The 112,538-nt window shown below is 64.6% G+C and carries 105 protein-coding genes and 1 pseudogene (1 of these 106 running past the window's edge); 57 read left to right on the forward strand and 49 right to left on the reverse strand.

Translation table 11 applies throughout. The features are described from left to right. The 4 genes and pseudogenes from ACFSM0_RS02615 to phoB form a co-directional block, all read left to right on the forward strand. Positions 1–239 (forward strand): annotated as a pseudogene (locus ACFSM0_RS02615) (phosphate ABC transporter permease PstA); the annotation flags it as partial. An 11-nt stretch (positions 240–250) separates the two neighbouring features. After that, the gene (gene pstB / locus ACFSM0_RS02620; RefSeq protein ID WP_377386715.1) at positions 251–1,048 is read left to right on the forward strand and encodes a phosphate ABC transporter ATP-binding protein PstB; all 798 of its coding nucleotides are present in this window, start codon (positions 251–253) and stop codon (positions 1,046–1,048) included. Between the two features lie 11 nt (positions 1,049–1,059). Further along, a complete protein-coding gene (gene phoU, locus ACFSM0_RS02625) occupies positions 1,060–1,770 on the forward strand; it encodes a phosphate signaling complex protein PhoU (RefSeq protein ID WP_377386717.1) in 711 nt (236 codons plus the stop codon). A 3-nt stretch (positions 1,771–1,773) separates the two neighbouring features. Further along, positions 1,774–2,466: a phosphate regulon transcriptional regulator PhoB gene (phoB, locus tag ACFSM0_RS02630; protein ID WP_377386720.1), complete on the forward strand. Its 693-nt coding sequence runs from the start codon at positions 1,774–1,776 to the stop codon at positions 2,464–2,466. Positions 2,467–2,472: 6 nt separating this feature from the next. Here phoB and ACFSM0_RS02635 read toward each other — a convergent pair whose 3' ends face one another. Together ACFSM0_RS02635 and ACFSM0_RS02640 are read right to left on the reverse strand one after the other, a co-directional pair. Beyond that, positions 2,473–3,354 carry a ribokinase gene (locus ACFSM0_RS02635; RefSeq protein WP_377386723.1) on the reverse strand — a complete coding sequence of 294 codons (882 nt, stop codon included), beginning with the start codon at positions 3,352–3,354 and terminating at the stop codon, positions 2,473–2,475. Between the two features lie 47 nt (positions 3,355–3,401). Then, positions 3,402–5,669, reverse strand: coding sequence for an NADP-dependent malic enzyme (locus ACFSM0_RS02640; RefSeq protein WP_377386725.1), 2,268 nt, complete (start codon positions 5,667–5,669; stop codon positions 3,402–3,404). A 110-nt stretch (positions 5,670–5,779) separates the two neighbouring features. On the opposite strand from ACFSM0_RS02640, the gene mutS reads away from it, so the two are divergent. Next, positions 5,780–8,422 carry a DNA mismatch repair protein MutS gene (mutS, locus tag ACFSM0_RS02645; RefSeq protein ID WP_377386728.1) on the forward strand — a complete coding sequence of 881 codons (2,643 nt, stop codon included), beginning with the start codon at positions 5,780–5,782 and terminating at the stop codon, positions 8,420–8,422. 110 nt (positions 8,423–8,532) lie between these two features. On the opposite strand, the gene ACFSM0_RS02650 is transcribed toward mutS, so the two are convergent. Both ACFSM0_RS02650 and hrcA read right to left on the reverse strand, forming a co-directional pair. After that, positions 8,533–9,081, reverse strand: coding sequence for a nucleotide exchange factor GrpE (locus tag ACFSM0_RS02650; RefSeq protein ID WP_377386731.1), 549 nt, complete (start codon positions 9,079–9,081; stop codon positions 8,533–8,535). Between the two features lie 5 nt (positions 9,082–9,086). Further along, a complete protein-coding gene (gene hrcA, locus ACFSM0_RS02655; protein WP_377386733.1) occupies positions 9,087–10,148 on the reverse strand; it encodes a heat-inducible transcriptional repressor HrcA in 1,062 nt (353 codons plus the stop codon). A gap of 112 nt (positions 10,149–10,260) precedes the next feature. Between hrcA and rph the strand changes: the two genes are divergently transcribed. From rph to hemW, 4 genes are read left to right on the forward strand one after another with little or no spacing between them, the layout of a single operon-like run. Continuing rightward, the gene (rph, locus tag ACFSM0_RS02660) at positions 10,261–10,974 is read left to right on the forward strand and encodes a ribonuclease PH (protein WP_377386735.1); all 714 of its coding nucleotides are present in this window, start codon (positions 10,261–10,263) and stop codon (positions 10,972–10,974) included. Next, complete coding sequence (gene rdgB, locus ACFSM0_RS02665; protein WP_377386737.1) at positions 10,971–11,582, forward strand: RdgB/HAM1 family non-canonical purine NTP pyrophosphatase; 612 nt, start codon at positions 10,971–10,973, stop codon at positions 11,580–11,582. Before rph ends, rdgB begins: the two co-directional genes overlap by 4 nt. Beyond that, positions 11,579–11,959, forward strand: coding sequence for a RidA family protein (locus ACFSM0_RS02670; RefSeq protein ID WP_377386740.1), 381 nt, complete (start codon positions 11,579–11,581; stop codon positions 11,957–11,959). Before rdgB ends, ACFSM0_RS02670 begins: the two co-directional genes overlap by 4 nt. Further along, positions 11,956–13,110: a radical SAM family heme chaperone HemW gene (hemW, locus tag ACFSM0_RS02675; protein WP_377386743.1), complete on the forward strand. Its 1,155-nt coding sequence runs from the start codon at positions 11,956–11,958 to the stop codon at positions 13,108–13,110. The genes ACFSM0_RS02670 and hemW overlap by 4 nt, the downstream gene beginning before the upstream one ends. Here hemW and ACFSM0_RS02680 read toward each other — a convergent pair. The 7 genes from ACFSM0_RS02680 to ACFSM0_RS02710 all read right to left on the reverse strand — a co-directional run bounded on the left by ACFSM0_RS02680 (position 13,107) and on the right by ACFSM0_RS02710 (position 17,816). Beyond that, on the reverse strand, positions 13,107–13,967 hold the full coding sequence (locus ACFSM0_RS02680; protein ID WP_377386746.1) for a ChuX/HutX family heme-like substrate-binding protein: 861 nt from the start codon (positions 13,965–13,967) through the stop codon (positions 13,107–13,109). The genes hemW and ACFSM0_RS02680 overlap by 4 nt on opposite strands. Positions 13,968–14,066: 99 nt before the next feature. After that, entirely contained in the window at positions 14,067–14,882 is an 816-nt protein-coding gene (locus ACFSM0_RS02685; RefSeq protein ID WP_377386749.1) for a DUF1217 domain-containing protein, read from the reverse strand. Beyond that, on the reverse strand, positions 14,879–15,283 hold the full coding sequence (flbT, locus tag ACFSM0_RS02690) for a flagellar biosynthesis repressor FlbT (protein ID WP_377386752.1): 405 nt from the start codon (positions 15,281–15,283) through the stop codon (positions 14,879–14,881). The genes ACFSM0_RS02685 and flbT overlap by 4 nt, the downstream gene beginning before the upstream one ends. Next, positions 15,280–15,657: a flagellar biosynthesis regulator FlaF gene (flaF, locus tag ACFSM0_RS02695; protein WP_377386755.1), complete on the reverse strand. Its 378-nt coding sequence runs from the start codon at positions 15,655–15,657 to the stop codon at positions 15,280–15,282. The genes flbT and flaF overlap by 4 nt, the downstream gene beginning before the upstream one ends. A gap of 95 nt (positions 15,658–15,752) precedes the next feature. Continuing rightward, positions 15,753–16,946 carry a flagellin N-terminal helical domain-containing protein gene (locus ACFSM0_RS02700; protein WP_377386758.1) on the reverse strand — a complete coding sequence of 398 codons (1,194 nt, stop codon included), beginning with the start codon at positions 16,944–16,946 and terminating at the stop codon, positions 15,753–15,755. 209 nt (positions 16,947–17,155) lie between these two features. After that, a complete protein-coding gene (locus ACFSM0_RS02705) occupies positions 17,156–17,500 on the reverse strand; it encodes a hypothetical protein (RefSeq protein ID WP_377386761.1) in 345 nt (114 codons plus the stop codon). Then, positions 17,490–17,816 (reverse strand): rod-binding protein, encoded by a 327-nt coding sequence (locus ACFSM0_RS02710; protein ID WP_377386764.1) that lies wholly within the window; start codon positions 17,814–17,816, stop codon positions 17,490–17,492. The genes ACFSM0_RS02705 and ACFSM0_RS02710 overlap by 11 nt, the downstream gene beginning before the upstream one ends. Positions 17,817–17,927: 111 nt before the next feature. Between ACFSM0_RS02710 and fliK the strand changes: the two genes are divergently transcribed. Both fliK and ACFSM0_RS02720 read left to right on the forward strand, forming a co-directional pair. Then, a complete protein-coding gene (gene fliK / locus ACFSM0_RS02715; protein WP_377386766.1) occupies positions 17,928–20,537 on the forward strand; it encodes a flagellar hook-length control protein FliK in 2,610 nt (869 codons plus the stop codon). Positions 20,538–20,546: 9 nt separating this feature from the next. After that, the gene (locus tag ACFSM0_RS02720; protein ID WP_377386768.1) at positions 20,547–21,221 is read left to right on the forward strand and encodes a flagellar hook capping FlgD N-terminal domain-containing protein; all 675 of its coding nucleotides are present in this window, start codon (positions 20,547–20,549) and stop codon (positions 21,219–21,221) included. Here ACFSM0_RS02720 and ubiB read toward each other — a convergent pair whose 3' ends face one another. Both ubiB and ubiE read right to left on the reverse strand, forming a co-directional pair. Then, positions 21,222–22,748, reverse strand: coding sequence for a 2-polyprenylphenol 6-hydroxylase (gene ubiB / locus ACFSM0_RS02725; RefSeq protein WP_377386771.1), 1,527 nt, complete (start codon positions 22,746–22,748; stop codon positions 21,222–21,224). 1 nt (position 22,749) lies between these two features. Next, positions 22,750–23,502: a bifunctional demethylmenaquinone methyltransferase/2-methoxy-6-polyprenyl-1,4-benzoquinol methylase UbiE gene (gene ubiE, locus ACFSM0_RS02730; RefSeq protein ID WP_377386774.1), complete on the reverse strand. Its 753-nt coding sequence runs from the start codon at positions 23,500–23,502 to the stop codon at positions 22,750–22,752. Positions 23,503–23,578: 76 nt separating this feature from the next. On the opposite strand from ubiE, the gene mutM reads away from it, so the two are divergent. The 17 genes from mutM (at position 23,579) to ACFSM0_RS02815 (ending at position 42,758) form a co-directional block, all read left to right on the forward strand. Continuing rightward, on the forward strand, positions 23,579–24,424 hold the full coding sequence (gene mutM, locus ACFSM0_RS02735; protein ID WP_377386777.1) for a bifunctional DNA-formamidopyrimidine glycosylase/DNA-(apurinic or apyrimidinic site) lyase: 846 nt from the start codon (positions 23,579–23,581) through the stop codon (positions 24,422–24,424). Positions 24,425–24,546: 122 nt separating this feature from the next. Beyond that, on the forward strand, positions 24,547–25,323 hold the full coding sequence (locus tag ACFSM0_RS02740) for an enoyl-CoA hydratase (protein WP_377386780.1): 777 nt from the start codon (positions 24,547–24,549) through the stop codon (positions 25,321–25,323). A 159-nt stretch (positions 25,324–25,482) separates the two neighbouring features. Beyond that, positions 25,483–25,749 carry a 30S ribosomal protein S20 gene (rpsT, locus tag ACFSM0_RS02745; protein ID WP_097069875.1) on the forward strand — a complete coding sequence of 89 codons (267 nt, stop codon included), beginning with the start codon at positions 25,483–25,485 and terminating at the stop codon, positions 25,747–25,749. A 456-nt stretch (positions 25,750–26,205) separates the two neighbouring features. After that, positions 26,206–27,558: a chromosomal replication initiator protein DnaA gene (dnaA, locus tag ACFSM0_RS02750; protein ID WP_377386784.1), complete on the forward strand. Its 1,353-nt coding sequence runs from the start codon at positions 26,206–26,208 to the stop codon at positions 27,556–27,558. A gap of 102 nt (positions 27,559–27,660) precedes the next feature. Beyond that, positions 27,661–28,779 (forward strand): DNA polymerase III subunit beta, encoded by a 1,119-nt coding sequence (gene dnaN, locus ACFSM0_RS02755; protein WP_377386788.1) that lies wholly within the window; start codon positions 27,661–27,663, stop codon positions 28,777–28,779. Further along, the gene (gene recF, locus ACFSM0_RS02760; RefSeq protein ID WP_377386791.1) at positions 28,776–29,846 is read left to right on the forward strand and encodes a DNA replication/repair protein RecF; all 1,071 of its coding nucleotides are present in this window, start codon (positions 28,776–28,778) and stop codon (positions 29,844–29,846) included. The genes dnaN and recF overlap by 4 nt, the downstream gene beginning before the upstream one ends. Before the next feature lie 73 nt (positions 29,847–29,919). Beyond that, positions 29,920–32,370, forward strand: a complete 2,451-nt coding sequence (gyrB, locus tag ACFSM0_RS02765) for a DNA topoisomerase (ATP-hydrolyzing) subunit B (protein ID WP_377386793.1) — start codon at positions 29,920–29,922, stop codon at positions 32,368–32,370. 24 nt (positions 32,371–32,394) lie between these two features. Continuing rightward, positions 32,395–32,952, forward strand: a complete 558-nt coding sequence (locus ACFSM0_RS02770; RefSeq protein WP_377386796.1) for a flavin reductase family protein — start codon at positions 32,395–32,397, stop codon at positions 32,950–32,952. An 86-nt stretch (positions 32,953–33,038) separates the two neighbouring features. Beyond that, the gene (locus ACFSM0_RS02775) at positions 33,039–33,890 is read left to right on the forward strand and encodes a flagellar motor protein MotB (protein ID WP_377386799.1); all 852 of its coding nucleotides are present in this window, start codon (positions 33,039–33,041) and stop codon (positions 33,888–33,890) included. 186 nt (positions 33,891–34,076) lie between these two features. Further along, the gene (locus tag ACFSM0_RS02780; protein ID WP_377386802.1) at positions 34,077–35,420 is read left to right on the forward strand and encodes a flagellar hook protein FlgE; all 1,344 of its coding nucleotides are present in this window, start codon (positions 34,077–34,079) and stop codon (positions 35,418–35,420) included. Between the two features lie 31 nt (positions 35,421–35,451). Next, on the forward strand, positions 35,452–36,894 hold the full coding sequence (gene flgK / locus ACFSM0_RS02785; protein ID WP_377386804.1) for a flagellar hook-associated protein FlgK: 1,443 nt from the start codon (positions 35,452–35,454) through the stop codon (positions 36,892–36,894). A 1-nt stretch (position 36,895) separates the two neighbouring features. Beyond that, on the forward strand, positions 36,896–37,909 hold the full coding sequence (locus tag ACFSM0_RS02790) for a flagellin (protein WP_377386806.1): 1,014 nt from the start codon (positions 36,896–36,898) through the stop codon (positions 37,907–37,909). After that, positions 37,906–39,015, forward strand: a complete 1,110-nt coding sequence (locus ACFSM0_RS02795; RefSeq protein WP_377386809.1) for a flagellar basal body P-ring protein FlgI — start codon at positions 37,906–37,908, stop codon at positions 39,013–39,015. The genes ACFSM0_RS02790 and ACFSM0_RS02795 overlap by 4 nt, the downstream gene beginning before the upstream one ends. An 86-nt stretch (positions 39,016–39,101) precedes the next feature. After that, entirely contained in the window at positions 39,102–39,764 is a 663-nt protein-coding gene (locus tag ACFSM0_RS02800) for a CerR family C-terminal domain-containing protein (RefSeq protein WP_377386812.1), read from the forward strand. Further along, positions 39,761–40,708, forward strand: a complete 948-nt coding sequence (locus ACFSM0_RS02805; RefSeq protein ID WP_377386815.1) for an HlyD family secretion protein — start codon at positions 39,761–39,763, stop codon at positions 40,706–40,708. The genes ACFSM0_RS02800 and ACFSM0_RS02805 overlap by 4 nt, the downstream gene beginning before the upstream one ends. Further along, positions 40,705–41,625 carry an ABC transporter ATP-binding protein gene (locus ACFSM0_RS02810; RefSeq protein ID WP_377386818.1) on the forward strand — a complete coding sequence of 307 codons (921 nt, stop codon included), beginning with the start codon at positions 40,705–40,707 and terminating at the stop codon, positions 41,623–41,625. Before ACFSM0_RS02805 ends, ACFSM0_RS02810 begins: the two co-directional genes overlap by 4 nt. Then, positions 41,622–42,758 carry an ABC transporter permease gene (locus tag ACFSM0_RS02815; RefSeq protein WP_377386821.1) on the forward strand — a complete coding sequence of 379 codons (1,137 nt, stop codon included), beginning with the start codon at positions 41,622–41,624 and terminating at the stop codon, positions 42,756–42,758. Before ACFSM0_RS02810 ends, ACFSM0_RS02815 begins: the two co-directional genes overlap by 4 nt. 31 nt (positions 42,759–42,789) lie before the next feature. Here the strand turns inward: ACFSM0_RS02815 and xylA are convergent, their stop codons facing one another. From xylA to xylF, 5 genes are all read right to left on the reverse strand, one after another. Next, positions 42,790–44,091, reverse strand: coding sequence for a xylose isomerase (gene xylA, locus ACFSM0_RS02820; protein WP_377386824.1), 1,302 nt, complete (start codon positions 44,089–44,091; stop codon positions 42,790–42,792). Beyond that, positions 44,088–45,524 carry a xylulokinase gene (xylB, locus tag ACFSM0_RS02825; protein WP_377386827.1) on the reverse strand — a complete coding sequence of 479 codons (1,437 nt, stop codon included), beginning with the start codon at positions 45,522–45,524 and terminating at the stop codon, positions 44,088–44,090. The genes xylA and xylB overlap by 4 nt, the downstream gene beginning before the upstream one ends. Beyond that, complete coding sequence (locus ACFSM0_RS02830; protein WP_097069860.1) at positions 45,524–46,285, reverse strand: ATP-binding cassette domain-containing protein; 762 nt, start codon at positions 46,283–46,285, stop codon at positions 45,524–45,526. Before ACFSM0_RS02830 ends, xylB begins: the two co-directional genes overlap by 1 nt. After that, positions 46,282–47,571 (reverse strand): sugar ABC transporter permease, encoded by a 1,290-nt coding sequence (locus ACFSM0_RS02835; protein ID WP_377386831.1) that lies wholly within the window; start codon positions 47,569–47,571, stop codon positions 46,282–46,284. The genes ACFSM0_RS02830 and ACFSM0_RS02835 overlap by 4 nt, the downstream gene beginning before the upstream one ends. An 86-nt stretch (positions 47,572–47,657) precedes the next feature. Further along, on the reverse strand, positions 47,658–48,677 hold the full coding sequence (gene xylF / locus ACFSM0_RS02840; protein ID WP_377386834.1) for a D-xylose ABC transporter substrate-binding protein: 1,020 nt from the start codon (positions 48,675–48,677) through the stop codon (positions 47,658–47,660). A gap of 215 nt (positions 48,678–48,892) precedes the next feature. On the opposite strand from xylF, the gene ACFSM0_RS02845 reads away from it, so the two are divergent. Next, a complete protein-coding gene (locus tag ACFSM0_RS02845) occupies positions 48,893–50,161 on the forward strand; it encodes an ROK family transcriptional regulator (protein WP_377386837.1) in 1,269 nt (422 codons plus the stop codon). Then, entirely contained in the window at positions 50,158–51,645 is a 1,488-nt protein-coding gene (locus ACFSM0_RS02850; protein WP_377386840.1) for a CRTAC1 family protein, read from the forward strand. Before ACFSM0_RS02845 ends, ACFSM0_RS02850 begins: the two co-directional genes overlap by 4 nt. Here ACFSM0_RS02850 and ACFSM0_RS02855 read toward each other — a convergent pair. Further along, positions 51,642–52,979 (reverse strand): cytochrome-c peroxidase, encoded by a 1,338-nt coding sequence (locus tag ACFSM0_RS02855; RefSeq protein WP_377386843.1) that lies wholly within the window; start codon positions 52,977–52,979, stop codon positions 51,642–51,644. The two genes, ACFSM0_RS02850 and ACFSM0_RS02855, sit on opposite strands and share 4 nt — an antisense overlap. Further along, positions 52,952–53,980, reverse strand: coding sequence for an L-glyceraldehyde 3-phosphate reductase (gene mgrA / locus ACFSM0_RS02860; protein WP_377386846.1), 1,029 nt, complete (start codon positions 53,978–53,980; stop codon positions 52,952–52,954). The genes ACFSM0_RS02855 and mgrA overlap by 28 nt, the downstream gene beginning before the upstream one ends. A 92-nt stretch (positions 53,981–54,072) precedes the next feature. Between mgrA and ACFSM0_RS02865 the strand changes: the two genes are divergently transcribed. Further along, positions 54,073–54,885, forward strand: coding sequence for a YihY/virulence factor BrkB family protein (locus ACFSM0_RS02865; protein ID WP_377386849.1), 813 nt, complete (start codon positions 54,073–54,075; stop codon positions 54,883–54,885). Between the two features lie 9 nt (positions 54,886–54,894). Here ACFSM0_RS02865 and ACFSM0_RS02870 read toward each other — a convergent pair whose 3' ends face one another. After that, positions 54,895–56,115, reverse strand: a complete 1,221-nt coding sequence (locus ACFSM0_RS02870; RefSeq protein ID WP_377386852.1) for an acyl-CoA dehydrogenase — start codon at positions 56,113–56,115, stop codon at positions 54,895–54,897. A 78-nt stretch (positions 56,116–56,193) separates the two neighbouring features. Here ACFSM0_RS02870 and ACFSM0_RS02875 point away from each other — a divergent pair, with 78 nt between their 5' ends. After that, positions 56,194–57,093: a LysR family transcriptional regulator gene (locus ACFSM0_RS02875; RefSeq protein ID WP_377386855.1), complete on the forward strand. Its 900-nt coding sequence runs from the start codon at positions 56,194–56,196 to the stop codon at positions 57,091–57,093. Here ACFSM0_RS02875 and ACFSM0_RS02880 read toward each other — a convergent pair. The 5 genes from ACFSM0_RS02880 to ACFSM0_RS02900 all read right to left on the reverse strand — a co-directional run bounded on the left by ACFSM0_RS02880 (position 57,087) and on the right by ACFSM0_RS02900 (position 64,263). Continuing rightward, on the reverse strand, positions 57,087–60,623 hold the full coding sequence (locus ACFSM0_RS02880) for a translocation/assembly module TamB domain-containing protein (RefSeq protein ID WP_377386858.1): 3,537 nt from the start codon (positions 60,621–60,623) through the stop codon (positions 57,087–57,089). The two genes, ACFSM0_RS02875 and ACFSM0_RS02880, sit on opposite strands and share 7 nt — an antisense overlap. Then, positions 60,623–62,419, reverse strand: a complete 1,797-nt coding sequence (locus tag ACFSM0_RS02885) for an autotransporter assembly complex protein TamA (protein WP_377386861.1) — start codon at positions 62,417–62,419, stop codon at positions 60,623–60,625. Before ACFSM0_RS02885 ends, ACFSM0_RS02880 begins: the two co-directional genes overlap by 1 nt. Positions 62,420–62,535: 116 nt before the next feature. Beyond that, a complete protein-coding gene (gene idi / locus ACFSM0_RS02890) occupies positions 62,536–63,066 on the reverse strand; it encodes an isopentenyl-diphosphate Delta-isomerase (RefSeq protein ID WP_377386863.1) in 531 nt (176 codons plus the stop codon). Positions 63,067–63,205: 139 nt separating this feature from the next. After that, on the reverse strand, positions 63,206–63,706 hold the full coding sequence (gene secB, locus ACFSM0_RS02895; protein ID WP_377386866.1) for a protein-export chaperone SecB: 501 nt from the start codon (positions 63,704–63,706) through the stop codon (positions 63,206–63,208). Between the two features lie 77 nt (positions 63,707–63,783). Beyond that, entirely contained in the window at positions 63,784–64,263 is a 480-nt protein-coding gene (locus tag ACFSM0_RS02900) for an FxsA family protein (protein ID WP_377386869.1), read from the reverse strand. A gap of 99 nt (positions 64,264–64,362) precedes the next feature. Between ACFSM0_RS02900 and ACFSM0_RS02905 the strand changes: the two genes are divergently transcribed. Next, on the forward strand, positions 64,363–65,022 hold the full coding sequence (locus ACFSM0_RS02905; protein WP_377386872.1) for a Tim44/TimA family putative adaptor protein: 660 nt from the start codon (positions 64,363–64,365) through the stop codon (positions 65,020–65,022). A gap of 38 nt (positions 65,023–65,060) precedes the next feature. Beyond that, complete coding sequence (locus ACFSM0_RS02910) at positions 65,061–65,660, forward strand: Smr/MutS family protein (protein WP_377386875.1); 600 nt, start codon at positions 65,061–65,063, stop codon at positions 65,658–65,660. Here the strand turns inward: ACFSM0_RS02910 and ACFSM0_RS02915 are convergent. The 11 genes from ACFSM0_RS02915 to regB form a co-directional block, all read right to left on the reverse strand. Then, positions 65,657–66,754, reverse strand: coding sequence for an alpha/beta hydrolase (locus tag ACFSM0_RS02915; RefSeq protein WP_377386878.1), 1,098 nt, complete (start codon positions 66,752–66,754; stop codon positions 65,657–65,659). The two genes, ACFSM0_RS02910 and ACFSM0_RS02915, sit on opposite strands and share 4 nt — an antisense overlap. 65 nt (positions 66,755–66,819) lie before the next feature. Continuing rightward, entirely contained in the window at positions 66,820–68,121 is a 1,302-nt protein-coding gene (gene hslU / locus ACFSM0_RS02920) for an ATP-dependent protease ATPase subunit HslU (RefSeq protein WP_377386881.1), read from the reverse strand. Then, positions 68,118–68,675 (reverse strand): ATP-dependent protease subunit HslV, encoded by a 558-nt coding sequence (gene hslV, locus ACFSM0_RS02925; protein ID WP_377386883.1) that lies wholly within the window; start codon positions 68,673–68,675, stop codon positions 68,118–68,120. Before hslV ends, hslU begins: the two co-directional genes overlap by 4 nt. Positions 68,676–68,815: 140 nt before the next feature. Next, a complete protein-coding gene (gene trxA / locus ACFSM0_RS02930; RefSeq protein ID WP_377386886.1) occupies positions 68,816–69,136 on the reverse strand; it encodes a thioredoxin in 321 nt (106 codons plus the stop codon). Positions 69,137–69,190: 54 nt separating this feature from the next. Next, a complete protein-coding gene (gene addA / locus ACFSM0_RS02935) occupies positions 69,191–72,565 on the reverse strand; it encodes a double-strand break repair helicase AddA (protein WP_377386889.1) in 3,375 nt (1,124 codons plus the stop codon). Beyond that, the gene (gene addB, locus ACFSM0_RS02940; RefSeq protein ID WP_377386892.1) at positions 72,562–75,498 is read right to left on the reverse strand and encodes a double-strand break repair protein AddB; all 2,937 of its coding nucleotides are present in this window, start codon (positions 75,496–75,498) and stop codon (positions 72,562–72,564) included. Before addB ends, addA begins: the two co-directional genes overlap by 4 nt. Next, complete coding sequence (locus tag ACFSM0_RS02945; protein ID WP_377386895.1) at positions 75,488–76,177, reverse strand: nucleotidyltransferase family protein; 690 nt, start codon at positions 76,175–76,177, stop codon at positions 75,488–75,490. The genes addB and ACFSM0_RS02945 overlap by 11 nt, the downstream gene beginning before the upstream one ends. Next, positions 76,153–77,142 carry an aminoglycoside phosphotransferase family protein gene (locus ACFSM0_RS02950; RefSeq protein ID WP_377386898.1) on the reverse strand — a complete coding sequence of 330 codons (990 nt, stop codon included), beginning with the start codon at positions 77,140–77,142 and terminating at the stop codon, positions 76,153–76,155. The genes ACFSM0_RS02945 and ACFSM0_RS02950 overlap by 25 nt, the downstream gene beginning before the upstream one ends. Next, positions 77,143–77,619, reverse strand: coding sequence for a tRNA (adenosine(37)-N6)-threonylcarbamoyltransferase complex ATPase subunit type 1 TsaE (tsaE, locus tag ACFSM0_RS02955; RefSeq protein WP_377386901.1), 477 nt, complete (start codon positions 77,617–77,619; stop codon positions 77,143–77,145). A 47-nt stretch (positions 77,620–77,666) separates the two neighbouring features. Beyond that, a complete protein-coding gene (locus tag ACFSM0_RS02960) occupies positions 77,667–79,265 on the reverse strand; it encodes a PAS-domain containing protein (protein ID WP_377386903.1) in 1,599 nt (532 codons plus the stop codon). Positions 79,266–79,361: 96 nt separating this feature from the next. Further along, on the reverse strand, positions 79,362–80,765 hold the full coding sequence (gene regB / locus ACFSM0_RS02965; RefSeq protein WP_377386904.1) for a sensor histidine kinase RegB: 1,404 nt from the start codon (positions 80,763–80,765) through the stop codon (positions 79,362–79,364). An 85-nt stretch (positions 80,766–80,850) separates the two neighbouring features. Between regB and ACFSM0_RS02970 the strand changes: the two genes are divergently transcribed. The 3 genes from ACFSM0_RS02970 (at position 80,851) to hvrA (ending at position 82,510) form a co-directional block, all read left to right on the forward strand. Further along, positions 80,851–81,492, forward strand: a complete 642-nt coding sequence (locus ACFSM0_RS02970) for an SCO family protein (protein ID WP_377386906.1) — start codon at positions 80,851–80,853, stop codon at positions 81,490–81,492. A 78-nt stretch (positions 81,493–81,570) separates the two neighbouring features. After that, complete coding sequence (locus tag ACFSM0_RS02975; protein ID WP_377386908.1) at positions 81,571–82,125, forward strand: ActR/PrrA/RegA family redox response regulator transcription factor; 555 nt, start codon at positions 81,571–81,573, stop codon at positions 82,123–82,125. A 76-nt stretch (positions 82,126–82,201) separates the two neighbouring features. Beyond that, entirely contained in the window at positions 82,202–82,510 is a 309-nt protein-coding gene (gene hvrA / locus ACFSM0_RS02980) for a trans-acting regulatory protein HvrA (RefSeq protein ID WP_377386911.1), read from the forward strand. Positions 82,511–82,513: 3 nt separating this feature from the next. On the opposite strand, the gene ACFSM0_RS02985 is transcribed toward hvrA, so the two are convergent. Then, positions 82,514–83,392 carry a LysR family transcriptional regulator gene (locus ACFSM0_RS02985; protein ID WP_377386914.1) on the reverse strand — a complete coding sequence of 293 codons (879 nt, stop codon included), beginning with the start codon at positions 83,390–83,392 and terminating at the stop codon, positions 82,514–82,516. A 178-nt stretch (positions 83,393–83,570) separates the two neighbouring features. Then, the gene (locus ACFSM0_RS02990) at positions 83,571–84,161 is read right to left on the reverse strand and encodes an HD domain-containing protein (RefSeq protein ID WP_377386917.1); all 591 of its coding nucleotides are present in this window, start codon (positions 84,159–84,161) and stop codon (positions 83,571–83,573) included. Between the two features lie 120 nt (positions 84,162–84,281). On the opposite strand from ACFSM0_RS02990, the gene ACFSM0_RS02995 reads away from it, so the two are divergent. From ACFSM0_RS02995 to ACFSM0_RS03010, 4 genes are all read left to right on the forward strand, one after another. Then, on the forward strand, positions 84,282–84,779 hold the full coding sequence (locus ACFSM0_RS02995; RefSeq protein WP_377386920.1) for a hypothetical protein: 498 nt from the start codon (positions 84,282–84,284) through the stop codon (positions 84,777–84,779). 78 nt (positions 84,780–84,857) lie between these two features. Then, positions 84,858–86,249, forward strand: a complete 1,392-nt coding sequence (ahcY, locus tag ACFSM0_RS03000; RefSeq protein WP_377386923.1) for an adenosylhomocysteinase — start codon at positions 84,858–84,860, stop codon at positions 86,247–86,249. Between the two features lie 172 nt (positions 86,250–86,421). Continuing rightward, positions 86,422–86,940 carry a class I SAM-dependent methyltransferase gene (locus tag ACFSM0_RS03005; protein WP_377386926.1) on the forward strand — a complete coding sequence of 173 codons (519 nt, stop codon included), beginning with the start codon at positions 86,422–86,424 and terminating at the stop codon, positions 86,938–86,940. 114 nt (positions 86,941–87,054) lie between these two features. Further along, positions 87,055–87,396, forward strand: coding sequence for a DUF2853 family protein (locus ACFSM0_RS03010; protein WP_377386929.1), 342 nt, complete (start codon positions 87,055–87,057; stop codon positions 87,394–87,396). A gap of 7 nt (positions 87,397–87,403) precedes the next feature. On the opposite strand, the gene ACFSM0_RS03015 is transcribed toward ACFSM0_RS03010, so the two are convergent. Next, entirely contained in the window at positions 87,404–88,015 is a 612-nt protein-coding gene (locus tag ACFSM0_RS03015; RefSeq protein ID WP_377386932.1) for an enoyl-CoA hydratase/isomerase family protein, read from the reverse strand. Positions 88,016–88,122: 107 nt separating this feature from the next. Here ACFSM0_RS03015 and ACFSM0_RS03020 point away from each other — a divergent pair, with 107 nt between their 5' ends. From ACFSM0_RS03020 to ACFSM0_RS03055, 8 genes are all read left to right on the forward strand, one after another. Further along, the gene (locus tag ACFSM0_RS03020) at positions 88,123–89,640 is read left to right on the forward strand and encodes a DUF2125 domain-containing protein (protein ID WP_377386935.1); all 1,518 of its coding nucleotides are present in this window, start codon (positions 88,123–88,125) and stop codon (positions 89,638–89,640) included. A gap of 56 nt (positions 89,641–89,696) precedes the next feature. Further along, positions 89,697–91,043, forward strand: coding sequence for a TldD/PmbA family protein (locus ACFSM0_RS03025; protein ID WP_377386938.1), 1,347 nt, complete (start codon positions 89,697–89,699; stop codon positions 91,041–91,043). Next, the gene (locus ACFSM0_RS03030; protein ID WP_377386941.1) at positions 91,030–91,818 is read left to right on the forward strand and encodes a 3'(2'),5'-bisphosphate nucleotidase CysQ; all 789 of its coding nucleotides are present in this window, start codon (positions 91,030–91,032) and stop codon (positions 91,816–91,818) included. The genes ACFSM0_RS03025 and ACFSM0_RS03030 overlap by 14 nt, the downstream gene beginning before the upstream one ends. 90 nt (positions 91,819–91,908) lie before the next feature. Beyond that, a complete protein-coding gene (locus ACFSM0_RS03035; protein WP_377386944.1) occupies positions 91,909–92,721 on the forward strand; it encodes a transglycosylase SLT domain-containing protein in 813 nt (270 codons plus the stop codon). Further along, positions 92,721–94,808 (forward strand): flagellar biosynthesis protein FlhA, encoded by a 2,088-nt coding sequence (gene flhA / locus ACFSM0_RS03040; RefSeq protein WP_377386947.1) that lies wholly within the window; start codon positions 92,721–92,723, stop codon positions 94,806–94,808. Before ACFSM0_RS03035 ends, flhA begins: the two co-directional genes overlap by 1 nt. Further along, complete coding sequence (locus ACFSM0_RS03045; protein ID WP_377386950.1) at positions 94,805–95,581, forward strand: flagellar biosynthetic protein FliR; 777 nt, start codon at positions 94,805–94,807, stop codon at positions 95,579–95,581. The genes flhA and ACFSM0_RS03045 overlap by 4 nt, the downstream gene beginning before the upstream one ends. After that, positions 95,578–96,663, forward strand: a complete 1,086-nt coding sequence (locus tag ACFSM0_RS03050) for an EscU/YscU/HrcU family type III secretion system export apparatus switch protein (RefSeq protein ID WP_377386954.1) — start codon at positions 95,578–95,580, stop codon at positions 96,661–96,663. The genes ACFSM0_RS03045 and ACFSM0_RS03050 overlap by 4 nt, the downstream gene beginning before the upstream one ends. After that, positions 96,663–97,034 carry a hypothetical protein gene (locus ACFSM0_RS03055; protein WP_377386956.1) on the forward strand — a complete coding sequence of 124 codons (372 nt, stop codon included), beginning with the start codon at positions 96,663–96,665 and terminating at the stop codon, positions 97,032–97,034. The genes ACFSM0_RS03050 and ACFSM0_RS03055 overlap by 1 nt, the downstream gene beginning before the upstream one ends. Before the next feature lie 33 nt (positions 97,035–97,067). Here the strand turns inward: ACFSM0_RS03055 and ACFSM0_RS03060 are convergent, their stop codons facing one another. The 7 genes from ACFSM0_RS03060 to ACFSM0_RS03090 form a co-directional block, all read right to left on the reverse strand. Continuing rightward, entirely contained in the window at positions 97,068–97,967 is a 900-nt protein-coding gene (locus ACFSM0_RS03060) for a ParB/RepB/Spo0J family partition protein (protein ID WP_377386959.1), read from the reverse strand. Beyond that, positions 97,964–98,785 (reverse strand): ParA family protein, encoded by an 822-nt coding sequence (locus tag ACFSM0_RS03065; RefSeq protein WP_377386962.1) that lies wholly within the window; start codon positions 98,783–98,785, stop codon positions 97,964–97,966. The genes ACFSM0_RS03060 and ACFSM0_RS03065 overlap by 4 nt, the downstream gene beginning before the upstream one ends. Further along, on the reverse strand, positions 98,778–99,398 hold the full coding sequence (gene rsmG / locus ACFSM0_RS03070; protein ID WP_377386965.1) for a 16S rRNA (guanine(527)-N(7))-methyltransferase RsmG: 621 nt from the start codon (positions 99,396–99,398) through the stop codon (positions 98,778–98,780). Before rsmG ends, ACFSM0_RS03065 begins: the two co-directional genes overlap by 8 nt. After that, the gene (gene mnmG / locus ACFSM0_RS03075) at positions 99,395–101,257 is read right to left on the reverse strand and encodes a tRNA uridine-5-carboxymethylaminomethyl(34) synthesis enzyme MnmG (RefSeq protein WP_377386968.1); all 1,863 of its coding nucleotides are present in this window, start codon (positions 101,255–101,257) and stop codon (positions 99,395–99,397) included. The genes rsmG and mnmG overlap by 4 nt, the downstream gene beginning before the upstream one ends. A 12-nt stretch (positions 101,258–101,269) precedes the next feature. Then, a complete protein-coding gene (gene mnmE / locus ACFSM0_RS03080) occupies positions 101,270–102,550 on the reverse strand; it encodes a tRNA uridine-5-carboxymethylaminomethyl(34) synthesis GTPase MnmE (protein WP_377386971.1) in 1,281 nt (426 codons plus the stop codon). A 39-nt stretch (positions 102,551–102,589) separates the two neighbouring features. Next, positions 102,590–103,858 (reverse strand): transcription termination factor Rho, encoded by a 1,269-nt coding sequence (rho, locus tag ACFSM0_RS03085; protein WP_377386974.1) that lies wholly within the window; start codon positions 103,856–103,858, stop codon positions 102,590–102,592. 133 nt (positions 103,859–103,991) lie between these two features. Next, complete coding sequence (locus ACFSM0_RS03090; protein ID WP_377387178.1) at positions 103,992–104,459, reverse strand: CopD family protein; 468 nt, start codon at positions 104,457–104,459, stop codon at positions 103,992–103,994. Positions 104,460–104,531: 72 nt separating this feature from the next. Between ACFSM0_RS03090 and ACFSM0_RS03095 the strand changes: the two genes are divergently transcribed. From ACFSM0_RS03095 to nadC, 8 genes are all read left to right on the forward strand, one after another. Further along, complete coding sequence (locus tag ACFSM0_RS03095) at positions 104,532–104,669, forward strand: hypothetical protein (protein WP_377386977.1); 138 nt, start codon at positions 104,532–104,534, stop codon at positions 104,667–104,669. A gap of 206 nt (positions 104,670–104,875) precedes the next feature. Then, entirely contained in the window at positions 104,876–105,472 is a 597-nt protein-coding gene (locus tag ACFSM0_RS03100; protein ID WP_377386980.1) for a Maf family protein, read from the forward strand. Continuing rightward, entirely contained in the window at positions 105,469–106,308 is an 840-nt protein-coding gene (locus ACFSM0_RS03105; RefSeq protein WP_377386983.1) for a shikimate dehydrogenase, read from the forward strand. The genes ACFSM0_RS03100 and ACFSM0_RS03105 overlap by 4 nt, the downstream gene beginning before the upstream one ends. Then, positions 106,305–106,913: a dephospho-CoA kinase gene (gene coaE / locus ACFSM0_RS03110; RefSeq protein WP_377386986.1), complete on the forward strand. Its 609-nt coding sequence runs from the start codon at positions 106,305–106,307 to the stop codon at positions 106,911–106,913. Before ACFSM0_RS03105 ends, coaE begins: the two co-directional genes overlap by 4 nt. Beyond that, positions 106,906–107,595 carry a DNA polymerase III subunit epsilon gene (gene dnaQ, locus ACFSM0_RS03115; protein ID WP_377386989.1) on the forward strand — a complete coding sequence of 230 codons (690 nt, stop codon included), beginning with the start codon at positions 106,906–106,908 and terminating at the stop codon, positions 107,593–107,595. The genes coaE and dnaQ overlap by 8 nt, the downstream gene beginning before the upstream one ends. A 116-nt stretch (positions 107,596–107,711) precedes the next feature. After that, positions 107,712–108,764 carry a quinolinate synthase NadA gene (nadA, locus tag ACFSM0_RS03120; protein ID WP_377386991.1) on the forward strand — a complete coding sequence of 351 codons (1,053 nt, stop codon included), beginning with the start codon at positions 107,712–107,714 and terminating at the stop codon, positions 108,762–108,764. After that, complete coding sequence (locus tag ACFSM0_RS03125) at positions 108,761–110,323, forward strand: L-aspartate oxidase (RefSeq protein ID WP_377386993.1); 1,563 nt, start codon at positions 108,761–108,763, stop codon at positions 110,321–110,323. The genes nadA and ACFSM0_RS03125 overlap by 4 nt, the downstream gene beginning before the upstream one ends. Beyond that, entirely contained in the window at positions 110,320–111,162 is an 843-nt protein-coding gene (gene nadC / locus ACFSM0_RS03130) for a carboxylating nicotinate-nucleotide diphosphorylase (protein WP_377386996.1), read from the forward strand. Before ACFSM0_RS03125 ends, nadC begins: the two co-directional genes overlap by 4 nt. Here the strand turns inward: nadC and ACFSM0_RS03135 are convergent. Together ACFSM0_RS03135 and ACFSM0_RS03140 are read right to left on the reverse strand one after the other, a co-directional pair. Further along, complete coding sequence (locus ACFSM0_RS03135) at positions 111,159–111,842, reverse strand: hypothetical protein (RefSeq protein ID WP_377386998.1); 684 nt, start codon at positions 111,840–111,842, stop codon at positions 111,159–111,161. The two genes, nadC and ACFSM0_RS03135, sit on opposite strands and share 4 nt — an antisense overlap. After that, a protein-coding gene (locus tag ACFSM0_RS03140; RefSeq protein ID WP_377387001.1) for a GSCFA domain-containing protein crosses the window boundary here: on the reverse strand, positions 111,832–112,538 show its 3' portion. Its footprint extends 379 nt past the window's final position; 707 of the gene's 1,086 nt are visible here — the last part of the coding sequence; the start codon falls outside the window, past its right edge — the gene reads right to left on this strand; it ends in the stop codon at positions 111,832–111,834. The genes ACFSM0_RS03135 and ACFSM0_RS03140 overlap by 11 nt, the downstream gene beginning before the upstream one ends.

Below are 112,538 nucleotides of genomic sequence, written 5' to 3' on the forward strand. Positions count from 1 at the left end.
CCGCGCCGCTTCTGCTCATCGGCATGGTCGCCTTTGTCAAAGACTACCCCGCCGCGCCCCCCGAGGGCTTCCTTGACCCGGCTGCGGCGCTGCCGGTTCAGGTCTACAACTTCACCCAACGTGCCGACCCCGCCTTCATCGAGCGCGCTTCGGGGGCGATCATCGTGCTGCTGGTGTTCCTGCTCACGATGAATATCCTCGCGGTGCTTCTGCGTCGCCGCTTCGAACGGCGCTGGTAAGGATGCGACCCATGAACGACATGAGATTGACGGAGAGAACCGTGGACGCCACCGATATCAAGATCTCTGCGCGCAAGGTGCAGGTGTTCTACGGCACCACGCATGCGATCAAGGATGTCGATGTCGACATTCTCGACAAGACGGTCACCGCCTTCATCGGCCCCTCGGGCTGCGGCAAGTCGACCTTCCTGCGCTGCATCAACCGGATGAACGACACGATCGGCATCTGCCGGGTGGAGGGCGACATCCTGCTCGATGGCGAGGACATCTATGACAAGAAAGTCGACCCGGTGCAGCTGCGCGCCCGCGTCGGCATGGTGTTCCAAAAGCCGAACCCGTTCCCGAAGTCGATTTACGACAACGTCGCCTACGGGCCGAAGATCCACGGCCTCGTGAAGAACAAGGCCGAGCTGGACGAGGTGGTGGAAAGCGCGCTGCGCAAGGCCGCGCTCTGGAACGAGGTGAAAGACCGGCTCGATGCGCCGGGGACCGGGCTCTCGGGCGGGCAACAGCAACGCCTGTGCATCGCGCGCGCCGTCGCCACCTCGCCCGAGGTGCTTTTGATGGACGAACCCTGCTCCGCGCTCGACCCGATTGCCACCGCACAGGTTGAAGAACTCATCGACGAGCTGCGCGAAAACTTCTCGGTCGTGATCGTCACCCACTCGATGCAGCAGGCGGCGCGGGTTTCGCAGCGCACCGCCTTCTTCCACCTCGGCAATCTCGTCGAATTCGGCGAGACCGGCCAGATCTTCACCAATCCGCGCGACCCCCGCACGGAAAGCTACATCACCGGCCGTATCGGTTGAGGAAGAATACCATGAGCCAACATATCGTTTCGTCCTTCGACCGCGACCTGGAGGCCGTTCAGGCGATGGTCGTGAAGATGGGGGGGCTCGTTGAAAGCCAGGTGCTCGATGCCGCTCAGGCGCTCGAAGACCGTGATGAGGAACTGGCCGAGGCGGTGCGCAAGCGCGACAAGCAGGTCGACGAACTCGAAGAGCTGATCAACACCGAGGCGGCGCGGCTGATCGCGCTGCGCGCGCCTGCCGCTTCGGACCTGCGCATCGCGCTCACCGTGTTCAAGATTGCCTCGAACCTCGAGCGCGTCGGCGATTACTCCAAGAACATCGCCAAGCGCACGCAGGTGATCGTGGCGATGCCCGCGATCAGCGGCTCTTCGGGCGCGATCCGGCGCATGGCGATGGCGGTCGAGGGGATGCTGAAGGACGCGATCGACAGCTTCATCCAGCGCGATGCGAATCTCGCCGCCGATGTGCGCGCCCGCGACGTGGAAATCGACCAGATGTATAACGCGCTGTTTCGCGAATTTCTCACCTACATGATGGAAGATCCGCGCAACATCACGCCCTGCATGCATCTGCATTTCATCGCCAAGAACATCGAGCGGATGGGCGATCTTTGCACCTCGATCGCCGAGCAGGTGACCTATCTCGTCACCGGCCAGATGCCCGAGGAACCGCGCCCGAAATCCGACAGCGTGACCCCCTTCACGCCGCAGGAGGGCTAAGAGATGGTCGGAACCGGGCAGCCCTGCGTTCTGGTGGTCGAGGATGAATCGGCCCAGCGCGAAGTCCTGCAATACAACCTCGAAGCCGAGGGGTTCCGCGTGGTGATGGCGGTAAACGGTGACGAGGCCTTGTTGCTTCTGCGCGAGGAAAAGCCCGATCTGATCGTGCTCGACTGGATGCTGCCGAATGTCTCGGGGATCGAGATCTGCCGGCGCGTGAAGGCGAACCCCGACAGCCGGGCAATTCCGATCATCATGCTCTCGGCCCGCTCGGAAGAAGCGGACCGGGTGCGCGGCCTTGAGACCGGCGCGGATGATTATGTCGTCAAACCCTATTCGGTGGTGGAGCTGATGGCGCGGCTGCGCACGCAGCTGCGCCGCACCCGCCCCGCCACGATGGGCGAGCGGCTCAGCTATGATGACATCATCCTCGATGCGGGCGAGCACCGCGTGTTCCGCGACGGCCAGCCGCTCAAGCTTGGCCCGACCGAGTTCCGGCTCCTTTCCACGCTGATGGAGAAGCCCGGCCGGGTCTGGACCCGTGACCAGCTTCTGGACCGGGTCTGGGGGCGCGACATCTATGTCGACACCCGCACCATCGACGTGCATGTGGGCCGGCTGCGCAAGGCGCTGATGGTCAACGGTGGCACCGATCCGGTGCGCACCGTGCGCGGCACCGGCTACAGCCTCGGCTGAGCCGGCTCAGAGCCGCGATTTCAGAAAAGCGTCCACCTCGGCCCGCTTCGGCACCGCGGCCGAGGTGCCCGCACGGGTCACTTTCACCGCCGAGGCCGCCGCCGCGAGTTGCAGCGCCGCGCGCGGCGCGAGCCCTTCAGACAGCGCCGCCACCAGATAGCCTGCGAAAGTATCGCCCGCGCCTGTGGTATCGACCGGCTCGACCGCAAAGGCGGGTTGGCGGTGCTCGGTCTTTGCGACCAGATCGTGCCAGACCGCGCCTTTCGCGCCATGCGTCACGCAAACGGCCTTGACCGGCAGCGCTTCGAGCGCGACGCCCAGCGCCTCGCAAAGCTGTTCCGCCTCGACCGCATTGAGAAGCAGCAGATCAAGCCCTTCAATCACCGCACGCACCGCCTCAGCCTCGAACGGTGCCGCAGAATAGGCGATAAAGACGCCTTTCTTGCGGGCGAGTTCCACCGCCTCGCGCTGCAGCGAGGTTTCGTTTTGCATCAGCAGGTAATCGCCCGGCGCCGCATCCGAAAGCGCCGTCTCAAGCGAAACCCGCGGCACCACCCGGTTTGCGCCGGGAAACAGGATGATCGTGTTCTCGCCTTCGGCATCGACATAGATGATCGCATGGCCCGAGGCGGTGCCCACTTCGGAGACATGCGTGCAATCGACCCCGTCGGCGCGCAGCTCGTCGCGCATCCAGCGCCCATCCGAGCCGATCGCTCCGATATGGCGCACATCCGCCCCCGCGCGCGCCGCCGCGACCGACTGGTTTGCCCCCTTGCCGCCCGGCCCGCGCTCATAGCGGGTGGCGGCAAGCGTTTCGCCCGGCGTGGGCAGATGGGGCAGCCGGTAAAAATGATCGGCGTTGATCGAGCCGAGGTTGAAGATCGTCATGCTACATCCTCACAAAACCGGGCCGAAACCGGCCCGGCATGGGTCTTTCAGCGCGTCTGGCCCAATTTACTGGCCGAGAGTGCGGCCATATGCAAGATGTCGTTCACTGTCGCCCGGTTCGAGCAGATCTGCACAGAATGGGGGATCCCGGTCAGGATCGGGCCAATTACAGTGGCGCCCGCCATCTCCTGCATCAGCTTGACCGAGATCGAGGCCGAGTGCCGCGCCGGCACCACGAGGATGTTTGCCGGCCCGGTGAGGCGGCAGAACGGGTAATGCTTCATCATCTCCGGGTTCAGCGCCACATCGACGGCCATCTCGCCATCATACTCAAAATCGACGCCGCGCTCATCGAGCACCTGCGGCGCAACATGCATCTTCATCGCGCGTTCCGAGACCGGGTAGCCAAAGGTCGAGAACGAGGCAAAGGCCACCCGCGGCTCGATGCCGAGGCCCCGCGCCACCCGCGCCCCCGCCATGGCGATATCGGCAAGGTCGTTTTCGTCGGGCCATTCATGCACCAGCGTATCGCCGATCAGCACCACCTTGCCCTTGTGCAAGAGCGCCGTGATGCCGACCGCGCCATCGGAGGGCTTGGCGTCGATCACCTTGTTGATCAGTTCAAGCACATGGGCAGATTTGCGCGTGGCGCCGGTGATCATGCCGTCGCCATGCCCATGCACCAGCATCAGCGCGGCAAACACATGCCGGTCGCGGGTGGCAAGCTTGTGCGCATCTTCCCGGTCCATCCCCTGCCGCTGCAGGCGACGGTAGAGGAAATCCTTGTAGGTCTCGATATGCTTGCAGTTGGTCGAATTGACGATCTGCAGCTCGCGGTAAGCATCGCCGATGCCTGCCGCCTCAAGCTGTTCCTTCACATGCGACTCGCGCCCCACCACCAGCGCCGTGCCCATGCCACCACGCTGATAGGCCACGGCCGCGCGCAGCACGCGCGGGTCATCACCCTCGGCAAAGATCATCCGCGCCTGCGCCTGCCGCGCGCGCGCATTGATGCCCTGCAAGATCGCCGCCGTCGGGTCCATCCGCGCCTTCAGGCTCTGGACATACCCTTCCATGTCGATGATCGGGCGGCGCGCGACGCCGGTTTCCATCCCGGCCTTGGCCACCGCGGGCGGGATCACATGAATGAGCCGCGGGTCAAACGGTGTCGGGATGATGTAATCACGCCCGAAGGTGAGCTTGCGGCCATAGGCCATCGCCACCTCGTCGGGCACATCCTCGCGCGCAAGATCCGCCAGCGCCTTGGCACAGGCAATCTTCATCTCGTCATTGATCGCGCGGGCGTGGATGTCGAGCGCGCCGCGGAAGAGATAGGGAAAGCCCAGAACGTTGTTCACCTGGTTCGGATAGTCCGAGCGCCCCGTCGCCACGATCGCATCCGGGCGCACCGCCTGCGCATCTTCGGGCGTGATCTCCGGGTCCGGGTTCGCCATCGCGAAAATCACCGGATTGTCGGCCATGGTGGCCACCATCTCGGGCGTCAGCGCCCCTTTGGCGGAAACACCAAGGAACACATCACAGCCCTTCATTGCATCTTCGAGCGTGCGCGCATCGGTTTTTGCCGCATGCGCCGATTTCCACTGGTTCATGCCCTCGGTGCGGCCTTGCCAGATCACGCCCTTGGTGTCGCACATGATGCAATTGTCGTGTTTGGCGCCCATCGTCTTGATGAGTTCGAGGCAGGCGATCCCCGCCGCCCCCGCGCCATTGAGCACGATCTTGCAATCTTCGATCTTCTTGCCCGAGATCTCGAGCGCATTGAGCAGCCCCGCCGCGCAGATCACCGCGGTGCCGTGCTGGTCGTCATGGAACACCGGAATGTCCATGATCTCTTTCAGCCGCTGCTCGATGATGAAACATTCGGGCGCCTTGATGTCTTCAAGGTTGATGCCGCCAAAGGTCGGCCCCATCAGGCTCACCGCCTTGATGATCTCTTCCGGGTCTTCGGTCGCAAGCTCGATATCGATGGCGTTCACATCGGCAAAGCGCTTGAAAAGCACGGCCTTGCCCTCCATCACCGGCTTGGAGGCGAGCGCGCCAAGGTTGCCAAGGCCCAGGATCGCCGTGCCGTTCGAGATCACCGCGACCATGTTGCCTTTCACGGTGTAATCGTAGGCGGTTTCGGGCCGCTCGGCGATGGCTTCCACCGGCACCGCAACACCGGGCGAATAAGCAAGGCTCAGATCCCGCTGCGTGGTCATCGGCTTTGAGGCGACGATCTCGTATTTCCCCGGCGTGGGGTCGAGGTGATAGGCCAGCGCCTCTTCGGGCGTAACGCGGTTCTTGGTGGTCATGGGCCAAACTCCTCCAGCAGGCGGTTCCTCTTAACGCCTGCGCCGGGTCGCCTCAATCGGTTTGCACGGGGGTGCGGCCTTTTATAATGTGCCCGCCGCAGGGGGATTTGATGTCGAATGAAACCGTGACGCCCATGATGGCGCAATATCTGTCCATCAAGGAGGCGAACAAGGGTGCGCTCCTGTTCTACCGCATGGGCGACTTCTACGAGATGTTCTTTGATGATGCCGTGGCGGCCTCGAGCGCGCTCGACATCGCGCTGACCAAGCGCGGCCTGCATCTGGGCGAAGAAATCCCGATGTGCGGCGTGCCGGTGCATGCCGCCGAGGGCTATTTGCTTACGCTGATCCGCAAGGGCTTCCGCGTGGCGATTGCCGAGCAGCTCGAAGACCCGGCAGAGGCCAAAAAGCGCGGCGCCAAATCGGTGGTGAAGCGCGATGTGGTGCGGCTGGTGACGCCCGGCACGCTGACCGAGGAGAGCCTTCTGGAGGCGCGGCGCCACAATTTCCTTGCCGCGTGGGCGGAGCTGCGTGAGGACGGCGCGCTCGCCTGGGTCGATATTTCGACCGGCGAGTTTCGGGTGATGCCCTGCCCGCTTTCGCGGCTCGGGCCGGAGCTTGCGCGCCTCGCCCCCCGCGAGGTGCTGGTGAGCGAGACCAAAGAGGCCGATTGTGCCGAAATCGTCTCTGATTTGCGCGCCGCCCTCACGCCTTTGGCGCGCTCAAGTTTTGACAGCCAGGGGGCAGAAAAACGGCTCTGTGATCTGTTCGCCGTCGGCTCGCTCGATGCCTTTGGCGCTTTTTCGCGCGCAGAAATTTCCGCCATGGGCGCCTTGGTCGATTATCTCGACCTCACCCAACGCGGCAAGCTGCCCCTGTTGCGGCGGCCCCTGCGCGAGGAGGCCGGAAGCCTCGTGCAGATCGACGCGGCCACAAGGCGCAACCTTGAACTGACGCAGGCGCTTTCGGGCGGGCGCGAGGGGTCGCTTCTCGCCAGCATCGACCGCACCGTGACGGCGGGGGGCGCGCGGCTCCTGGAGCGCCGCCTTTCCGCCCCCTCGCGCGACCTTGCGCAAATCCATGCGCGCCACGATGCGGTGCGTTTTCTGCTGGAACAGGGTCGATTTTCAGAGGATCTGCGCGCCGATCTGAAGCGTTGCCCCGATATCGACCGGGCGCTGAGCCGGCTCGCGCTTGACCGCGGCGGCCCGCGTGACCTGACGGCGATCCGCGCCGGGCTTGAACAAGCCGGGCGCATTGCCGAGCGGCTGGGCGCCAGCGAGGCGCCCGCGGTGCTCGCCGAAGCCGCCGCACGCCTCACCGGGCACGAAGACCTTGTCGCGCTGCTCGATGCCGCGCTGGTGGCCGAGCCGCCGCTTTTGGCGCGCGATGGCGGCTTCATCGCGCCGGGTTACGACGCGGAGCTGGATGAGACCCGGAGCCTGCGCGACGAGGGCCGCGGCGTCATCGCCCGCATGCAGGCCGAGTTCATCGAGGAAACCGGGATTGCCTCGCTCAAGATCAAGCACAACAACGTGCTGGGCTATTTCATCGAAACGACCTCGACCCATGCCGAGCGCATGCTCGCCCCGCCCTTGTCGGCGCGCTTCATCCACCGCCAGACCACGGCCAATCAGGTGCGCTTCACCACGGTTGAGCTGAGCGAACTGGAAACGCGCATCCTGAACGCGGGCAACCATGCGCTGGAAATCGAAAAGCGGCTCTATGAAAGCCTGAAAGGCGCGATTTTGGCCGCCGCCGGGCCCGTTTCCGAGGCCTCGCGCGCGCTTGCAGAGATCGACCTTGCCGCCGCTTTCGCCGACCTGGCCGCCGCCGAGGATTGGGTCGAACCGCAAGTGGACGGGAGCCACGCATTTGAAATCGCGGGCGGGCGGCATCCGGTGGTCGAGGCCGCGCTCAAGCGCCAGGGCGAGCCCTTCATCGCCAATGACTGCGCGCTGACCTCTGGCCCCACCCCCGCAATCTGGTTGCTCACCGGGCCGAACATGGCCGGTAAATCGACCTTCCTGCGCCAGAATGCGCTGATTGCACTGCTGGCCCAGACCGGCAGCTTTGTGCCCGCACGGCGCGCCCATATCGGGCTGGTGAGCCAGATCTTCAGCCGCGTCGGCGCCGCCGACGACCTTGCCCGCGGTCGCTCCACCTTCATGGTGGAGATGGTCGAGACCGCCGCGATCTTGAACCAGGCCGATGCCCGCGCACTGGTGATTCTCGATGAAATCGGCCGCGGCACGGCAACCTATGACGGGCTCTCGATCGCCTGGGCGGTGATGGAGCATCTGCATGGCGTGAACCGCTGCCGCGCGCTTTTCGCCACCCATTACCACGAGATGACGGCGCTTTCGGCCAAGCTTGAGGGCGTGGAAAACGCCACCGTTGCGGTGAAGGAATGGGACGGCGAGGTGATCTTTCTGCACGAGGTGAAGAAGGGCGCGGCAGATCGCTCTTACGGCGTGCAGGTGGCGCGCCTCGCAGGGCTGCCCGAATCGGTCGTGGCGCGGGCGCGCGTGGTGCTGGATGCGCTCGAAAAGGGTGAGCGCGAGGGCGGCAAGAAACAGGCGGTGATCGACGATCTGCCGCTCTTTGCCATCAGCGCACCGCCTCCGCCTCCGCCCGCGCCGAAAGCCTCGGAAGTTGAGGCGCAATTGCGCGCGCTCCACCCAGACGAAATGACCCCGCGCGAGGCAATGGACGCGCTCTACGCGCTGCGCGCCCTCCTGAAAGACGGATGAAAAAGCGCGGCCCAACCCGGCCGCGCTCAATAGTCTCTGGCCCCAATGGCCTTCGACTTTGTCCAAATATCCCGGGGGTCCGGGGGCAGAGCCCCCGGCCTTGGCCGACCTCAGGCCTTCGGCATCGAGCTCACGCCCACCTTCGCGGGGCGCAAAAGCCGGTCATGCAGCAAAAAGCCCGGGTCCATCACCTGAATGATGTCGCCGGCCACCGTGCCCGGCAACGGTGCCTCGAACATCGCCTCATGGTGCTGCGGGTCGAACTTGTCGCCCACTTTCGGCGCCACCGCCACAATGCCGTGGCGCGCAAACACGTTGAGAAGCTCGCGTTGCGTCAGCTCCACGCCCTCGATCAGCGCAGGTGCTGCGGCGCGAACTTCGTCCCCCGCCGCATCGAGCGCGCGCTTGAGCGCATCAAACACCGGCAGCATGTCGCGGGCAAGCTTCGAGCCGCCGTAGTTTTCCGCCTCGCGGCGGTCGCGGTCGGCGCGTTTGCGCGCGTTCTCGGCATCGGCCAGCGCCCGCATGAACCGGTCCCGCAGCTCGTCGCGCTCCGCACGCAAGGCCTCAAGCTCGCCGAAATCTTCATCGAGCGCTGCGGCCAGCGCCTCGTCGAGCTGTGCCTGATCTTCTGCCATCTCGTCTTTCTTCTCGGTCATTCGCCTCACCCTTTGCCCCGGCCCGACAGCATTCGCCCGACCAGCTGCGCCGTATAATCCACGATCGGCACGATCCGCCCGTAGTTGAGCCGCGTGGGGCCAATAACGCCCACCGCACCGATGATCTTCCGATCCGCGTTCATATAGGGAGAGACCACCAAAGAGGAACCCGAAAGTGAGAAGAGTTTGTTTTCGGAGCCGATAAAAATGCGCACACCCTCGCCGGTTTCGGCCAGATCGAGGAATTCGGCGATGTCGCGCTTGCGCTCGAGGTCGTCAAAGAGGGTGCGAATCCGGTCGAGGTCGTCTTCGCTGTCAAGCAGGTTCGCCCGGCCCCGCACGATCAGCCGCTCCCAGGGCTCGCCCTGATCGGCCCATTGCGCGAGCCCGCTTTCCACCATTTCGGCGGCGAGCGCATCCAGTTCCTGCCGGCGCTGCGTGATCTCCACCGCCATCTCGCGGCGCAGCTCGCTCAGCGTCCGCCCCTCGGCCAGCGCGTTGAGAAAATTCGCGGCCTCCCGCATCGAGGAGGGCGTTTGCCCGACGGGCGGCGTGAAAACGCGGTTTTCCACCTGACCATCGGCCAGCACCAGCACCACAAGCGCCCGGTCGGGCGCAAGCGAGACAAATTCGATATGGCGGATCGGCGCCTCGGTCTTGGGGGCAAGCACAAGGCTTGCGCCATGCGTCAGGCCCGAAAGCGCCGAGCCCACCCGGTCCAGAAGCGTGCCGACTCCGGGCTCGTTGGTGCCAAGCGTTGCCTCGAGCGCGGCGCGGTCAGAGGCCTGCACCTCGCTCACCTCCATGAAGCCATCGACAAACATGCGCAGGCCAAGCTGCGTCGGCACCCGCCCCGCAGACACATGCGGGCTGCCGAGGAGGCCAAGGTATTCGAGATCTTGCATCACGTTGCGGATCGTGGCGGCAGAGAGCTTTTCGCTCATCATCCGGGTGAGCGTGCGCGAGCCGACCGGGTCGCCGGATTCCAGATAGCCTTCGACCACCCGCCGAAACACCTCGCGCGAGCGGTCGTTCAGTTCGGAGAAGAGTTGGTCTTGCTGTATCATGGTTCTCTTTTGGCATTAAAGCGGGTGACGCTTTGACGTCAATCTTGCCGAGGGGCTTGCATCGCTTCGCGCGCGGCCTCAAATGGAGCCGAACCCACGGAAAGGAACATTCATGCGCCCCTCTGGTCGTAATCTTGGTGATATTCGCGCAATTTCAATCGAAACCGCTGTGACGAAACACGCAGAAGGCTCTTGCCTGATCAAGATGGGCGACACGCATGTGCTGTGCACCGCAACAATCGAGGACAAGGCCCCCTCGTTCCTCAAAGGCTCCGGCCTTGGCTGGGTGACGGCGGAATATGGCATGCTGCCGCGCGCCACCAATTCGCGCAATCGCCGCGAGGCGGCGGCGGGCAAACAATCGGGCCGCACGCAGGAAATTCAACGCCTTATTGGCCGCTCGCTGCGCGCGGGCGTGGATCGTTCGGCGCTTGGCGAACGTCAGATCGTGGTCGACTGCGACGTGCTTCAGGCCGATGGCGGCACCCGCTGCGCCTCGATCACCGGCGGCTGGGTGGCGCTGCGGCTGGCTGTGAACAAGCTCCTCAAAGCGGGGATCATCGCCTCTGACCCGATCCTCGATCACGTCGCCGCGATCTCCTGCGGCATTTACGCCGGCCAGCCGGTGGCGGACCTCGATTACGCCGAAGACAGCGAGGCGGGCGTGGATGGCAACTTCATCATGACCGGTGCGGGCAAGCTCGTGGAGGTGCAGATGTCGGCGGAGGGGGCCACCTTCTCGCGCGATCAGATGAACCAACTGCTCGATCTCGCCGAGGCGGGCGTGGCCCAACTCGTTGCGGCGCAAAAGGCCGCGGTGGCATGAGGCGTTTCACGGAAAAGCGGCTTCTGGTCGCGACCCATAACAAGGGCAAGCTCGCGGAAATGCGCGCGCTGCTTGCCCCCTATGGGGTCGAGGTGGTGGGGGCGGGCGAGATGAACCTGCCCGAGCCCCCCGAGACCGAGACAACCTTTGTCGGCAACGCCCGGATCAAGGCGCATGCGGCCGCAAAGGCAACGGGGCTGCCCGCATTGTCCGATGACAGCGGCATCGAGGTTGATGCGCTGGGTGGCGCGCCCGGCGTTTATACCGCCGATTGGGCCGAAACCCCGAACGGGCGCGATTTTGTCATGGCGATGGAGCGCACCTGGGCGGAATGCGAAAAGCTCAACGCCCCCCTGCCGCGCACCGCGCGGTTCCGCTCCACCCTCGTTCTCGCCTGGCCTGACGGGCATGACGAGGTGTTTGAGGGAAGCGCAGAGGGCCAGTTGGTATGGCCGATGCGCGGTGTGCAGGGGCACGGCTATGACCCGATGTTCCAGCCCGAGGGCTATGCCATCACCTTTGCCGAGATGGACCCGGCGAAGAAGAACGAGATCTCGCATCGCGCCGATGCGTTCCGCAAATTCGTCAAGGTCATGGAGGCCGAATGATACGTCAGAACATTTCCGGCGGCTCGCCCTACGAGCCCAAGCTTGGCTATTCGCGCGCCGTGGTGCAGGGGGGCTGGTGCTTCGTTGCGGGCACGACCGGCGTTGACCCGGAAACGAAAGCCTTCCCGGATTCGGTGCTCGATCAGGCGCGAAATGCCCTTGCCACGATCAAATCGGTGCTTGAGGGCGCGGGCTTTGGCCTGAACGATGTGGTGCGGGCGAATTACATCATCACCGACGGCGCCTATATGGAAGAGATCATCCCGGCGCTGTCGGAAACCTTCGGCGAGATCCGCCCGGCGGCAACGATGATCATTGCGGGCCTTGTGAACCCGGCGATGAAGATCGAGATCGAAGTCACGGCGTTCAAGGGATGACGGACTGGCAGCAGGGGGGCTTTGGGCTCTATCTCCACTGGCCCTTCTGCGCCGCCAAATGCCCTTATTGCGATTTCAACAGCCATGTCGCGGCCCAGATAGATCAGGCCCGCTGGTGCAGGGCCTATCTTGCGGAAATCGACCGGATCGGGGCTCAGACGCAGGGCCGCATTCTCAACACCGTCTTTTTTGGTGGCGGCACCCCCTCGCTGATGGCGCCCGAGACGGTGGAGGCGGTGATCGCGCGCATCCGCGCCACATGGCGCTGCGCCAATGACCTTGAGATCACGCTTGAAGCCAACCCGACAAGTGTCGAATCGGGCCGGTTCAGAGCCTTTTCCGAGGCGGGCGTGACGCGGCTTTCGATGGGCATGCAGGCGATGGAGGACGAGAGCCTCAGGCGCCTTGGCCGGATGCATACCGCCGCCGAGGGGCGCGCGGCCTTTGACATCGCGCGGGCGCATTTCGACCGCGTCAGCTTTGATCTGATCTATGCGCGCCAGGGCCAGAGCCTTGAGGCATGGGAGCGCGAATTGCGCGAGGCGCTCGCAATGGCGGTGGATCATTTCTCGCTTTATCAGCTCACGATCGAGGACGGCACGGCCTTTGGGCGGCTCTTTGCCGCCGGCAAGCTGCGTGAGTTGCCCGAAGACGAGCTGGCCGCCGACATGTATTTGCGCACGCAGGAGATTTGCGAGGCAGCAGGGCTTCCGGCCTATGAGGTCTCAAACCATGCGCGCCCCGGCGCAGAGTGCCGTCACAACCTCGTTTACTGGCGCTATGGCGATTATGCGGGCATCGGCCCCGGCGCGCATGGGCGGCTCACCTTTGACGGGCGCCGCCATGCCACCGTGGCGCCCAAAGCGCCCGGAGACTGGCTCAAACGCGTCGAGGAAACCGGCACCGGCGAGGCGCCGCGCGAGGTTTTGTCGCGCGATGAAGAGGCGACCGAGTTCCTGCTTTTCGGGCTGCGGCTCGACGAGGGGATCGACCCTGCGCGCTACGCCGCCCTCTCGGGCCAGAGCCTGCCGAATGAGGCTCTGAACAACCTCGAAAGCTGGGGCATGATCTCCCGCAGCGAGAGCCGCATCCGCGCCACCAAGGAAGGGCGCGCGGTGCTCAATGCGGTGATCCGGGAGCTGATGCCCTAGGCGCGCGGCAGCGCGGCAAGCATCTCGCCCCAGGTCGCGGCGGCCGCTTCCTCCCCCGCCGCCATCTGCACGATCAGGCCGCCCGCAGCGTCGAAGGCTTCGACCACGTCGCCATCGCGCCAGACCTGCGCCATGTGATCCATACGCAGATGCAGCTCCAGCCCCGGATCGAGCACGTTGATCCAGGGCCCGGCAGGCAACACGCGATGGATCGGCCCGCGATGGGTCTCGCAACAGCCGTGGCTCTCCACCGTGAAGCGCACCGAGAGGCCCAGCTCTCCGGCGCGATACATCAGCTTTTCAATGGCGCCCCCGGCAAGCGGCGCGCCCCGCGGGGGCACCGCAACGGGGGCGGGCGGAGGCACCAGATCGAGCGGCGCCGATGGGTCGGCCAACGCAAGTTCGGCCACCAGCGCCGCCCAGGCCTGTTCGTCGGAGGCCTCGCGCAGATGCACCTTGTGCACCGCCGCGCCTGCCGCATCATAGATCTGCACCGAGCGCTTTGGCCCCTTTGGCGTCTCTTCGTCCCAAGCAAAGGCATGGACCCATTGCGCCGGATCAAGGCGCAACGCGATCGTGCCGTTCTCGACCGTGATCACCCCATCGGTCTGCGCAACATTGCCGTAATGCCCCACCTTTTCGAGCACGCAAGACTCGTTGCGGGTGAGCGCCATCACCTCCCCGAGGCAGCACACCCGTGGCAGGATCTGCGCGGCATCGGCCGTGATCTTCGTGGCGCGGCTCCCGAGGAAGGCGGCGCAAAGCTCCGCCTCGGTGATGCCGATCTCGGCAGCAAAATCACGGGCAAAAACGCGCGGGCGTTTGGCGCGGGCAATACGGATCTCTTCGGGGGTCATTTCACGCTTCCGGTCGTGCAAGGGGCGCCCGGCGGAACCGGACGCCCCTGTCTAACACGTCAAAACCCGAGGTCCACGGCGCAACCCGCCGCAGCACCCTCAGACCCGGCGGAAGAGATTGCTCTGGCCCGACTGCAGCAGCGTCAGCGCCACGCTTTGCGAGTTCATCGAGGAGCCCTCATTGAGCTGCGAGCGCACGAGGAACAGGCGCACGGCCTTTTCCACCTGATCGGGATCGGAAAAGGTGCTGAAATCAGAGCTGCCGAACACGCGCTCGGCCTTGTCCTTGTAGATCTCAAGCTGGCGGTCAACATCGAGCGCCCCAACACTGCTCGGCAGCGCCAGCGCCGAGCGCATCACCGTGGAAAGCGCCTTGTTGCCGATCACGGTGTACCATTTGGCGTCGTTGCTGGTGCTTTTCGCCGCCAACTCGGGCAACTCGCGCTGCATCGAGAGCGCAAGCCGCATGTTCTCGTCTGAATCGCCCACCGCCGCCTCAAAGCTGCGGCTTTCGTATTGCGCCAGAATCGTGTCGGCAAAACCCTCTTGCTGGCTCAGCGGCGTCGTGTAATCGCCAAAGCCGAACGCCTCGGAGAGGCGCAGATAGGTCTTGTCGGCAAGCTTGTTGGCAAAGGACTTGCTGTCGAGCGTGCCCTCTTCCAGCACCTTGCGGATGAAGAACTTGTTGTTGATGTCATTCTCAAGCCCGAAAGCCCCGAGCGCCACCTTGAGAAGGCGGCGATCGGAGACAAGCTCTTCGGCGCTGGTCACGGAGCCGATCTTTTCCCGGAAATACTCCTCGTCGCGCTTCACATCGGCAGAATTGGCAAAAGCCGTTTTCTGGGTGTCGAGCGTGCGTGAGAGGATTTTCCATCCGGCATAGCCGGAGGCGGGAACGATCGGCGTGTAGCTCATGCGCTTCCGGCGGCGAGCAGCCGCTCCTCCCGCGGAAGCAGGGCGCGCAGCGATTTGAGCGCCTGATAGAATTGCTCTTCCAGCACCGCCGAAGAGGCAAGGTTGAGATGGCTGCGGCTGTCGTGGTCGGTCAGCACCTGAGACAGTTGCTCGATGCCGCGCAGAAGCTGCATCCGCGCCTCGGCGGCGTCCACATCGCCCGACAGCACAAGCTGGGCAATGTAGCACACGCGCCGCACCGGGGTGGTGACCTCCTCGGGGTGGATCGCGTCGCGCAGCCGCAGGATATGCGCATTCGGCGTCATGATGGCGAGCCGGGAGCGACGGTCGCCGTTCTCGATCACCGCGCCATTGATCAGCACCCGTTCCTTGGGCGCAAGCTTGAGCACGAGGCCACTCATTCCTCACCGCCTTCGCGGCGCAGGCCCCGCATGATGGCGGTGTTGATGTCAATCAGCACATCCGCCGTCGCGGTGCCCTTGAGCACCTTGGCGCTGTGCTGTTGCGTGAATTCGTTGAGATAGAAGATCCGCGCCCGCAGCGTGTCGGGCAGTTCGTTGCCGGGCTGGGCGACATCGACGGCAAGCGTGGTCCAGAGCTTGCGGTTGTCGTAGAGCGCGCCGACAAGAGCGGGAAAATTGGTCTTCGCCATGCCGGACGCCATTTTCAGGCGATGCGTCACACGCGCGAAGATCTCGTATTCGGTGCCGCGCAGGGTGCGGGTGGGCTGACCGGGGTTTGCGTAGGCCGTTTTGGCCAGAGTCGTGGCGTTCACGGGAATACCTTCCAGTGGCGAGAGGGGTCAGTCGCGGCTTTGCCGCGAAGGGGGGGAGTCGGGGGCGCCGTGCTGGCGCCCCCGGAAGTCTGTTATCAGCGGAACAGCGACAGGATCGACTGCGGTTGCTGGTTGGCAATCGACAGCGCCTGAATGCCGAGCTGCTGCTGGGTTTGCAGCGCTTGCAGACGGGCCGAGGCCTCTTCCATGTCGGCATCGACGAGCGAGCCGATACCGGATTTCATGGCCGAGGTCAGATCGCTGACGAAGGACGCTTGGCTCTCGATACGCGATTCGGCCGCACCGAAAGCCGCTGCCGCGTCGACCGATGCGTTGATCATCGCTTCGATGCCGGCAATCGAGCTGCTGGAGTTGTAGCCCGCCAGACCGGCGAGAGCGCCCGTGCCCGCACCGCGAACGGTCACGGCCATGTTGAAGGTCGAGCCCGCAGCAGCGTTGATGCCAAGCTCGCCCGCCGCAGTGGCCGGGTCGTAGTTCGCCGTCAGACCGGTGATGCCCGCCGAGTTGATCTGCGAAGCGATGTTGGACATCGCCAGATCGTTCAGATCAGAGCCAGAGGTGACATCATCCGCGGTGACGGTATAGCTGAAGGTCTTGCCACCAACGGTGACCGCCAGGCTCTCATTCACCGCAAGCGCAGAGACCGCAATCGCCTCCGTGGTGCCGGCACCAATCGTCACCGAGCCGTCGTTCCCGCCGCTGGTCGTCAGGTTCCCGCCGGCGGTGCCAGCGGCGACTTGCCCCGTGGCGCTGGCGGCGGCGGCGGTGCTCAGATCTTGCGCAGCGATCGAGATCGAGTTGGTGCTCACGGTCGAACCCGAGCGGTCGATCGAGGCGAGAACCGAGGTGCCGGTCGCGCCGGCGCTGATCAGGTTCACGCCGTTGAACTGCGCGCCCTTGACCTTGGAGTCGATCATGTTGACCAGCTCCGCGATCTCGTTATCGAGCTTGCCCTTGTCCGCCGAGGGGTCCTGGCCAGCGACGATCTTTTCCTTGATCGAGGTCAGGTCTTTGGTGATCGATTCCGCAGCGGTCCGCGCCACCGACACCATCGACTGGCCGGTCGCGAGGTTGGTCGAAACAGTCTCGAAGCCCGCAACGTCCGATTCCATCACTTTCGAGATGGCCCAGATCGCCGAGTTGTCTTTCGCCGAGGCGACCGACTTGCCGGTCGAGATCTCGCTTTGGGTTTTCGACAGGTTCGAGTTGATGCCTTTGAGGGTCTGAAGCGCGACCATCGCGCTGGAGTTGGTATTGATGCTGGACATGTTTGTCCCCTTGACTTTGGCGCTTTGCGCCGGGTTTCACATGCCGTCAATTGGACGGCGCTTTCGGCTTTCTGACCCATGCGGCAGCATCATCGCTTCGCCGCGCCACCCTCTCGGATGCAGGGCAACATTGGCATGTGAAGCCCTAACGAAAGACTAAGGCCGCCCGGTCGGGCGGCCTTGAATGCTTCGGAATTTAGAAGAATGGTTTACGCCCGGCGCTCCACCGAACCGCTCTCCGGGCCGATCTTGCGCGCGCGGCCCTGCGCGTCATAGCTCTGGTAGCTGCGCGCGGATTGACGGATCTCGGCAAGGCGCTTGCGCACCGCCTGCACGCCCTTGAGCGCGGCATCAAGCAGGCGCTGGTTTTCAAGCGCCATCTGCTGCACGCCGAGCAGGAGCCGCGCGGGCGTGCCCTCAAGATCTGCCAGAGCCGCCTCCTTGCGCGCCACCAGATCGGGGAGCGCGGCAAACTCGGCGTTGCGGATCACGTCCTTTTCGAGCCGCAACAGGTCAATGACCTTGGCGATGCGGTCCTCGGTCTCATTGTGCATTCTGCGCTCCTTTCTGCAGCGACTGAAAAATCGACTCGGCGAGACCGATCCCGCCCTTGTCGACCATGTTTCGGGCATATTCGTCGGCGAGGAAGGAGGAGAACTGCTCCTCGCCCGCGCCGCCGTTGAAGCTCTCCTGCATCTTGCCGACGCCTGCGAGCTTGAGCATTTCCGCAAGAAAGGCGGCTTCAAGATCCTTTGCCTTCTCGCGCAGATGCGCGTCATCCGGGCGCGTGGCGCCCGAACCTGTTGCTTTGGCCGAGGTCGCACTGGACGAGTCGGAGAGGGGGAGGGCCGAGGCCGGGGTGACTTGCATGGAATCGCTCCAATTGAACCGATTTCGCCCAGTCTGCGCAGATCGAGGTAAAGAAGCAGTAACCTCCTGCGGCCTAAAGTGGCGCATGTCACAGGCAGAAGTCGTGAGGCCATGAATACACTTCCCGTTTCGGATCAGATGCAGCTCTTTGCCGTCGCCCCCGCTGGCGAGCGCACCGCCACATCGGGCGCGAAAGTGCCCGGCGCACAAATCGGCAAGATGGATGGCAAGGACGAGCAGGCCGACTTTTCCGCCCTGTTTGCCGAATCCTTCACAGAAAAAGGCGCAAAGCCCGCCAAGCCGGAGGCCGATGGCAGCGATGCCGCGAGCTGGATGGCAGGCCTTGCAGGCGGCCCGGCGCTTGCGTCGGCGCCTCCCCCGCCCGTCGCCGGCGATCCCGCTTCGAGCGAATCGGCGCCGGTGTTTGCCGCTCCGACGAGCGCCGGTGGCCCCGCTGCGGCGCCCGTCGCGGCCGAGCCGGTCCAGGTGCCGTTGGCGATGAGCGCACAGCCCGCCGCCCGTGCCGCGGCAGGCGCCGGTTATGGCGCGCAGACGAGCCCGGCGGCCTTGCAGGCCCTCTGGTCGGCGCAAGCCGCTGCCGGGCCGGAAGCCGCCCCGTCAGAAGCGACGGCGACCGTTCCCGGCGCCGCAGCCTCCGCGGATGCCGCCGCCGTGCCCGGCGCAACGCCCGCGGCGCTGACGGCGACCGCGCCGGCGGTTGCACAGGGCGCCGCCCCCGCTCTGGCAGAGGATGAATCGTCCGCCGCCACGGTCAGCGCCCCGGCATCTGACGTGACCGCGAAAACCACAAGGACACGTGTCGAAACCCAAAGCGACACCCTGCGCGGCGATTCTGCCGCCCGGACGCTCTCCCCGCAGAGTTTTGCACCGGATGCCGCGGCAAGCGCTGCGGCGTCCAACGCCGATTCCGCGGCGCTGGCCGGATCGAAGATGCAAAAAGCCCCCCCGGCGACCGGCTTCGCCCCGGCGACCGCATCAAGTGACGCTGCGGCAAGCGCCCGGATCAAGGCCACCGCGCAGGCCGCGGCTGAAGTCTCCAGCAAGGCTGCCGCAGAGACCACCCCCACGGCAGACCCGCAACGCTCCGACAGCGTCGACGCCTCGCCCAATCTGGTATCTGTGCGGGCTCTCGCGAATGATGCGCAGAAGGTGGCCGCCAATATCTCCGGGGCGACCCATGCCGGCGCACGCGCCCAGCACGCCGGATCGGCGGAATTCTCCGCCAAGGGGGCCACGGAGAACGCGCCCACGGCAGGCACGCAACGCTCCGACAGCGCCAACACCTCGCCCGATCTGGTGACTGTGCAGACGCTCGCGAATGATGCGCAGAAGGTGGCCGCCAATATCTCCGGGGCGACCCATGCCGGCGCACGCGCCCAGCAGGCCGCGGCAGCGGCAGAGGCCCCGCTTGCCGGATCGGCGGAAGCGGCGGTTGCGGCGCAGTTTGCCGCCCGTCAGGACGCATCGCGCCAAGCGCCCCCCTCCGCAGCCGCCGGGCGTGCCGAACAAACCCCGTCAAGCGAGGCGCAGCCCGTCAATCAGGCGTCCCCCGAGGCAGAAGGTGCCCCGGAAACGCAACCGGCAGCCTCAGCCAACATCCGCGCGCCCCGCGGCGCGGAAGCTGTGGCGCAAAGCACCGCGACCGGCGAGGTGACGGATGCCCTGTTGCGCACAGGCACGGAAACCGCCGCGGCTCTGGACGCGGCAGAGACGGGGCGCCGGGCGCCGCGGTCTGTGATGCGGGGCTCTCTCGCCGAAAGCCGGTTCGATGCGGCCGTGGCCGCTTCGGGAGAGCCCGCAGCCAGGCGTTCCGACTCCGTCGCGCCCGCGTCTGCCGACCGCGACAGCCAGCCTGCCGCCTCCCCGGTGGCTCAAGCCGCCAATACCGTGGCCTCCGTCGCGGCCACGCAGCCGCCCGCTCAAGCGGGCTCCGAGTTCCTGCGCGACAGCGCCCGGAGCGCCGAACGTGATCGGCGCGAAGAACGTCTTGAGCGCGCCGAGGGCCGCGGCGACATCCGCCTTGATGGGCGCCTTGACGGGCGCAGCGCCGATACGTCGCGCGTCGCGGCTGCCCGCGATGGCGATGCGGGCCAAGGCATGATGCTCGGGCGGCCACCCGCGGCGGAAGCACCGCAAGGCGCGGCGGTGCCCCCGGAAACCATTGAGTCCGGCGACAGCTTTGTCTCGGTGACCGGGCTTGAGCGCGGCTTGCGCTCCGGCGCGGCGGAGATGGGCCAGGCCGCGCCCTCCGGCCCCCACACGAGCAGCAGCGCGCATCACATCGCGCGGCAGCTCGCGCAAGGGATGCCCTCCTCCCCCGATCAACCGGTCGAGATTTCGCTCTCGCCCGAGGAACTGGGCAAGGTGCGCATGACGCTGCACAGCTCCGAAAACGGCATCACCGTCTCGGTTCATGCCGAACGCCCCGAAACGCTGGAGCTGATGCGGCGCAACATCGACAGCCTCGCGCGAGACTTCCGCGACATGGGCTATTCCGACATCAGCTTCGATTTTGCCAACCAGTCGGGCGGGCAACAAATGGCGCAAGACCGCGGGGAAGACGCACGCGCCGCGCCGGGCCAACCGGCAAGCGAGAACTCCCGCGTTGCCGCCAATGAGCGCGCCCCCCGCTTCGACGATACCAGCCTTGCCCTGCAACGCCGCACCGCTGCGGCGGGCGGGCTCGACCTTCGCTTCTGAGGACATGCCATGACCAGCGTCACCGCCACCAACGCCGCCGCAAGCTCCGCTGCGCGCAGCAGCTCCAGCGCCAGCAATTCCACTTCCGCGAAAGCGACGGATTACGAAACCTTCCTGAAGCTGCTCACCACGCAGATGACCAACCAGGACCCGACCTCGCCGATGGACAGCGCCGATTATGCGGTGCAGCTTGCCACCTTCTCGCAGGTGGAACAGCAAACCAAGACCAACGACCTGCTTGAAGGTCTGGCAACGCAGCTCGGCCTGATGGGGATGAGCGAATATGCGGGCTGGGTCGGCATGGAAGCGCGCAGCGAATCGCCCGCGTATTTCGACGGCATGAACTCCGTGACGATCTCGCCCAACCCGGTGAAGGGATCGACGGAAACCGTGCTCGTGGTCACGGATTCCGCCGGCAACGAAGTTTCGCGCGGATCGATCCCGGTATCGACCGATTCGATCCAGTGGGACGGCACGGACAGCAGCGGCAATCTGCTGCCGCCGGGGCTCTACAGCTTCGAGCTGGAGAGCTACAACAGCGGCACCCTGCTTTCGACCGACCCGGTCGAGACCTACAACCGCATCATCGAGGCGCAGGGCTCCGCGGATGGCGCGGTTCTTGTGCTGGAGGGCGGCACCACGATCCAGACCGGGGCGATCTCCGCGCTGCGCGAAGAGACCTGATCAGAGCAGCACCCCAAGCACGATCCCGAGCAGCACCAGCCCGGCAGCCCCCGCCAGATGCACGCCCCGGACCGGTTGCGGTTCGGGCGCGGGCTCGGGCGGGCGGGTCGCGTTTTCAAGCGCCGCGGTGAGCATGTCGGGCAGTTGCGGGCCGAACCGGCCCAGAACCCGCGCGGTGCGCCCAAGATTGCGCAAGGCCGCCTTCGGGCCGACATTCTCGCGGATATAGCTCTCCACCACCGGCTTTGCCGTTTCCCACATGTTGATTGCCGGGTTGAGCGAGCGCGCCACCCCCTCGACCACCACCATGGTGCGTTGCAGCAAAATCAGCTCGGTGCGCGTGGCCATGCCAAAGCGTTCCGTCACCTCGAAGAGGTAGGCCAGAAGCCGCGCCATCGAGATCTGCTTCGCGTTCATGCCAAAGATCGGTTCGCCCACGGCGCGAAGCGCCAGCGCGAATTGCGTCACATCCTGATCCTTGGGCACATAGCCCGCCTCGAAATGGACTTCGGCCACGCGGCGGTAATCGCGCTGGATGAACCCCATCAGGATCTCGGCATAGACGTGGCGGGTGTATTCATCGATCTGGCCCATGATGCCGAAGTCAAAGGCGATGATATCGCCGTTCTCCGCCACCTTCAGGTTGCCCTGATGCATGTCGCCATGGAAATAGCCGTCGCGCAGGGCGTGGCTCAGGAACAGCTGCAGCACCCGCGTGCCGATTGCCGTCAGGTCATGGCCCGCGGCCTTCAGCGTCTCCGGGTCGCCCATCGGCAGCCCCTCGGCCCAGTCCATCACCAGCACGCGCCGGCTTGAGAGCGACCAGACCGGCAGCGGCACGCGGAACTTTTCGTCCCGCTCGGTATTGGCGCCAAATTGCGAGGCCGATGCCGCTTCGAGCCTGAGATCAAGCTCGCCGGTGACGATGCCCTCGAAATGCTTGATCACATCGGTGGGGCGCAGCCGCCGCGAGGCGGGCGAGAGCCGCTCGATCATCTCGGCGGCGAAATGGAAGGCGTCGATATCGCGCTGGAAGGCTTTCTCGATGCCGGGGCGCAGCACCTTCACCGCAACCTTTTCCCCCGTCTCGGCCAATCGCGCGGCATGGACCTGCGCGATCGAGGCCGCGGCGACGGGCTCGGAAAACTCGGTGAAGATCTCATCGACCGGGCGGCCAAATTCTTCGGCCAGAACCGCCTTCGCCACCTGCTGATCAAAGGGCGGCAGCCGGTCTTGCAGCATGCGCAGCTGGTTGGCGAGCTCTGCCCCCACCACATCGGGGCGGGTCGACATGATCTGGCCGAACTTGATGTAGGAGGGGCCGAGCGCGGTGATCGCGCGCGTCACCGGCGGCAGGCTCGGGTCGCCCTTGTAGCCCAGCCATTTGAACGGCCAGCCCATGATGCGCGCCACAAGGCGCAGCCGCGGCGGTGCCTCCATCGCTTCCAGCGCGACCCGCATCGCCCCGGTGCGCTCGAAGGTCGCCCCGGTGCGGATCAGACGCCAGATATTATGCGGGCCGCGCATTTCAGACCTTCCAGCCCGAGTGCAGCGCGGCGATGCCCATGGAAAGGTTACGGTATTTCACCTGCTCGAACCCGGCTTCGCGGATCATCGAGGCGAACAGTTCCTGGTTCGGGAATTTGCGGATCGATTCCACCAGATATTGATAGCTGGCGCGGTCATTCGCCACGATCTGCCCCATCACCGGGATCACATTGAAGGAATAGGCGTCATAGACCGCCTGCATCAGATCATTCGGGATCTGGCTGAATTCAAGCACCATCAGCCGCCCGCCGGGGCGCAGCACGCGGTAAGCCTCGTTCAGCGCATCCTGAATCCGGGTGACGTTCCGAATCCCGAAAGAGATCGTGTAGACGTCAAAGGTGTTGCTCTCGAAGGGCAGGTTCATCGCATCGCCGACAACCCAATTGAGCCGGTCCGCCATGTTTGCCGCATCGGCGCGTTTCTGCCCCTCGATCAGCATCGATTCCGTCATGTCGCAGACGGTGGCCGTGGCGCCGGGTGCGCGCTTGAGGAAGCGGAAGGCCACGTCGCCGGTGCCGCCCGCCACATCGAGCAGCTTTTGCCCCGGACGCGGCGCGAGCCAGTCCATCATCGCATCCTTCCAGAGCCGGTGGATGCCCATGCTCATCAGGTCGTTCATGATGTCGTATTTCGAGGCCACCCGCGAAAACACGCCGTGCACCATCCCGGCCTTCGCGTCTTCCTCGACGGTCTGGTAGCCGAAATGGGTCGTTCTCGTCTGATCCGTGCTCATCTGCTCTTGCCGATCCTTGAAAGCTCCCCCCTCTTATAGGGTCGGTTTCGGCCGTGACAATGCGACAGGAGCGAAAATGCCCGAACTGCCAGAGGTGGAAACGGTGCGTCGGGGGCTGATCCCGGCGATGGAGGGGCGACGGATCGCGCGGGCCGAGGTGAACCGGCCCGACCTGCGCTGGCCGCTCCCCGAAGGGTTGGCAGAGCGGCTCAGCGGCGCGCGCGTCACCCTGCTGCGGCGGCGCTCGAAATACATCCTTGCCGATCTCGACACCGGCGAAAGTCTGCTCATTCACCTTGGCATGTCGGGGCGGTTGCTGGTTTCCGGGGTCACTCTGGGGCGGTTTCATCTCGATCATCCGGCGCCGCAAAAGCACGATCATGTTGTGCTGCACATGGAGGGCGGCGCGCGCGTCACCTTCAACGATGCGCGCCGGTTCGGGGCAATGGATCTGGTGCGCACCGATCGTGAGGCGGCCCATTGGCTGCTGGCGGGCCTTGGCCCCGAGCCCTTCGGCAACGCCTTCAACGAGGGTTATCTCGTGCAGGCGCTGAAGGCGCGCAAAAGCCCGATCAAGACCGCGCTTCTGGATCAGCATCTGCTTGCGGGGCTTGGCAATATCTACGTTTGCGAGGTGCTCTTCCGCGCCGGGATCGACCCGCGCCGGGCGGCGAATCGCATCGCCGTCGCGCGCGTTGCCGCGCTGGTGCCGATCATCCGCGAGGTGCTCTTGGAGGCCATCGAAGCGGGCGGGTCGAGCCTGCGCGATCATCGTCAGGCCGATGGCGAACTGGGCTATTTCCAGCATGCCTTCCGCGTTTATGACCGCGAGGATGCCCCCTGCCCCAGCTGCGGCACCCCGATCCGCCGCATCGCGCAGGGGGGGCGGTCGAGCTATTTCTGCCCGCAGTGTCAGCGATAAGGTCGCCTGCGCAGGCATTTGCGCCGCGCCGCGGGTAACGCAGCGCTACAGCCCCGCAACAAGTCTTGAGTTTCGCGTCCCACCTGTTAGGACTTCCCCGAAAACAAGGAAAGGCATCCGCAATGGCCTACCAGACCCTGATCGTCGAAATCGAAGACAGCGTCGCGCTCATTCGCCTCAATCGTCCCGAAGCCCTCAACGCGCTCAACTCTGCGTTGCTGGGCGAGCTCGCCGATGCGCTCAAGCAACTCGATGCGAACGACAAGGTCCGCTGCATCGTGCTGACCGGCTCGGAAAAAGCCTTCGCCGCGGGCGCTGATATCAAGGAGATGTCGGAAAAGAGCTTCGTCGAGATGTTCACCGCCGACTTCTTCGGGGTGGAAGCCGACAGCCTGCTGCGCACCCGCAAGCCGATCATCGCCGCGGTGGCGGGCTATGCGCTCGGCGGCGGCTGCGAGCTTGCGATGATGTGCGATTTCATCATCTGCGCCGACAACGCCAAATTCGGCCAACCCGAGATCAACCTCGGCGTGGTCGCGGGCATTGGCGGCACCCAGCGCCTCACCCGCTTTGTCGGCAAGTCGAAGTCGATGGACATGCATCTGACCGGCCGCTTCATGGATGCCGCCGAGGCCGAGCGCTCGGGGCTCGTGAGCCGCGTCGTGCCGGTGGCGCAACTCGTGCCCGAGGCGCTGGCCGCCGCGCGCAAGATCGCCTCCAAATCGGCGGTGGCGACGATGGTGGTCAAGGAATGCGTCAACCGCGCCTATGAAACCACCCTGCGCGAGGGCGTGCTGTTCGAGCGCCGCGTGTTCCACGCCCTCTTTGCCACGGAAGACCAAAAGGAAGGCATGTCGGCCTTCCTCGAAAAGCGCGAACCGCAGTTCCGCGACAAGTGATGCCGGGGGAGAGGCCCCGAAAGGGGCTTTTCTTTTGAGCGTCTTTGGCCTATAGGCGGCCCTCACATGCGCGTGGAGCCCGCTCAGGCTAGAATCATCCGGTTCGCTGGGACGACCGGGCTTTACGCTTTTTGAATTGCAAAAGTCCGGGAACAGAGAATGGCCAATACGCCCCAGTCCAAGAAACGCGCCCGCCAGTCCGAGCGCCGCAACGACATCAACAAGGCGCGTCGCTCGCGCATCCGCACCTTCATCCGCAAGGTCGAAGAAGCGATCGCCTCGGGCAATGCCGATGCCGCCAAGCTCGCGCTGCAAGCGGCTGAGCCGGAAATGGCGCGTGGCGTGACCAAGGGCGTGCTGCACAAAAACACCGTTTCGCGCAAAATTTCGCGCCTTTCGGCCCGCGTGAAAGCGCTGTCGAACTGAGCCTTAACGGCCGCCGAAACCGGCATCAATTTCTCAGGCGTCCCGCTCCGGGGCGCCTGATTTCTTTTATATATTCAATGACTTGAGTGAACTCATACCAGCCTTGCAACAGCGTGGGAGATTCGTTTCACGAAACTGTGCGTCAAGCGCGAAGTTCGGTTGCAGCCGCCCCGTCCGGCTTGCTAGCGTCAGGGGGCGATTCACGTCGCCTTGGGGGACATGACGCCTCGTGAGAGTCGAAGCAAGCTCGATAAAGCTGCCGCGATACCAAGAAGCTTCTGCTTCGGCTCTCGGATGCGATCAGACGAAAAAGGGGCGAAAGCTCCATCGGCAGGTGATGCCGTATCCGGATTCATGCCGGAAGCATCGTCATGTCTGACTTCAGCCGTCGCTGCGACGGTTGGGGCTCCTGAGGGCGTGGTCCGCGACTGGGCAGGACTGCTGATGGACAAGAACATGACTAAAGAGCTCTGGGGGCAAGCAAGCGATGAATTGCGAAAGACCGTCGGCAAGACGAACCACTCCACCTGGATCGCTCCCCTCGAAATCGTCGCGCTGAACGACGGGATCGCGGCGCTCGAAGCGCCGACCAAATTCATGTGCGACTGGGTCTCGCGCAATTACGGCGAGCCGATTCTGCGGGCGCTGCGCAATGCCGGTGCGCCGGTCGAGCGCGTCACGATTTCGCTCGGCGCGGGCCGCGCGCCCGTGGCGGAACCGGCGGCGACCCCGGCCCGCAAGGCGCATCGCCCCGCCGAAGATCAGGATCTGCCGGGCGCGCCGCTCGATGCGCGCTTCACGTTTGACAGCTTCGTCGTTGGCAAACCGAACGAGCTCGCCCATGCCGCTGCGCGCCGCGTGGCCGAGGGCGGGCCGGTCACGTTCAACCCGCTGTTCCTTTATGGCGGCGTCGGGCTCGGCAAAACCCACCTGATGCACGCGATTGCCCATGAGCTCTCCGCCCAGCACAGCGAATTGCGGGTGCTTTACCTCTCGGCGGAGCAATTCATGTATCGCTTCGTGCAGGCGTTGCGCGACCGCCAGATCATGGATTTCAAGGAGCTGTTCCGCTCTGTCGACGTGCTGATGGTCGATGACGTGCAGTTCATCGCCGGCAAGGACAGCACACAGGAAGAATTCTTCCACACCTTCAATGCGCTCGTCGATCAGGGCAAGCAGATCGTGATTTCGGCCGACCGCGCGCCGGGCGAGATCAAGGATCTGGAAGAGCGGATCCGCTCGCGGCTGCAATGCGGCCTCGTGGTGGACCTGCACCCGACCGATTACGAGTTGCGCCTTGGCATCTTGCAAACCAAGGCGGAAGCCTATCGCGCCAGCTACCCGGGCCTCGTGCTTGCCAATGGCGTGCTTGAATTCCTCGCGCATCGCATCACCACCAACGTGCGCGTGCTCGAAGGGGCGCTGACGCGGCTCTTTGCCTTTGCCTCGCTGGTCGGGCGCGAGATCACGCTTGATCTGGCGCAGGAATGTCTGGCCGATATTCTGCGCGCTTCGGATCGCCGCGTCACGATTGAAGAGATCCAGCGCAAGGTGGCAGAGCATTACAATGTGCGCCTCTCGGACATGATCGGGCCAAAGCGGCTGCGCACCATTGCCCGGCCGCGTCAGGTGGCGATGTATCTCTCCAAGCATCTCACCACGCGCAGCCTGCCCGAAATCGGGCGCCGCTTTGGCGGGCGCGATCACACCACAATCATGCATGGAATCCGCAAGATCGACGAATTGATGGCGACCGATTCGCAACTTGCCGAAGATATTGGCCTGCTGCGACGGCTGATGGAATCCTGAACCCTTGACGCCCCGGCCAAAGCAACGGAATGTCCGGAAAAATCTTGTTCCGGCGTGACGGCGTGTTACCGTGCCGACCCCGGACCCCGGTGAGGAATGGATATGAAGATCAGCATCGAACGCGCCGCCCTGCTGAAGGCGGTGGCTCAGGCCCAATCGGTTGTCGAACGGCGCAACACGATCCCGATCCTCGCGAATGTGCTGATCGAGGCGGAAGGATCGTCCGTGTCCTTCCGCGCCACCGACCTTGATATCGAGGTGGTCGACAAGGCGCCTGCGCAGGTCGAACGGGCGGGGGCGACCACGGTTTCGGCGGTGATGCTGCACGAGATCGTGCGCAAGCTCCCCGATGGCGCACTGGTGCAGCTGAGTGACGACCCGGCCGCGGGGCGGCTTTCGGTGATGGCGGGGCGCTCGAGCTTCAACCTCGCCACGCTGCCGAAAGAAGATTTCCCGGTGATGGCCTCCTCGGAATACAGCGCCAATTTCGCCGCCAAGGCCGGCGTGCTCAAGCGCCTGTTCGACAAGTCGAAATTCGCCATCTCGACAGAGGAGACGCGTTATTACCTCAACGGCGTCTACATGCATCTGGCGACCGGCGAGGATGGCGCGGTGCTGCGCTGCGTGGCGACCGATGGCCACCGGCTCGCCCGGATCGACGCGCCGCAGCCCGAGGGTGCTGCGGGCATGCCCGGCGTGATCGTGCCGCGCAAAACCGTGAACGAGCTGCGCAAGCTTCTGGATGACGACGAGGCGCAGATCGCCGTTTCCGTCTCCGAGACCAAGGTGCGCTTTGCCACGCCCGAGATCACGCTTACCTCAAAAGTGATCGACGGCACCTTCCCCGATTACACGCGCGTCATCCCGATGGGGAATGCGCGGCGCCTTGAGGTGGATGCGCAGGAATTTGCGAAAGCCGTGGACCGGGTGGCCACTGTCTCTTCCGAGCGCTCGCGCGCGGTGAAGCTGAGCCTTGATGAAGATCGGCTCGTGCTTTCGGTCAATGCCCCCGATGCGGGTGCCGCCGAAGAGGAACTGGCCGTGGCTTACGGCGACGAACGGCTCGAGATCGGCTTCAACGCCAAATATCTGCTGGAAATCGCGAGCCAGGTGGACCGCGAAAACGCCGTCTTCCTGTTCAACTCCTCAGGCGATCCGACGCTGATGCGCGAAGGCAATGACACCTCCGCGGTCTATGTCGTGATGCCGATGCGCGTGTGAGCCTGCGCAGCCTGACGCTTTTGCAGTTCCGCTCGCATCGCCGGGCGGATCTTGCGTTTGACACCCGGCCCGTGGCGCTGTTCGGGCCCAATGGCGCGGGCAAGACCTCGGTGCTGGAGGCGGTCTCGCTCCTTTCCCCGGGCCGGGGGCTGCGCCGCGCGAGCGCGGAAGAGCTGATCCGGCGGCAGGAAGCCGTGGGATGGAAGCTGAAAGCCACCCTCTCCGACTATGAGATCGAGACCTCGGCCCTGCCGGGGCAAAGCCGGGAGGTGCGCATCGACGGCAAGGCCGCCTCTCAGCTCGCGCTCGGGCGGCTGATGCGCGTGCTTTGGCTGGTGCCGGCGATGGACCGGCTCTGGATCGAGGGGGCCGAGGGGCGGCGCCGCTTTCTCGACCGGATGGCGCTGAGCTTTTTTCCCGCTCATGCGGAGGCTGTGCTGGCTTATGAAAAAGCGATGCGCGAGCGCAATCGACTGCTGAAAGATGATGTGCAGGACGGCGCCTGGTATCATGCGCTGGAAGGCCAGATGGCGGAGGCGGGCACGGCGATCCGCGCCCACCGAACTGAGACGCTGGCGAAGCTTGGCGCGGCGCAGGCCGGCGCCGCCACCGCCTTTCCGGCGGCGACGCTCGCGATCACCGGCGAGGGGCCGGAAGACCTCGCTGCGGCGCTCGCCGAGGGGCGGCGGCGGGACATGGCGGCGGGGCGCACGCTCACCGGGCCGCACCGGGCTGACCTGAGCGCGGTTTACGCCGAGAAGGATGCCCCCGCCGATCAATGCTCCACGGGCGAGCAAAAGGCGCTGCTGATTTCGCTTCTGCTGGCCAATGCCCGGGCGCTGGCAGGAGAAACCACGGTGCTTTTGCTCGATGAGGTGGCCGCCCATCTCGATGCGGCCCGCCGCGCCGCGCTTTATGACGAGATCTGCGCGCTGCCTGCGCAGGTGATGATGACCGGCACCGGGGCGGAGCTTTTCGAGGCCTTGGGGCCGCGGGCGCGCTATTGGGAAGTGACCGAGAGCCGCGGCACCTCAGCACTGGCGGAAACTGCCTTTCAAAACCGCTAAATATTGTGGCGAAGGCGTGACAAGGCAGCGCCGAAACCCTATAAATCGCCATCGACTTGCAGGATAGGCGCGGATGACCGACACCCCCCAGAAAAAGACCGAATACAGCGCGGATTCCATCAAGGTTCTCAAGGGCCTGGAAGCGGTGCGCAAGCGCCCCGGCATGTATATCGGCGACACCGACGACGGCTCGGGCCTGCACCACATGGTTTATGAGGTCGTCGACAACGGGATCGACGAGGCGCTGGCGGGCCATGCCAATTACGTTGCCGTAAAAATTCACGCCGACAATTCGGTTTCGGTGCGCGACAATGGCCGCGGCATCCCGGTCGACATCCACCACGAAGAAGGCGTCTCCGCGGCCGAGGTCATCATGACCCAGCTGCACGCGGGCGGCAAATTCAACAACACCGACGACGACGGCAATGCCTACAAAGTCTCGGGCGGGCTGCATGGTGTGGGCGTCTCGGTGGTGAACGCGCTTTCAGACTGGCTCGAGCTCAAGGTCTGGCGCAACGACAAGGTCTATTTCGCCCGGTTCGAAAAGGGCGAATGCGTTGATCATGTGCATGAAATCGGCGATGCGCCGGGCGACAAGGGCACCGAGGTGCGCTTCCTTGCCTCGGCAAAGACGCATGACCCGGAGGGCACCTTCTCCGACCTCGAATACAGCTTCAAGACGCTGGAGACCCGGTTGCGGGAACTCGCCTTTCTCAATTCCGGCGTGCGGATCATTCTTGAAGACGAACGCCCCGCCGAGCCCCTGCGCAGCGAGCTGCATTACGAGGGCGGCGTGCGCGAGTTCGTCAAATATCTCGACCGGTCAAAAACCCCGGTGATGCCCGAGCCGATCTACATGACCGGCGAGGTGCGCGGCATTGGTGTTGAAGTGGCGATGTGGTGGAACGACAGCTATCATGAGACGGTGCTGCCCTTCACCAACAACATCCCCCAGCGCGACGGAGGCACCCACCTTGCGGGCTTCCGCGGCGCGCTGACCCGCACGATCACGAAATATGCGCAAGACAGCGGCATCGCCAAGAAAGAAAAGATCGACTTTACCGGCGACGATGCCCGCGAAGGGCTGACCTGCGTTTTGTCGGTGAAAGTGCCGGACCCGAAATTTTCCAGCCAAACCAAAGACAAGCTTGTCTCCTCCGAGGTGCGCCCCGCGGTCGAGAACCTCGTGAACGAGAAGCTCTCGGAATGGTTCGAGGAGCATCCCGCCGAGGCCAAGGGCATCGTTGGCAAGATCATCGAGGCGGCGCTGGCGCGCGAGGCGGCGCGCAAGGCGCGCGAACTCACCCGGCGCAAGACCGCGATGGATGTCGCCTCTCTGCCCGGCAAGCTCGCGGATTGTCAGGAGAAAGACCCCGCGCTTTCGGAGATTTTCATCGTCGAAGGGGATTCGGCGGGCGGCTCCGCCAAGCAGGGGCGCGAGCGCAAGAACCAGGCCGTGCTGCCGCTTCGCGGCAAGATCCTCAACGTCGAGCGTGCGCGCTTTGACCGGATGCTGAGCTCCGAAATGATCGGCACGCTGATCACCGCACTCGGCACCGGCATCGGGCGCGACGAGTTCAACCTTGCCAAGCTGCGCTATCACAAGATCATCATCATGACCGATGCGGATGTCGATGGCGCCCACATCCGCACGCTTTTGCTCACCTTCTTCTTCCGGCAGATGCCCGAGCTGATCGACGCGGGCCATCTCTTCATTGCCCAGCCGCCGCTTTACAAGGTCAGCCGCGGCAAGTCCGAGGTCTATCTGAAGGATCAGGCCGCGCTTGAGGAATATCTGATCACGCAAGGGGTTGAGGGCGCGATCTTGCGGCTTGGCGACGGCAGCGACATCATCGGCGCAGATCTCGCGCGGCTGGTGGAAGAGGCGCGGCAGATCCGCCGCATTCTCCATGCCTTCCCGACCCATTACCCGCACCGCATCCTTGAGCAAACCGCCATCGCCGGGGCGCTGCTGCCCGGCCGGGTCGATGCCGATGCGCAGGGCGCCGCCAATGCCGTTGCGGCCCGGCTCGACCTTGTCGCGCTCGAATATGAGCGCGGCTGGTCTGGCCGCCCGACGCAGGACAAGGGCCTGCGGCTTGCACGCATCCTGCGCGGCGTGGAAGAGGTGCGCACGCTTGATGGCGCGGTGCTGCGTTCGGGCGAGGCGCGCCGGCTCGGCCAGTTCACCGAAAGCCTGCAAGAAAGCTATGCCACCCCTGCCCGGCTCATCCGCAAGGATCGTGAACAGCTCATTTTTGGCCCGCTCGATCTGCTCACCGCGATCTTGCAGGAAGGCGAAAAGGGTCTGACGCTGCAGCGCTACAAGGGCCTTGGCGAAATGAACCCCGAACAGCTTTGGGAAACCACGCTCGACCCGGTGGCGCGCACGCTTTTGCAGGTGCGCGTTGATGACGTGGCCGAGGCCGAAGACATCTTCTCGAAACTGATGGGCGATGTGGTGGAACCGCGGCGCGATTTCATCCAGCAAAACGCGCTCAGCGTGGAAAACCTCGATTTCTGACACGGGTTTGCCCCGGGAGGCAGGATGAGCGAGAGCGACAAGATCGAAGCGGCGGTGGAACGCGCCGAGGAGGCCGCGGAGGGGCACCAGCCCGACCCGGCGGCACCGCGGCTGTTGCGCGATGCGCTGGGGCGCTTTGCCACCGGCGTCACGGTGATCACCGCACGCGAAGAAGAAACCGGCGCGCCGATCGGCATCACGGTGAATTCCTTCGCCTCCGTCTCGCTCGACCCGGCGCTGGTGCTCTGGTCGGCGGCACGGTCCTCGCTGCGGCATCGCCATTTTGCCACCGCACCCGCCTTTGCGATTCATGTGCTCGGCGCCGATCAGGCAGATCTTGCAAAGCGGTTCTCCTCTTCCTCCGGGCCCGGTTTCGAGGGCCTCGACACCCGCCTGAATGCGCAGGCGGTGCCGCTGCTCTCCGGCTGCCTCGCCCGGTTCGAATGCGAGACCGAGGCAACGCATGAAGGCGGCGACCACACCATCATCATCGGTCGCGTTGCCCGCTTCACCCTCGCGCAAGAGGGCGCGCCGCTTTGTTTCTTTGGCGGCCGCTTCGGCGGCTTCGCGCCCTCTGCCTAAGCCGGAAACAGCGCGCATTTTATCCGTTAAGTGCCCCTTAAGCCCCGGATGATACGCATTGTTTCGGGTGAATATGAGGTGGTGGAATGGGCGCGCGTGACAACGCGGCACCAGTCATCATCAAACGTAAGAAGGTCGTCGGCGGCGGCGGGCACCACGGTGGGGCGTGGAAAGTTGCCTATGCCGACTTCGTGACCGCCATGATGGCCTTCTTTCTGCTGATGTGGCTGCTGAACGCAACAACGGAAAAACAACGCAAGGGGATTGCGGATTATTTCAATCCGACAATCCCGATCAACCGGGTCTCGGGCGGCGGTGAAGGCGCCTTCGGTGGCGATTCGGTGTTTTCGGAAGACCAGATCGCGCAGACGGGCACCGGTGCTTCGGGGCAGACCCCCACCGAGGAGCATCAGGCCCGCGGCGACAGCGGCATGGACAGCGCCGATACGGCAAAGGACAAGGCCGAGTTCGAGCGGATCGCGAAAGAAATCGAAAAGGCTCTGCAGGGGATGGGCGGCGAATCGATGGTGAGCGAGCAGATGGCGCGCCACATCGTCACCAAGATCACCGATGAGGGGCTGATCGTGGAGTTCTTCGATCTGGAGAACGAGCCGCTTTTCACGCCCGAAACCGTGACGCCCGAACCGCTCTTGCGAGAAATCGCCAAGATGCTCGCGCGGGTTTTCGGCCTGACAAAGAATGGCGTGGCGATCAACGGCTTTACGCGATCCTATCCGTCGATGCTGCGCGAAAACCCGGTCTGGGATCTCTCCAGCGAACGGGCGCAGGCAATGCGGCAATTGCTGGAAAACGACGGCCTTGACCCCGCAAAGATCCAGCGTGTCTCGGGTTTTGCCGATCGCAAGCCCGCGGTGGAGGCAACGCTTTCGCCGCGCAACAACCGGCTTGAGCTGATCTTGCTGCGCAATGGCAGATAGCGCATTGCCCCCGGCGCCGCAGGGCCACCGGGGGCAAAGCACGCCAAAGGCGCCCCGCCGCAGCGCGCGCGCAAGGCTGACAGGACCAACAAAGAATTCCCCGGCATTTTAGGTGTTAGGCCGATCTTAACGACGCTGCTGCACTCTGTCCTTCGATCAAGGGACAAGCAGCAGAAAGGCGCCCCCATGTCTATCTCTTCCTCGCTCAACGCCGGTGTTGCCGGTCTTGCCGCCAATGCCACGCGTCTTGCGACGATTTCTGACAACATCGCCAACTCGGGCACATATGGCTACAAACGCGCCACGACCGATTTCGAGAGCATGGTGCTGGCCCAGTCGGGCGGCTCGGGCACTTATTCGGCGGGTGGCGTGCGCGCCTCGACCGGGCGGCTGATTGACGAGCGCGGCTCGCTCGTTTCCACCTCGAACGCGATGGACCTCGCGATTTCCGGGCGTGGGTTCCTGCCGGTTGCCACCACCGCGGGTCTTGTCAACGGGCTCGGGTCGCAACCGCTGCTGATGACCACCACCGGCTCGTTCCGCACCGATGCCGATGGCGTGCTGCGCACCGACTCGGGGCTCGTGCTCCTGGGCTGGGCCGCGAATGCCGATGGCACGATCCCGACTCAGCCGCGCGATACGACCGCCGGGCTTGAGCCGGTTGTGATCAACGCCAACCAGACCGCCGGCGACCCGACCACGGTGATGAACCTCGGCATCAACCTGCCCGCCACCGAAACCGAAGCGGGCGCCAGCGGTGCGAGCTTGACCTCCTCGGTGGAGTATTTCGGCAACCTCGGCACCTCGAACACGCTCGAAGTGACCTTCACGCCGACGGTCCCGGCCCCGGGCAGCACCGCCACCAACGAATGGACGATGACGATCGTCGATACCGCCACCACAACCGACCCGCTGGGCCTCGGCACCGGCGTCCTTGGCACCTACACGCTGACCTTCGACAATACGTCGACCAGCGGTGGCACGCTCAAGACCGTGGTGCCCACCGGCGCCAGCCCGACCTATGACGTTACAACCGGCAAGCTCAACTTCTCGGTCGCCGAGGGTCTGCAAAACATCGAGATGACGATCGGCAAGATCGGCGACACCAATGGCCTGACCCAGCTTGCCACCGATTTCGCGCCCACCTCGATCACCAAAGACGGCTCGCCGGTCGGCAGCCTCACCGGTGTGGAGATCGACGAGAACGGCTTCATCCTCGCCACCTATGACACGGGCTTCATCCGCACTGTCTACCAGATCCCGCTGGTCGATGTGTCGAATGCCAACGGCCTGAACGCGCTCGACAACCAGACGTTCCAGGTCTCCTCGACCTCGGGTTCGTTCTATCTGTGGGATGCCGGCGACGGTCCGACGGGGTCGGTCGAGGGCTATGCCCGCGAAGGCTCTGCCGTCGACGTGGCGGAAGAACTGACCAACCTGATCCAGACGCAACGCGCCTATTCGTCGAACGCCAAGGTCATCCAGACCGTCGACGAAATGCTGCAAGAGACCACCAACATCAAACGCTGAGGCCGGCGCGGCCAGCGACAGGAGCTGAACGATGGGCATCACAAACGCCTTCAACAACGCAGTCTCCGGGCTGACCGCTTCCTCACGCAAGGCCGAGATCGTCTCGGCCAACGTGGCCAACGCGATGACAGAGGGCTACGCCCGCCGCGAACTGTCGATCTCCGCCGAAACTCTCGGCGGTGACAACGGCGGCGTGCGTATCCTTGGCGTCAACCGCATCGTCGACAAGGCCCTCCTGCAAGACAAGCAATTGGCCGATGCCGCTGCGGCCAATGTGGATGTGAAAGTGGATTTCTTCGCCAATATCGAGGCGGAGATCGGCAATCCGAGCGAGCCCGGCTCGCTCAGCGAATCCATTTCGAACTTCGAAAACGCCTTGCTCAGTGCCGCGAGCATGCCCGACAGCACCGCGCGCCTGACCGCGACGGTCAGCACCGCAGAGACGATTGTCACCAAGATCAACGCGATTTCGAGCGAGATCCAGCAAAGCCGGCTCGATGCCGACCATGCGATTGGCAAACAAGTCGACATTCTCAACGAATCGATCGCCCGGATCGACGATCTGAACCACGCGATCACCTCGCAGCTTTCCACCGGGCGCGATGCCAGCGCGCTGATGGACGAGCGTCAGATGGTGCTCGACCAGATTTCCGAGATCGTGCCGATCAAGGTGGTGGACCGCGACAACAACCAGATCTCGATCTTCACCAAGAGCGGGGCGATCCTGCTCGACGGGAAACCCAACGAGCTTGCCTTTTCGCCCGCCAGTGCGATGAGTGCGACCTGGAGCCAGTCCTCAGGGCTGTCCGGGCTGACCTTGAACGGCCAGCCGGTCTCCACGCTTGAAAGCGGCATGTTCGGCGGGGGCACGCTTGCGGCCAATTTCGCGATCCGCGACGAACTTGGGCCGGAAGCTCAGGCCAATCTGGATGCGGTGGCACGCGATCTGATGACGCGGCTCGAAAGCGTCGACGTTGATGCCACCGGCGCCGGGCTGTTCACCGATGCGGGCAGTGCATTTGACGCAACCAAGGAAGTCGGCCTCGCCGGGCGGTTGCGCCTGAATGCGGCGGTTGACCCGGACCAGAGCGGCAGCGCTGTGTGGCGCATGCGCGACGGGCTCGCCGCGACAACCCAGGGCCCCGCCGGTGATTCCAGCCTGCTCAGCAGCCTCGCGACGGCGCTGAGCACAGAAACCGTGCCTGCCTCCGGCGCCATGGGCAGCTCGCAACGCTCCTTTGCCGGGCTCGCCGCGAGCCTTTTGTCCAATGTCTCCTCGGATCGGCAATCGGCGGAACTGACCCAGAGCTTCACCAGCGCGCGGCAGCAATCGCTCAACGATATGGTGCTCGGCCAAGGGGTCGACACGGACTACGAGATGCAGAACCTGCTCGTGATCGAGAAGGCCTATTCCGCAAACGCCAAGGTGATCGCGACAATCGACGCCCTGATGCAACAACTGCTGGAACTGTGAGATGAAGTATATTTCCGTTGGCGACATGGCGCAGACCTACATGATGCGCAACCACCAAGCCCAGCTCAAAACCACGATGACCCGGCTGTCCGACGAGCTGGTGACGGGGCTGGCGAAGGATGTCGGCGCGGCTGTCGGCGGCGATTTTACCGCGCTCGCCGCAATTACCCACTCGCTGCAACGAACCAATTCCTACAATCAGGCCGCAACCGAGATCGCGCTCAACGCCAGCACGCAGCAAGCCTCGCTGGAAACGTTCCAGTCCCATGCGCGGGAGGTCAGCTCGGCCCTGATCTCCGCCGGCACGCTCGGCGAGGCCTCCACGGTCGACGCGACCCTTCTGGATGCCGCGCTGCGCTTTTCCTCGATTGTCGATTCGCTCAATGTCTCTGTCTCGGGCCGCTATGTGATGTCCGGGGTGGCAACCGATACGCGCCCGGTCGCCACCTCCGATGATATTCTCACGAGCCTGAAAAGTTTGACCGCCGGGATGACCAGCTCCACCGATATCATCACTGCCGTCAACACCTGGTTCGATCAACCTGAGGGCAGCGGCAGCGGCTTCATTGACGAAGCCTATTTCGGCTCCACCAAGGCGACCGCGCCGATTCCGGTCTCGGAAACGGAAACCGCGCAGCTGACGCTGACCGCCACCGATCCGGCGATCCGCAACATGCTCAAGGGCTTCGCCATCGCATCGCTTGCCACGGATACCAGTCTGTCGCCCGCAACCCGAGCCGCGCTTTCTTTCTCTGCCGGAAACCAGATCTTGAGCGCCGAGAACGAGGTGACAACGGCCCGTGCCGGGCTGGGGTCGATGGAAGCGCTGATCAGCGAGGCGCAGACCCGCAATGAAACCCAGAAAACCGCGCTCAATCTGGCGCAAAAGGATTTGATCGGCGTCGACGAATATGATGCGGCCACCGCGCTTGAGGCCGTCCAGTCGCAGCTCGAAACGCTCTACACCCTGACTTCGCGCCTGTCGCAACTGTCGCTGACGGATTACATCAGATGAAATCGCTGACCAGACTTCTGCTTCTTCTCCTTGCCCTCATGGTGCCGACGCTGAGCCTCGCCGCCCCGATCCGCATCAAGGATCTGGTCGAGTTCGACGGCGTGCGGGGCAACGATCTGGTGGGCTACGGCCTCGTGGTCGGCCTCAACGGCACGGGCGACGGCATCCGCAACGCGCCCTTCACCGAAGAGATCATGGCAAACATTCTCGAACGGCTTGGTGTTAACGTTAACGGAGAGCAATTCCGCCCGAAAAACGTTGCCGCCGTCATGGTCACGGCCACGCTTCCCGCCTTTGCCCGCGCGGGCGGCAAGATCGACGTGACGGTCTCGGCCATCGGCGATGCCAAGAGCCTTCTGGGCGGCACGCTGATCATGACCCCGCTCAACGCCGCCGATGGCGAGATTTACGCCGTGGCGCAGGGCGCGGTGATCGCCGGCGGCGTCTCGGCGCAGGGTCAGGCCGCTTCGGTCGTGCAAGGCGTGCCGACCTCGGGGATGATCCCGTCGGGCGCGCATATCGAGCGCGAAATCGGCTTTGAGCTCAACAGCCTCTCTTCGATCCGGCTGGCGCTGCGCGAGCCCGATTTCACCACTGCGGAGCGGATCGAAAGGGCGATCAACTCCGAATTCGGCAAGCGCATCGCCTCGATGAACGATTCCGGCACGGTGACGGTGAACATCGGCGCGGCGGGCATGCGCTCGGCCGCCCATGTGCTCGGCCGGCTCGAAAACCTCGATGTCGAACCCGAACAGCGCGCCCGCGTGGTCGTGGACCAGCGCTCCGGCACGATTGTCATGGGCGAAGATGTGCGGATCTCGCGCGTCGCCGTCAGCCAAGGCAACCTGACGCTGCGGGTGCAGGAAACGCCCCTCGTCGTGCAGCCCAATCCGTTCTCGCGTGGCGAGACCGTGGTGGTGCCGCGCACCCAGGCCTCGATCGAGCAAGGCCCCGGCATCAAAATGGCCGAAGTGCCCGAAACCAGCTCGCTTTCGGATGTGGTGGCCGGTCTCAACGCGCTTGGCGTCAGCCCCCGCGACATGATCGACATCCTGAAGAGCATCAATGCCGCCGGTGCGCTGCATGCCGAATTTGTGGTGAACTGAGCCCTTTTCTCGGCCCGACCCGGCTCCGGCCGGGTCGGTTTTATTTTCGCCGTTGACTCAATCAATCGTCTGATTGAATTTGAGCCATGGCACGGCAAGACATCCCCACCGCCCTCACCGACCCCGGCACGGCTGGCGCCTTGCTCCGCGCGGCTGCCGAAATCTTTGGTCGCAAGGGGTTTGATGCGACCTCAACCCGCGAGATCGCCGCCGCAGCGCACACCAATCTGGCCTCCATCGCCTATCATTTCGGCTCGAAAGAGGGGTTGCGGCAGGCTTGCGCAAGCGCTTTTGCCCTGCATGTCGATACGCTGCTCGATCTCGCAGCACTCCCCACGCCCGAAACCGCCCCCGAGGCCGAGGCCCTCATCCTCACCATTGTCGAGCGCTTTGCCGCGCATATGGTGGCCGATCATGCGATGCAGCCGCTCGTTGCCTTCATGCTGCGCGAGGTGGCCGAAGGCAGCGCCGGGCTCGACATCTTTTATGATCGTCTCGTTGGCCCGACCCATGGCCAGCTTTGCCGGATCTGGCAAACCGCAACCGGCGCCCCCGCCGAGGCGCCTGAAACCCGGCTGATGATCTTCAGCGCCATCGGTCAGGTGCTTTACTTCCGCATCGGCGCGCCGGTCGTCAAACGCCGCATGGGCTGGACAGAGATCGGGGCCGCGGAATCGGCGGCCATCGTTGCCACGCTGAAATCGAACATCGCCGCGCTCCTTGCGCTGGACCGAAGGAGGCACGCATGAGCCTGTGTTCGCTGCCGTTGATCGCTGCGTTTTTCACCGCCTGCGCCACGCCCGTCGTGCTGGGCACCGGCTATGTCGAGGGAGAGCATCGCGCTTTGGCCCCGGTGGCCACTGCCGAGATCAAAAGCCTTGCCGTGGCCCGAGGCGCGCGGGTTGCGGCGGGCGCGGTGCTGGCCCGGCAGGAGGACCGCGATGCCCGGATCGCCGTCGATCAGGCGCGCGCCGCAGTCGCAAAGGCCGCAAGCCAGCTTGCCGATCTCAAGGAGGGCAAGCGCCCGCAAGAAATTCGGGTGATCGAAGCCGCGCGCGACTCGGCGCAGGCAAAACTGGCCGAGGCCGCGCGCACGGCCACGCGCACCAAGGCGCTCGCGGCGCGCGGCACCGCCACCACCACCGACAGCGACGATGCCGAAACCGCGCTCAACGTCGCGCGCGCTGCGCTCGCCGAGGCGGAGGCGAATCTCGCCGTGGCCGCCCTCCCCGCCCGCCCCGCGGCAATTGCTGCGGCAGAGGCGGCTTTGCGCGGCGCACGCGCCGATCTGGCAAAGGCGCAATGGGCACTCGACAAGCGCACCCTGACCGCCCCCGAAGCGGGGGTGATTTCCGACCTGCTGCTTTTTCCGGGCGAAATGGCGGGGCCGGGCGCGCCGGTGCTCACGCTCTTGCCCGATACCGGGGTGAAGCTGCGCCTTTATGTCGATGAGGCGAACATCGCCTCACTCCAGCCCGGCACAGACCTCGCCGTCTCCTGCGACGGCTGCGCACCCGGGCTGCGCGCCGAGGTAAGCTATATTGCCGAGGGGCCCGAATTCACCCCGCCGGTAATCTATTCGCTGCAGAACCGGCAAAAGCTTGTTTATCTGGTGGAGGCGCGCCCGGTTGGAGAGAGCCCCCTCAAGCCCGGCCAGATCGTCGATGTCACCCGCGCCGAGGCGGCGCCGTGAGCCCCGCGCCCGCGATCATCGTCACCGATCTGGTGAAGGTCTATGGCAGCCGCACCGTGGTCGATCATGTCTCGATGGAAGTCGCGCCGGGCGAGATCGTCGGCTTTCTCGGCCCGAACGGCTCGGGCAAAACGACAACAATCCGCATGATGTGCGGTCTGCTCACCCCCGATGGCGGCAGCGGCAAAGTGCTCGGCCATGACATTTTGCGCGCCCAGCGCGCGATCAAGCGCGAGGTGGGTTACATGACCCAGCGCTTCAGCTTTTACGAAGACCTGACAATCGAGGAGAACCTGCGCTTTGTCGCGGGGGTTTACGGGCTGGAACAGGGCGCGGTGGCGCAGGCGCTCGCCGACCTTGGCCTGACCACGCGCAAACGCCAGCTTGCGGGCGCACTTTCGGGCGGCTGGAAGCAACGCCTCGCCCTTGCCGCCTGCATCATGCACCGCCCGAAGCTTTTGATGCTCGACGAACCCACCGCCGGCGTTGATCCGAAGGCACGGCGCGACTTCTGGGACGAGATTCACGAGCGCGCGGCAGCGGGGCTGACCGTGCTTGTCTCCACCCATTACATGGATGAGGCCGAGCGCTGCCACCGCATCAACTACATCTCCTACGGGCGGCTGATCAGCCATGGCACGGTGGCCGAGGTGGTGGCGAATGCCGGGCTGACCACGGTGATCTTGCGCGGCGGAAACATCATGGCGGCGCAAAAGCGGCTCAAAGGCCACCCCGGCGTGGATCAGGTGGCCCCCTATGGCACCGATCTGCATGTGATCGGCGCCGATGGCGCGGCGCTTCGGCGCGCGGCCGAAGCCGTGGCGGCGGAAACCGGCGCCCGGCTCATTCCCGCCGAGACCGGGCTTGAGGATGTGTTCATTCAGCTCATGGGCGCCGCGCAGGACAACATGTCATGAGCCGGTTTTTGTCACTGCGCCGCCTTTTCACCATCATCGCCAAGGAGGCGGTGCAGATGCGCCGCGACCGGATCACCTTTGCAATGATGCTGGGCGTGCCGCTGATGCAGCTTTTCCTGTTCGGCTTTGCCATCAACAGCGACCCGAAGGGCTTGCCCGCCGCGCTTGTCGCCACGCCCGAAGACCGCTTCGCCCGCGCCATGGTGAGCGCGCTGGAGGTGACGGGCTATTACCGCTTCACCCACCCCTACGTTTCCGCCGCCGAGGGAGAGGCGCTGATCACGCGCGGCGCGGTGAGCTTTGTCGTCACCCTGCCCACCGATTTCGGCGCCAAGGTGTTGCGCGGCGACAGCCCGCAGATCCTGATCGAGGCGGATGCGAGTGACCCCGCCGTTGCCTCGGGCGCGATTTCCACCCTTGGCACGCTCGCCCGGCAGGCCCTCACCCGCGAGGCGGGCACAGAGGCGGAAACGCAAGCACAACAGGCCCGTCAGGTCGATGTGATCGTGCATCGCCGCTACAACCCGGAGGGCATCACGCAATACAACATCGTCCCCGGCCTTCTGGGCGTGATCTTGCAGATGACGATGGTGATGATGACGGCAATGGCGCTCACCCGCGAGACCGAGCGCGGCACGATGGAAAACCTGCTCTCCATGCCGGTGACGCCGATCGAGGTGATGCTGGGCAAGGTTCTGCCCTATTTCGTCGTGGGCGCGGTGCAGGTGCTCGTTGTGCTCACTGCGGCCAAACTCTTGTTCGGCGTGCCCTTCGTGGGCAGCCTCGGGCTGTTGCTCCTGGGCGTGCTGATCTTCGTGATGGCGCTCGTTGTGCTCGGCTATGTGTTCTCGACGCTTGCGCGCACGCAGATGCAGGCAATGCAGCTCACCTTCTTTTTCTTCCTGCCCTCGATCATGCTTTCGGGCTTCATGTTCCCGTTTCGGGGCATGCCCACCTGGGCGCAATGGATCGGCGAGGCACTGCCGCTCACGCATTTTTTGCGCCTCGTGCGGGCGGTGATGCTGAAAGGCGCGGGGGTCACGGACGTGGCGCAACCGCTCATCATCCTGACCGGCTTTGCGCTTGCCTTCTCGGCGCTGGCGCTGAGCCGGTTCCGCCAGACGCTCGATTGAAAGGGCCGCCTCGCGGCGGCCCGATCCTGCTTCAGACGAAGCGGTTCCAGAGGTTTTCGAGCCGCTCCTGCCGGCCAGAGCGCGGCTCGGGGTTGATCCCTTTCTCGCGCACCATCGCCTCGATGCTGGCGAGATCGGAGCCGAGCATCGCTTTTGCCTCCTCCGTCTCCCAGCCCGCATAACGCGCGCGCCGCTGCGCCTCGAGCCCGCCGTCTTCCAGGGCCGCCGCCGCAGCCTTGAGCGCGCGGGCACACACATCCATCGCCCCCACATGGGCGAGGATCAGGTCTTCCGGGTCAAGCGACTGGCGGCGGATTTTCGCGTCGAAGTTCGTGCCGCCGGTGGTGAAGCCCCCCGCACGCAGCACCTCGTAATAGGCGCGCGCCATCTCCGGCACGGAATCGGGGAACTGGTCGGTATCCCAGCCGGATTGGTAATCGTTGCGGTTCATGTCGATCGAGCCGAAGATGCCAAGCGAGGCCGCCAGCGCCAGCTCATGCTCGAAGCTGTGACCGGCCAAAATCGCATGGCCCTGCTCGATATTCACCTTCACCTCGCCCTCAAGCCCGAACCGCTTGAGGAAGCCGTAAACGGTCGCCACATCGTAATCATATTGATGCTTCGAGGGCTCTTGCGGCTTCGGCTCGATCAGGATCGCGCCCTTGAAGCCGATCTTGTGCTTGTACTCGACCACCATCTGCAAGAACCGCCCGGCATGTTCGGCCTCTTGCGTCAGGTCGGTGTTGAGCAGCGTCTCATAGCCCTCGCGCCCGCCCCAGAGCACATAGTTCTGCCCGCCAAGCTGCAGCGTCGCATCCATGCAGGTTTTCACCGTTGCCGCCGACCAGGCAAACACCTCCGGGTCCGGGTTGGTCGCGGCGCCAGACATGAAGCGGCGATGGCTGAACAGGTTCGCCGTGCCCCAGAGAAGCTTCGTGTTCGAGCCCGTCATCTTCTCGCCGATGTAATCGACGATGGCTTTCAGGTTGCGGGTGTTTTCGGCGAAATCCTTCCCCTCGGGGCGGATGTCGGCATCATGAAAGCAGAAGAACGGCGCCTGCAGAATGTCGAACATCTCGAACGCGACATCGGCCTTGAGCTTCGCAAGATCGAGCGTGTCGCCAAACCACGGGCGCTGCAAGGTCTGCCCGCCAAACGGGTCGCCCCCCGGCCAGGCAAAGCTGTGCCACCATGCAATCGCAAAGCGCAGATGTTCTGCCAGCGTCTTGCCCGCCACGACCTCTTCGGGGTTGTAGTGGCGGAAGGCGAACTCGTTCGTCGTCTGCGGCCCCTCGTAGCGGATCTGGGGGATACCCTTGAAGAAATCGGTCATGTCAGTCCTCGGATTGCGGCCTGCGCCGCACGGTAGCGGGCATGGCCTTCGTCAAATGCCGCCTCAAGCGCCCGATCAGGCTCTATCACGGCAGAAATTGCGGGCGGGTGGGCGATCTCTTCTCCCGCCCCGGTGGCGGCCATCAGGGCGAGCCGCGCCGCGCCGAAGGCGCCGCCAAAATCCCCCGCCACGGGCAGAGAGACGGGCGTGCCGAGCGCGGTGGCGATCATCGCGCACCAAAGGCGCGAGTTGGAGCCGCCGCCCACGGCCAACAGGCTCTCGATCCTGGTGCCGGTGGCGGCCAGCGCATCGCGGCAATCGCGAATGGCAAAGGTAACGCCCTCAAGCACGGCGCGGGTGGCTGCCGCGCGGTCGGTTGCATGCGCAAGCCCGATGAAGGCGCCGCGGATCGCGGCATCGTTGAGCGGCGTGCGCTCGCCCCCCAGATAGGGCAAAAACAGGGTCTTTTCCGGCCCTTTGAGCGGGCCCAGATCCGCCGTCAGATCCCGCGCGCTGGCGCCCGTCAGGCGGGCAAACCAGTTCAGCGCATCGGTGGCGGCGAGGATCACGCCCATCTGATGCCAGCGCCCGGGGAGCGCATGGCAAAAGGTGTGCACGGCGGTTTCCGGGTCCGGCTGGTAGCCATCGTTGGCGGCAAAGAGCACGCCCGAGGTGCCAAGGCTGACAAAGGCCTGCCCCGCCTTCACCACGCCAACCCCGATACCCGAGGCGGCATTGTCACCGCCGCCCCCCGCGACCACCACCCCCGCCGGCATGCCAAAACGCTGCGCAAGCTCGGGCCGGATCTGCCCCGAAACCTCGGAGCCCTCCACCAGCCGCGGCATCTGCGCGCGCTGCATGCCGGAGGCGGTGAGCAGCGCCTCTGACCAGTCGCGTTTGCCGGTGTCGAGCCAGCTTGTTCCGGCGGCATCAGACATCTCGGCCACATGCTCGCCGGTAAGCCAGAGCCGCAGATAATCCTTGGGCAAAAGCACCTTCGCCACGCGCGCAAACACGCCGGGCTCATGGCGCGCAAGCCAGACGAGCTTGGGCGCGGTAAAGCCCGGAAACACGATATTGCCCGAAAGCGCACGCACACCGGGCATCGCATCCAGCTCTGCTGCCTCGGCATGCGCGCGCGTGTCGTTCCACAAGATACAGGGGCGCAGCACGTCATCGGCGCCATCGAGCAACACCGCCCCGTGCATCTGCCCCGAGAGCCCGATGCCCTTGAGCGCGCCAAGCCCGGCCCCCGCAAGCTGGCTCAGCACCTTCTCGGCGGCGCCGATCCAGTCGGCCGGGGCCTGTTCCGACCACCCCTGCTGCGGGCGGGCAACCGAAAGGGGCGCGGAGGCCTCGGCCAGCACCTCCTGATCCTCATTGATCAAAATCCCCTTGAGGCCGGAGGTGCCCAGATCGAGGCCAAGAAACATCAGACCATCCCCCGATCCGGTGTCTTGCCAAGAATGATCATGCCAAGGATGTCTTCATCCGTGACCTGTTTCACATCGACCGTGCCGACAAGCTGGCCGTTCTTCATCACCGAGGCGCGGTCGCACAGCTTCATGACGTTGTGAATGTCATGCTCGATCAGGAAGATGCCGAGGCCCTGCGCCTTCAGCTCTTCGATCAGCTCGGCGACCATCTGCGTTTCATGCGGGCCGAGCGCCGCAGTCGGCTCATCCATGATCAGGATCTTGGCATTGAAATAGACCGCCCGCGCAATCGCCACCGATTGCCGCTGCCCGCCCGAAAGCGCCTTCACCGGCTCTTTGAACTTGCGGAAATTGGGGTTGAGACGGCCCATGATCTTGCGCGTCTCGGCCTCCATCTGCGCATCGTCCACAAAGCCCAGGGGCGTGACGAGCTCGCGGCCCAAAAACAGGTTCGAGGCGGCGTCGAGGTTATCGGCCAGCGCAAGGGTCTGGTAGATCGTCTCGATATTGTAGCGGCGCGCATCGCGCGGATTGCGGATCTCGGCCTTTTCGCCGTTGATGTAGATCGCGCCGCTGTCCATCTGATAGGCGCCCGAGAGGCATTTGATCAGCGTGGATTTGCCCGCGCCATTGTGGCCCAGAAGCCCGACCACCTCGCCCGGATGAAGGTCGATCGTGACGTGATCGACCGCCTTGATCCCGCCGAAAGCGATCGAGATGTCGCGCAGCTCGACGAGCGGTTTGCCTTGCCTCGTCATACCTTTTCTCCCGTCCGCTTGCGGTACTGAATGTCGATCCAGACAGCGAGGACAAGCACGCCCCCCACAACGATGTTCTGGAACGGCGCATCCACGCCCACCATCGCCATGCCCGATTGCAGTGACTGCATGATGATCGCGCCCAGCACCGCGCCATAGATCGTGCCGACGCCCCCGGCGAGCGCGGTGCCGCCGATCACGGCGGCCGCAATCACGCGCAGCTCATCGAGCGTGCCGATGTCATTGGTGTGGTTGGCAAGCCGCGCCTGCGCCACAATCGCCGAGATCGCGCAGAGCACGCCCATCAGCATGAAGATTTTCACCGTCAGCATGCGGGTGTTGATGCCCGAAAGCTCTGCCGCATCGGGGTTGCCGCCCGCCGCAAAGATGTAACGCCCAAGGCGCGTGCGCCGCGCGAGCAAGGTCATCACCACGGCAATCAGGATCAGGAGCAACACCGAGATCGGCAGGCCGTAGTAATCCACATAGCCCTCGGGCATGGTCTCGCCCGCTTGCTGGAACTGGCGTTTGAGCCGCCCGATCGGAATTTCGTAGCTGTTGAGAATGCCGACAAAGCCCATGATCGCGCCCACAGCAACCGCCATCATCACACCTTCGGCCCAAAGCGGCTTCACCGGAAATTCGTGCTGGATCTTTGCCTGACGGCCGCGCCAGAGCGCAAACACGGCAAGCGCGGAGAAAAGCGCGCCCAGCGCCCAGGAGATTGCGGAGCCAACCGTGCCCTCGACACCCCCGAACAGCCGGAAGGTCTGATCCAGCGGGCCGAGCGTCTGCCCGTCGGTCAGATACCAGCCCACGTTGCGCCAGATCAGCAGGCCGCCCAGCGTGACGATGAAGGCCGGAATGCGCTGATACCCGATCAGCCAGCCGTTGAACGCGCCGATCACCGCGCCGGTCACCAGCCCGCCGAGCACCGTCAGCGGCATGATGGCGGGGTGACCAAGGCCAAGATAGGCGGGCAGAAGCTGCACCTGAAGCACGCCCATCACCGCCGAACACATCGCCAGCACCGCCCCCACCGAAAGGTCGATGTGGCGGGTGACAATCACGAAAACCATCCCCGTCGCCATGATCGCCACGGAGACGGTCTGGATCGTCAGGTTGAAGATGTTGCGGGCCGTGAGAAAGCGCCCGTCAGTGATCAGGTTGAAGACGAGGCAGATCACGACGAAGGCGCCGATCATGCCCAAAAGGCGCGTATCGACCTCGAGCGATTGCATCAGCGTGCGCTTCGGGGCCGCCTCCTGCGGAGCGGGGATGTGCATGGGGGCATCCTTTAACGGGTCAAGCGGCGGCGCCCGCAGGCACCGCCGAAAGGGCGGCCCACGCTGGGGGCCGCCCGGATCTCATCTCAGTTGCAGGGCGCCGGGCCGTTCGTCACGCCTTGGCAAAGCGTGTCTTTCGGGATCCAGCCGGCATCGACAACCACACCCAGATTGTCTTTGGTGATCGGCACCGGGGCGAGGAACTTCGCCGTCATCTTGGTGCCCGCAGGCGAGGTCCATTCCACCGCACCATCGACCGAGGCCATATCCGCCCCCCCGGCCAGAGCGAGCGCGATTTCCGCCGCCGCCTTGCCCAGATCGCGCGAGTCTTTCCAGACCGAAACCGTCTGCGTGCCCAGCGCAACGCGGTTGAGCGCGGCAAAATCGGCATCCTGCCCCGAAACCGGCACCACCATGCCCTGCGCCGCCAGCGCCGCCACGGCGCCACCGGCGGTGCCGTCGTTGGAGGCGACCACGGCATCGACATGGTTGTCATTCGCGGTCAGGATCTGTTCCATGTTGCGCTGCGCATTCGCAGGCAGCCAGCCATCGGTATAGGCCTCGCCAACGATCTTGATATCGCCCGCGTCAATCGCCGCCTGCAGCACTTCCTGTTGGCCGCCGCGCAGGAAATCGGCGTTCGGATCGGTGGGCGAGCCCTTGATCATCACGTAATTGCCCTTCGGCGCCAGCGCATAAACGGCGCGCGCCTGCATCCGCCCCACCTCGACGTTGTCAAACGTCAGATAAAAGGCGCGGGGGTCTTCGATCAGACGGTCATAGGCGATGACCGGAATGCCTTCATCCGCCGCCGCCTGCACCGCCGGGCCAATCGCCGCGGTGTCCTGCGCCAGCACGATCAGCGCATCGACGCCCTGCGCCATCAGCGATTCGATATCGGAGAGTTGCTTGGCCGAAGATGATTGCGCATCTGCGGAAACATAGGTGGCGCCCGCCGCTTCGAGCGCCGACTTGATCGCCGCCTCATCGGTTTTCCAGCGCTCTTCCTGGAAGTTCGACCACGACACGCCGACAGTCATATCCGCAAAAGCCGTGGTGGTCAGGCCTGCCGTCAGCGCGACGGCGGCCAGAAGGGTCTTGTACATGTGCTCCTCCCAGAGTTTGGCCCGAAGGCCCCCGACGGATTCGTCGGAATGGGCGCAGGATGGGCCTGTTAATTTTAGTTGTCAAAATAAAATTGACCGGCAACAATGGAAAGCGAGTGGAGAACTGGCCAGATTTGCCGCAATGCGGCGAAATTCTCCGCTTTGCTGCGGTATGGATGCGTTTTTTTGTTAAGCCGACGAACGAAAGAGACGGGATGAGACAGATCGCACCTATCGGACGGGCTTCCGTCGGCTGCGGGCCGCTGATCCAGCCGCTCACCGATACGGCCCGCCCGCTGCGCCAGCAAATTTTTGAGCGCGTGCGCGCCGCGGGGCAGATGGCGCGGGTGCAATTGGCCAAGGAGCTTTGCATTTCGCCCGCTTCCGTCACCACGATCACCTCCGAGCTGATCGACGCCGGCCTGCTCGAAGCGGTGGAGACGCTGCGTGAGGGCGAGGGCGGGCGCGGCCGCCCGGCCGTGGCGCTGCGCGTGCGGCCCAACACCCGCCTTGTCGTCGGCATCAAGCTTTCAGACCGCGAGCATACCGCCGTTTTGGTCGATTTTGCGGGCACCATGCTCGCGGGCGAGGCAATCCCGCGCGATCCGGGGCCGATGGCGCTCGACGCCATTCTGGATGCCGCCGAACGGCTTCTGGACCGCGTTTGCACCCGCGCGGGCGTCGCGCGCGAGGCGGTGGAGGCGGTCGGGCTCGGCGTGCCGGGGTTTGTCGATTGCGACTCGGGCGTGGTGCATTGGTCCCCGGTGCTTTTGCACCGTCACGTGGCCTTGCAGGCGGCCTTGCGCGCCCGCCTTGGCCGGACCGTCTTTGTGGATAATGACGCCAACCTCGTGACCTTGGCCGAGCTCTGGTTTGGCGCCGGGCGCAGGCTCTCCGATTTTGCCGTGGTCACCATCGAGCATGGCGTGGGCATGGGCTTTGTCATCAACCACCGCATCTATCGTGGCTCGCGCGGCATGGGGATGGAGCTTGGTCACACCAAGGTGCAGCTTGATGGTGCGCTGTGCCGCTGTGGCCAGCGCGGCTGCCTGGAGGCTTACGTGGCCGATTATGCGCTGGTGCGCGAGGCGCAAACGGCACTGAACCTGCCCCTGGGCGAGATGCAATCGGTGGGGGTGATGCTTGAGAGCCTGTTCGATCACGCCAAGGCCGGCAATGCCGCGGCGCGCTCGATCTTCCGGCGCGCCGGGCGGTATCTGGCGGTCGGGCTCTCCAATATCGTCAACCTGTTCGACCCGGAACTGATCATCCTCTCGGGCGAGCGGATGCGCTACGATTACCTTTATGCCTCCGAAACACTCTCCGAGATGCATGCGATGATGCTCGACACCGGCCGCGACGCGCCGCAGATCGAGACCCACGCTTGGGGCGATCTCCTTTGGGCACATGGGGCGGCAGCGCTGGCGCTGCATGAGCTGACCGAGCACCTGCTTGGCCCAAGCCGGGAGCTGGCGGCAGAATGAAACGGCTCGCGCTCTGCCTCATCGCGTTTCCGGCCTGTGCAGAGCCGCTTTTTGTCGATGACGCAGCGGGCCTGCCGCAGCCGCAAATCTATGCCGGCGGGTGGGAGCATTTTGTGGGCGGCGGTGTTGCGGTGCTCGATTGCAACGCGGACGGGCGGCCCGATCTTTTTGCCGCGGGGGGCGCGAACCCGGCGGCGCTCTTCATCAACCGGTCCGAACCGGGCGGCGCCTTGCGCTTTGATCAAGGCGATATAGAGCCTGTCTTGGCCGTGACCGGCGCCTATCCGCTCGATATCGACAGCGACGGAACCCTCGATCTTGCCGTGCTGCGCGCCGGGCCCAACCAGCTTTGGCGCGGTCTGGGCAATTGCCGGTTCGAAGAGGCCACCGAAGCCTGGGGCCTGCCCACCCGCGACGACTGGACCACCGCCTTCACCGCAACATGGGAGAAGGGGCAGGAGTTCCCCACCCTCTTCTTTGGCAATTACGTGGACCGCGGCGATGCCGATGGCCCTTTCGAAGCCTGCGATAAAAGCGCGCTCTTCCGCCCGGAAGGCCAGAAATACGGCGCAATAGAGCCTATTTCGCCGGGCTATTGCGCGCTCTCGGCGCTGATCAGCGACTGGCAGCGCAGCGGCACGCCGGACCTGCGGATCTCCAATGACCGGCATTATTACGTGCGCGGCGGCTATGAACAAATGTTCCGCCTGAACCCGTTTGCCGAGCGCCAAGACTGGCCACATGTCTCGCTTTGGGGCATGGGGATCGCGAGCCGCGATCTCACCGGCGACGGGCGCCCCGAGGTGATGATGACCTCGATGGGCGATCAGCTTTTGCAGATCAACCGCGGCGATCATTTCGAGAATGCGCCTTACAGCCTCGGCACCTATGCGCAGCGGCCCTTTTCTGGCGAGGATGGCCGCCCCTCAACCGGCTGGCATCCCGCCTTTGGCGATGTGGATAATGACGGGCGGGTTGATCTCTTCATCGCCAAGGGCAATGTCGACCAGATGCCCTCGAATGCCTCGCATGATCCGAACAACCTCTTGATGCAGGGGGAGGACGGCACCTTCCATGAAACGGCCGCGCAGGCCGGGGTTGCCAGCACCGCACGCGCGCGCGGCGCGGCACTCGTTGACCTCAACGCAGACGGGCGGCTCGATCTCGTGGTGATGAACCGGCGCGCACCGATGGAAATCTGGCGCAATGCAACCGAAGAAACCGGCCATTGGGCTGAAATAGAGCCTGTTCAGAAGGCGCCAAACACCCGCGCCATCGGCGCCTGGGTGGAGCTGCGCGCGGGCGCGCATTCCGAGGCGCAAGAGGTCACGGTGGGCGGCGGGCATGCAGGCGGCATGGCAGGGCCCCTGCATTTTGGGCTTGGCACCGCAACAGCCGCACAGGCGCGGGTGATCTGGCCTGATGGCATCGCCGGGCCGTGGCAGACCGTGCCGCTCGATACGGTCACCCGGATCGCGCGTTAACGCTCCACCGGCAGCCCGCTCGGCACGGCCTCTGGGACACCAAGGCGCCCCTTGAGCGCGACCGGGTCCGAAAGCGTTGCCAAAAACGCCATCAGCGCCGCCACATCTGTGGCGCGCAGCACTTGGCCCGGCCCCGCCGCAGCGCGGATCGCCGCCAGATCCTCGGGTGTCTCCATCTCGGCCCAATCGGGCTTTGTCTTTGTCAGATCGGGCAGCACCGCCTGCGCCCGGTCATAGCCCGCCAGAGCCGCGCCGCGCTGCGCGTGATCGGCGATGAAGCGCGCCAGATCGCTGTGGCTGCCCGCATGCCCCCAGGGGCCGGTTTCCATCACATTGCGCAGACTCGGGGTGCGGAAGGCAAACATGTCTTCCGCATGCCCGGTCACGCGAAACCGCCCCTCGTCACGCGCGTGCTGCTCGAACCGCTCCGCCTTGCCGGGGCCAAGCTGCGGCGCCCCCATCGCATGAAAGCCCTGATCGCTCAAGAGCGGGCCGGAATGGCACGTTGAACACCCCGCGGCGCCGTAAAAGAGATCTGCCCCCTGCGCCGCCTCGGGCGCAAAAGCCGCCTCGCCGCGCAAAACCGCATCAAAGGGGCTCTGATCCGAGCGCCATTCAAAGGCAATGAACTGGGCGATGGCGTTTGAGATATCGGTGAAGGCGAGGGCCCTGCCGGCCGCAATCTCCGGGTAGGCCCGCGCGAACGCCTCTCTGTAAGCCGGGACCGCCGCAACCCGCGCCGAGATCCGGCTCCAGGCGCCATTCTCGCCGGTGATGAAGCCCGAGCGCACCGCCTTCGCCACCTCGTTTTCGTTGTAATGCCCCGCCATCTCATCAGGCGAAAGCACCGGAAACATCGTCTGCGCCGAAAGGACCGAGGCAAAGCCCGTCACCATCTCCTCATCCATCGGTGTGCGCATTCCCGAGGGGCGGCTCGGATCAACCCCGATCCGGCCATCGTGGAAGAGATGGGTCACCTCCCGCGCGCCAAGGTTAAAGAGCGCGGGCGAGTTGCGCGGAATGCGCTGTTCGGGCGTATTTTCCGCCGTGACATGGCGCTCTGCCCCAAGGCCCAGAGCCCCCTCGCCAAGCCCGAGGCTGAGCCCGTCAGAGGTGCCAAAGCGCGGATGGTGGCAGCTCGCGCAGGAAATGTTGCGGTTGCCCGAGAGGATCGGATCATAAAAGAGAAGCTGACCGAGCCGCACCTGCTGCATGTCGAGCGGGACAAAATCCACATCCGTCAGCGGCTCCGGCAGGGCCTCTGCCTGCACGGAAGTGGCAAGAAAAAGCCCGATCAGAGCCTGTTTCAGCGATCTTCCGAGGATCTTGCCCATAGGTTGATGGCCTCGTCCTGAGCGTGGATGTCGATCTCGGCCAGCTCTTCTGCCGTGAACGACAGATTGTCGAGCGCGCCGACGCAATCGGAGACCTGTTCAGGTTTGGACGCACCGATCAGCGCCGAGGTGACCCCGCCGCGCAGCACCCAGGCAATCGCCATCTGCGCCAGCGACTGCCCGCGCCGCGCCGCAATCGCATCGAGTGCGCGGATCTTGTCGAGCGCCTGCGGTGTCAGCGTCTCGGGGGCCAGAGATTTGCCCTGCGCCGCCCGCGCCCCTTCGGGAATGCCCTTGAGGTATTTGTTGCTCAACAGCCCCTGCGCAAGCGGCGTGAACGCGATCGTCCCCACCCCGAGATCGGCAAGCGTGTCCTGGAGCCCATCGCGCTCGATCCAGCGGTTGAGCATGTTGTAACTGGGCTGATGGATCAGCAGCGGCACGCCAAGATCGCGCAGGATCTGCGCGGCCTCACGGCTGCGCGCCGCATTGTAAGACGAGATCCCGATGTAAAGCGCTTTGCCCGAGCGCCAGATCTGCTCCAGCGCCCCCATCGTCTCCTCAAGCGGTGTCTCGGGGTCGAAGCGGTGTGAATAGAAGATATCGACGTAATCAAGCCCCATCCGGCGCAGCGATTGCTCGCACGAGGCGATCAGGTATTTCCGGCTGCCCCACTCGCCATAGGGGCCGGCCCACATGTTGTAGCCCGCCTTCGAAGAGATGATCATCTCGTCGCGGTAGCCGGCAAAATCGGTCTTCAGAATCTCGCCAAAGGCTTCCTCTGCCGAACCGGGTGGCGGGCCGTAGTTGTTGGCCAGATCGAAATGGGTGATGCCGAGATCGAAGGCCCTGCGGCAGATCGCGCGTTTCGTGGCATGGGCCGTGTCATGTCCGAAATTGTGCCACAGGCCAAGCGAGATCGCCGGCAGCTTCAGCCCGGAGCGGCCCGAGCGGCGATAGACCATCCGCTCATAGCGGTTGGCGGCGGGAGTATAGGTCATTGTGTCCTCCAGTTGTGCAAGCAGATCACAGCCCCAAGGCTTGCGCAAGGCGCTCGGAACGCTACTTTTGAACGACGAGGAAAGGAGGTTTCATGCGCTTTCTGGTCAGACTGAACGACCGGCTGGGCCGGACCAACATCTTCCTGATCTCTGCAGGCGTGGCCTTTTACGCGATGCTGGCCGTGTTTCCGGGGCTGACGGCAACAATCTCGATCTGGAGCACCGTGGCCGATCCGATCGTCATTCGTGACTATCTCGAAGTGGCCGAGAACTTCATCCCGCCCGAGGCCTATGCCATTCTCGATGCGCAGGTGAGCGGGCTTGTCAACGGCCCGCGCGGCACGCTGGGCTGGGGCACGCTGGTCTCGATCCTGTTTGCGCTCTGGTCCGCCCGCGCGGGGGTGGATGCGCTGATCAAGGGGCTCAACCTGATCCACGGCAGCCGGGCGCGCGCCACCTTCCTCAGTTTCGCCTTTGGCTATGCGATGACGGCGGCACTTGTGGGGGTGATGCTTCTGGCCATGGCCACCATCGTCGCGGTGCCGGTGATCGTGAACTACCTGCCGTTTCATGCGCTTCTGAACTGGCTGCTGACCTGGTTTCCGTGGCTGGCGATGGTTGGGCTGATGCTCTCGGTGCTCGGCGTGATGTATCGTTTCGCGCCCTACGAGCCCGCGCAGCGCGACCCGTTCTTTTCGCTCGGCGCCGTGGTGGCCACATTTTTGTGGGGTGCGGCCTCGCTCGGGCTCACCTATTACCTTGCGAACTTTGGCAGTTACAACAAGGTCTATGGCTCGCTTGGTGCGGTGATCGCGCTTTTGATGTGGCTCTATCTTGGCGCATTCTCGGTGCTCTTCGGCGCCGCGCTCAATGCGGTGCGGGCCGAAGAGCCCTCCGAGACCTGAGCGGCAGGCTCAGAAAAACGCCTGCAAGCCGGTGATCGCCCGACCAAGGATCAGCGCATGCACATCATGCGTACCCTCATAGGTGTTCACCGTCTCAAGGTTGACCATGTGGCGGATCACCTGAAAATCGCCGCTGATGCCGTTGCCGCCATGCATGTCGCGGGCGTGCCGCGCGATTTCGAGCGCCTTGCCGCAATTGTTGCGCTTGATCACCGAAATCATCTCTGGTGCGGCATTGGCCTCATCCATCAACCGCCCCACCTGCAATGCGGCCTGCAGGCCAAGGCTGATGTCGGTGAGCATATTGGCAAGCTTGAGTTGGAAAAGCTGGGTCTGTGCCAGCGGTTTGTTGAACTGCTTGCGCTCAAGCCCGTAGCTCCGCGCCGCATGGAAGCAAAACTCCGCCGCCCCCAGCACGCCCCAGGCGATGCCGTAGCGCGCCCGGTTGAGGCAACCGAATGGCCCCTTCAACCCCTCGACGCCGGGCAAAAGCGCGTCTTCGCCCACCTCGACGCCCTCCATCACAATCTCGCCGGTGATTGAGGCGCGCAAAGAAAGCTTGCCCGCGATCTTGGGCGCGGAAAGACCCTTGAGACCCTTTTCCAGCACAAAACCGCGAATCTTGCCGCCATGCGCCTCGGACTTCGCCCAGACGACGAACACATCGGCAATCGGCGCGTTCGAGATCCACATCTTCGTGCCGGTGAGCACATAGCCATTGGCGGTTTTCTTTGCCACGGTCTTGAGGCTTGCCGGGTCCGAGCCCGCATCGGGCTCTGTAAGGCCAAAGCAGCCGATCCACTCCCCGCTTGCAAGCTTGGGCAGATATTTCTGCCGCTGCGCCTCCGAGCCGTATGCATAAATCGGATACATCACGAGGCTCGATTGCACCGACATCATCGAGCGGTAGCCGCTGTCGACCCGCTCGATCTCCCGCGCCACAAGCCCGTAAGCCACGTAAGAGGCGCCAAGCCCGCCATATTCCTCGGGGATCGTCACGCCCAGAAGACCCATTTCGCCCATTTCGCGGAAGATCGCCGGATCGGTCTCTTCCTCCGCAAAAGCGCGGATCACGCGGGGCTGCAATTTCTCCTGCGCATAGGCGCGGGCGGCATCGCGCAGCATCCGCTCCTCTTCGCTCAACTGGCGCGCCAGCCGGAACGGGTCTTCCCAGTCGAACCGGGCCAGATCGGGGGCATCCTTGGGTTTCAGCGCCATGCGGTCCTCCATGCATTCCATGCTTTATGCGCGCGTTGAAAGCCGCTATCCAGCGATAATCCGGCCCAAACATATGCATGGAGCACATAGATGAGCCTGCCGCGGCGCTACCTGCCCTCGATCTCGCTCCTCTCCGCTTTCGAGGCGGTCTGCCGGACCGGCTCCACCGCGGCGGCGGCGCGCGAGCTCAGCCTCACCCAGGGCGCGGTGAGCCGTTTGGTGCAAACGCTTGAGGGGCAGCTTGGCGTGCAGCTCTTTCGCCGCGAGGGGCGGCGGCTGGCCCCCACAGAGGCCGCGCTTGCCTATGCGCGCGATGTGCGCAAGGCGCTGGATCTCATTGGCCGCGCCTCGCTGGGCTTGCGCGCCAACCCCGGCGGCGGGGTGCTCAACCTTGCGATCCTGCCCACGTTCGGCACGCGCTGGCTCGCGCCGCGGCTCGCCGCCTTTCTGGCCGAAAACCCGGGCGTGACGCTCAACCTCAGCACCCGGATGCGGCCCTTCGATTTTGCGACCGAGACCTTTGATGCAGCCATCCATTTCGGCATCCGGCCCTGGCCCGAGGCCGAGCATCTGATGCTGTTTGAAGAGCGCATCCTTGCCGCTTGCGCGCCCGACCTGGCGAAACGCGAAGCGCTGGCGCGGCCCGAGGATCTGCTCAAACAGTCTCTGTTACAGCTGGAATCGCGCCCAAACGCCTGGGCGAGCTGGTGTGCGCATCACGGGCTTGCGGCCCCCGCCCGCGGCGGGCTGATGTTTGATCAGTTCGCGCCGATGCTGCAGGCGGCGGTGCACGGTCTGGGCATTGCGCTCCTGCCCGAATTTCTCGTCCGCCCGGAGATCGCCGAGGGGCGGCTGGTTGCCGCGCCGGGGGAGGTGGTCTCCGGCGTCGGCGCCTACCATCTGGTGTGGCCTGCGGGGCTGACACCCTCGCCCGCGCTGGCCGCCTTTCGCGACTGGATTGGCCGTGCCGCGGCAGAGGCGGCTCAGTAATCCTTCTCGAAAAAGAGGCCGAGCGCGCTGTCACCATCCGATCCCACCGTGCCGCGCGCGGTGAGTTGTTTGGTGATATCAAGGTTCAGCGTCACCTCTGCCTGACCGGTGGCATCGACCGAAACGTCGGAATAGAGGTTCTCGGAGAGGTATTTTCCCGCCCGCACCGAGGCATTGCCGCTGTCATCTGTGCCCACATCGAGGTCGTCGAGCCCAAAGCCCTTGCGCAGCTTGGCCACGATCCCCTCGCCCCCCTTGCCCGCGAGCGTTGCCACCGCCGAGGCGAGTTGCGCCGCCTGCAAGGGCGAGAGAGTGGTCAGCCCCTTGTCGAACAAAAGCCGCGCCAGCACCTCTTCCTCCGGCAGTTCGGGCGAGGAGGCGATGGTAAGGCTCGGCTCTGCCGCCGCGCCCTGCAGCGTGAGCGTGATCGCGGTATCTTCCTGGCTCGTGGTGGCCTGAAACAGCACCCAGGGCGTCAACGCGCCCTGAAGCGCCACCTGCCCCTCGGCCAGCGTGAAGCGCTTGCCGAGCACGTCAAGCCGGCCCCGGATCAGGTTGAACTGGCCGATCGGCACAATCGCATCGGTGGTGCCGGTGATGCGCAATTGCCCGCCCAGTTCGGCATCGAGGCCACGGCCCCGCACAAAGATCTGGTTCGGGGCGGACAATGCGAGATCCAGCGCGATCCGCCGGCTCGATCCGCCACCGCTGGCGCTTGCGGTCTCGATCAACCCGGCGCGTGCGCGCGTGGTGTGCACCGCCGAAGGCTCATGCCGGTGGGTGATATCGGGGATTGCCGCCGCGCCACCAAGCCCCGAGGAGGGGATGCGCAGCTCGGTTTCGGCAAGGCTGAGCGCCCCTGTGATGCGCAGATTGCCGGTGAGCCCGCCCGCAACGCCCACCTGGCCGGACACACGGGTGTCATAAAGCTCGGGGTCGCGCAGATGCGCGCGCGCAAGCGTGATCGCCAGATCCGACGGGAAGGGGGACGAAAGGCCGATCGGCCCGGTCACCCGGATCGTGCCGCCCCCGACAAAGGCCCCCTCGGCCGAAACCTGCGCCCGGCCCCCGGCGAGCGTGGCGGTTGCCGAGATCGCCTCGAGCGCCTGCCCGAGGGTTGGCAGCGACAGGCGCAGCCCCGTGCCTTTGACCGTGCCCGAAAGCGCCGAAAGGCCGGGCGCGCCCCGCAGCGCAAGGTCAAAGGCGAGCGGCCCGCTCACCGTGTAGGGCTCGATCAAGCCATTGACGAGGGCCGATTCGCTTTGCCCTTTGATTGTCAGGTCGGCATCCGAGAAATCGCGCGCGATGCTGCCCTTGAGCGCGGCGCGGGTGCCACCGGGGCCGGTGCCCGCAAGATCAAGCGCAAAGCTTGTCGCGCCCTGCCCGAATGTGCCCGAAAGCGTGACCGGCCCCGGAAAGCCCGGCGCCAGCACGCGGGCATCGGCAAGCTTGAGGGCGATGTCGAGCAGATTGGCCGCACCTGCGCGCGCCTTCGCGCTTGCGGTCAGCTGCGGCGTGGTGAGGGCGAGATCGGCAAGGCCAAAGCCCGTCTTGGTCTCGCTCAACGTCACCGAAAAGCGGCTCTCGCCCGCCAAAATCCGGTTCAACGCGGCCTGCGCCAGCGCCAGATCGCGGGCATTGCCGGAAAGCACGAGCTGGCGCGCGCCAAGCGCGCCGGAAAGCTGCGCCTGCGCATGGGCCGCACCATCATAGCCGCCGCCGAGCCGTGCAAGATCGGCCAGATCAAGCGTTGCGGTGAGATCATTCGCGGCGCTGGTGAGCTTGCCCGATGCCGCCAGCGTCAGCGTATCGGCCTTTGCCCTCAGGCTGCGCAGCGCGAGCCCCGTTTCGTCACGCTTCGCGGAAACCGTGATCGTCGATGTGCCCGAAAACAACGCATCGGCTTGCGGCTGATCCAGCGTCAGATTCTGCCCGGTCACCGCCGCCTCGGCATCAAAAGCGCCTGACAGGAGCGTATAGGCCCCGCTCAGCTCAGCCGAAATCGCGCCCGAAAGCTTGCGGCCGGCCAGCGTAGAAAGGCTGGAAAGCGCATGGTGATCCGCGCGGATCTGCCCCGATACCGTGCCCTCGGCAATGCTCAGCCGCCCCGTCGCGCCAAAATCGCGCGCGGAGATCCCCAGTTGCGGCACCGAGAGCGGCTTGCCCTCCTGCCAGAAAAACCGCAGCCCGCCCGAGGCGGTTTCGCCCAGCGCCGCGGCCATGCCCGGATCAGCCAGCGCGATGCCCGAGGCGGCAAAGCGCAGGCTGCCGCCCGCGCTGGCACGCCCCTCGACCGGCTGGCCGATCCGGCCAGAGCCGCTGAGGTTGAGGCGGTCGAACGCATCTGCGCCCCGGGTCACCCCTTGAAGCGCCCCCGCAAGCCGCCAGCCCTCGCCCGTGCTGCGATCATAGCCAAGCGTCAGCGTGCCGTTGCGCAACCGCGTTTGCGGCCCCGAGATCGGCAAAAGCACCGGTGTGCCGTCTTCAAGCCCGATCTTTGCCTCAAGATCAAAGCGCTCGGGCAGACCGCCCGGCAACAGATCGAGCGCCCCCGAAACCTGCACCGCAGCGCCTGAAAGCGTCAGGCTTTCAAGCCGCGTCATGCCGGTGTCGCTGCGCTGACCACGCGCCGCCAGTTCGGACTTGGTGCCGAAGAACGCCTGATATTCGGCGGGAAGCAGCGGCGAGACATCGCCTGAAAGATGCACATCGAAGCCGCTGCCTGCCTCAGTGCCGGTGGTCTTTTTCAGCGCGATCTGCCCCGTGAGCCGGGTCTGCCCGGCGGTGCCGAGCGCGACATCGGCCCGAAAATCGGACAGCGGTCCGAGCCCGCTCAGCGAGAGCGAGAGCGCGGGCGCACCGGGGAGTTGCAACAGGCGCGCGGCGATCCCGCCCTCGCCCTCGCGCAGCAAAAGGTCGATCAGCGTCTGATGCGTGTCATTGGCGTAGCTCGCATTGAGCGAAACCTCGCCCTTGGGCCCGTCGATGCGCGCAATCGCAAGCTTGGTTTCGCCCGCGCCACCCGCCAGTTTCATCGAGCCTTCGAGCGTCAGGCTCACCGCCTGCCCCAGCACCGGCTCACCCAGAACCACTCTTTGCGCCTTCACCTTGCCGATATCGACGCCCACGGGCAGATCGGGCAGCGCGAAGGGCTTGGCCTCGGGCGCGGTCGGCGCAGCCTCGCTTTCCGGCAGCCGCGGCAGGTCAATCTCTTCGGCGGAGAGCTCGTCAATCTTGATCTCGCCGCGCAGAAGCGCTGCGCGGTTCCACTGCATCGCGCCGTTCTTGACGGTGATCCAGACGCCCTTGTCATCGGCGATCGAGAGCGTCTTGAAGGTCGCGCGCGACGAGAGCGCGCCCTCAAACCCGTCAAGCCGCACCGCGCGCCCCGCGCTGGAGAGATTATCTTCGATCAGCCCGGTCAGGTAAGAGCGGTCGCGGGTGCTCTCGTCACTCGCCTCCTGCGCAAGGGCCTGAAACGGCAAAAGCGCCACGAGCAGAACGGCCAATCCCCGGGTCACGAAACGCATCAGAAAGCCTGCCCTATGCCAAGGTAGATCTGCACCCCGTTGCCGGTTGAGCCGCTGACGGGGCCGGCGACATCGAGCCGGATCGGGCCGATGGGCGTTTTGTAGCGCAGCCCCAGCCCGGCCCCCGATTGCCAGTCGCCATCCCCCTCGCCAAAGCTGTCGAGCCCGACAAAGCCCGCATCGTAAAAGGCAACGACGCCGATGGAAGAGGTGATCCCGGCGCGCAATTCGCCGGAAAGGCCGATGAAACGGTTGCCCCCGGTTTTCAGCGTGCCCCCTTCCAACGCCGTCACGCCAAGCGATTGATAGGGCTGGCCACGCACCGTGCCGCCGCCGCCGGAATAAAACAGGTAATCGCGCGGGGTTTCCTCCAGATCGGGGCCGAACACGCCGCCAAATTGCGCCCGCCCCGCCAGCACGAAACGGCCCCCCGCATCAAGCGCGCGATAGGCGCGGAAATCGGCGGCGAGCCGCGCGCCCGAGCCGGTGCCCGAAAGCCCCGCAAAGGGCGTCAGCTCAAGCTTGCCGTAATAACCCCGCGTTGCATCGGCAGCATCATTGCGGTTGTCCCAGGTCAGGCTCGTTGGCAGGGTGATGGTGCGGTAAAGGGTGTTGCCGGTCTCATCGGTGATCCGCGACCAGCCATAGCCGATCCCCGCCTCGCCGGTCAGCCGCGGGTTGAACACATGGCTCAGACCGACGCTGATGTCGAAAGCCTGCTCGGTATAATCTTCCTCATCGCTGCGGCTCACCTGCGTGGCGAGAAAGGCGGCGGTATCGGGGCTGAAGGTGGCGGGCCGGTCCAGCCGGGCCGCCAGGCTGTAATCTGTGCCGCCGGTCGCGCCGCCAATCCCGGCCACCTCGGCATCGAAGCGCAGCCGTTCGCCCCCGCCAAACAGGTTGCGGTGCAGCCAATACCCCGAAAGCGTGACGCCATCGGTGCTGGAAAGCTCTGCCCCCAGCCCGAGACGGCGCGTTTTGGCCTCGATCACCGTCAGATCGCCATCAAGCAGGGCGCCGTCGCGCAGGTGCTCTGCCTCGCTCAGCGTCACGGAGGAAAAGATCCCGGTGCGGCGGAGCCGGTCGCGCACTTCCTCAAGCTCTTCGGGGGAGAAGCGCTTGCCGGTCGGAAACCCGGCGATCTCGTAAAGCCGCTTTGTCCGCAGCCGTTCGTTGCCCTGCGCGCGCAACGTGCCAAAGGTGACCCGCGGGCCGGGCGCCAGCGCAATATCGGCCGCAAGCGTCTCGGCGCGGTGATCGGCGATGATGCGTTGATCGGCGATCTCGGCCTTGGCATGGCCTTCCTCGCGCCAGGCGGAAATACCGGCCTGCGCGGCATCGGCAATCAACCCCGAACGCGCGGTCTTGCCCGGCGCAAAGCCCTCGGGCAGCGTGGTTTCCCGCGCGAGCGGAGCCACCACCGCCTCGGAGAATTTGAACCTCGGCCCGGGGCTGACGTTGATCTCCACCGCGCCAATGCGGGAGGGCGCATCCATCGGCGCGATGCCAGAGGCCTCACGCCCGTCAATACGGATCGAGACCGTGCCGCCGTAATAGCCCGCATCATAAAGCGCGCCCACAAGCCGGGCATAATCGGCGCGGGCGGCGGTGAAAATATCTTGCGCTGTGCTGTCGTCAGCGGCGGCGGAGTTGCGGGTGAGCGACGCGGCCTCGATCGCCTTGCGCAGATCCTTGTCCGCACCGGGCGTATCGAGGTTGAACGCGGTCTGTGCCACGGCAGACCCGGCCAAGGCCGTGCCAAGAAGCACCGCAATGCTCCAAAGACTGCTTCTCATCTGCCGACCCCCGATCCGCCTGCCCGATTAGATGCAGTTTTGCATCCAAAAGGCCAGAGCGCAGCGGCAAAAAACGCCGCTGCGCAGCGAATCGGCGCGATCTCACCGATGCGATATCAGGCGCGCAGAAGCGAACCGAAGATCCGGTCGAGATGACCCGACATGTAGAGGATCAACCACTTCGAGAAGCGCTCGGGGTGGCGGTTCACCTCTGCCGCGAGATCGTAAAGCCCGATCCACCGAAGGTCCGACACCTCCATCGGATCGGGCATGATCCGCATCTGCGGCTTCGCGTAAGCGAGGTAAATATCCACCACCTCGTGTTCGACCATCCCGCCACCGACATCGGCGCGATACTCGAGTTTGTCGGCATGGGCCGGATAAAGGCCCGTGATGCCAAGTTCTTCCCGCAAACGTCTGACGGCGCAGACCTCGGGACGTTCGTCCCAAGCGGGGTGCGTGCAGCAAGTGTTCGCCCATAAACCGGGAGAGTGGTACTTCTCTTCAGCCCGACGCTGAATAAGCACCTGCTCCCCGTCCATGACGAAGATTGACACCGCCTTGTGGCGAAGCCCCTTGCGATGCACTTCCGTTTTTTCCACCGGAGTCAGCGTGTCGCCGACCCAGGCGGGAATATGCTCGCTCATTTTTCGGTTCCGACCCAATGGAAACGCCCTCAAAGCATGCGCTCGAGGGCGGTCCTTGTCATCATGTCACCTTGTCCCTGAGGCAGGTTGACGCGGGATGCGGTCGGTTTTGTTAACCAATTATGAACGGCTTGCTGCCTTACGACAGCGGCACATCGGCCGGTTTCTCGGCTTCGGCGCGGCGCGCAAGCTCGGCGCGGTAGAGACCGACGAAATCGACCGGATCGAGGTTGAAGGGCGGGAAGCCGCCGTCACGCGTCACATCCGAAACGATCCGGCGCACGAAGGGAAAGAGCTGGCGCGGGCATTCGATCAGGAGGAACGGATGCATCTGGTCATCCGGCACGCCTTCGATATGGAAGATCCCGCCGTAATCGACTTCGAGCAGATAAAGCGCGGTGTTCGTGGCCTTGTTGGTGGCGGTGATCTTGAACTTGGTGATCACCTCGAACTGGTGTTCGGCCGGGCGCTTGCGCGCATCGAGGCTCACCTGAACCTGCATCTCGGGCTGCACTTCAGCGCTTTGCAGACCTTTGAGCGCCACCGCATTCTCAAAGGACATGTCGCGCACGAATTGCGCGAGGATGCTCATCTTGAGTTGGTTTTGCGGCTGCGGCGCGCCGTTGGGGGCATCGGTCATGGGTCTCTCCCTATGGTTTGCGCCTCTTTAGCATCCCGCCCCCAGTGTCTCAAGGCGCGAGCGACGCAAGCGCTTGCTTAGGGCTTCGTCCAGCCAGAGGTGCCGCGCGGGGGCGGGCTGTTCGGGTCAACTTCCAGAAAATCGCCCTCGATCACCGTGCCCGGGCCATCTTCATCTGCGCGGCGCGGCTGGTGCATGTTGTAGCCCTGCACCACCACCCGGGTCTTGAGCCGGGCAATCGCGAGGCTGCGCACCGGCGGCACCAGCAGCAAAAGCCCGAGCGCATCGGTGAGGAACCCGGGCAGCATCAACAACACCCCGGCGAAGAGGATGAGCGCCTCATGCGCAAGCGGCACTCCGGGAGTTCCGATCCCCTGCATCGTCGCGCGCAGGTTGGCCTGTGTCCGCTCGCCCTGAGAGCGCAGCACCGCAAGGCCCAGCGCCATGGTCAGCACCACCTCGCCCAGCGTGCCCCAGAGCCCGAGGACCGAGCCGATCTCGACAAAAAGCCCGATCTCGATCAGCGGCCAGGCCATAAGTGCCAGCATCACCCACATATTCCCTCCGATCACGCGCAGCCCATTGGTGGACTTGAATGTTCGCGTCCCTTACATAAGTGCAGAAGGCCGCCATACCACCACCAAGATGGAAAACCCATGAGCTCTGCCCTGTTCCAACTGATCGTGCTCGCGGCCATCGCGCTGTTCCTGATCTTCCGGCTGCGCAATGTGCTCGGCACACGTGATGGATTTGAAAGCGAAATCAAACCACTGGAACGCGTGGAGCGGCCCGGGAGCGATGCGTTCGAGGTGATCGAGGGCGGACCGGACCGCGACATCGTGGACCACGTGCCCGAGGGATCGGATGCCGCTGTGGCGCTTGCGCAGATGAAGCGGGTGGAGCCCGGCTTCAATGTTGCATCCTTCCTGCAGGGGTCGCGCGCGGCCTATGAAATGATTTTGATGGCCTTCGAGAAGGGCGAGCTGGAGCCGGTGCGGCCATTTCTCGCACCCGAAGTCTATGAGGCGTTCAGCGCCGCGGTGGCGGAGCGCAAGGCACGCGGGCTCAGCGTGCACGCCGAGTTCCTCGGGCTGCGCGAACTGGTGCTGACGGAAGCCACCTTCGACACCGCCACCCGCGAGGCAGAGATCACCGTGCGCTTTGGCGCCGAGCTGATTTCGGTGGCGCGTGATGCCACCGGCGCCGTGGTCGAGGGCGACCCGAAGGCGCCGCGCAAACAGCGCGACAGCTGGAGCTTTGCGCGGGAGATGGGCAGCAGCGATCCGAACTGGCAACTCGTCGCCACGGGCGGCTGAGCGGTGCAAGGCGCATGGCGTGACCGGCGGGGGCGGCGATGAAACGGCGCCGTCTTCTGACCCCGGAGGAGCGCGAGCTTTGGGAAAAGGTCGCCGCATCCACCCATGCGATGCATCCGCATGCGCCGATTTCGGCAAAGACCGAGCCCGACCGCAGCGAACGCCATGTGATCCCGCCCGCGCCGCCCCGGCTTGATCTCCCGGCGTTTCGTGTGGGCGAGACGGTGCGGTCCCCGGCCCGTCACCACGATCTTGCGCCTGCGCTTTCAGACGCGCTGAAAGCCCATCCGGTGCAGATGGACCGCAAGGCGCATCGGGAGATGACGCGCGGCAAGCTTGAGCCCGAGGCGAAAATCGACCTGCATGGCATGACGCTTGCCGAGGCGCACCCGGAGCTGATCCATTTCATCCTGCGCGCCCATGCCCGCGGCGACCGGCTCGCTCTGGTGATCACCGGCAAGGGCAAGCGCGGCCGGGACGAGGGGCCCATTCCGCAGCGCCAGGGCGTGTTGCGCCATCAGGTGCCGCATTGGCTGCGCCTGAACCCGCTTGGCCCGGTGGTGTTGCACGTCAGCGAGGCGCATCTCAAGCACGGCGGCGCAGGCGCCTATTACGTTTACCTGCGCCGAATGCGTTAACCGCCCCCCAGCGCCGTGAACGGCGACAATATCACCTCGGTCGCATTTTCCACCGTCATCATCACGCCCGAGGCGAGGCTCCTCCGCCCCGTTTGCTCGCCCTCAAGGATCTGCGCCATCTGGCTCGTGTCGCGCAAGATATTGATCAAGGCCGGGTTCGTGGCCACGTTGAAATGGCCGTCGCGGGTATTGTAGGCGGCCACGTCGATCATCGTCACCTTCAGGTCGGCCACGCGTTCCACCTGCCGCAAATTGCCCAAACGCGCGGCCTCGCCCGCGATCCGCGACGAAAGGCTGAGCGCCTTGTCCTTCTCGGAGGTGAAAATCAGGAAGGGCTGGGGCAGCCGGCCCACGGTATGCGCCTGCTCCCGGAACAGATCGACATCAATATCGGGCGAAATCAGCACCACGCCGTTCAGTGCACTGAGCGTTGCCCGGTCCCCCGAGAGCGCGATCTGGCGCAGGGTTTCCATCGTCAGCGCCGCGCCCATCGAATGCGCCACAAGCCTGATATGCCGCGCCCCCGCCCCGCGCAGCTCGGCAAGCAGCTTTTGCAACCCGTCACGCGCAAAAAGCGCCGAGTCGCGGTCATAGGCATAGCCCATCACATGCCCGCGCGAGGGCCAGGCGTAGGTCACCAGCGTGCCGGGCAATGCGAAGTCTTCGCCCATCTGCGCCAGCCGGTAGAGACCTTCGGCGAAGTTGGTGTTGAACCCGTGCACGAAAACGACTGCATCGCCGCCATGTTGCGCCAGATCGCGGCGCAGATCGGCGCGGAAGGCCGCGGGCGCGTCAAAGACCGTCTCGCCCGCCAGCATGAAATCGCGCGTCGGGTCCACCTTCCGCCCCAGCCGCGGAAAGCGCAGCTCGCCGATTTCCCGCACCGGCGGAACCGAGACATCAAACCGGGCGAGTTCGAGATTTTCACTGCGGGTATAGGCGAAGTCGGCCCCGGTCTCGGGGTCGGTGCCGCGGGTGGAGCCCACGAAAATCGGCAGCGTGCGCCCCGGTGTCGCTTCCGCAATGGGCCCCAGCGCCCCGCGCGGCGCACAGCCCACCAGCATGATCACGACACAGAGCAAGAGCCCGCGCATCAGCCCCTCCGGCCTCGTCTTCGGTGGAGGCAGGATAGCATGGCCCCTGCCCCCGGCCAGAGGTTTCAGAGCACGTAGCGGCTCAGATCGGCGGATTGCGCCAGCGCGCCAAGATGCTTTTCGACAAAGGCGGCATCGACCGTCACTGTCTCGCCAGAGCGGTCCGGCGCGGTGAAGGACAGCTCCTCGAACACCCGTTCCATCACCGTATAAAGCCGGCGCGCACCAATGTTCTCGACCGAGCGGTTGACCTCTGCGGCAATGCGCGCAAGCGCGGCGATGCCATCCTCGGTGAAGCTCACGGTAACCTCCTCGGTGCCCATCAGCGCGGTATATTGCCGGGTGAGGGCGTTGTCCGTCTCGGTCAGGATGCGGACAAAATCTTCCTCGGTCAGCGGGCGCAGCTCAACGCGGATCGGCAGCCGCCCCTGCAGTTCGGGCAGCAGATCCGAAGGCTTGGCGATGTGGAAGGCGCCCGAGGCGATAAAGAGGATGTGATCGGTTTTCACCGGCCCGTATTTGGTGGAAACGGTCGTGCCCTCGATCAGCGGCAGCAGGTCACGCTGCACGCCCTCGCGGCTGACATCGGCGCCACGGGTCTCGGCCCGCGCCGCGACCTTGTCGATCTCGTCAAGGAACACGATGCCAGACTGGCTCACCGCCTCCAGCGCCGCGGTTTTCACCGCCTCGTCGTCCAGAAGCTTGTCGGCCTCTTCCGAGATCAGCACCTCATAGCTCTCTGCCACGGTCATCTTGCGCCGGGTCTTTTTGGCGCCGCCAAACGCCTTGAACAGATCTTGCAGCCCCTGCATCTGCATTTCCATGCCGGGATTGCCGCCCAGCATCATCTGCGGCCCGGCAGTATCGGCGACCTCAAGCTCGATCTGCTTGTCATCAAGCTCGCCGTCGCGCAGCTTGCGGCGGAACATCTCGCGCGTCTGCTCGCGGGCATCCGTCCCCGCCAAAGCCTCGACCACCCGCTCTTCCGCGGCCTTGTGAGCGCGGGCCTTGACCTCCTCGCGCATCCGCTCGCGGGTTTCCACCATCGCGGCATCGACAAGATCACGGATGATCTGCTCAACATCGCGGCCCACATAGCCAACCTCGGTGAATTTCGTCGCCTCGACCTTCAGAAACGGCGCCTTGGCCAGTTTGGCAAGGCGGCGCGAGATCTCGGTTTTGCCAACGCCGGTCGGCCCGATCATCAGGATGTTCTTGGGGTAAACCTCTTCGCGCATCTCGGGCGAAAGGCGCTGGCGGCGCCAGCGGTTGCGCAGCGCCACGGCCACGGCGCGCTTGGCATCGGATTGGCCGATGATGAAACGGTCAAGCTCGGAAACGATCTCGCGGGGGGTCAGATTGGTCATTTGGAAAGGCTTTCCACCGTCAGGTTGCCGTTGGTGTAAACGCAGATCTCGGCGGCAATCGCCATTGCCTTGCGGGCAATCGCCTCGGCATCGAGATCACTGTCCATGAGCGCGCGGGCGGCGGCGAGCGCATAATTGCCGCCGGAGCCGATTGCGGCGATGTCATGCTCGGGCTCAAGCACATCCCCCGCACCGGTGAGCACATAAAGATCGGCGCCATCGGTCACGATCAGCATTGCCTCAAGATTGCGCAGGTATTTGTCCATCCGCCAATCTTTCGCAAGCTCGACACAGGCGCGGGCCAGTTGCCCCGGCGCGGCCTCAAGCTTTTTCTCAAGCCGTTCGAGCAATGTGAACGCATCTGCGGTGGAGCCCGCAAAGCCCGCCACCACCTCGCGGCCCCCGGGGGTGAGGCGGCGCACCTTGCGCGCCGTGCCCTTGATCACGGTCTGGCCAAGGCTCACCTGCCCGTCACCCGCCACCACCACGCGGCCGCCCTTGCGCACGCCGATGATGGTCGTGCCGTGCCAGCCAGGAAATTTTTCGTCGGTCATGAGATCCTCCGTTTGCGCAGAATATTGGGGCCGGTCCTGGCCCTTGCAAGGTGACCGATTGCCCGAAGCGGCGCGGCAGGCCTTGCACCGCGCATGCAAAAGGGCGCCCGAAGGCGCCCGCTTGCTGCATGTTCAAAGCATCAGATCGCGGATTCGATCCACGATTGCAGCGCCGCTTTCGGGGCCGCGCCAACCTTGTTCGACACGACCTGACCATCCTTGAACAGGAACAGCGCCGGGATCCCGCGCACGCCCAGAACGGCGGGGCTATCGGGGTTTTCGTCCACGTTCACTTTGACGATCTTGATCTTGCCCGCCATCTCGGTGGCGATCTCTTCCAGCGCCGGGCCAATCATCCGGCACGGGCCACACCATTCGGCCCAGAAATCGACGACAACCGGAATATCGGATTGCCGGACTTCGGCATCGAACGTGGCATCGGTAACGGCGACGGTGGCCATGGCGCATCTCCTGCAATTGGGTTGGCGGGAAGGTAGGGCGCGGCCCCGCCATCGTCAAGAACTCGTGGCAGGACGAAGCGCGGCATCCATCTGTGCGTCAGAGATCGCCATGAGCGCACCCGTTGCCGTCCACAACAGCAGGCATTCAACCGGCCGCCCCGGGTAGATCTGGCGCAGTGCGCCGCGGTAGGCCGCAAGCTGGCGCACAAGGCCAAGCGGCACCTGCGCGGCGGTTTCGGGCACGACCGCGTTTGATTTGTAATCAAGCACGCGGATCCGGTCTGGCAGCACCTGCAACAGGTCGATCACCCCGTGCAGCTTGCGCCCCTCAAGCTCGGGTAAATCTGCCGTCAGCGCGACCTCGGCAAGCACCAGCCCTTCGCGCAGCCCCGCGCGCTCCACCGCGGTCAAAACGCTTCTGGCCTGCGCCAAAACAGCCTCTGTTTCGGCCTGATCTGCCTGATCTTCGCCAAAGGCGAGCAACTCGGCGGCAATCTCTTCCCAGCGCGCCTCGGGCCATTGCGGAAGGTGTTCAAGCAAAAGGTGAAGCTGGCGGCCATGGCGCAAACCGTCTTCAACGCCTGCAGGCGGGCCCTCGCCCGGCACCACCTTCGCCCCCCCCAGATCGGAGGCCGAGAGCGCGGGCGCGGCCTCCGGGCGCGGCGCCGGGCGGGCCGCGACCCAATCGGGCAAGATCACTTCGGCCGCGGGGGCAGTGGCTTGCTCGCGCGCGCCGGCGGCGGGCCAGACCCCATGCGAGAATCGCCGCACCGGCCCGAGCGCCTGAACCTCGTCAGAGAGCGCCAAAACCGTCTCTGTTCCGGCAGAACTCATGGCCGCTTCTGTCAGCGCATACCAGCTTTCGCCAGTTTTGTCGGGGGCGCCCGCCTGCGCCACGATCAGCCATTTTTCGGCCCGCGTCATCGCCACATAAAGAAGCCGGAGCCGTTCGGCAGCTTCGTTTGCCGTGCGCTCGGACAAAGCCGCGCCAAGGGCCTCGGGGTGCAGACCGCCCGGAGCCTTCCAGAGCGCCACGCCCTCCTCCGCGATCAGGATCTCGCCGCGCCGCGAGGCCGCGCGTGGGCCGGTATCGGGCAAGATCACGATCGGCGCCTCAAGCCCTTTCGAGCCATGCACCGTCATCACCCGAAGCGCGCGGCCTGCCCCTTCCTGCTGGCGTTTGATCTGGATCTCATCGGCACCGAGCCACGCCAAAAAGCCTGTCAGGCTGGGCACTTCGCTGCGCTCATAGGCGAGCGCCTGCGCGATCAGCGCGTCGATCCCGTCTTCCGCCTCGGCGCCCAGCCGCGCCACCAGCCGTCGTCGCCCGTCATGGCGGATCAAGAGCCGCTCGATCAGATCATGCGGGCGCAGAAAATCGGCGTGGTCGCGCAAATCGCCAAGCACGTCGAGCACGGGCTCATGCGCGCTCTCGCGCAGCGCCTGCCACAGGAACCCGGGCCGCCCATGGGCAAGGCGGAACAGCGCATCCTCCGAGAGGCCGAAAAGCGGAGACCGCAGCGCCTCTGCCAAGGCCAGATCATCCTCCGGTGTCGCCAAAAAGGCCAAAACAGAGACGATATCGCGCACCGCAAGCTCACCGCCGAGCCGGAGCCTGTCGGCCCCGGCCACCTCCAGCCCGCGCGCCTTGCAGGCGCGGATGATCTCGTGAAAAAGATCCGAGCGGCGCTGCACCAGAACCAGAAAATCGCCCGCATGCACCGGGCGCGCGCCCGAGCCCTCGGGGATCTGCACGCCCGCGGCGATCATCGCGGCAATCTCTGCCGCCACGGCCCGCGCCAGAACAACCGGGGCGGTATCGGCGCCGGGCAGGTCCACCGGGTTCTCCCAGTCATCCTCCTTCGGGGCCTCGGGCGGCAGCACCGCGGGCCACAGATCCACCCGCCCCGGCAGATCGGCGTGAAAGGCCAGATGCTCGGGCGCGCCACCGAGCCCGGCGGCTGCCGGACCTTGAAAGGTCAGGTCGACGAGGCGCAGGATTGCGAGCGACGAGCGGAAGGAATGCAGCAGCGCCGCATCCTGCAAGGGCCGCTGGATCGCGGCAAAACTTTCAGAAAAGCGGCTCTTAACCGCCTCGAAATGAGCGAGATCCGCACCCTGAAACGAGTAGATGGACTGCTTGCGATCCCCCACCACGAAGATTGTTCGCGCCTCGGGCCGCGCCCCCTCCCCGGCGGTGAACTCATCGGCAAGCCGCTCGATCACGCGCCACTGGCCGGGAGAGGTGTCTTGCGCCTCATCAACGAGAATATGGTCAATGCCACCATCGAGCCGGAACAGCACCCATTGCGCCGTTGCCGGATCAGACAAGAGCGCCCCGGCCCGCTCGATCAGATCATCGAAATCGAGCCAGCCGCCCTGCGCCTTCTTGTGTGCAAGCCGGGGCAGGAACACGGCGGCGAAGTCTTGCAACGCCAAGGTCCGCTCCAGCGTGGTCAACGCCTGTTCCTGCATCCTTGCGGCGCAAACGGCCTCCGCAAACGCCAGAAAATCGCCCGCAAGCCCCTCGCCCAGCGCCTCGCTGGCGCCCTTGGTCAGAAGCCGGGAAGTGACCCGCGAGCCATCTTTCACGAGCATGATCTCGGCCAGCGCGGCGAGGTCCGCCGTGCCGGGCGTTTCCAGATCCAGCGCGCTGAGCCGGTCGGCAAGCGCCAGCATCGTCTTTGCCGATTGCTGCCGCAAGATCGGGATCATCGCAGCAATCATCCCCGGGATCTCGGGCCCGATCACCCGCGCCGGCAGATCCTTGGCGTGCAGATTTGCCGGAAGATCCAACAAACCGCGCAGCTCCGCCTCGCTTGGAGGGGCAAAAAAAGCGTCTCTATTGTGGCTGATTTCGGCCAAAATATCTGAAAGATTGGCACCAGAGAAATGGCGCAGGAACCGGTCAAACACCGGGCGCGCATCGCCCGAGGCGAGATCTTCCAGAAGCTCCTCGCGCATCCTTGCGGCGGAGCGGTCATCGAGCTCCGCAAAGCCATGCGTCACCCCCGCCTCAAGCGGAAAGCGGCGCAAAAGCGCGCCACAGAACGCATGGATCGTCTGGATCTTCAGGCCGCCCGGCGTTTCGATTGCCTGCGCAAAAAGCCGGCGCGCGCGCGCCAGGGCCTCGGCATCAAGCCGCCCCTCAACACCAAGCGCGGCAAGCTCGGCCGTCAGCGCGGCATCTTCCAGCATCGCCCAGCCGCCAAGGCGCTTGAGCAAACGGTTTTGCATCTCCGCGGCAGCGGCCTTGGTATAAGTGAGGCACAACACCTTTTGCGGCTCTGTTCCGGCAAAAAGCAGCCGCGCCACGCGGTCTGTCAGCACCCGCGTCTTGCCCGATCCGGCATTGGCGGAAAGCCAGGTCGAGCGGGCGGGATCGGCGGCCTGAACCTGCCGTTCGGTGGCATCATCGCGGCGCGTCATCCGACATCCTCCGGCTGCGAGACATCGATGACATCCCATTCGCCAAAGCGGGAGAGATGGTCATAATCGCTCTTGTCGCGCGTTTTTTGCAGCGCCCGCCGGGCGGCAAACCCCTGATCGGGCGTAAGATAGCGCGCGAGCAAACGATGCAGCCCCTCCCAGATTTGCGCCACATCCTCGGGCCCCAGACCAAGTTGGCGGCAGGCCCCGGTATCTCCAAGCTGGATGTAACGCATCGCCGAAACCGTTCGGGGGCCCAGCGCCGCAAAGGCACCGCGCATGATCATCGCCGCCTCAAGGGGGAGTTGCTTGTCGAAAAACCTCACCTCATCGTCTTTCGGCGGCGCCCCGGATTTGTAGTCATAAACCACCGCGGTGCCATCTTGCAGAAGGTCGATCCGGTCGGGCCGCGCGGTGAGGGTGAAGGCGGGGGCTTTGAGGTCGATCCTGCCCTTTTCCTCAACCAGGGCCGGTGCCCCTTCGGCGCGGCGCGCCCGTTCCTGCGCCACAAGGGCGGGGGCGATCCGCGCAATCCGCGCCAGCCAAAGCCGTTGCGCCGAGGGCCAGGGAACGCTCTCCTTCAGGCTCTGTTCTGCCAGAACAAGCAGATCCGCTATCGCGGCTTCGTCCTCTTGCGCCGGGTCGAAGCGCGCCACGAAATGCTCCACCACCTGATGCAGCGCCTCGCCGCGCAGCCGCGGATCGGGCTCCGGTGCCAGCGGATCAAGCGGCGAAAGGCGCAGCACATGGCGGGCATAGATCGCATAGGGATCGCGGATCAGGGTTTTGATTGCAGTGACAGAGAGCTGGCGCGGGCGGGCCTCCACCGGCGGCCGCGGAGCCGGGCGCGGGGCCGCAGGCACGGGCGCCTCCGGGCGCTCAAGTGCCACCGCAAGCGCGCGCCAATCCGCGCCCCGGTCGCGCATTTGCCTGAGCGCCTCGGGCCCCCCGGCGGCCTCGAGCCCCCCCAAAAGGTTGGTCAGCCGGTTGAGCCAGCGCGCCGGAACGGTTTCCGCCTCCGCATCCCGGCGCGCGCGCGAAAGCACCACCCGCGGCCCGGCGATCGCCTGCTGAAAATCATGTGCAGCAAGACCGATCTGCCGCTCGGGCAACAAAAGGCCGGACTCGAGCCGCATCTTGCGGCTCAGCCAGGGGTCGGGCGCCGGAGCCTCGGGCCAGCTTTTCTCGTTCAGCCCCGCCAGAAGCACCAGATCGGCATCTTGCGCACGCGCCTCAAGCGTGCCGAGAAAGCTCACCAACGGGTGCGCCGCACGCGGGTTGCGGGTTTGCGCGCCCTCCATCAAAGAGTCGATCAGATCGGTGTAATTCGCGCCGGTCAGGCTCAGCGCCTCCTCGGCCTCGGCGCCAAGTTCGGAGAGAAGCCGCCGGCAGGCCTCCCCCGCCGGGCCAAGCCACAATTCGCTCGCCGCCGCCACACCGCCCGGCCCGTTGGCAAGCGCCTCAAGCAAGGTCAGATGCTGCGCGAGCCAGCCCGCCACAGGTTGCGCAACCGGGGCGGAAAGCTGCGCCATTGCCCCCGCGAGCCAATTCCCCCAAGCCGCGCGGTCGGGCGCCCCCGCCGCCGCCCAGGCGCGGATCGCCCCGGGTTCGGGAAAGGCCGGGCCGTCGCGGCGCAGTTTCAACTCCAGCTCGCGCGTGAACCGCAGGTGGCTGCCGCGCTCGGCCGCGCCGGTGGCGGTGAGCGGATGCTTGAGCACCACAAGCAAGGCCTCAAGCGTGAGCGGGCGCCCCAACATCCGGGCAAGATGACGGATCAACCGCCCCGGCGGCGATTGGGAAAGCGGCTGGCCCGCTGAATCATCGGGCACAATCCCCCATCGGTCGAGCGCGGCGGCAACGCGGCGGGTCAGCATCCGGTCCGGCGTGATCAGCGCCGCCTTTTCTCCGCGTTCGACAGCCTCGCGCAGCACAAGCGCCAAAGCGAGCGCCTCCTGCCGCGGATCGGCGGCCTCGATCAGCGTCAGCCCCGTACAGACCTGCGGCAGATCTCTGAGCGCCTTGCCCTCTGCCATCCATTGATCGGTGACGGGCGAGGGGCGCAGGGCAAGCGAGACAAGCGCGTTGCGCGCGGGCGCCGGGGGCGCAGCCTCGCTCCAGCGCCGGACCTGCGCGGGCGCCAGACCAAGCCCGTCGAGCAGCGCGAGGAAGCGGTATTGCGGATGATCCTCTATGGGAAAAGCCCCGGAAGAGAGACTGGTCCAGGCCAATTCGGGCATGTCGAAATCAAAGCCCGGCAGCACAATCGCGCCGTTTGGGAGCGCGGCCACCGCCTGCATGAAAAGCCGCGTTGCGCCACGCGAGCCGGTGGAGCCCGCGATGATGATCCGCTCGGGCGGGGGCGCCTCGGCCCATTGGCGCGCGAGCCCTTCGGCTACAAGGCGTTGGCGCCGCTCGGGTTCCGGCGCCGTGTCGGCCGCGAAATAGCGCGCAACGATCTGCAGAAAGCGCAGGCTCTGGCGCCAATGCTCGGCATGGCTCTCGCGGATGTCGAGCTGCTCGAACGCGTCTGGCGTGACGCCCTCTCCCTGCATCTCGGCCATCAGCGCGGCGAGACTGTCGGTGAGGCTGAAGAGCCCCGCCCCGGTCTCAAAAGCCGGAAGCCCGCGCGCGAGCTGATCGACAAGGCGCGCCAGTTCGAGCTTGCGGCGGATTGGCGGCGTGGCCGGGGCAAGGCCGGAGAGCGGCGCGCGCCCAAGATCGCTCACCAGCGCGAGGCGTGGCAAAAGCCTTGTCCCGAGAAGGTCAAATTCTTCGCGCACGCGGCGCTGCATGCGCCCGGAGTTCAGATACAGCCGGGTTTGCGCCATCTCTTCGGGCGGGGCATCGGCCAGCCGCTCGACAAGGCCGCGCACCAACGCACGGGCGAAGTTCACGCCGGGCGGCAAGGCAAAGATATGCGGCTCAGCCACCATGGCCCAGCATCTCCTCGGCCAGTGGAATGCACTCGGGCCGCCCCACGTCGCACCATCCGCCCCGATGCACGACGCCATAAGCCCGCCCCTCGGCAATGGCCCGGTTCCACATCAGATTGAGCGAAAAGGCGGGCTCGGAAATCGTCTCTATGCCGGCGGGATCGAGGATTTGCGCGCCCGTGTAAACATAGCCCGTGCCGCGGCGAAGGCGGCCCTTTTCGTCCATGTCAAAATCCCCCGCGCCAATGTGCCCGGTGGCCGCGGCCTTTGGAACAAGCGCGAGGCAGGCGGACATGCGCGCGCCATCCCAGCCCGCGCGCAGCGTGGCAAGCACGTTCGGCCCGGTCCAGACGGCATCGCTGTTGAGCGTGAAGACCGGCCCCGCGCCAAGGAGCGGCAGCGCCTTGCGCAGGCCCCCCCCGGTTTCAAGGAGCGCATCGCTTTCATCGGAGATCTGGACCCCGCTGCCCGCCAGATGGCTGCGGACCTGATCCCCGAAATAGTGCACATTGGCAACCACCCGCCCGATCTCTGCGCCACGCACCAGATCGAGCGCATGTTCAAGGAGTGGGCGCCCGGCCACCGCCACAAGCGGCTTCGGGCGGGATTGCGTCAGCGCCCCCATCCGCGTGCCGCGCCCGGCGGCAAAAAGCATCAGCGCATCGGGTGTTGGCCGCATTCGCGTTCCATCCTTGCAAGCAATTCGGGGCTCGGCGGCACAAGGGCCGCCGCAACCGCATGGCGCAGGGGGGCGAGCGATGGCGCCGCAAGATTGCGCTGCAGATACCCCCAGACCCGCGGCATCAGCGCAAGATAATGCGGCTTGCCGCCCGCCAGGCAGAGCCGCGCGAAAATGGCGAGGATGCGGAGCGCGCGCTGGGCACCAAGAAGGGCGTAGCTTGCCCCGAAACCCTCCGGGTCAAAGCCGCGCAGCGCCGCATAGCGGGCGCGCTCTTGCCGTTCGATGGCTTCGGGCACATCCCGGCGGGCATCTTGCAATGCGGATACGAGATCATAGGCCGGATCGGCGGCGACAGCATCTTGAAAATCCAGCAGGCCAAGGCGCGCGGGGCCCGCGCGGTCTGGCAACCAGATCACGTTCTCGGCGTGAAAATCCCGCAGGCACATCACGGGCGAAAACGGCTCTGTTTTGGCATGAAGTGCCGCAATGAGCGGGGCGAGATCGGCGGCGGCAGCGGGATCGGCGCACGGATACCACTGCGGCACGAGGCCGACGAGATCCGCGAGCGCCGGGCCATTGAGCGGCGCAACAAAATCGGGGGCCGGGCAGGCATGAAGCGCGATCAGAAAATCGGTGATCGCCCCATAAAGGGCGGGTTGATCTTCGGGCTGGTGCGCCATGAGCCGCGCCAGAACCGCATCGCCAAAATCTTCCAGCAGCATCAGCCCGGCCTCGGGCGCGGCGGCAAGGACCTGCGGCGCGGAAAAGCCCTGCGCCAAAAGCCAGGCATCGACGCGCAGAAAGCGTTTAAACTCCTCCCCCGGCGGGGCGATCATCAAAACCGCTGTCTCGCGGCCGCGGGTGAGCCGCTCGTAGCGGCGGGCAGAGGCATCCCCTGCAAGCGGGGCGCGCGCGGCATCGCCCCAACCTTCTGCGGCCAGAAAGAGCTCAAGCGCCCCCATCTAGACGCGCTCCAGATCGGCCAATCGCGCCGCCCAGGAGGCGTTTGCGAAAAGCGCAACAGACCGCGCGGCCCCCCCTTCGGTAAGCGAAAACCGCAAGGTCAGAGCCGTTTCGGGCATCAGAGCGCCGAGCCGCTCGGGCCATTCGATCAGGCAGATCGCCGTCTCGAACGCCTCTTCGAGGCCCAGCTCGATTGCTTCGTCAGGATGGGTGAGCCGATACAGATCGGCGTGCCAGATCTCGGGATCGGCGCCGTAGCTTTGCACCAGCGTAAAGGTGGGTGAGGGCACATCCTCGCCTTCACCCACCCGCGCCCGGATCAGCGCGCGCGCAAAATGGGTTTTTCCGGCGCCGATCGGGCCATCGAGAAGGAGCACATCGCCCGGCCCCAGATGGTGCGCAAACCACTGGCCAAGCCGGGCGGTGGCATCGGCATCATCAAGCACGAGGGTGCGAATTTCGGGCAGCGTGACCATGGGCGCACTCTAGCGGCCCGGCGCGCCCCGGCAAGCCCCCTCCGGCGTCAACTCAGCGCAAGTTCGACCTCGGCTTCCGCCAGCGGGCGCGGTGCCAGAAGCGCTCTGTTGCCCGGGGTAAAGCTCGCAAGCATCGCCCCCCCGGCCATCGGCGCAAAGCGGCAGATAATCCGCTCGCCGTCAATCCGGCGCACCACCTCGGCCTCGAACGGCACATTGCTTGCCGTGCGGGTGAAAAAGGCGCGCGCGCGCGCCCAGATCTCGTTCGGCTCGCATTGCGCCTGCCAGTGCCGGACCGCTTCGTGGATGTTCTGGCCCCCAAGCGAGCTTGCACTCGAAACGCCCCAGAGCCGCTCATAGCCGGCGTTGGAAATGGTCATCTCCCCCGAGGGCTGGAACACCGCCACCGCCTCGCTCATCATGTCGAGCACGTCCTGACCCTGCTCCAGTTCCGCGCGGAACCGCCGCGAAAGCGAGATTTCGGCGGAAATATCCTCAAAGAGGAAGGCCACGGCGCCATCGGGATGCGGGCGACCGGTAACACGATAGGTCTGGCCAGAGGGCAGCATCCAGGTTTCCGAGTGGAAGCCCGCAACGGCGGCCTGCTCAAGCTCGCTCATTTTCAGCCGCCAGCTGCGGTAATCCTTCGGCTCTGGCATCATCCGCGCCTCGCGCAGCCGATCCAGGAAGGCGTAAAGCGTTGGGCGCCGCGAGAGGAATTCCGCCCCGAGTTGCGTCAGGTCGATCAGCGCCGGGTTGAAGATTTGCAGCTGACGTTGACGGTCAAAGACAGCCAGCCCGATCGGCAGATCTGCAAAGGTCTTGCTCAGGGTCTGAACAAAGTCGCGCAGGGCCTTTTCTGCCCGGATCGTGGCATCGGCGGGCAGCGCGAAATGCAAGGCACCGCGCTCGAGCGGATAGGAGTGGCATTCAAACCAGCTCTGCTCCCCGGTCAACGTATCCTCAAGCCGGAGCCGGCGCGGGCCGGTGACCTGACCGGGCGGATCAATGTCAAAAAGCTTCGGCAGCGGCCAGACCGGCGCCTCCTCGCCCGCGTCGAACACTTCGGCCCGCAGCACATAAGCGCGGTTCGCCCAGGTCAGAACGCCGGTCTCATCCTCGCGCCAGACCAGCGCGGGGGCGCGGTCAAGCGTCTGGCGCAGCTCCTCCAGCTCATCTTCCAGCGCGCGTTGCGAGAGCCCGTCGACGAGCAGGCCCTTGCCCTCCGCCTCCGGGTCGATGAAGGTGATCCGGGCGAGCCCGTTGACATCCTCGGCAAGGAGCTTGAGCCCCTGCGCCCGTCCGGGTTCGGGGCGCGCGCGCATCTCAACATGGCCGTGGTCCGCCAGCTTCGCCATGGTGGCGACAAACCCCTCGAACCGCGGCGCGGCAAAAGCGCAAAGGCGCGCCCAGTCGCTCACGCCCATCGGTGCGGCCTCCAGAAGCGTGCGCGCCGGCGCCGTGGCATCGACCAGATCCTGATCATCGAACAGAAACACTGTCTGTTCGAGCACCGGATAAATGGCCGGGCTCGCCACTGCCCTGCCCGGCCGAGCCAGCAGGAAAGTGATCAGGACAAGCGCCAGAAACGCCGATCCAACCGAAGTCACGGCGATGACAATCGCCTGAAATACATCCATCTGCATGACTGCAGCCCTCTCGCCTGTCCCGCAGTCATGATTGATGAATAAAGGTTAATGAGGCGTTAAGGGGGGATAGCTTCGCTCACCTTTTGGGTAGGGTCAGCTCGCAATTGGAACATTTTCGCCCAAGGGCCCGGTTTCCGGCGCGAGCAAGCGCCCGATATGCCAGCGCGATTCAACCACGGCACCAGAGCGACGCGGCACCGGCGCGTTTTTCTGATAGGGTTCCCTGCCGTTGCCGAATCGCAGTTTTGCCCCCGTCCGCTCCAGAAGCGTCTTGGCGATGAAGAGGCCAAGCCCCATCCCCTCATATTCCGGCCGCTCCGACCGGGCGCCGCTGCGCGACGAGATGAACGGGTCGCCAATGCGGTTGATCACGCTGGGCGCATAGCCGCGGCCATCGTCGCAAACGCGAACAATGATGCTGCGGTCGGTCCATTCCGCATCCACCCACACCGTTGTCTGTGCAAAATCGACCGCATTCTGCACAAGATTGCGCAAAGCGTGCACCAGCTCCGGGAAGCGGTAGATCGTCGGCTGCCGTTCCGACCCCCCCTCGCCCGGGCGACAGTCAAAAACGATGTTCTTGCCGCGCTCCATATGCGGCTCTGCCGCCTCGCGCAGAACCGCCAGCAGCGGCGCGGTGCGCAGATGCAGGTCATCCTTTCCGGCGCGGCCCATCGAGCGCAGGATATCGCGGCATCGGTCCGCCTGTTCGCGGATCAGCACCGCATCATCGTAAAGCTCCGGGTCATCCGAAAGCTCGTCGGCAAGCTCGCTCGACACAAGCTTGATGGTGGCGAGCGGCGTGCCAAGCTCATGCGCCGCCGCGGCCACAACGCCGCCGAGATCCGTCAGCTTCTGCTCCCGGGCCAGCGCCATCTGCGTGGCAAAGAGCGCATCTGACATCGAATGGATTTCCTGCGCGATCCGGTGCGCGTAGGCGCCCAGAAACACCACCCCGATCACGATCGCCACCCAGGTGCCAAACGCGATCTGCGAGGGAACGTCGATCTGCTCGCCGGCCTTTGTCATCAGCGGCGCGGCGACGAGCGCGACAAGGGTAATCATGAAGATCGTCGCGCCCCCCAAAAGCAGCGTCGGGCGCAGCTTGAGCGCGGTCGCGGCAATCGTCACTGGCACAAGGATGAGAAGCGCGAAGGGGTTGGTGAGCCCGCCGGTGAGCGTCAGCAGCACAGCAAGCTGCGCGGTGTCAAACAGCAGCGTCGTCGTGACCTCTGCCTGCGAGAGGCGGCGCGATTCCGGGTAAAGGTTGATCGCCGCGATATTGGCAACCACCGCCGCCCCCACGGTGACAAAACAGAGCGGCAGATTGAGCGAGATCTGGAAATAGAGGTCCGCAATGGCAAGCGCCGCAATCTGCCCGAAGATTGCCGCCCAGCGCAGCAAGATCAGGGTCCGCACGCGCACCCATTCCTGATGCGCCTGTGTTGCCGAAAGATCGAGTTCCACCCGTTCGGGCGCCCGCAACAGGTCGGCCATGCAGTAATCCTCGTTCCCCTAAATCCCCCGCCCTTGATATTCCCGATGCGCTGGGCAATCAATGGCCGCACGAAAAGGAGAACCGATGCCCGTTTCTGCAAAGACCGCCGCAGTCGGCGGCGCGCTGACCTTGGCTGTTTTGCTGGGGGCGAGTTGGTATCTGACGATCGGGAAAGGCCCCGAAGATCCGCTGGCGGAATGCCGTGTGGGGGCCACTGCCGGCACCACCAGGATCGGCGGTCCCTTCACACTCACCTCTGAAACCGGCGCGACAGTGACCGAAAAAGAGGTGATCAGCGGGCCGAGCCTCGTCTATTTTGGCTACACTTGGTGCCCCGACGTTTGCCCGATCGACAGCACCCGAAATGCCGCGGCAGCCGATCTTCTGGCGGCGCGCGGCTATCAGGTGACACCGGTTTTCATTTCCGTCGATGTGGCGCGCGATACGCCCGAAAGCCTGCGGGAATTCACCGATCTGATGAGCCCGAAGATGGTCGGCCTGACCGGCACGCAAGAGCAGATTGATGCGGTGATCCGGGCCTATCGCGCCTATTATCGCGTGGCCGAGCCGGGCAACCCCGAAACGCTGATCGACCACTCCACCCAGACCTATCTGATGGACCCCGCGCAGGGGTATCTTGATTTCTATGACCGGGACGTTTCGCCCGAAGTCATGGCCGAAAGCGTCGCCTGCTTCATCGACGCGCTGAAAACAAACACAAAATAAGTCGCATTTCGGTATGACAAATTGACCCGCGGCGCGGATCATCATAGAAACGTGAGCAAAGGGTGGAAGGAAGAGACAATGGCCGAAGAAGAATTCACCGAACTGGGCAGCGATCGCACGCTTCTCTTGGTCGATGACGACAATGCTTTCCTGACCCGCCTTGCTCGCGCCATGGAGAAGCGCGGCTTCCAGCCGGAGATCGCCGAAACCGTCGCAGCCGGCAAGGCGATCGTGCAAAACCGCGCTCCGGCCTATGCCGTGATCGACCTGCGGCTGGAGGATGGCAACGGGCTTGAGGTGGTTGAAGCGCTGCGCGAACGCCGCCCCGAGGCGCGGATCGTGGTGCTCACCGGCTATGGCGCCATTGCCACTGCGGTCGCGGCGGTAAAAATGGGCGCCACCGATTATCTTTCCAAGCCCGCCGATGCGAATGACATTTCGAATGCCCTTCTTGCCAAGGGCGAAATGCTGCCGCCCCCGCCGGAAAACCCGATGAGCGCCGACCGGGTGCGGTGGGAACATATTCAGCGCGTTTACGAGCTTTGCGACCGAAATGTTTCTGAAACCGCACGCCGTTTGAATATGCACCGGCGCACGCTTCAGCGCATTCTTGCCAAGCGCAGCCCACGCTGACTTGCGCCTAACGTAAGGACAGCTTGATTATTCTTTTATAATGGTCAATATCCATCCAAACCCCAAGGAGGATGGAATGGATATTGATGACCTTTCGCTGACCGAGCTCAAGGCCCTGCGTGCGAAAGTGGACCGTGCGATCGTGACCTTCGAAGAGCGCAAAAAAAAGGAAGCGCTGGCCGAAATCGAAGAAACCGCCCGGAAAATGGGGTATACGCTCGCCGAACTGACCGCGCTGACGGAAAAGAAGCCGCGCAAGACCGTAGCGCCGAAATATGCCAACCCGGACAACGCGGACGAAACCTGGACCGGGCGCGGCCGCAAGCCGAAATGGGTCGAGGCCGCCCTTGCCGCGGGTAAAACGCTCGAAGATCTGACGATCTGAGCCTCAGGCTTCCGTTTTCAGCCAGTCGATGAATATGCGCGCCGTCGGGTTTATCGGACCCGGCGGCCGCACAATGTAATAGCCAAGGCTTTCCTCGGTGAGTTCGTGAATTTTCACCAACCATCCGAGCTTGAGGTCTTCCACGATCAACGCCTCGGTTTCCAGATGCAGCCCGATCCCCTCGCGGGCGGCGGAAAGCGCCAATTCCTCGTTCGGGAAGTCGACGAATTTCAGCGCTGCAGGGATAAGCCCGATGCTCTCGAGCAATTGCATCTGCTCGGGCCAGTCCCCCTCCCGAATCCAGGGCAGGACAGACATTTCCCGCAGCGAGAGTTTTGTGCGCCCGCCCAGCAATTCGGGCGCCGCCACCACCACCTGCGGCGCGGCGGTGAGAAATTCGGAAACGACACCGCGCCATTTGCCAACGCCAAAGCGGATGCCGAGATTGGCCCCGACCTCGCGCAATTCCACCAACCTTGGATCGGGCAAAAGCGAAAGCGCAATATCGGGGTGCTTTTTCCAGAACCGCGCGAGCCGCGGCATCAACCATTCCGAGGCGAAAGCGGGCGGCACCGTCACCGCAAGCGGCTTTTCTGCCCCATGCGCGCGCAGCGCCTCCGCCGCCGTCTGGATCGTGGCGAAGCCCTCGCCGAGCGCCTGCGCGAAACTTTCGCCTTCTGGCGTGAGGTGCAGATGCTTGCCGTCGCGCCACACGAGCGGCACGCCAAGCTCCGCCTCCAACGCTCGAACCTGCTGCGCTATGGCAGCATGGGTAACGTTCAGTTTACGGGCGGCTGCACTGAACCCCCCCTCCCGCGCCGTTGCGGCAAAGGCACGCAGGGCCGTGAGAGGCGGCATACGTTTCCAGTCGATTTCACTCATATGTTAGCCCAGCTCACAGATCACGAAAAATTCCTGACTCGCTTTGGCGCTGCGGTCAAGGCAAAGCGGAGGCAGATGAGTGAAAGGAGATCCGAAATGTTCCGGATGCTTGCTGAAGTGATGTCGCTTGCGATGGGGGGCTACGCACCCCGCGCCCGTCACGCTGGCGAATACAAATTTAACCGCTGAGCGCGGACAGAAGGGATTGGTGCCGCGCGGTAAACTCCGCGCGCACCTCGGCGGGGGGCCGCAGGCGGATCGCCATCCCCCGCACCAGAACGGGATCGAGCTTGCCAAAGATCCGGTTCGCCTCTGCTTCCGAAAACCCTGCAATCTGTTCGGCCTCGAGCCGGGCTGAGACCGTGTCTGCCGCCTTGATCGCCTTTTTGATCGGGGCGGGCAGCGCGGCGGGCAGGCCAAAGCGGATGTGCACAGCGGCGGTGAGCCGCGCATCCAGCTCGCCATAGCCCGCACCGATCGCCGCTTTCACCGGCGAGATCATGTCGCCCAGCACATATTCGGGCGCATCATGCAAGAGCGCCGCGAGCCGCCAGCGCAGGTCGATACCGGGGTTCATGCGGGCAAAGAGCGCTTCCACCAAAATCGAATGCTCGGCCACCGAATAGGCATAGTCGCCCCGGGTCTGGCCGTTCCAGCGCGCGACAAAAGCGAGCCCGTGGGCAATATCTTCGATTTCGATATCGACCGGCGTTGGGTCGAGCAGATCGAGCCTGCGCCCCGAAAGCATCCGCTGCCACGCCCGTTTCATTGCCTGCCCTCCGTGATCTGCCCCCTGCTAGCCAAACTGCCCGCCGCTGTAAACGGCGCGCGGAACCGGAATGACACATCTCGCGTTGGGCTTTTGACAGATCGAGAAAAGAGGGCCGCCATGACCATGAACCATCGCACCATCGCACTCAGCGCAACCGCGATTTCTCTGGCTGTTCTGGGCACGGTCGGGGTGGCGTTTTCGAGCATCCAGCCCGAGCAGCCGGACGTGCTTGCCCCGCCGCGCGCCGAAACCGCCGAAATGCTTGGCCGCCCGATGGATGATCACGGCCCCGCCATCTCTTACGGTGATCTTTCGGTTTTTGACGCGATCTCAGAGATCGGCCCGGATCAGGGCTATGATCAGCCCTATTGTGACCATCACGCCGCGCTCGGCACGCGGCTGTCGGAAGACTTTGGCGAAAACGCGCGCGTCAAGAGCCCGCTGCCGGGCAATCGCTCGATCGCGCTCTGGGCCTCGGACGAGATGGGCACATGGACCGCGCTTTACACCCGCGCCGATGGCGTTGCCTGCGTTGTCTCCTCCGGCATCGGCTGGCAGAGCAGCACCAATCCGGTCGCGCTTTTGAAATCGGAAGGACTTCTAAACGCCGGATAAACCCCGCGACCACAGTTACATTGCTGCAAACCCACGACGATGATAGGAAGCGCCAAGCGAAATTCGAAAGGATCCGTAATGGCCGATTACATCGTCAAGGATATCAAGCTGGCTGACTTCGGCCGCAAAGAACTCGATATTGCCGAAACCGAGATGCCGGGCCTGATGGCCTGCCGCGAGGAATTCGGCCCGAGCCAACCGCTCAAGGGGGCGCGCATCGCCGGTTCGCTGCACATGACGATCCAGACCGCGGTGCTGATCGAAACGCTCAAGGCGCTCGGCGCCGATGTCCGCTGGGCCTCGTGCAACATCTTCTCGACGCAAGACCACGCCGCCGCCGCCATTGCCGCGGGCGGCACGCCGGTCTTTGCGATCAAGGGCGAAACGCTTGAGGAATACTGGTCCTATACCGACAAGATCTTCCAGTTCGAGGAAGGCACCTGCAACATGATCCTCGACGACGGGGGCGATGCGACGCTCTACATCCTCCTGGGCGCGCGCGTCGAGGCGGGGGAAACCGATCTCATTGCCACGCCGAGCTCGGAAGAAGAGGTTTGCCTCTTCACCCAGATCAAGAAACGGATGGTGGAAACCCCCGGCTGGTTCACCCGTCAGCGCGAGGCGATCAAGGGCGTGTCGGAGGAAACCACGACCGGCGTGCACCGCCTTTATGACCTGCACAAAAAGGGGCTGCTGCCGTTCCCGGCGATCAACGTCAACGACTCGGTCACCAAGTCGAAATTCGACAACAAATACGGCTGCAAGGAATCGCTCGTGGACGGTATCCGCCGCGCCACCGATGTGATGATGGCCGGCAAGGTCGCGGTCGTGTGCGGCTATGGCGACGTGGGCAAGGGCTCGGCGGCCTCGCTTCGTGGTGCCGGCGCCCGCGTGAAAGTGACCGAGGTGGACCCGATCTGCGCACTGCAAGCGGCGATGGACGGGTTCGAGGTTGTGGTGCTGGAGGATGTGGTTGCTGATGCCGACATCTTCATCACCACCACCGGCAACAAGGACGTGATCCGCATCGAGCATATGCGCGAGATGAAGGACATGGCGATTGTTGGCAACATCGGCCATTTCGACAACGAAATTCAGGTCGCCGCGCTCAAGAACCACAAATGGACCAATATCAAGGACCAGGTGGACATGATCGAGATGCCCTCGGGCGCGCGGATCATCCTGCTGTCCGAAGGCCGTCTGCTGAACCTCGGCAACGCCACCGGCCACCCGAGCTTTGTGATGTCGGCCTCGTTCACCAACCAGGTGCTGGCGCAGATCGAGCTTTACACCAAGGGCGAGGACTACAAGCCCGGCGTTTACATCCTGCCCAAGGCGCTCGATGAAAAGGTTGCCCGGCTGCATCTGAAAAAGATCGGCGTGAAGCTGACCGAGCTGCGCCCGGATCAAGCGGATTACATCGGTGTGACCGTCGATGGCCCCTACAAGGCGGACCATTACCGCTACTGAGCGGCCCCGCGCCACAGTGACGCGACAGAGAGGCGGGGCCCGGTGCGGCCCCGCCTTTCATTTGCCAAATTGTTGATGTGACGTAAGATCTGCCGCAGCACGGCCAGCACAGCAGAGGCATGACATGGAAGAGATGACGAGACGGGATCGCGTTCGGGGCAGACTTCTGGGCATGATGCCCAAAGGAGCGGTCTGCGCCGAGGTGGGCGTCTGGGAAGGGAATTTCTCGAGCCGGATTCTCGAGATCTGCGAGCCCAAGGAGCTGCATCTGATCGACCCGTGGCTCTATCAACCGGAATTCAGCAACACCGGCTTTGGCAAAAAGAAAAACGAAGACCTGATGGAAGAAAAATACCAGATGGTCGTGGACAAATTCAAAGGCGACGACCGGGTCAAGATCCATCGCGGCAAATCCGACGAGATGCTCGCCGCGCTGCCCGATGGCAGCCTGGACTGGGTTTACCTTGATGGCAACCACAACGCCCCCTTCATCGACCATGATCTTGAGATGAGCCTCACCAAGGTGAAACCGAACGGCATCATCTCTGGCGACGATTACGCCTGGATGTCGGATGCGCTCAACGCGCCGGTGAAGACGGCGGTGGAAACCATCGTGCTCTCAAAACTCGGCGACAAGGCAAAACTGACGCTTCTCGCGAACCAGTATTTCATTCAGCTCGCCCGCGGTTGATCTTCCCGGCGCGCGGGATAAACCGGTTTTTCTTTGTTTCGGCGCCCGGATTGCTTAGGCTTTCCGGGCGCCGAAGCATTCGGGGCTCGGTGTCACGCATGGGAGGACGCGATCATGGGCAAGCGCGATGAACGGATCGCCAGATATGCCGAAGACCTGCGGAGCAAATGCGGCGTTGCGCCGGATATGGATCTGCTGACCAAGGTGACCATCGGTTGCGGCCCGGCGATCTATGATGCCGATGCCGAAACCCTGGCCGCCGCGCAGCCGGGGGAGCTGGCGACGGTGCGCAAGAATTTCCTCGTCAAAAAACTCGGCCTGCCAGACGGGCCCGGTCTCGATGATGCGATCGACGCGGTGATCGAGATCTATGGCCGGTCCGAGCGCAACAAATACCGCGCGGTGGTGTATTATTTGCTGGTGCGCCACTTCCACAAGGAAGCGGTCTACGGCTGAGCCCGGCTCAGATCAGGCCCTTGATCGCGCCAACATGGATCGGATCGGCCGCTTTCACATCGGCCAGCAGCGCCTCAAGCGCCTCGTCCATCGCTTCGGGCGCAACGATTCGGTCCACAAGGCCCCAGGCCAGCGCTTCTTCGGCGCCGATCTTCTGGCCCGCCATCAACAGCATTTTCGTGCGCGCCGGGCCGATCAGGTTGACGAGCCGCTTCGGGTCGGAGGGCTGCGGCATGAAGCCGAGCCGCATCACCGGGTAAAACACTTTCGCCTCCGGCACGCAGATCCGCAGATCACAGGCGGCGACCATGCCAATCGCGCCGCCCGCCAGCGTGCCGTTGAGCGCGGCAATCGTCAGGCAATGAAGCGAGGCCACAGCGCCTGAGAGCTTCTCCCAGATCCAGTCGGTGGCAAGGCCCGCGCGGGCCTCGTCGAGATCGGCGCCCGCCGAAAAGACCTTGCCCTTGCCGCGCAGCACAAAGGCATGTGCTGCGCTCCGGTCCGCGGCCTCGGCGGCCTCGACAATCGTCATCAACATATCACGGGTCAGCGAATTCGCTTTTTCGGGCCGGTCGATGGTGACGGTCCAGACGCCCGCGTCTTCATTTACATGGATCATAATGCCCTCCGCAGAGTCCCGCAGCCCGTCCTATCAAGCCCTTATCCCCTTGACCATTGCCTACGCGCAACCGAGGATGCGGCAAACCGCTTTACGAGAGGTCCTAGATGGCGCGGCTTCGTTCGACGGGCACAACCACGGTTTTCGCCCTTTTTCTGAGCACGACGGCGCTGTGCGCCGATGTTACCCCGGAGCAAGTCTGGGAAAGCTGGCAAAAACAATATACCGCCTTCGGCTTCGAGGTGGTGCCCGGCAGCGTTGCGCGTGAGGGCAACACGCTCGCAATCCGCGATGTCGTGTTCACCTCCAAGGTGCCGGTGGGCGAGGGCGCGGCGGCGCAAACTTCGACCACGACCCTCACCGTCCCGGCTCTTTTGTTGCAAGATCAAGGGGATGGAACGGTCAAAGCCGCCGTTGACGGAGAGATCGACGGGTCCAATGTGGTGACATCTGCCACCGGCGCACCGGAAACCGCGCAGATCCATATCGACAAGACAAGCGCGACTGCGGTGGTTTCGGGCACGCCCGAGGCGATGTCCTATCTTGTGGATGCGCCCGCCATCTCGATCAATGTTGCCTCCACCCAAATGGGCGGCAGCGGGGATGCTATTCCCAGTGCGCTGACGATGGTGCTCTCGGGGCTTTCCGGCACGCAGCAAGTTGGGGAAGATGCCGCAGGCCAGCAGATCCACACCGATCTGAAAGCCGTGAGCCTGTCGATGCATCTTGAAGGCGCCGACCCGGAAGACGGTGGCGCGGTCAAGGCCGATATCGGCTTCAGCGATCTTGCCGTGCTCGGCGAAAACGTGATGCCCGCGGGCGCCGACAGCTCCGATCTGGGCGCTGCGCTCACCATGGGGCTGCGCTCCGACATGAAGATGGGCTTTGGCGGCGCCACCTTCGCGATGGAGGCCGCCACCAAGGAGGGGCCGGTGAACGTGTCGGGCACCGCGCAGGCGGGCCAGACCCATATCAGCCTCGCCAAGGAGGCCTTCCGCTACATGGTCAGTGGCACGGGCACCGCGCTCTCGGTGCAGACGGCGCAGCTGCCGGTGCCGATGTCCGCGCAAATCGAGCGCAGCGAGATCGACCTTGCGATGCCGCTTGCCGCCTCCGCCACGCCGCAGCCGATGACGGCGCGGCTCGTGCTCGACGGGCTGAACGTTTCCGAACAGCTTTGGTCCATGGTTGACCCGCAAGGTCATCTTGGCCATGGCCCGGCAACGCTGGTGATCGACCTTTCGGGCAAGGCGCGGGCGCTCATCGATCTGTTCTCGCCCGAGGCGGCCCAATCTTCGGTGCCGCCGGTGGAGCTTGACAGTGTCGATATCAACAAGCTCCAGCTTACTGCCGCTGGCGCAGATCTGAGCGGCACGGGTGCGCTGACCTTTGACAACAGCGGCGGCATGCCGGTGCCGATTGGCGCCATTGACCTTCAGCTTTCGGGCGCGAACAAGCTGATGGATGGCCTCGTCGCGATGGGGCTGCTGCCGCAAGATCAGGTGATGTTCGGCAAGATGATGATGGCTGTTTACGCGGTGCCGAAGGGCGAAGACCTGCTGACCTCGAAGATCGAGTTCAAGGACGGCGGCAAGATCTTCGCCAATGGCCAGCCGCTGCAGTAAGAGCGCACATTTTGGCCGCCCGGCTGGCGCCGGGCGGCTTTTCGATTGAGGATCCAATGCCCCCGGAATTGAATGAACTGACTGAAGCGCTGCTGAAAGCCGCGAAAACCGCTGGCGCAGAAGCCGCTGATGCGATGGCCGTCGAGGGGCGCGCGGTCTCGATTGACGTGCGCGGGGGCGCGCTGGAGCAAGCCGAGCGCTCCGAAGGGGTGGAAATTGGGCTTCGTGTGCTGATCGGCGGGCGGCAAGCCTGCGTTGCCGCCTCTGATCTTTCGGCGCGAACCATGGCCGATATGGCAGAACGCGCCGTGGCGATGGCGCGCGAGGCGCCCGAAGATCCCTATGCCGGCCTTGCCGATCCTGACCAGCTTGCGCGGGGGTGGGACATTGCGGCCTATGAATTGGCCGATCCGGCGCCGGAGCCCGAGGCGGTGGCGCTTGAGGCAGATGCCCGGGCCGCCGAAGCGGCCGCGCTCGGCGTTGCCGGTGTGGCGCAGGTGCAATCGGCATCCGCCTCCTGGTCGCGGCGCACGCTTTTCATGGCGGCCACAAACGGTTTTGCCGGGGGCTATGCCCGCACCTCTCGCTCGGTCTCTGCTGTCGCCATTTCCGGCGAAGGCGCGGCAATGGAGCGCGACTGGGCGGCGGAATCGCGGATATTTCAGGCCGATCTGCCCTCCGCCACCGAAGTCGGTATCCGGGCGGGTGAACGTGCCGTCGCCCGCGCCAACCCGCGCCCGCCCAAAACCGGCGCCTATCCGGTGCTGATCGACGAACGCGTTGCCTCCAGCGTGATTGGCCATCTGCTTTCGGCAATCAACGGCATGGCAATCGCGCGCGGCGCCTCTTGGCTGCGCAATGCGCTGGGCGAGGACGTCTTGCCCGCCGGAATGAGCCTGATCGAAGATCCGTTCCGCCCCCGCATTTCTGGCTCGCGCCCCTTCGATGCCGAAGGCCTGCCCACGCGGCGCCGCGCGATTGTCGAAAATGGCGTGCTGAGCGGCTGGACGCTCGATCTCGCCACCGCGCGCAAGCTCGGCATGGAAAGCACCGGGAGCGCTTCACGTGGAACCGGCGCACCGCCTTCGCCCACCACCGGCAATGTCGCCCTGACGCAGGGTCCGCTCAGCCGCGACGCGCTTTTGGCCGAGATGGGCACCGGGCTTCTCATAACCTCGTTCATCGGCGCCACGATCAACCCGACAACGGGTGATTATTCCCGCGGCGCCAATGGTTTCTGGGTGGAGAACGGAGAGATTGCCTGGCCGGTGAACGAATGCACCATTGCCGGCAACCTGCGCGAGATGCTGCGTCGGATCACCCCCGCCAATGACGCGCGCGCGCATCTGAGCCATGTTGTGCCCTCGCTTCGGATCGAGGGGTTGACCCTTGCAGGCGCCTGACACCACCCGCGATCTCGCGCTGCTGACAGAGGCCGCGCAGGCTGCGGGCGCGCTGGCGATGCGCTACTGGAAACGCCATCCCGAAGCGTGGGAAAAAGAGGGCGGCGCGGGCCCTGTGTCCGAGGCCGATCTGGCGGTGAATACGCTTTTGGCCGAGATCCTGCGCGAGGCCCGCCCCGATTACGGCTGGCTTTCCGAGGAAAGTCAGGATGATCCGGCCCGGCTTGCCGCCGAGCGGATTTTCATCGTTGATCCGATCGACGGCACCCGTGCCTTTTTGGCCGAGGAACCGGGCTTTGCCCATGCGATTGCCGTGGTCGAGCGCGGCCGGGTGCTTGCGGGGGTCGTGCATCTGCCCGCGCTGCAGCAAAGCTACGCCGCCACCTGCGACGGGCCTGCAACACTCAACGGCGCGCCGATTGCCGCGGCAAAGACCCGCTGCATCGCCGGTTCGAGCTTGCTCACCGCGCGCACCACCGATGAGGCGGTGCATTGGCGCGGGCCCCGCCCGGCCTATATGCGCAGCTTCCGCCCCTCGCTCGCGTGGCGGCTCTGCCTTGTGGCCGAGGGCCGCTTTGATGCCAGCCTCTCGCTCCGGCAGGCGTGGGAATGGGACGTGGCCGCCGCGAGCCTCATTGCCGCGCGCGCGGGCGCGCTGGCCACAGACCGGCTTGGCCATGAGATCATCTTCAACGGCCCCGGCGCGCGCTGCGACGGGCTTCTGGTCGCGCCGCCCGCGCTGCATGCGCAATATCTCGCGGCGCTGCACCCCTGAGCCGCAAATTCCGGCCAATCCTTACCGGTTATAAACCTTATTTGCCTAGCTTCACCCTCAGCAAGAACTGCTGACCAGAGGGTGAAGCCCATGAGAAAGCCTTGGCTTTTAGTAACATTTTCAATGCTTTGCCTGACATGGCATGGCAGCGTGGCAAGCGCTTCCGAGTCGGCGGCGACGATTTCCAGCACCTGTGAACGCGTTGCGGAGGAAGCCTCGCGCCGCACCGGCGTTCCGGTGTCCGTGCTCAAGGCGATTTCGCTTACCGAAACCGGCAAGCGCATCGACGGCAAGCTGCGCCCCTGGCCCTGGACCGTCAACATGGAGGGCGCCGGGCACTGGTTCGACACGCTCGACGAGGCGCGCGCCTATGTGTTCCAGGAGTTCAAGCGCGGTGCGCGCAGCTTCGATGTCGGCTGCTTCCAGATCAACTACAAATGGCACAACCAGCATTTCTCCTCGATCGACCAGATGTTCGATCCGCTCGCCAATGCCGTTTACGCCGCGAAATTCCTCACCGAACTCTATAACGAGAAAGGCTCGTGGAATGGTGCTGCCGGGGCCTATCATTCGCGCACACAGGAATATGCCGAGCGCTATTCGGCCCGCTTTGCCGAACTGCGTCAGCGCTACATGGGCGCCGATGGCAGCGACGCGCAGATGGCGATGAACAACGCCCCGCTCTCGGCAATGACCGGCGCACCGATGCAGCCCTCCTCCGGTGATATTCCGGAAATTCCCGATATCGTCGCCGCGATGGAGGCGCAGGCTGCGCCGCAACGCCCGCCGCGCGTGAACACCTATCCGCTGCTGCAACGCACTGGCACCGTGTCGCCGCCGCTTGGCGCAGCGCCGGGCGCGAGCCTTTTTGCCGTGTCTCTCAGCAAGGGCGGGAGCAACTGATGCCGAAACTGACGTTACAGACGATCTTCCAGCCCACCATCCTTCTGGCGCTGGCGCTGATGGCGGTGATCGTGATGATGATCCTGCCGATGCCGTCCTGGGTGATGGACCTTGGCCTTGCGATCTCCTTCGCGCTCGCGATCCTGATCTTCACGGTCACGCTTTTCATCGAACGCCCGCTTGATTTCTCGGCCTTCCCGACCGTGCTTCTGGCCTCGCTGATGCTGCGCCTGTCGCTCAACGTCAGCTCGACCAAGCTGATCGTCGGCCAGGGCCACACCGGCACCGGCGCGGCGGGCAAGGTGATTCAGGGCTTCGCCAATTTCGTCATGGGCGGGTCGGTGATGATCGGCCTTGTCGTGTTCACCGTGATCTTGATCGTCAACTTCATCGTCATCACCAAGGGCGCGGGCCGGATGGCCGAAGTGGGCGCCCGCTTCGCCCTCGACGCGATGCCCGGCAAACAGCTCGCGATCGACAGCGACATGAACGCCGGCGCCATCGACCACGCCGAGGCGCGCACCCGGCGCGAGCGCGAACAGGCGGAAACGACCTTCTTCGGCTCGCTCGACGGTGCCTCGAAATTCGTCAAGGGCGATGCGGTCGCGGGCCTTTTGATCACCATGCTCAACCTGATCGTGGGGCTGATCATCGGCACCGTGGTGCATGGCATGCCGCTTGACCGCGCGCTTGAGACCTATGCGATCCTGACCGTGGGCGATGGTCTGACCAGCCAGATCCCGGCCGTGATCATCTCCATCGGCTCCGCGATCCTGCTTTCGCGCGGCGGCGCCAAGGGCTCGGCCGATATGGCGCTTTTCGAGCAGCTCTCGCGCTACCCCTCGGCCTTGATCACGGTGGGCGTGCTGATGGCGCTCTTCGCGCTCGTGCCCGGCCTGCCCTTCGTGCCGTTCATGCTGGGGGCGATAGTGCTGATCGGCACCGCCGTGATGGTGAAACGCAAGGCCGCGCAAAAAGCCGCGCGCGAAGCGATGAAAATGCCCGCCCCGACCGCCGAGAAAAAGAAAAAGTCGATCGGCGACGTGCTCGACATTGATGATATCCACGTCGAGTTCTCGCCTGACCTCGTCGCCATGGCGCTTGATCCGGCAACCGGGCTTGATGCGCGCATCTCCAACATGCGCAACCATGTGGCCGCGAGTTTTGGCCTGATCCTGCCCGAAATCCGGCTGACGGATGATGCCACGCTCGATCCGGGCTGCTACCGGATTCGCATTCAAGGCGTGGAACAGGCGAAAGACCGTCTCTTCCCTGATCGGGTTCTGGCGCTGATCACCGACAACCGCGATTTTCTGCCCAAGGGCGAGGATGTGCGCGAGCCGGTTTATGGTGCGCCGGCGCGCTGGCTGCCTGCCGCGCAACAGGAAGATGCCGCACTCGCGGGCTCCACCGTGGTTTCGCCCACCGAAGTGCTTGCCACCCACCTGCTTGAGGTGATCAAGCGCAACTTTGGCCGATTGATGACGCTGCGGGCGCTGCGCCGCCTGCTTGAAGAGGTGTGCAACCTGTCTGACCCGGTGCGGGCGGATGCCAACCGGCGGCTTCTCGACGAGCTGATCCCCGACAAGGTGCCCGTCGATCTGCTGCTTGCCGTGCTGCGGCTGCTGCTGGAAGAGCGCGTGTCGATCCGCAACCTGCTCGTGATCGTGGAATCGATCGCGGAAGTGCGGGGCATGAACTCTCCCGAGGCCATTTGCGAACATGTGCGCCAGCGCCTCGGCTTCCAGCTTGTTGCGGAATTCCGCCGCGAAGATGGCACGCTGCCGCTGCTGCAACTCGCGCCGGAATGGGAAGACACGTTCTCCTCCTATCAGATCTCGGGCGACCGTGGCCAAACCGACGTGGCGCTGCCGCCCGACAAGTTCAACCGCCTCGCCAACAATGTGGCCGAGCGGGTGGCGCGCGCGGGCGAATCCGGCATCTTCCCGGCGATTGTCACCTCGACCCGGCGCCGCCGCTTCCTCAAAACCGTGCTTGGCGCCAAGGGCATTGCGGCGCCCGTGCTCTCATTCGAGGAAATCGGGCTCGATGCCCGCCCCTCCATGGTCGGAGTGGTCCCGGCATGAACCCGCTTTATGCCGAGGTCATCGCACAGCTGCAGGGCTTTTTGTGGATCGGGTTTGTGGTGTTTCTGCGCGTGGGCGGCACCATGCTGGTGCTGCCGGCCTTCGGCGAAATGCTGGTGCCTGCGCGGGTGAAACTGGTGCTCGCGCTTGCGTTCACGGTGATCGTCATGCCCGGCGCCCAACCCTATATCAGCGCCCCCGAGGCCGGAAATCCGGCCCCGGCCTGGCTTTTTGCCGAAACGTTGATCGGGCTCGCCATTGGCATGGCGATCCGGTTTTTCATCATCGCGCTGCAGATCGCGGGCATGATGGCGGCGCAATCCATCTCGCTCTCGCAGCTTTTCGGCGGCACGGCGGGCGAACCGCAACCGGCCGTTTCGCAGCTTATGGTGATGGCCGCGCTCGCCATCGCGGTGCATCTGGGGCTGCATGTGCGCGTGACCGAAATATTCCTTGGCTCCTATCAGGTGTTTCCCCCCGGCGCCTTCCCCGATGCCGATCTGATGCGGCAATGGGAGCTCTCGGGCGTGAGCCACGCTTTCGCGCTCGGCTTCTCGATTGCCGCGCCCTTCGTGATTGCGGGGCTCGTTTACAACATTGCGCTTGGCGCCATCAACCGGGCGATGCCGCAGCTCATGGTCTCCTTTGTCGGCGCGCCTGCGCTCACTTTGGGCGGGCTTGCGCTGCTTTCGATAGCCTTGCCGACGGGCTTGATGATCTGGCATGACGGGTTTGTAACGTTCCTTTCCAACCCGTTCGAGCTGCGCCCATGAGCGAGGAAGACGACGACTCAAAGGAGTTCGACCCAACTCCGCAGAAACTGGAAGAGGCCCGACGAAAGGGTGACCTCGTCAAATCTGCAGAGCTGACGGTGGCCGCGACGTACGGCGGCATCGTGCTCGCCGCCTTTGCTTTTGGCGGCTATTCGCTCACGCATTTCGGAACCTGGGCAAGCGTGATGCTTGATCAGGCCGACACGATCTCCGCGCAGATGCTCGGCGGCGGCACGGCGCTGTCGGGCGGGCTTTTTGCACAGGTGGCGATGGCGATGGCGCCTTGGGCGATTTTGCCCGCCGCGGCCGTGCTTCTGGCGCTTCTGGCGCAACGCGCCATCGTGGTTGCGCCCGAAAAGCTGATGTTCAAGCTCAACCGGATTGATCCGATTTCGAATGCCAAACAGAAATTTGGCCGCTCTGGCCTGTTTGAATTTGCCAAGAGCTTCGTCAAGCTTCTGGTGATCTCGGTCATCCTTGGCAATTTCATCATGCGCGAATTGCCCGTGATCTTGATGACGCAGCAGCTTGAGGCGCCGCAGGTCACCGGCCAGTTCCTGCAGATGATCGTCGAATTTCTGCTGCTGATGCTGCTCCTTGCCGCGGTGATCGGCGCCATCGACTATCTTTGGCAACGCGCCGAGTTCATGCGCCGCAACCGCATGACCCGCAAGGAACTCACCGACGAGATGAAACAATCCGAAGGTGATCCCCATATCAAGGCGCAGCGCCGGCAAAAGGCGATCGAAATCGCAACGCGGCAGATGATCTCCGATGTCGCAAAGGCCGATGTGGTGATCGTCAACCCGACCCACTATGCGGTGGCGCTCAAATGGGAGCGCGGCGCAAAACGGGCGCCGGTTTGCGTGGCCAAGGGGGTGGACGAGATCGCCGCGCGGATCCGTGCGGTGGCCTCCGAAAACGCCGTGCCGATCCATTCAGACCCGCCCACAGCCCGCGCGCTTCATGCCGCGGTGGATATCGGCGAAGAGATCCGGCCCGAGCATTTCCGCGCAGTGGCCGCGGCGATCCGCTTTGCCGAGAAAATGCGCCGTCGGGCGCGCGAACGGGGGGCAAGGTGATGCGGCAAAAGGATCTCAAGGCGTTGCAAGAGCTTGCCGCGATGGTGCGGGACCGCGAGATGGGCAAGCTCGCGCGGCTCACCACGGCGCGCCAGAAGCTTGAGGCACAACATGCCGAGGTTGGCGTGCAGGCGGGTGCGGCGCGGCGCGAGGGGATGGAGGATCTGCTGCTTTCGGGCGCTGCAGAGCGGTTCACCGCCTGGAGCCTCGCAAAACAGGCCCAACTCACCCAGCAGATCGCCGCGTTGCAGGAGCCGATCGCGTTTCAAACCGCAAAAACGGCCAAAGCCGTTGGCCGGAACGAGAACCTTGGCAAGATCGCCGAGACACTGAAAACGGAAGCCTTGAAGAAAGCGGCCAACAAACTCTGACGGGTCTGTTGGCCAAAATCACCATATATGGCGTTAGCCCATATGGTTCAGCGCTTGGCAAAGCCTGTCGAGATCGTCGAGCGAGCGATAGGAAATGACCAGCTTCCCGCCTTCCGCGCCGCTGTGCTCGATGCTGACAGTCATGCCAATCGTGGCGGAAAGATCGCCCTCGAGCGCGCGCGTATCGGCATCTTTTTCAGGCGCCGCAAAGCCCGGCTTCCGGCTCGTGGGCTTCGCCGGGCTGCCCTCGCCTTTGACAAGCCGCTCGACTTCGCGCACCGAAAGCCCCCGCGCGATCACCTCACGCGCCAGGCCCACCGGATCTTCCGCCGTGATCAGGGCCCGTGCATGGCCCGCCGTCAGCTTGCCCTCGCGCAGATAGCCCTGAATCTCTTCGGGCAGGCTCAGCAGGCGGAGCAGGTTGGCAATATGGCTGCGGCTCTTGGAAAGCGCCTCTGCCACTTTCTCTTGTGTATGGCCGAACCGTTCCATCAACTGGCGGTAGCCCATCGCCTCTTCAAGCGGGTTCAGATCGGCCCGCTGAATGTTCTCGATGATGGCGACTTCCAGCACTTCAGTATCGCTGAAATCGCGGATGATCACCGGCAATTCGTGCAGTTGCGCCAGTTGCGCCGCGCGCCAACGCCGCTCGCCCGCAACAATCTCGTAATGCCCGTCCCGGCCCGGATGGGCGCGCACGATCAGCGGCTGGATCACGCCCTTCTCGGCGATCGACGCCCGAAGCTCCTCCAGAGAGGCTTCTGAAAATGTGCGCCGCGGCTGATCGGGGTTTGGCACGATCCGTTCGATCGGCACCATCTGGTCGCGCCGCCGTGGCGTTTCCTCATCCTCGGCCACCGCCGATTGCACATCGGCCATCAGCGCCGAGAGCCCTCGCCCCAGGCCGCGCCGTTCCGGTTTTTTGATGCTCATCCTGCCACCTTCGTTTTCACCGGGGTATGGCGCGCCAGAAGCTCGCGCGCAAGATGGCGGTAAGCCTCCGCCCCTTTCGAGGAGCTGTCGTAGCTCAGAACCGGCAGCGCAAAAGACGGCGCCTCCGAAATGCGCACGTTGCGCGGAATCATGGTGCGGAACACAAGCTCGCCCAGCGTCGCCCGCGCATCCGATTCCACCTGCTGCGAGAGGTTGTTGCGCACATCATACATGGTGAGCACAATGCCCTCGATGCGCAGGTCGCGGTTGGCGTTCTGGCGCACTTCGCGGATTGTCAGCATCAACTGCGACAGCCCCTCAAGCGCAAAAAACTCTGCCTGCAGCGGCACCAGCACCGATTGCGCCGCCACCATCGCATTGACGGTCAGCAGGTTGAGCGACGGCGGGCAGTCGATCAGCACGTAATCGAAGGCAAACTGGTCCATATCGATCTGGCGCAGCGCATCATGCAGCAGATAGCTGCGCTTTTCTGCCGAAACGAGCTCCATATCGGCGGAGGACAGATCCACCGTTGCCGGCGAAATCCAGAGCCCGTCGATCTCGGTTTTCTGGATCACCTCGGTCAGCGGCGCCTCGCCGAGAAGGAGGTCATAGGTGCTGTAGTTGCGCGCAGAGGTCTCAACACCGACCCCGGTCGAGGCATTGCCCTGCGGATCAAGATCGACCAGCAGGATCTTGAGCCCCTGCTCGGCCAGCGCCGCTGCGAGGTTGATCGAGGTCGTCGTCTTGCCAACGCCGCCCTTCTGGTTCGCCACCGCGATGATTCTCGGCCCCGTGGGCCGCGTCGGATCAGACACGTTCCAAACCCCTGATTTTCAAGACAACCGCCTGCGGATCGGTCAGGCTTTCCCGCGGCTCGCAGGTAAAGGACCATGAAGCCTCCGCCAGCGCAACCTCCTCTTTCCAGCGCTCCCCTTTGGGGAAGAGGGCGATGCCCCCGGGCGACAGGTGAAGCGCCGCAAATTCAAGAAGCTTGGGCAAAGGCGCCAGCGCGCGGGCCGAAAGCACATCGGCGCCAAGCGGTGGCACTTTCTCGATCCGCTCCGCCCGCACCACCACCTTCAGCCCGAGTTCGCGCGCCGCGTTGAGGAGAAAGGCGGATTTGCGCTTGTCGCTCTCGACCAGCGTCAGGTGCATCTCGGGGCGTTTTTCTTGCGCCAGAATGCCGACAACAAGCCCCGGAAAGCCGCCGCCGCTGCCAAGATCCGCCCAATGCGTGACCTCTCCGGCGATGCAATCGAAAAGCTGTGCCGAATCGAGAAAATGCCGGGTCCAGACCTCGGTGAGCGTTGCCGCAGAAACGAGGTTGATCGCGGGGTTCCACTTTTGCAGCAGCGCCTCAAGCGCCGAAAGCCGGTCGAGTGTTTCACGTGAAACATTCACGCGGGCGGCGAAGCTCTCGGCGCTCATGCTTGCCCTGCCCGTTTGCGTTGCCGCAAATGCGCGAGGATCAAGGCGAGCGCCGCGGGGGTTGCACCATCCACCCGGCCGGCTTGCGCGAGCGTGCGCGGTTGCGCCCGGCCAAACTTGCCGCGCAGCTCTTTTGAAAGGCCCGGCAGCGCCTCGTAATCAAAATTTTCCGGGATCTCCCAATGCTCGTCGCGCCGCATCGCCTCAACATCAAGCTTCTGCCGCTCGATGTAATTGGCATAAAGCGCCTCGCGAGAGAGTTGCTCGGAAACATCCTCCGGCATCTCGGCAAGCTCCGGGAACGCGGTGCTCACCGCAGCAAAGTCGATTTCCGGGAAGGCCAGAAGCTCGAAAGCGCTGCGCTTCGTGCCATCCTGGTTCACCCTCAAGCCGCGCTCATTCGCCTGTTTCGGTGTGAGCACGAGCGATTCGAGCAGCGCCCGCCCTGCCCCAAGCCGCGCCATCTTTTCCTCAAACGCGCCGCGCCGTTCTTCGCCCACACAGCCCGCCGCAAGGCCAAGCGGCGTGAGCCGTTGATCGGCGTTATCTGCCCGCAAGGCGAGCCGGAACTCTGCGCGTGAGGTGAACATGCGGTAAGGCTCGCTCACGCCGCGGGTCACCAGATCGTCGATCATCACGCCGATGTAGCTCTCTGTTCGGCTGAAGGTGACCGGCGCGCGCCCCAAACTGTCGCTGGCGGCATTGAGGCCCGCCACAAGACCTTGGGCCGCCGCCTCCTCATAGCCGGTTGTCCCGTTGATCTGCCCGGCGAGGAACAGCCCCGGCAGGTCGCGCAGCTCAAGACGATTCGAGAGCGCGCGCGGGTCCACAAAATCATATTCGATCGCATAGCCCGCCTGCAGGATCTTCACCTGCTCCAGCCCGCGGATCGAACGCACATAGGCCTCCTGCACCTCAAGCGGCAGCGATGTGGAAATGCCGTTCGGATAGACCGTGTGATCGTCGAGCCCCTCGGGTTCGAGAAACACCTGATGCGAGCTCTTGTCGGCAAAGCGCACCACCTTGTCCTCGATCGAGGGGCAGTAGCGCGGCCCCACCCCTTCGATATGGCCGCCATACATCGCCGAGCGCTGCAGATTCGCGCGAATCACCTCATGGGTCGATTCGTTGGTATGGGTGATGCCGCAAGCAATCTGCCGCACGAACGGCCTGCGGTTCAGAAAACTGAACATCACCGGATCATCGTCGCCCGGCTGCATCTCGAGGATGCTCCAGTCAATCGTCCGGCCATCGAGTCGCGGCGGGGTGCCGGTTTTCAACCGCCCGATTCGCGGCTCGAGATCGCGCAGCCTTTGCGCCAGCCGCACGGAGGGCGCATCGCCCACCCTGCCCCCGGCTGCGCGCTGGTCGCCAATATGCATGACCCCGTTCAAAAATGTGCCCGCGGTCAGGATCACGGCCTTGGCCGTAATCTCTGACCCATCCGCCAGAACCACGCCCGCCACCCGGCCCGCCTCAAGCCGCAGGTCGACCACCTCCGCCTCGATCACCGCGAGGTTCGGCTGCGCCGCGGTCAGCTCGGCCATCGCTTCGCGGTAGAGCTTGCGGTCCGCCTGCGCGCGCGGGCCCTGCACCGCAGGCCCCTTGCGCCGGTTGAGAAGGCGGAACTGGATCCCGGCGCGGTCGGCGGCGCGGCTCATCACCCCGTCGAGCGCATCGATCTCGCGCACCAGATGCCCCTTGCCGAGCCCGCCAATCGCCGGGTTGCAAGACATCACACCAAGGTCCGCGCGCCGCATCGTGACAAGCCCGGTTCGCGCCCCGACCCGCGCCGACGCATGCGCGGCCTCTGCCCCGGCATGGCCACCCCCCACCACGATCACGTCCAGATGTTTCACGTGAAACACTCCTTACTTACCGATGCAGAAGCTCGAAAAGATCTCGTCGAGCAGCATTTCCACGTCCACGCGCCCCAACAGCGATTCGAGTGCTCGCGCTGCGCTGCGCAGATGCTCCGCCGCCAGTTCCAGCCGAACCCCAAATTCCAACTCGCGCCGAGCAGCAGTTAGCGCGCTTTCCGCGCGCTGCAAACAGGCGCGATGGCGTTCGCGCGTCATCACCCCCGCACCCGAGGCGCGGGCGGAGAGCCGTTTGGTCAGTTCCGCCACCAAAGCATCCAGCCCCGCGCCGGTTTTACCGGAAACGCTGAGCCCCTGCCCCGGCGCAAGATCGGCCTTGCCGTGAACGATCAGATCTTCCGGCACGGGCTGCAGCAGCGGAACATCGTCACCATCAAGCAAAAATATCCGCAAATCCGCCTGTGCGGCGCGTTGCAAGGCGCGCTCCACACCGATCGCCTCAACCTTGTCCTCGGTCTGGCGCAGACCGGCGGTATCAAGAAGCGTCACGGCAAGCCCGCCAAGGTCCATCCGCACCTCGATCACGTCGCGCGTGGTGCCCGCCACTTCCGAGGTGATCGCCGCCTCGCGGCCCGCCAGCGCGTTCAGAAGCGTAGATTTTCCGGCATTCGGGCGGCCAACGATCGCCACCTCAAACCCCTCGCGCACACGCTCGGAGGCGGAGATCCGGCCCAGTTCAACAACAATATCTTGCGATACAGAAGAAATGAGCCCCAAAACCTCTGGGGTCACATCTTCCGGCACCTCTTCATCGGCAAAGTCGATCACCGCTTCAAGCAGCGCCGCAGCGCGCACAAGGCTTGCCCGCCAGCGCTCCACCACTGCACCAACCGCGCCCGAAAGCACCGCCAAAGCCTGTTTGCGCTGCGCCTCGGTCTCCGCCTCGATCAGATCTGCGAGCCCTTCCACCTGGGCAAGGTCAAGCTGGCCAGTTTCCATCGCGCGGCGGGTGAATTCGCCCGGTTCCGCCAGCCGCAATCCGGGCAGTTCCGCCAGCGCGCGCAGCACCGCCTGCACCGTGGCAAGCGCGCCATGCAAATGCAACTCGGCCGATTGCTCGCCGGTAAAACTCCGCCCCGCCTCGAAGCAAAGCACCAGCGCTTCATCGAGAAAATCATCCCCGGCGCGCAACCGCCGCAGCCCCGCCTGCCGCGGTGCGGGCAACCGGCCCGCCAAAGCGGAAACGGCTTCCCAGGCGCGAGGCCCGGAAAGCCGAATGACCGCAACCCCGGCCTTGCCGCGGCCGGTGGCCTGCGCGTAGATCGTATCCATGAAAACCTTTCGGCGAACGGCGCCTCAGCCCTTCATACCTCAGCCGTTCATCGAATCGAAGAACTCGCCGTTGGTTTTGGTTTGCTTGAGCTTCGAGATCAGGAATTCGATCGCATCGGTGGTGCCCATCGGGTTCAGGATGCGGCGCAAAAGGTAGGTTTTCTGCAGATCCTTTTGATCGGTGAGCAGGTCTTCCTTCCGGGTGCCCGATTTGAGGATGTCCATCGCCGGGAACACGCGCTTGTCTGCCACTTTCCGGTCGAGCACAATCTCGCTGTTGCCGGTGCCCTTGAACTCTTCAAAGATCACCTCGTCCATGCGCGAGCCGGTGTCGATCAGCGCGGTGGCGATGATGGTGAGCGAGCCGCCCTCTTCGATATTGCGCGCCGCACCAAAGAACCGCTTGGGGCGTTGCAGCGCGTTCGCATCGACACCACCGGTCAGAACCTTGCCGGAGCTTGGCACAACGGTGTTGAAGGCGCGACCAAGTCTTGTGATCGAGTCGAGCAAAATCACAACATCTCGCTTGTGTTCAACCAAGCGCTTCGCTTTTTCAATCACCATCTCGGCCACGGCAACGTGGCGGGTGGCCGGTTCGTCGAAGGTCGAGGAAATCACCTCGCCCTTCACCGAGCGCTGCATGTCGGTCACCTCTTCCGGGCGTTCGTCGATCAGCAGCACGATCAGGTAGCACTCGGGGTGGTTCACCTCGATCGAATGGGCGATGTTTTGCAAAAGCACCGTTTTCCCGGTGCGCGGCGGCGCCACGATCAGGCTGCGCTGCCCCTTCCCGATCGGCGCGACAAGGTCGATGATCCGGGCCGAGCGATCCCGGATCGTCGGGTCCTCGATTTCCATCTTCAGCCGTTCATCGGGGTAAAGCGGCGTGAGGTTGTCAAAGCTCACCTTGTGGCGCGCCCGCTCGGGCTCTTCAAAGTTGATCTTCTCCACCCCGGTCAGGGCGAAATAGCGCTCATTTTCACCCGGGGCGCGAATGACGCCCGAGACCGTGTCACCGGTGCGCAGGCTGTATTGGCGGATCATGTCCGGGGAAACGTAAATGTCATCCGGGCCCGGCAGATAGTTCGCCTCGGGCGAGCGCAGGAAGCCAAAGCCGTCTTGCAGCACTTCGAGAACGCCGTCGCCGCCGATCTCGATATCTTCCTCGGCATGCTCCTTCAGGATCGAGAACATCATCTCGCCCTTGCGCATCGTCGAGGCGTTTTCGATCTCCCATTCCTCGGCCATCGCCAAAAGGTCTTTGGGGCTCTTCGCCTTGAGGTCGGCAAGGTTCAAACGTTCGGTCATCTCGCATCCATCCGCGAAAGCGCCAGCCCCCGTAGGGCGGCGCAGAAAGGGTCAAATCTGGGCAGAACCAATCGGCCGGACGGCCGGGGCTGACGCGCCAATACGCCTGAAAGCTTGGCGAGTCAATGAATCCTCAGAATTTGAGGATCACGCCGAGCACGATCACCACCATCAGAAGCGTCGGGATCTCGTTCATCATCCGCCATTGCCGGCCCGCAAGCGTGTTCGAGCCATCCACGAATTTGAGCCGCGCACGGGCAAGAAACAGGTGGAACACCGTCATCGCGATGACCGAAAAGCCCTTAGCCCAGGGCCAGGCCATGCTCCAGTCAACGATCCCGGGCGTGAACACGAGGCACAGCCCGAAAAACCAGGTGGAGACGGCAGCCGGGTTCATGATCGCTTTCAAAAGCAGCCGTTCTTGATGCTGAAACAACAGATCCATCTCGGAGCCGCGCATCACACCGTGCTTTTTCAGGCCTTCGACGTGGTAGACGTAAAGCCGCGGCAGATAGAACAGACCCGCCATCCAAGCCAGCACCGACATCACGTGAAGCGCTTTGATCCAGAGGTAGCCGTCCCAGAGCATATCGCCGAGCATAGCAAGAAGATCAGTCACAAGCGCCTCCATTCGTCTGTCTCTTCTTAAAAGATAAAAGAAAGAAAAGAAAAGATGATGATTTTGATTGGCCTGTGGATGATGTGGATTACCGGGTTCTCCCGCAGCCTTCCACAAGCCGGGAAACCGGATCACGCAAACCGGCAAGATCTGTTGAAAAGCCTGAATCAGAGCTATTTTTCAGGGGTATGAGCGATCATTTCCTGTGGGCAAGTCTACGGGTGACCGGGCAGTCTGCCTGTGCACTGCGGCGCTTTCCCACACCCCGGGTCTGGCGCTCTCAACCTGTTAAGAATCCGTTTACGTTCCTTGACAAACCCCCGTGAGACCGGGGAGGAATTGCGCGCGGGCTTACCGTCCACAGACCCATCCCAGCGTTTTTCCCGTCGGTTGTCCACATGCCAGAGCTTGTCCTTGCCTCCGCTTCCGAGATCCGCGCCAATCTGCTGCGCGCGGCGGGTCTTGCGCCTGAGGTGCGGCCCGCGCGCGTGGATGAAGAGGCGATCCGGGCCGGGTTGATGGCCGATGGCGCGAGCCCGCGCGATCTTGCCGATGCGCTCGCCGAGGCCAAGGCGCGCCAGGTTGGGCGGGCTTGCCCCGAGGCGCTGGTGCTCGGCGCCGATCAGATCCTAGAGTGTGACGGCCGGGTCTTTTCCAAACCCGAAACGGAGGCGGAAGCGGCGGCGCATCTGCGCGCGCTTTCTGGCCGCAGCCATCGGCTTCTTTCCGCGCTTGTGGTCACGCGCGGGACAGAGCCGCTCTGGCGCCATGTGGCCGAGGTGCGCTTGACCATGCATCCGCTCACCGAGCCGTTCATCGAGGCTTATGTCGCGCGCAATTGGGCAAGCATTCGGCATGCCGTTGGTTGCTACAAGCTTGAAGAAGAGGGCGTTCGGCTGTTTTCTGCGATTGAGGGGGATTACTTTGCCGTTCTCGGGCTGCCCCTTCTCGAATTCCTCAACTGGTTGCGCGCCCGCGGAGAACTGACGACATGAGCGATCATCCGAAAATCCCCCTTGCCGGTGTGATCGGTCATCCGATCGCGCATTCGCGCTCGCCCGCGCTGCACGGCCATTGGCTCAAGACCTATGGCATCAAGGGCCATTACGTGCCGATGGATGTGGCGGAAGAAGATCTGGAGATGGTCTTGCGCGCCCTGCCCCGCGCCGGGTTTGTGGGCTGCAATATCACCATTCCGCACAAGGAACGCGCGCTCGCTCTGGCCGATGTGATCTCGGATCGCGCAGCCCTGATCGGCGCGGCAAACACCCTCGTCTTTCATGCCGATGGCCGGATCTACGCCGACAATACCGATGGCTACGGGTTCATCGCCAATCTGCGCGAGGCGGCGCCGCATTGGGATGCCGCGCTCGCCCCGGCGGCGGTGCTGGGCGCAGGCGGGGCGGCGCGCGCGATCATCGCCGCGCTGATCGAGACCGGCTGCCCCGAGGTTCGCATCGCCAATCGCACCCGCGCCCGGGCCGATGTTTTGCGGGCCGAATTTGGCGCTCGCCTTGTGGTCTATGACTGGGGTCAGGCGGCCAATATGATGGAAGGCGTGGCAACGCTGGTCAACACCACCTCGCTTGGCATGGTGGGCAAGCCTGATCTGCGGGTCCCGCTGGATGCGCTGCCCGACAGTGCCGTGGTCACAGATTGTGTCTATACCCCGTTGCAGACCCGGTTGCTGATCGAGGCGGCCGAGCGCGGTTGCGTCACCGTCGACGGGTTCGGGATGCTGCTGCATCAGGCCGTTCCGGGGTTCGAGCGCTGGTTTGGCCAGCGCCCTGAAGTGACCGCAGAACTGCGCGAAAAAGTGCTCAGCGCATGAACAGGCCCTTTCGCCTCGGCCTGACCGGCTCAATCGGCATGGGGAAATCGACCACCGCGCGGCTCTTTGCCGAAGCTGGGGTCCCGGTCTGGGACGCCGATGCCGCAGTGCATGCGCTTTATGCGCAAGGCGGCGCAGCAGTGGCCCCCGTGGCGGCGGCCTTTCCGGGTGTGGCGCAGGCGGGGCGGGTCGACCGGGCCCGGCTCAAGACTCTGATCTCGGAAGATAAACAGGCTCTATCCCGGCTGGAATCGATTGTTCATCCTCTGGTGCGAGAGGCGCGCCGCGCTTTTCTGGCGGCGCATGAGATGGCGGAGATCGTGTTGCTCGACATCCCGCTTCTTTACGAGACCGGGGCGGAAAAAGACTGCGACGCCGTGCTCGTTGTCACCGCCGCGCCGGATGTCCAGCGCGCGCGGCTTCTGGACCGCGGCCAGATGAGCGCGGCAGAGCTTGATCTGATCCTCGCCCGGCAGATGCCCGATGCGGAAAAACGCGCCCGCGCCGATTACCTGATCGAGACCTTGAGCCTTGATCAGACCCGCGCCGCCGTGAGAGACCTGCTCCAACGGATCGGCCAGAACATCGGGGCACATCATGCGTGAAATCGTTCTCGACACGGAAACCACCGGCTTCGAGCCGGGCGAGGGCGACCGTATTGTCGAAATTGGCGCGGTGGAGCTGTTCAACCACCTGCCCACGGGGCGGACCTATCACCAATATATCAACCCCGAGCGGGCGATGCCGCAGGAGGCCTTTGCGGTGCACGGGCTGGGCGACGATTTCCTGCGTGACAAGCCGCGCTTTGCCGAAGTGGGTCAGGCCTTTCTCGATTTCGTCGGCACTGATTCGATCCTTGTGATCCACAATGCCGCCTTTGACATGAAATTCCTCAATGCCGAGCTTGGCTGGGCGCAGATGCCGCTGATTGCGATGGATCGCGCGCTCGACACGGTGGCGATGGCGCGCAAGAAATTTCCGGGCTCGCCTGCCTCGCTTGATGCGCTGTGCCGCCGCTTTGGCATCGACAACTCGGCGCGCACGCTGCACGGCGCGCTCCTTGATGCCGAGATCCTCGCCGAGGTCTATCTGGAGCTGATTGGCGGGCGCCAGCCCGGCTTTGGCCTCAATATCGACCCTGTTTCGGCCCAAAACACCGAAACGGCAAGCGATTGGCGCCCGCGCCCGCGCCCCGTGCCGCTGCCGTCCCGGATCACCGAGGCGGAGATGGAGGCGCATGCCGCCTTTGTGGCCAAGCTTGGAGACACGGCGATCTGGAACCGCTGAGGCGGCGCAGACGACACATAAATTTCATATTTCTCTGCCTTGCGGCAATTTTCCCATTTAACCGCCGCCCGCCGCACCCTACATGCATCCTCGTTCTCGGTTTTGGGGAGGGGCCCATGCTGGACTTCACGGCGATCCGCGCGCAATTGGCGGAGGCTTATGACCTTGCGCCCTCGCTCACGCTGGCGCAGGAGATGGCCGATATCCATGCCCGCATGGATCGCGTTGTGCCGCTGCCGGATTTTGCGCGCTATGCGCCCTATATCCGCGCGATCAACCGGCTCAAGGCCGAGAAGAACGCGGTGATCCTCGCGCATAATTACATGACGCCGGAAATTTATCATGGCGTGGCCGATGTGGTGGGTGACAGCCTGCAGCTTGCGATCGAGGCCACGAAGGTCGAGGCGGATATGATCGTGCAATGCGGCGTGCATTTCATGGCGGAGACCTCAAAGATTCTGAACCCGCAAAAGCGGGTTCTGATCCCGGATGTGACGGCGGGCTGTTCCTTGGCGGAAAGCATCACGCCCGAGGGCATTGCCGAGATGCGGGCGAAATACCCCGGCGCGCCGGTGGTGAGCTATGTCAACACCACCGCCGAGGTGAAGGCGGCGTCCGACATTTGCTGCACTTCGGCCAATGCCGCGCAAATTGTGGCCGCGCTGCCCGAAGACACGGTGATCATGACGCCCGATCAATACCTTGCGCAGAATGTGGCGCGCGATGTGCCGCAAAAACGTGTGGTCTGGTGGGCGGGGTCGTGCATCGTGCACGAGCAATATACCGCGCAAGATCTGCGCGATTTTCGCGCCGCCCATCCGCAAACGCATATCATCGCCCATCCTGAATGCCCGCCCGATGTGGTGGCCGAGGCGGATTATTCCGGCTCGACCTCGGGCATCATTGACTATGTGGCGCGCCACCATCCGCGCGAGGCGATGCTGGTCACCGAATGTTCGATGGCCTCGAATATCGCCGACGCCTATCCGGGCGTGGAGTTCCTCGGGCCCTGCAACATGTGCCCCTACATGAAAAAGATCTCGCTCGAAAAGATCCTCTGGACGCTCCATTCCGGCACGGAAGAAGTGATGGTGGACCCGGATGTGGCCGCGAAGGCCCGCATTGCCGTGGAACGGATGATCACGCTCAGCCGGGCGGCGGCGAAGTGAGCCCTCAAACGCTGGAAACGCAACGTGTCGTGATCGTCGGCGCGGGGCTTGGGGCGCTTTACGCGGCGCTGAAACTCGCACCGCATCCGGTGCTGGTGATCTCGCCCGAGCGTTTGGGCGAGGGTGCCTCTTCGGCTTGGGCGCAGGGCGGGGTGGCGGCAGCCATGGCGCTGCCCGACAGCCCGCAAGCGCACGCCCAAGATACCGAAACCGCCGGGGCAGGGACGGTGGATGCCGCGATTGCCCGGCTGGTGACGGAGGATGCCAAGGCCCGGATCCTTGATCTTACCACGCTTGGCACCCCCTTCGACCGGGACAGAGCCGGCGGCTATGTGATGTCGCGCGAGGCGGCGCATTCGGTTGCGCGTGTGGTGCGGGTGAAGGGCGATCAGGCGGGCCGCGAGATCATGGAAACGCTGATCGCCGAGGTGCGGCGCAGCCCTTCGGTGCAGGTGGCCGAAGGGGTGATCGCCTCGGGCCTTGCCGTCGAAGCGGGCAGGGTGACCGGGGTTTGGGTCGAGCGGGCAGATGCGTCCTCGGGGCGGGTGCTGATCCGCACCCCCGCCGTGTTGCTTGCGGGTGGCGGCTCGGGCGGGCTTTTCGCCGTGACAACCAATCCGCCCCGGATTCGGGGGCAGGTGATCGGCATGGCGGCGCGGGCAGGGGCCCGCATTGCCGATGCCGAATTCGTGCAATTTCACCCGACCGCGATTGCGAGTGGCGAAGACCCGGCGCCGCTCGCGACCGAAGCCTTGCGTGGCGAGGGCGCCGTGCTTGTGAACAGCCGCGGCGAACGCTTCATGCTCTCGCGTCACCCCGACGCCGAGCTTGCGCCGCGCGATATTGTGGCGCGCGCCGTTTATCTGGAGCGGCAGGCGGGCCGTGCGCCCGCGCTCGACACGCGCGCAGTCTTGGGCGCGGCCTTGCCCGAGCGGTTTCCGGCTGTGGCAGAAGCGTGCTATCAGGCCGGAATAGACCCTGTTTTGCAGCCCATTCCGGTGGCGGCTGCTGCGCATTACCATATGGGCGGCATCGCCGTGGATGCGCGGGGCAGGGCCTCGCTTGCGGGGCTCTGGGTGTGCGGCGAGGCCTCCTCGACCGGGCTTCATGGCGCAAACCGATTGGCCTCCAACGGGCTTCTGGAGGCGCTGGTCTTTGCCCGGATCTGCGCCGAGGGGATTGCCGCGCATCTGCCCGAGACTGCGGCGCCAGAAATCAGGCTCGTCTTTCCCGAGGCGCAGGACACTGGTGATGAAACGGCGGTCGCCCGGCTGCGCGCCGCCATGACCGATGGCTGCGGCGTGGTGCGCGATGCGGCCGGGCTTGTGCGCACGCTTGAGATCATTCGCGACATCGAGGCGGCGGCGCAATCCGAGACGCTTTTGAACATGACGGCCACCGCCACGCTGATTGCTGCGGCGGCGCTTGCGCGCTGTGAGAGCCGTGGCGGGCATTTCCGATCCGATTACCCGAAAACAGACCCTGTTCAGGCCGAAAGGCGCTTTCTCACGCTGGAAGAGGCGCGCGAGATCCGCGCCCGCGCATTGGAGAAGACATGACCCCGCTTCCTGATTTTCTGCTCGAACCGCTGGTGCGCAGCGCGCTCGCCGAAGACCTCGCCCCGATGGGCGACGTAACGACCCGCGCGGTCATTCCCGCAGGCAAAACTTACACCGCAAAGCTCAATGCACGCGGCGAGGGCGTGGTTTCCGGCCTGCAGGTGGCGGCGCTCGCGTTCCGCCTTGTCGATCCGGGGCTGGAGGTCGCGCTTCATGGTGCGGATGCGCAGCGCTGCAACACCGGGCAGTGCCTGATGACAATCTCGGGCGCGGCGGCCTCGATCCTGATGGCAGAGCGGGTGGCGCTCAATTTCGCGGGCCGGATGACCGGCATTGCCACGCTCACCGCCGCTTTCGTGGCCGCAACCCATGGCACGCACACGCGCATCACCTGCACCCGCAAAACGACGCCGGGCCTGCGCATGGTGGAAAAGCTCGCCGTCACCCATGGCGGCGGCCATAACCACCGCTTTGGCCTTTCGGACGCGATCCTGATCAAAGACAACCACATCGCCGCCGCAGGCGGCATCCGCGCGGTGCTGGAGGCGGCAAAGGCCGCGCGCAGCCACATGATGCGCATTGAGCTGGAGGTTGACAGCCTCGATCAGCTTGAGGCGGCGCTGGGCATTGGCGGCGCCGACGTGATCTTGCTCGACAACATGGACACGCCGACCCTGCGCGAGGCCGTTGCCCTGGCAAATCATCGCGTGGTGTTGGAGGCCTCGGGCAATATGCGCCTTGAGCGCATCGCCGAAGTGGCGGCAACCGGGGTGGATTACATCTCCTCGGGGGCGCTCACCCATTCGGCGCCAAACTTCGACTTCGGGCTCGATTTCTAGGCGGACTGCGTCTCGATCAGGCCGCGCGTGCGCAACGCCTCCATCACCATCTGGCCAAAGGCGGCATTGGCATGGTTCGGGTCGCTCGCGTCAAGAAAGCGGCCCGGCAGCGCGGGCGCACCATCGAGAAGCTCCTGCATCGGGTCAAAGACCGTCAGCCCCGATTTGCGCATCCACCGGATCAGGATCGCGCGCGCGCACAGCCCGTTTCCATCGAGGTTGAGCGGCGGCGGCGGCACCACGATCACCTTGGCCTCCCGCGCCATGCGCCGCAGCACCCGCAGATGCTGGGTGCGCATGCTCTGGATGTAATGGGTGAGAAAATTCTCGGAAATCAGAAGGCCCTGATCGGGGGCCACGCCATCGGGGCCAAGCACCTGATGGTTGTTCCAGCGCAGGCCGCGCACCAGCGAGCCGAGGTGGAAGCCGACGGTCGTGACCACCGGCGCCCCCAGATGCAGGATGTTGCTCACCCCGTGGCGCGCGCGGATCGCTTCGATTGCATTGCGCCCCATCGGCGAGGCGCGCGGGATGATGCCATCCGCGCTCCAGGCAAATTTGCCCTCGTGCCAGCCTGCGCCGCCAATCCGAAACGCCTCGGTGGTGATGCCCAGCGCCTTTGCGCCATCTTCCAGCGCAATCGTGTGGCTGTCTCCGATCAAGAGCACATCAGGCTTCATTGAACCGCTCCAGAATCATTTCCTCGCAGACAAGCTCTTCTTGCGCCGATTTCTGGTCTTCGGCCTCGCGCGCGGCACTGTCTGCCCCGGCGCGACCATGCGGCGGCAGGGTCAGCTTCAGCCCGCCAAAGAAATGCCCCATCACAAAATCCACCCCCTGCGGCGCAACCGAGCGCATGTTCGGCTCAAAGAAGGTCGCACGGCTCGGCGGCGCGGCGATGATCTCGTAAGAGGGGAAATAGTCGATCCAGCTCTCGGCCCGTGCCAGATCGCCCGCCACCGCGCGCAGGACCGATTTGGAATATTGCGTCGCCACCATCACATGATCGCCCGAGGCCGTGGCGACAAGCGGCACCGGAGAGACGGTGAGCAGGATTTTCAGATCCGGGTTGAGCGCGCGCATGATCTCGAAGGCAAGCTCGGCATCGCGGCGGATCTCGGGGTAGGTGTAGTTTTTGAACACATGCAGCTCGGGGTCGAAATGGCCGACCCCGGTGCCCGGGCAGATTGAATAGCTTTGCCCCGAGCGGGTGTTGATCCAGCCCTCGGTAAGCCCGAGCGTGAACACGAAGACATCCGCCTCGGTGATGCAGCGCTTGAAGGCGCGGGCGGTGGAGGCAATCGAGGCGCGCGCCTCGGCCTCGGAGGCAAAGCCCTCCGCCTCGATCTTCGGGCGCAGCAGGTCATGCACGCGGC

Source organism: Rhodobacter lacus (assembly GCF_042683065.1).
Lineage (GTDB): Bacteria > Pseudomonadota > Alphaproteobacteria > Rhodobacterales > Rhodobacteraceae > Rhodobacter > Rhodobacter lacus.

Bases quoted from the DNA above. Each gene is read 5' to 3' on its own strand.
- pstB (WP_377386715.1), top strand. From the start codon at position 251: ATGAACGACATGAGATTGACGGAGAGAACCGTGGACGCCACCGATATC.
- phoU (WP_377386717.1), top strand. From the start codon at position 1,060: ATGAGCCAACATATCGTTTCGTCCTTCGACCGCGACCTGGAGGCCGTT.
- phoB (WP_377386720.1), top strand. From the start codon at position 1,774: ATGGTCGGAACCGGGCAGCCCTGCGTTCTGGTGGTCGAGGATGAATCG.
- ACFSM0_RS02635 (WP_377386723.1), bottom strand. From the start codon at position 3,354: ATGACGATCTTCAACCTCGGCTCGATCAACGCCGATCATTTTTACCGG.
- ACFSM0_RS02640 (WP_377386725.1), bottom strand. From the start codon at position 5,669: ATGACCACCAAGAACCGCGTTACGCCCGAAGAGGCGCTGGCCTATCAC.
- mutS (WP_377386728.1), top strand. From the start codon at position 5,780: ATGTCGAATGAAACCGTGACGCCCATGATGGCGCAATATCTGTCCATC.
- ACFSM0_RS02650 (WP_377386731.1), bottom strand. From the start codon at position 9,081: ATGACCGAGAAGAAAGACGAGATGGCAGAAGATCAGGCACAGCTCGAC.
- hrcA (WP_377386733.1), bottom strand. From the start codon at position 10,148: ATGATACAGCAAGACCAACTCTTCTCCGAACTGAACGACCGCTCGCGC.
- rph (WP_377386735.1), top strand. From the start codon at position 10,261: ATGCGCCCCTCTGGTCGTAATCTTGGTGATATTCGCGCAATTTCAATC.
- rdgB (WP_377386737.1), top strand. From the start codon at position 10,971: ATGAGGCGTTTCACGGAAAAGCGGCTTCTGGTCGCGACCCATAACAAG.
- ACFSM0_RS02670 (WP_377386740.1), top strand. From the start codon at position 11,579: ATGATACGTCAGAACATTTCCGGCGGCTCGCCCTACGAGCCCAAGCTT.
- hemW (WP_377386743.1), top strand. From the start codon at position 11,956: ATGACGGACTGGCAGCAGGGGGGCTTTGGGCTCTATCTCCACTGGCCC.
- ACFSM0_RS02680 (WP_377386746.1), bottom strand. From the start codon at position 13,967: ATGACCCCCGAAGAGATCCGTATTGCCCGCGCCAAACGCCCGCGCGTT.
- ACFSM0_RS02685 (WP_377386749.1), bottom strand. From the start codon at position 14,882: ATGAGCTACACGCCGATCGTTCCCGCCTCCGGCTATGCCGGATGGAAA.
- flbT (WP_377386752.1), bottom strand. From the start codon at position 15,283: ATGAGTGGCCTCGTGCTCAAGCTTGCGCCCAAGGAACGGGTGCTGATC.
- ACFSM0_RS02700 (WP_377386758.1), bottom strand. From the start codon at position 16,946: ATGTCCAGCATCAATACCAACTCCAGCGCGATGGTCGCGCTTCAGACC.
- ACFSM0_RS02705 (WP_377386761.1), bottom strand. From the start codon at position 17,500: ATGCACAATGAGACCGAGGACCGCATCGCCAAGGTCATTGACCTGTTG.
- ACFSM0_RS02710 (WP_377386764.1), bottom strand. From the start codon at position 17,816: ATGCAAGTCACCCCGGCCTCGGCCCTCCCCCTCTCCGACTCGTCCAGT.
- fliK (WP_377386766.1), top strand. From the start codon at position 17,928: ATGAATACACTTCCCGTTTCGGATCAGATGCAGCTCTTTGCCGTCGCC.
- ACFSM0_RS02720 (WP_377386768.1), top strand. From the start codon at position 20,547: ATGACCAGCGTCACCGCCACCAACGCCGCCGCAAGCTCCGCTGCGCGC.
- ubiB (WP_377386771.1), bottom strand. From the start codon at position 22,748: ATGCGCGGCCCGCATAATATCTGGCGTCTGATCCGCACCGGGGCGACC.
- ubiE (WP_377386774.1), bottom strand. From the start codon at position 23,502: ATGAGCACGGATCAGACGAGAACGACCCATTTCGGCTACCAGACCGTC.
- mutM (WP_377386777.1), top strand. From the start codon at position 23,579: ATGCCCGAACTGCCAGAGGTGGAAACGGTGCGTCGGGGGCTGATCCCG.
- ACFSM0_RS02740 (WP_377386780.1), top strand. From the start codon at position 24,547: ATGGCCTACCAGACCCTGATCGTCGAAATCGAAGACAGCGTCGCGCTC.
- rpsT (WP_097069875.1), top strand. From the start codon at position 25,483: ATGGCCAATACGCCCCAGTCCAAGAAACGCGCCCGCCAGTCCGAGCGC.
- dnaA (WP_377386784.1), top strand. From the start codon at position 26,206: ATGACTAAAGAGCTCTGGGGGCAAGCAAGCGATGAATTGCGAAAGACC.
- dnaN (WP_377386788.1), top strand. From the start codon at position 27,661: ATGAAGATCAGCATCGAACGCGCCGCCCTGCTGAAGGCGGTGGCTCAG.
- gyrB (WP_377386793.1), top strand. From the start codon at position 29,920: ATGACCGACACCCCCCAGAAAAAGACCGAATACAGCGCGGATTCCATC.
- ACFSM0_RS02770 (WP_377386796.1), top strand. From the start codon at position 32,395: ATGAGCGAGAGCGACAAGATCGAAGCGGCGGTGGAACGCGCCGAGGAG.
- ACFSM0_RS02775 (WP_377386799.1), top strand. From the start codon at position 33,039: ATGGGCGCGCGTGACAACGCGGCACCAGTCATCATCAAACGTAAGAAG.
- ACFSM0_RS02780 (WP_377386802.1), top strand. From the start codon at position 34,077: ATGTCTATCTCTTCCTCGCTCAACGCCGGTGTTGCCGGTCTTGCCGCC.
- flgK (WP_377386804.1), top strand. From the start codon at position 35,452: ATGGGCATCACAAACGCCTTCAACAACGCAGTCTCCGGGCTGACCGCT.
- ACFSM0_RS02790 (WP_377386806.1), top strand. From the start codon at position 36,896: ATGAAGTATATTTCCGTTGGCGACATGGCGCAGACCTACATGATGCGC.
- ACFSM0_RS02795 (WP_377386809.1), top strand. From the start codon at position 37,906: ATGAAATCGCTGACCAGACTTCTGCTTCTTCTCCTTGCCCTCATGGTG.
- ACFSM0_RS02800 (WP_377386812.1), top strand. From the start codon at position 39,102: ATGGCACGGCAAGACATCCCCACCGCCCTCACCGACCCCGGCACGGCT.
- ACFSM0_RS02805 (WP_377386815.1), top strand. From the start codon at position 39,761: ATGAGCCTGTGTTCGCTGCCGTTGATCGCTGCGTTTTTCACCGCCTGC.
- ACFSM0_RS02815 (WP_377386821.1), top strand. From the start codon at position 41,622: ATGAGCCGGTTTTTGTCACTGCGCCGCCTTTTCACCATCATCGCCAAG.
- xylA (WP_377386824.1), bottom strand. From the start codon at position 44,091: ATGACCGATTTCTTCAAGGGTATCCCCCAGATCCGCTACGAGGGGCCG.
- xylB (WP_377386827.1), bottom strand. From the start codon at position 45,524: ATGTTTCTTGGCCTCGATCTGGGCACCTCCGGCCTCAAGGGGATTTTG.
- ACFSM0_RS02830 (WP_097069860.1), bottom strand. From the start codon at position 46,285: ATGACGAGGCAAGGCAAACCGCTCGTCGAGCTGCGCGACATCTCGATC.
- ACFSM0_RS02835 (WP_377386831.1), bottom strand. From the start codon at position 47,571: ATGCACATCCCCGCTCCGCAGGAGGCGGCCCCGAAGCGCACGCTGATG.
- xylF (WP_377386834.1), bottom strand. From the start codon at position 48,677: ATGTACAAGACCCTTCTGGCCGCCGTCGCGCTGACGGCAGGCCTGACC.
- ACFSM0_RS02845 (WP_377386837.1), top strand. From the start codon at position 48,893: ATGAGACAGATCGCACCTATCGGACGGGCTTCCGTCGGCTGCGGGCCG.
- ACFSM0_RS02850 (WP_377386840.1), top strand. From the start codon at position 50,158: ATGAAACGGCTCGCGCTCTGCCTCATCGCGTTTCCGGCCTGTGCAGAG.
- ACFSM0_RS02855 (WP_377386843.1), bottom strand. From the start codon at position 52,979: ATGGGCAAGATCCTCGGAAGATCGCTGAAACAGGCTCTGATCGGGCTT.
- mgrA (WP_377386846.1), bottom strand. From the start codon at position 53,980: ATGACCTATACTCCCGCCGCCAACCGCTATGAGCGGATGGTCTATCGC.
- ACFSM0_RS02865 (WP_377386849.1), top strand. From the start codon at position 54,073: ATGCGCTTTCTGGTCAGACTGAACGACCGGCTGGGCCGGACCAACATC.
- ACFSM0_RS02870 (WP_377386852.1), bottom strand. From the start codon at position 56,115: ATGGAGGACCGCATGGCGCTGAAACCCAAGGATGCCCCCGATCTGGCC.
- ACFSM0_RS02875 (WP_377386855.1), top strand. From the start codon at position 56,194: ATGAGCCTGCCGCGGCGCTACCTGCCCTCGATCTCGCTCCTCTCCGCT.
- ACFSM0_RS02880 (WP_377386858.1), bottom strand. From the start codon at position 60,623: ATGCGTTTCGTGACCCGGGGATTGGCCGTTCTGCTCGTGGCGCTTTTG.
- ACFSM0_RS02885 (WP_377386861.1), bottom strand. From the start codon at position 62,419: ATGAGAAGCAGTCTTTGGAGCATTGCGGTGCTTCTTGGCACGGCCTTG.
- idi (WP_377386863.1), bottom strand. From the start codon at position 63,066: ATGAGCGAGCATATTCCCGCCTGGGTCGGCGACACGCTGACTCCGGTG.
- secB (WP_377386866.1), bottom strand. From the start codon at position 63,706: ATGACCGATGCCCCCAACGGCGCGCCGCAGCCGCAAAACCAACTCAAG.
- ACFSM0_RS02900 (WP_377386869.1), bottom strand. From the start codon at position 64,263: ATGTGGGTGATGCTGGCACTTATGGCCTGGCCGCTGATCGAGATCGGG.
- ACFSM0_RS02905 (WP_377386872.1), top strand. From the start codon at position 64,363: ATGAGCTCTGCCCTGTTCCAACTGATCGTGCTCGCGGCCATCGCGCTG.
- ACFSM0_RS02910 (WP_377386875.1), top strand. From the start codon at position 65,061: ATGAAACGGCGCCGTCTTCTGACCCCGGAGGAGCGCGAGCTTTGGGAA.
- ACFSM0_RS02915 (WP_377386878.1), bottom strand. From the start codon at position 66,754: ATGCGCGGGCTCTTGCTCTGTGTCGTGATCATGCTGGTGGGCTGTGCG.
- hslU (WP_377386881.1), bottom strand. From the start codon at position 68,121: ATGACCAATCTGACCCCCCGCGAGATCGTTTCCGAGCTTGACCGTTTC.
- hslV (WP_377386883.1), bottom strand. From the start codon at position 68,675: ATGACCGACGAAAAATTTCCTGGCTGGCACGGCACGACCATCATCGGC.
- trxA (WP_377386886.1), bottom strand. From the start codon at position 69,136: ATGGCCACCGTCGCCGTTACCGATGCCACGTTCGATGCCGAAGTCCGG.
- addA (WP_377386889.1), bottom strand. From the start codon at position 72,565: ATGACGCGCCGCGATGATGCCACCGAACGGCAGGTTCAGGCCGCCGAT.
- addB (WP_377386892.1), bottom strand. From the start codon at position 75,498: ATGGTGGCTGAGCCGCATATCTTTGCCTTGCCGCCCGGCGTGAACTTC.
- ACFSM0_RS02945 (WP_377386895.1), bottom strand. From the start codon at position 76,177: ATGCGGCCAACACCCGATGCGCTGATGCTTTTTGCCGCCGGGCGCGGC.
- ACFSM0_RS02950 (WP_377386898.1), bottom strand. From the start codon at position 77,142: ATGGGGGCGCTTGAGCTCTTTCTGGCCGCAGAAGGTTGGGGCGATGCC.
- tsaE (WP_377386901.1), bottom strand. From the start codon at position 77,619: ATGGTCACGCTGCCCGAAATTCGCACCCTCGTGCTTGATGATGCCGAT.
- ACFSM0_RS02960 (WP_377386903.1), bottom strand. From the start codon at position 79,265: ATGCAGATGGATGTATTTCAGGCGATTGTCATCGCCGTGACTTCGGTT.
- regB (WP_377386904.1), bottom strand. From the start codon at position 80,765: ATGGCCGACCTGTTGCGGGCGCCCGAACGGGTGGAACTCGATCTTTCG.
- ACFSM0_RS02970 (WP_377386906.1), top strand. From the start codon at position 80,851: ATGCCCGTTTCTGCAAAGACCGCCGCAGTCGGCGGCGCGCTGACCTTG.
- ACFSM0_RS02975 (WP_377386908.1), top strand. From the start codon at position 81,571: ATGGCCGAAGAAGAATTCACCGAACTGGGCAGCGATCGCACGCTTCTC.
- hvrA (WP_377386911.1), top strand. From the start codon at position 82,202: ATGGATATTGATGACCTTTCGCTGACCGAGCTCAAGGCCCTGCGTGCG.
- ACFSM0_RS02985 (WP_377386914.1), bottom strand. From the start codon at position 83,392: ATGAGTGAAATCGACTGGAAACGTATGCCGCCTCTCACGGCCCTGCGT.
- ACFSM0_RS02990 (WP_377386917.1), bottom strand. From the start codon at position 84,161: ATGAAACGGGCGTGGCAGCGGATGCTTTCGGGGCGCAGGCTCGATCTG.
- ACFSM0_RS02995 (WP_377386920.1), top strand. From the start codon at position 84,282: ATGACCATGAACCATCGCACCATCGCACTCAGCGCAACCGCGATTTCT.
- ahcY (WP_377386923.1), top strand. From the start codon at position 84,858: ATGGCCGATTACATCGTCAAGGATATCAAGCTGGCTGACTTCGGCCGC.
- ACFSM0_RS03005 (WP_377386926.1), top strand. From the start codon at position 86,422: ATGATGCCCAAAGGAGCGGTCTGCGCCGAGGTGGGCGTCTGGGAAGGG.
- ACFSM0_RS03010 (WP_377386929.1), top strand. From the start codon at position 87,055: ATGGGCAAGCGCGATGAACGGATCGCCAGATATGCCGAAGACCTGCGG.
- ACFSM0_RS03015 (WP_377386932.1), bottom strand. From the start codon at position 88,015: ATGATCCATGTAAATGAAGACGCGGGCGTCTGGACCGTCACCATCGAC.
- ACFSM0_RS03020 (WP_377386935.1), top strand. From the start codon at position 88,123: ATGGCGCGGCTTCGTTCGACGGGCACAACCACGGTTTTCGCCCTTTTT.
- ACFSM0_RS03025 (WP_377386938.1), top strand. From the start codon at position 89,697: ATGCCCCCGGAATTGAATGAACTGACTGAAGCGCTGCTGAAAGCCGCG.
- ACFSM0_RS03035 (WP_377386944.1), top strand. From the start codon at position 91,909: ATGAGAAAGCCTTGGCTTTTAGTAACATTTTCAATGCTTTGCCTGACA.
- flhA (WP_377386947.1), top strand. From the start codon at position 92,721: ATGCCGAAACTGACGTTACAGACGATCTTCCAGCCCACCATCCTTCTG.
- ACFSM0_RS03045 (WP_377386950.1), top strand. From the start codon at position 94,805: ATGAACCCGCTTTATGCCGAGGTCATCGCACAGCTGCAGGGCTTTTTG.
- ACFSM0_RS03050 (WP_377386954.1), top strand. From the start codon at position 95,578: ATGAGCGAGGAAGACGACGACTCAAAGGAGTTCGACCCAACTCCGCAG.
- ACFSM0_RS03055 (WP_377386956.1), top strand. From the start codon at position 96,663: ATGCGGCAAAAGGATCTCAAGGCGTTGCAAGAGCTTGCCGCGATGGTG.
- ACFSM0_RS03060 (WP_377386959.1), bottom strand. From the start codon at position 97,967: ATGAGCATCAAAAAACCGGAACGGCGCGGCCTGGGGCGAGGGCTCTCG.
- rsmG (WP_377386965.1), bottom strand. From the start codon at position 99,398: ATGAGCGCCGAGAGCTTCGCCGCCCGCGTGAATGTTTCACGTGAAACA.
- mnmE (WP_377386971.1), bottom strand. From the start codon at position 102,550: ATGGATACGATCTACGCGCAGGCCACCGGCCGCGGCAAGGCCGGGGTT.
- rho (WP_377386974.1), bottom strand. From the start codon at position 103,858: ATGACCGAACGTTTGAACCTTGCCGACCTCAAGGCGAAGAGCCCCAAA.
- ACFSM0_RS03090 (WP_377387178.1), bottom strand. From the start codon at position 104,459: ATGCTCGGCGATATGCTCTGGGACGGCTACCTCTGGATCAAAGCGCTT.
- ACFSM0_RS03095 (WP_377386977.1), top strand. From the start codon at position 104,532: ATGATGATTTTGATTGGCCTGTGGATGATGTGGATTACCGGGTTCTCC.
- ACFSM0_RS03100 (WP_377386980.1), top strand. From the start codon at position 104,876: ATGCCAGAGCTTGTCCTTGCCTCCGCTTCCGAGATCCGCGCCAATCTG.
- ACFSM0_RS03105 (WP_377386983.1), top strand. From the start codon at position 105,469: ATGAGCGATCATCCGAAAATCCCCCTTGCCGGTGTGATCGGTCATCCG.
- coaE (WP_377386986.1), top strand. From the start codon at position 106,305: ATGAACAGGCCCTTTCGCCTCGGCCTGACCGGCTCAATCGGCATGGGG.
- dnaQ (WP_377386989.1), top strand. From the start codon at position 106,906: ATGCGTGAAATCGTTCTCGACACGGAAACCACCGGCTTCGAGCCGGGC.
- nadA (WP_377386991.1), top strand. From the start codon at position 107,712: ATGCTGGACTTCACGGCGATCCGCGCGCAATTGGCGGAGGCTTATGAC.
- nadC (WP_377386996.1), top strand. From the start codon at position 110,320: ATGACCCCGCTTCCTGATTTTCTGCTCGAACCGCTGGTGCGCAGCGCG.
- ACFSM0_RS03135 (WP_377386998.1), bottom strand. From the start codon at position 111,842: ATGAAGCCTGATGTGCTCTTGATCGGAGACAGCCACACGATTGCGCTG.